Below are 113,776 nucleotides of genomic sequence, written 5' to 3'. Positions count from 1 at the left end.
TTCGGGCCGCTGGGTGCTCCCCGGGCTCATCGACGTGCATGTCCACGCCAACGCGTTCGCCGATGCCCGCGCCATCCTGCAGGGCGGCGCGACCAGCGTCAGGAGCGGTTCGAGCAGCTACTACCAGGACGTGGCGCTGGCGGCACTCCCCGACTGGGCGCCGGGCGTCTCGCCGCGCATGCTGCCCGCAGGATTGTTTATCTCCCCGGAGCTGGGCGACTCCCTCCTCGCGGACCCCGACCTCGCGCCGCTGGCCACCCTCTCCGGGGGCGTCAAGGAGGCAGCCGACCTCGCCTACCTGACCCGGGTCAACCTCAAACGCGGCGCCGAAGTCATCAAAACCCGCGCCAATCCCCGCGCCGGGCTTCCTGAGCAGGATCCCCGCGAGCTGGTCTACAACTACGAGCAGCTTTCCGCTGTGGTCAAGGCCGCCAAGGGCGCCGGAGTGCTGTGCCACGCCTACAGCGCAGAGGGGATCGACGGCGCTGTCCGGGCCGGGGTGCGCAGCATCGAACACGGCGTCTTCGTCACCGAGCAGACCATCGCCGAGATGGCCCGCCGCGGAACCTACTTCACGCCCACCATGGATGCCATCACCAGCATGGCGGCTTCCACCAACCCGATCCTCGCCGCCCGCGGCAAGGAGTACACGCCGATTCTCCAGGCTGCCGTGCGTGCCGCACAGGACGCCGGCGTGACGATTGTGGCGGGCACCGATTCCTTCGGAACCGACGTAACGCCGATCGGCACGGAAGCGCGCCTCCTCGCCGAAGCCGGGCTCTCCCCGCTGGAGGCATTGCGGTCTGCGACGGTCCACGCCGCCCGGCTGCTGGGCTGGAGCGAAACTGCCGGCCGGCTGGTGCGTGGTTCCTTCGCCGACGCCATCGTGGTGGACGCAGATCCCCTGGCGGACTCCTCCGCCCTGGAGAGAGTCAGCGTCGTCGTCGCCCAGGGAGCCATAGTCCGCAACGGACTCTAAGCGGACGCGTTGTCCCGACGTCGGCATCCCGCTGGTGCCGGTGCTCGTGCTGGCCCTCATCTGGCCGCTCCCCCGGACTGTGCCGCTGGCCAAGGTGTTTACCTCTCGTCCAGCTCCCGGCAGGCGGCAGTCCACGTCGCGTGCCTAGGGTGGACGGGTCGCCGGCGCCCGGCCGGGGACCTGTCATCCCGGAGGAACCATATGCGCACAGTCCTGACCGCCGCGGCCGCCGCCGTCCTCATCGCCTCGCTGGCGAGTCCCGCCGTCGCCGCACCCGTTACGGAAGCCGCCGTGCCGCCGTCGGACTCGGTGCGGTCAGCGGACGCCGCCCTCAAGACCGACGAACGCAACGGCTCCTTCGACCTGCAGTCCCACCGCGGCGGCCGCGGTGAGTGGACCGAGGAATCCCTGGCGGCATTCGGCAACTCGCTCAGGCTGGGCGTGACCACGCTGGAGTTGGATACGCATCTGACCGAGGACGGCAAGGTGATCGTCTGGCATGACGACACCATCCAGGCCGGCAAGTGCCTGGACACAGCACCGTCCACCCCGGGCGACGCCGAATACCCCTACGTGGGCCGCCGCGTGTCCGAACTGACCCTGGCACAGCTCAAGACCCTCAACTGCGGTTACGCGCAGTTGCCCGGCTACCCGGAACAGGACGTGATCGACGGCAACCGGATTGCCGAGCTCAAGGACGTCTTCCAGCTGGCCAAGGATTATGGCGCCGGGAAAGTCCGCTTCAATGTGGAGACCAAGGTGGAATCGAGCATGGTTGGCGGCGCCGGGATGGAAGCGCTCACCAAAGCCGCGGTCATCGAGATCTACAAGGCGGGCATGTCGGAGCGCACCAGCGTGCAGTCGTTCGACTGGTCCTCGCTGAACCTGACCAGGAAGATCGCCCCGCAGCTCCCCCTGGTGGCGCTGTCCAGCGGCGACGCCTGGCTCCAGGTGGGCCAGCCGGGCGCCAGCCCCAACCTTGGCGGCATCGATATTGACGATTTCGGCGGTTCCCTCGCCAAGGCGGCGGCAGCCCAGGGGTACGACGTCGTGTCCCCCACGTTCCGCTCCGTCACCCCCGCGATGATCGCCGAAGCCCACCAGCTGGGCCTGCCGGTCATCCCGTGGACCGTGAACACCCCTGCGGACATGGCGCAGCTCATGGACCTCGGCGTGGACGGCATCATCACCGACTACCCCACCCGCCTGCGCACGCTTATGGAACAGCGGGGACTGAAGCTGCCCAAGGCATACGCGCCCGCGGTCTAGCAAGAAGGCACGGGCAGCAGGAAAGCACGACGGCGGCCGGCCCGGTAAGGGCGGTCGCCGTCGGGTAACGCGTCGGCCGGCCGGGGCACCGCCTGCACGGTTTAAATGTCAGACCCTCGAGTCAAGCTGTATGCATGGAAAGTGCAGCAGTAACTGACGCCTTGGACGCCGTCGCGGCGTCCGTTGCTGCTCTGTATCGCGTTGTCGACAGCGAAGGCCTCAGCGAAGGGTCCTGCGCGGATCCTTTGCGGCAGCTGGCCGACCACTGCTTGGATGGGCTCACCGAGCTGGCCCGTCTGGACGCCCGGAGCGCAGCCCTCAAGGTTCAGCTGGCTGACACGTATGTCCAGGCGACCAGGGCCATGGCGTCCCCGGCGCTGTCGCCCCAGGAGCGGTCCGCGGCTGAGATGGCCCTGGTCGCCGAAGTGGCCTGCGTCCTGACCGTCAGCGAAAGAGCCGCGGGAGCATTCCTGCAGGAAACCCGGCAGCTCACCACAGCCCTGCCACTGACCCTCGCAGCCCTGCAGATCGGGACCATTTCATGGCAGCACGCCCGGATCATGGTCGACGAAACCACTGATGTACCCCAGGCCGCGGCCGCTGCACTGGAAGCTCATTTCCTGGACCCTGACGCCGTGAACGCTGCGCGAGGCTGTCCGGCCGGCGACCTGGTACCTTCCCGGTTCCGGGCAAAAGCACGCAGTTGGCGGGAACGGCACCACCCTGTCAGCATCGAACAGCGCCACGAGATCAGCGTCCAGGACCGCCGGCTGGAATACACCCCGGACCGCGACGGCATGGCCTGGCTCTCCGCTTACCTGCCCGCCGACAGCGCGGCCTCCATCTGGCAGCGCGCCACTGCGGCGGCCCGGGAACTCCAAGGCCCCTCCGAACAACGGAACCTCTCCCAGCTCCGGGCCGACACCGCCGCCACTTGGCTGCTCGCCGGTGTCGCTGAAGGTGTTCCGTCGCCGAAGGCGCAGGTCCTGGTCACCGTACCCGTGCTTTCGCTCCTGGGCGCCACCAAAGAACCCGCCGTCCTGGATGGTTACGGACCGATTCCGCCAAGTATGGCCCGCCGGCTGGTCGCAGACGGCGCCACCTCGTTCCACCGTGTCCTGAACGACCCTTGCACCGGCGCACCGCTGGAAATAGGACGCGCCAGCTACCGGATTCCGGCGGCCATGCGCCAATGGCTACGCCTCAGGGACGGAAAATGCCCCTTCCCCGGGTGCAATAGCCAATCCCTCGACACTGAGGCGGATCACGTCCTGGCCTGGCACGACGGTGGCGCTACGGGGATCTCCAACCTCGGCCAGCCCTGCCGGAAGCATCACCGGCTCAAGCACACCACCGGGTGGACACCCATTGGCGCCAGCCGTGACGCACCGCCCGGCTGGGTGGCACCGTCAGGGCGCCGCTACGCCAGCGAAGGCTACGACTGGGAACCACCCTGGATGCCCTACCCCATAACAGGGCCACCAGGCATGCCCCACCCTGCCGAAAGTCCGGACCGGGTCATGGATGCAGATGTCGGCCAATGGATGCAACACGTGCAGGGGACAGCCCTGCCAGTTGACCCGTTGCCGGAATGGGAGGCGTGGATCGCAGCCTAGTGGCATCGCAGCCAGGCTGCGCCGGATGCGGTTGCACGGAACCTAGGCGTGGCCGATGCGCTTCCGTCGGTCGCGCCACGCTCGGCGGTGGGAGCCAATGGTCACGAAAACCGCGATCCCGCCGAAAATCAAAGTCAGGATCGTGCCGACTCCCCTAAGAAACATGCCGTCGCTTTCAAAGCCCACCACCCTTGCCTCGCCAGGGTCGGGCGCCCGGTACACCACCGTGACTTCCTCGCCGACAACAGGGTGCTGGTCATGGTCAACGGCGGCTCTGGTGACATGGACCAATCCATCGGGCGACTGGAACTCCACCGTGATCTTGCGATTGGACGCTTTCGTCACGTCATTAAAGTCAACTATCGTTCCAGCGGCACGTTCTCCGGTCCGCACAAGCTCTTCGTCGGCGTTGATCAGGTGGGTGCCGACGCCGATAAGCACCGGTCCGAGACACAGCACCAGCACCGTCACAACCAGATTCACCAGCCGCGAGAGCACCGGCTTCGATTTGCGGTTCAGAGGCGCGTTTGGCAAAGTCACGCCTCCATTCTGCCGTAGCCCCGGTCAGCCCTCAGCAGGCCTGCAACGCAACTTACGCCCGGGCGTGCGGGGCCAGGGCCTCGCTGAGGAACTCGAGGTGCGCCGGCTTTGGGGCGGTGGTGCTGGCGGCGTACTCCAGGTGCTTGGTGAGGAACTTCTTGATGTACGGGCACACCGGCACGATGCTGATCCCGGCTGCCACCGTCTCATCCAGGGCCACTGTCGCCAGCTGGCCGGCCAGCCCCTGGCCGCCGTATTCCTCATTAATCACGGTGTGGTAGAAAATCCGCTGCGGTGCGTCACCGGCGTCGTACGTTTTGTAGACGGCCTTGCCGATCACGTTGCCGGCAACAAGCACTTCAAAGCGCTCGCGGTCCGGATTGTGGCGGATGGTGGCTTCAGTCATCGGGATCTCCTTGATCGGGGCTTCTGCTACAGCCTAACCTCGGGGGAACCGCTGTTATTTCTGACAGCTGCTATTTCTGACTGAGGAGCAACGATGGCCGTCAACGACAACGAAGCCCAGATCCTGGACCAATGGAGCCACCGGCTGGCCCAGGCGCTTCAGCTCCTGGACCTCGACTTTGACCGGGAACTTATCCTGGACCTCGCCGGGGAATCCGCGCGCGCGGTGACCCACGCAGCCGCGCCGATCACCGCGCTGATGGTGGGCTACGCGGCCGGACTCGCCGCCGGCACCGGAAGTGCCGGCTCCAAGGAATCGTCAGCGGCGGCGGTCGCGCAGGCAGCCGGGGTGGCCCTGCAGCTGTGCGAGCACGGAGCCGACGGCGGCCCGGCGGGCAGCGGCTGGGCCGACACCGCCCAGTAACACCCGGCCGGTATGGTGATATCACCGCACCGACAGGAAGGCACCCAGTATGCAGGTCCCCCTTTACGTATGGATTCTGACCATTGTCGGCATTTTGGGCCTGCTGGTCTTCGACTTTTTCTTCCACGTCCGCAAGGCGCACTCCCCCAAGCTCAAGGAGTCGGCCACGTGGTCCGCCCTTTACGTGGGCCTTGCCCTCCTCTTCGGCCTTGGCGTCCTGATCTTCGGCGGCACCACCATGGGCACCGAATACTTCGCCGGCTATGTCACCGAAAAGGCCCTGTCCGTGGACAACCTTTTCGTGTTCCTGATCATCATGTCCAGCTTCAGGGTCCCTCGGGCGGACCAACAAAAGGTGCTCCTGTTCGGCATCGTGTTCTCGCTGATCGCCCGCACCGGCTTCATCTTCCTCGGCGCGGCCCTCATCAACAGCTTCGCCTGGGTGTTCTATATCTTCGGCCTCATCCTGCTGATCACCGCCGGCAACCTGCTCAAACCCGATTCGCACGAGGGGGAAAGTGAGGGCTTCGTGGTCAGGCTCGCCCGGAAGCTCCTCCCGGCCTCGGAGCATTACGACGGCGACAAGCTCTTCACCATGGAGAACGGCAAGCGCGTCCTCACCCCCATGCTCCTGGTCATGGTGGCCATCGGCGGAACGGACATCCTGTTCGCCCTGGACTCCATCCCCGCCATCTTCGGCCTCACGCAGAACGTCTTCGTGGTGTTCACCGCCACGGCCTTCTCCCTCATGGGCCTGCGGCAGCTGTTCTTCCTCATCGATGAACTGCTGGACCGCCTCATCTACCTGTCCTACGGCCTCGCCGCGATCCTCGGCTTCATCGGCGTAAAGCTCATCCTGCACGCGCTCCACGAAAACAACCTGCAGTTCATCAACGGCGGCGAACACGTAACCGTTATCGAAATCAGCACCGGTCTCTCGCTGTCCGTGATTATCGGCGTCCTGGTGATCACGGTCCTCGCCTCGATCTACAGCCCCAAGGGCAAGGCGAAGAACATGGTCTCCGGCGCCAAACGGCACGCCACCGAATACGTGGACCTCAATTACGAGACGGGCATCGCCGAGCGCGAGGAAATCTTCAACAAGATGGTGCGCGAGGAGGCCGAGCTCAGGAAACTCCCCGAGAAGTACAAGCGGCTCATCCGCGACGAGACCGAGTTCATGGACCTGCTCAAGCAGGCCCACGCCGAGCACGACGAAGCCCTGCACCGGGAAGGCCGCGCGTAGCACCGGGTCAGCCAGCCCGACGCAACCCACCGGATCTCATACACGGGACACCCAGCTCCGCTCTCCTGCGGGAAGAGGCCGCCGTGGAACTGGGCAGGATCGGCCGGTGCATCATCTACGACCGCGGGGGGGCCGTACTTGAGTTCGTCCGTCGCTTCGCGGCGGCGCGCGACTAACGGCGTGCGCTCAGTACGGGCTCAGTACACGACGTCGAAGCTGCTGAACTCCCCCGTTGCCGCCGATACCGACTCGGCCACGTGGTCCACGCGCCCCGGTGCATCATCGGACCTCAGCCAGCGGCGGAACTCCAGAACCACCGCCTGGGGACCTTCGACGACGACGGCGACCGTACCGTCGTCTTCGTTCCTCACCGTTCCGGTCAGCGAGAGTTCCTCCGCCTTCCGCACGGTCCAGTAACGGAATCCGACCGCTTGGACGATGCCCTCCACACGGGCCTGCAAGCGGACGTCCGTGCCAGAGTCCTGATCTGCAGCATGAGCCATGGTTCCAATGTAATGCTGGGGCCGGGGTTTCGCTCCCCGCCCGCCCTTCACCCCGCAAGCTCGGTCAGGAGACCCCGCGGGCGTGGCCCGACGCTCAGCCGCCGGGCTTAGGGTCCGGCGTTGTGTTGGCGGCGTGCTTGGCCTTGCGGCGCCTGGAGCGCGACCAGACGAGGAGGGCACCAATGGCCCCGATGAGCACCGGGATGGTCACGCCCAGCGGCTGGGCCCAGTCCTTCACGAGCGCATTCAGCACATAGCCGAGTTCAATCTCCACCTGGATATTTTCCCGGAACGTCTCCAGGCTCAGATCGGGTCCGTCCTCGGCCGTGGCGAACAGCTGCAGGGTCATGGTTTTCCGGCCCGACTCCCTGGGCGTGATCCACCATCGCCATTCCGCGACGCCCTCCACGGGAACCAGCATCTCGCCACTTGGATTTCCCGCCCTCTCAATGTCCATGCCCGGGCCGGACAGGTCCGCCCGCATCTCTTCGCAAACAATGGGCGCACGCGTCTGCACCGGGTTGTTGCCGGGGATCTTCTCTTCATGGCCGGCCCCCGGATCGCCCATGGTGACGTGCAGGACGAACTCCCTGGTCTCGCCCTGGCGCATGGGCGAGGGCGGCCTGAACGTCAACTCGCCCTCCAGGCACGTCTCCAGGATTTCCTTGGCCCGCCGGGCCCGTTCGAAGGCAGTGGAGGTGGGACCCGGCGGACGACTTGCGGTCTCTTCGGGCAACGGCCCGGTGACCGTCGCGGTGGGGCGCGTTGTGGGGAATGGTCCTGCACCCGGCCTCGTGTCGGAAGGGCCGCCGTCGCCGGGGGTGGGTCGCGTGGCAGAGTCCGACGGCGAGGCGGAGTCCGACGGCGAAGGTCCAGCGTTCGGCACCGGCGTGCACGCGCCCAGGCCCGCCGCGACGCACAGGGCTACCAGGGCGGATGCAATTGCCTTCGCACCGCTCACGAGCCGTTGCTTCCCCAGTGCGTACATCAGAACTCCGACTTATCGGACTGCGTCCTGATTCGAGTCTGCGCGGGCGCATTGGGCGAGTCAAGGAGCGCCGCAGCTACCCTGCGGGCCGCAGTGAGGTGATCATCCGCCGGATATTCCGATACTCGCCGGTGCCCACGTACAGCTTCGCCTTTTCCAGGTACGGGAGCGCCGGATCCACGGGGGTGGCGTTGTTTGCGGGGTCGTAGACCGCGCCGAACATGGCGCCGCTGGGCCGCCACCTGAACAGCAGGAAGATGGGACACTCGAGCGTCCCAATTTTCTCCGGAATCATGGTGATGCCGTAGGCCGCAATGGTTTCAGTAGTCCTGGCCGGTGCCGAGGCATCTCCCCTGGTTTCAAACATGAACCGGGGCACGTTTTCGTTCGGCACACCCTTCTCGGCGAGGACCGTCATCGGTTCGGAATCCAGCACCATAAACGGGTACTGCTTCACACACTCCAAACCGGTGACCACCTTGGTCTGCAGGACAGCCATCGGCTTCCCTGCGGCATTCAAAACCTCCACGAACATTCCGCCGAGCGGTGATGTTCCGGCGGGATCCTTAACCGTCCAGTCGCCCGGATAGTCGAACGTCAGGTCACGGTCCGACGTCGTAAACGTCTTCCAGCCAGACGCCGTCGGTGACGGCAACCGGCTCGGGGACGTTGCCGACGGCGCCGGTTCAGTCGGTGTTACGCCAGCCGTCGCACTTGGCGGGACAGCCGTCCCGGTGGGCGCGCCCGTGGCGGTTTCGCTTGTAGTAGCGTTCGTGGTCCCGCTTGCCGACGCGCTGGGTGGGGTGGCCGTCGCGGATCCCGTGTCAGGCGGGGCGGCAAGCGGTCCGCAGGCTGCCAGAAGTACCGCGACGCAGGTCCCGGCAGCAATCGCGGCCCCTGAACGTGCCGGTCCAGATGATCCATAGCCGGGCTTCTTTGATCGGCGCATGCAATCCTCCTCAAACAAGCTGAGGGATTAATTGTGGCTCTGGCGTTCGCGCGGTGACCGGGACGGGAGCAATTTGCCGCCAAAACGTTGCGCACCGCGGGTTGCCCTGCGGTGCGCAACGGTTCCTGCGCAACGGTTCCTGCGTGGCCGGGTCCGCCTAGGAGGCGGGCCGCAGCGACGTGATCATCTTCTTGATGTTCTTATACTCCTGGGCGCCCATGTAGGCCTCCGGGGTGTCCACATGCATCTCGTTGCCGGGAGTGGTGTCGAAGGGGTCGTAGACGCCGCCGAACATGGCGCCGCTGGGCGGCCAGGTGAAGAAGTGGAAGATGGGGCACGCTTCGGTACCGCTGGGTTCGGGAGCCGTGGTGATGCCGTACGCGAACAGGGTCATCAGCTTCGGATCCGTGGCGGTGGTGTCCGTCCGCGTCTCGAAGGTGTACCGGGGTACCCTGCCGTCCTGTTCCAGCGCCGGAACGGGCTCGGATTCGTACACTCCGAACGGCTGCTTCTCGGTGCATTCGGAGCCGGTGACCATGTTCGTCCTGAGCGTCGCCAGGTCCTTGCCCTTCGCGTTGGTGATGTTCACGAACACGCCCCCGGGAGCAGCTTCGCCGGCAGGATCGGTGATCTTCCACCCGGCCGGGTAGTCGAAGATCAGGCCGTCCGAGGTGGTGTAGGACTTCCAGCCTGCTTCGGGATCCGAGGGCGCTGAGGTGGAGGCGGTGGCACTTGGGGAAGCGGAGGTCGCTGTGGGGGTTGCCGGAGCGGTGGTAGTGGTGTCCGGGGAATTCGTCGACGGTGACGATGCCGGCGGGCCGCAGGCTACGAGCAGGAAGGAGAGGCATAGGGCCCCTGAGACTGCGATGGCCGAGGGTGCTAAGCGGTGCATCTGTTCTCCTGAATCTCATGAGACCGCGAATAATTCCTCAATTGTGAACCTCCGCCAACGCACGCTCCAGCAATAAATCCAATCGATGTCCAAATGTTATTGGTGGAGTGAACCGCACTCCGGCTGCCGGCCCCGGGAAGGAGCCGCGCCGCCGTCGTGCGTCCCTGCAGCCCTTTCCTGCCCGTAGGATCTGAACAATAATCGAACCGAGCCCAATCATCAGACCAGCCGAAAGCAACTGAGGAGACCAGGCCATGACCACGCACGCGGACCCCGCAACGGAACCCCCTGTCAGAGATGAGGCGGACACCGATGACGAGGTGACCACGGATCCCGGCTGGTTCCGGAAGGCGGTGGTCTACCAGATCTATCCGCGCAGCTTCGCGGACTCAGACGGCGACGGCATAGGCGACCTGCCCGGCATCATCAGCAAGCTGGACTACCTGCAGAAGCTGGGAGTCGACGTCGTCTGGCTCTCCCCCATCTACACGTCGCCGCAGGACGACAACGGCTACGACATCAGCAACTACCGCGATGTGGACCCCATCTTCGGCACCCTGGCAGACCTGAAGAAGCTGACCGACGGGCTGCACTCACGTGGCATGAAGCTGGTGATGGACCTCGTGGTGAACCACACGTCGGACGAGCACCCGTGGTTCATCGAATCCCGCTCCTCCAAGGACAATCCCAAGCGTGACTGGTACTGGTGGCGGCCGCCCAGGGAGGTTGCGGCAAACGGCGCCGAACCGGGAACCGGTGCGGAGCCGAACAACTGGGGCTCCGCGTTTTCCGGCCCGGCCTGGGAGTTCGACCAGGTCACCGGCGAGTACTACCTCCATCTGTTCTCCCGGAAGCAGCCGGACCTGAACTGGGAAAACCCGGAGGTCCGCGCCGCCGTGTACGAGATGATGAACTGGTGGCTGGACCGCGGAGTGGACGGTTTCCGGATGGACGTCATCAACTTCATTTCCAAGGACACCGGGCTGCCGGACGGACCGCGCGCCGACGGGATGCTGTTCGGGGACGGCAGCCCGCACTTTATGTCCGGGCCGCGGATCCACGAGTTCCTGCACGAGATGCACCTGGAAGTCTTCGCCGGCAGGGACAAGCCGCTGCTGACCGTGGGCGAGATGCCCGGTGTGACGGTGGAGGACGCCGTCCTGTTCACTGACCCCGCGCGGCGCGAAGTGGACATGGTGTTCCAGTTCGAGCACGTGGCGCTGGACCAGGAGGACGGCAACAAATGGCGGCCCAAGAAGCTGCAGCTTACGGACCTTAAGCAGTCCCTGGGCCGGTGGCAGGAGGCGCTGGCGGAGCGCGGCTGGAACAGCCTCTACTGGGGCAATCACGACCAGGCCCGGGCCGTATCCCGCTTCGGCGATGACGGGCCGTACCGCGAGCTCTCCGCCAAGATGCTGGCCGGGATCCTGCACCTGCACCGGGGCACGCCCTACGTGTACCAGGGCGAGGAACTGGGCATGACCAACATGAGCTTCGGGACGATCAGCGACTACCGCGACATCGAGGTGCTCAACCACCACCGCGAGGCCACCACGCACCTGGGCCACACCGACGCCGATGTCCTCGCCGCGCTGGCACCCCTGAACCGGGACAACGCCCGCACACCGGTGCAGTGGGACGCCAGCAGGCATGGCGGCTTCACCACCGGCGCTCCGTGGATCGCCGTCAACCCGAACACCAGCCACATCAACGCCGCGGAGCAGGAGGACAACCCGGACTCGGTGTTCAGCTTCTACCGCCAGGTCATCGCCCTGCGGCACACCGAGCCGGTGGTGGCGGAGGGTGACTTCACCATGCTGCTCCCGGACGACGACCACGTGTACGCGTTCCGGCGCTCACTTCCGGCTCCGGCCACGGGACCCGGCTCCGCGTCGGGGACCGGTTCTGCGGCGGCGCCGGGCGTGCAGTTGCTGGTGCTGGGCAACTTCTCCGGGCAGGACAGGACTGTCGCCCTCGACGGCGGCGGCTGGGGTGATGCCGAAGCCGGCGCAGACGAGCCGGAACTGGGCCACTACCCGGCTGAACTGATCCTGGGAAACTATCCCCTGGAGGCCACGGGTACACACGCCGAAATTGCGCTCCGTCCGTGGGAACTGAAGGTTTTCCGCCGGCAACACAACACCTGAGCGTCGCCCCAGCCAAGGCACCACACCAGCGAAGAAGGAGTTCACGATGACCATTCCACCGCTGCCAGAGCCGGATCCGTTCCCGCCGGAGCCGGGCCCCACGGGCCCGCCGGACCCGGACAATCCGTTTCCGCCCAGCAGGCCGGATCCCACGGAGCCGCGTCCGCCAGGGCCCGGACCCGAGCCGGCGCCTTCGCCCGGGCCGCTGCCGATTCCGGACCCCGGACCGGTCCCGCCAACGCCTCCCCCGCCGCACCCGGACCCCACTCGGTTCTGATTCCGGCGCTCGAAACAGGGTTCACTCGAGGCAGGGTTCAAAAGTCTCAGTCACCGATGCTGTGCACAAAGCGGCGGACTTCAGCGTTGAACGCCTCCGGCGTTTCAGCGGCAGGCAGGTGTCCGACGTCGGGAATCACCACGAGCTGTGAACCCGGAATCTGGCGGTGCATCTCCCTGGCGACCGCCAACGGTGACCGCACGTCCTCTTCGCCGTAAAGCAGCAGCGTGGGCACGCTGATAAGGGGCAGCACGTCACGATAATCGGCGTGTCCGCTCGCGCTCAGCAGCGCCCGCATGCCGGCAGGGTGGAAGTCTGCCATGATGGCGCTGATCTCTTCGACGGTCCCGGGGTCTGCCCGCTCGGTGAAGAGCGTGGGCAGCCACGCTGGGATGAATTGTTCGGGTGGCTGATCGAGCTCAGCCAGAATCTGCGCGTACCGCCGCTCCACCTCATCCGGGGGCAGCGAGCCGGCCCAGCCCGCGTAGGCAGAGGCCAGCACCAAGGACGCCGCCATGTGAGAGTGGTTCCGGTACAGCTCCAGGGCGACGCAGGAGCCCCAAGACAGCCCGAGGACGTGGGGTTTCCGCGGCGCTACTTCCCGGAGGAAACCCGCCAGGGCATCGCCGAGGTCCGCGCCGGAGAAGTCCGGCGGGGGATCGTCGGAACGGCCGCAGCCCGGGGCATCCCAGGCAATGACGGTGAAGTCGTGGGACAGCCCCTCCAGCTGCGGACGCCAAACGCGGCTGTCCTCGTAGGCGCCGTGGAGCAGGACCAGCGGAGGCCCTTGGCCCGCGCGCTGATAGCCGATGCGCAATCCTGAAATCTCAACGGTGTCCATGCCACACCGGTCCTTTGGGGAGCTGACCCTGAATGCTCTGATTCTAGGACGATCAGGGTCAGCTGCCTACAGGAACAAAACCGCCTGCGCGGATAAACCGGCGACGAGGATTAGAGCTGTCGCGGATTAGACCAGGGTGATGTCCCGGGTCCGGTGATCGTAGTTGAACGTGATCCGGCCGCCGGGGTGGTGCAGTTCGTGGTTGGCGCCATCGAACGCACCGAACGCACCGTAGTTCTCGTCCCAGGAACGGTTGAGCGCGATTTTGAAGGTGTAGTGCCCGGCGGGAAGGTCCGTGGTGAGCTTCCACAGCTGGTCCACTGCATCGAGCTGCATCTGGGCTTCGTCGTACTGGGGTGCCCAGTTCGCCGGGGCGCCCAGCAGCACGTTGAAGTCGCCCGCGATGGCCACGGCTTCCGGCTGGTCGATCGTCTCAACGCTGGAGGCCTCGGCGGGCTGCTCCGTGCTGGCCTTGGCCGGCTTGGCGGCGGTCTTGCGTGTGCGCACGGCCTTCGTCACGGGTGCCACTGCGTCCTCGATCAGCTCGGCGGCCTTTTCGACCACCTTGGCGGCCTTGGACGGCGCCTTCTTCTTCGGAGCGGCCTTCGGAGCAGCCTTGGGAGCCTTCGCGGCAGCAACCTTCGCAGCGGCGGGCTTGGCGGGGAGCTCCGTGGGCACAGGGACGTCAGCCGGCACCGGAGTGCCTTCGGCGAGCGCAGTTGCAAACGTGTCAGCATCCGGGAACGCCACGGTGGCACGGAGGCCGTCGTCCGTGATGGTCCAGCCGCTGCGTCCCTTGACGAGCCAGCCGGCCTTGACCAGCTTGCTGGTGGCAGTGGTCAGGGCCTTGTGTCCCCGGGGGATGCCTCCGCTGAGCAGTTCACTTTCCTTCTCGTTCAGCGGGACGCGAACCGTGGCCTGGGCCAGGACGGCGCCTGCGCCGAGGGTCTCACCTGACAGGACGCTTTCCGCGAGAATGTCGAGCACTGACTTGAGTCGAACCGTGGTGGTGTCTGCAATAGCCGTGGGCATGTTTGTCCTTTCGAGCATGTGATCACTCAGCATTTTGCCAGTGAACTGTAAATAGAGGCGACTATGCGCGTTAACAACGTGTGTCGTGACCGTCTATGACGCGGAATGCGACGCAAGTGATCTTCGAGTCTCAGCTTAGTGCCGGAAACATGGGACTTTCGGCCTGTTGACAGGAGCCGGGAGGACTGCCGGCGCCGCCCACTGGCGGTGCATGTCAGGCCGCGGGGACACGGGCGAACCCAGCGTGGAGGTCGTGGATAATCACGGTTCCGCCCAGCAGTTGAGTCTTCGCCTCGAGCAGTTTCACCAACTCTTCGTTGACCGCTCCGAAGATTTCGATGGTCCGAAGCTGGACGAGGGGCGCAATCGGAGGGAACTGCGGGCCGGCGACCTTCAGGTGAAACTCCAGCGATGGCAAGTCCGTGTGGATGTGGAGGACGCTCATGCGTGTGCCGTCGGCCGAAAAGTAGACGTCGTAGGCGATGATCCGTGGCTCATTTACTTCGACAAAGCGCGCAAGGTCCTGCATCGCGGGCTTCAGCTCGCCCAGCTTCCCGGGCCGAACCTCGGACGTATCAAGATAGACAACGAAATCACTCATGATGCCCTCCCTCAGGGACTGCCCGCACTCACGCCAAGCTCGGCTCCAATCGGACGATGACTGCCTTGGACACCGGCGTGTGGCTGCCCTCGGCGACGGTCTCCAGGGGCACCAGAACATTCGCCTCCGGGTAGTACGCCGCAGCGCATCCCCGCGCCGTGGGGTAGGACACCACCCGGAAGTTCCTGATCACCCGTTCGGCCCCGTCCCCGTAGACCCCGTGGATGTCCACGTGCTGCCCGTCGGCCAGGCCAAGCTCGGCGATGTCCTCGGGGCTGACAAAAACAACGTCCCTGCCCTTCTTGATCCCGCGGTACCGGTCATTGTGCCCGTAGATGGTGGTGTTGAACTGGTCGTGCGAGCGCATGGTCTGCAGGATCAGGGTCCCTGCCGGCCGCTCCACATACTCCAAATCGTTGACGGTGAGCATGGCCTTCCCGGTGGGCGTGCCGAACGTCCGTGAATCCCGCGGGCCGTTCGGCAGCACGAATCCACCCCATTCCCGGATCCGCCGGTTGTAGTCCTCACAGCCGGCCACCACGTGCGAGATGTGGTCCCGGATGAGGTCGTAGTTCCGTTCGAAACCTGCCCAGTCCGCGTCGATCCGGCTGCCCACGGTGGCCCGGGCCAGCCGGCTGACAATCGCCACCTCGGACAACAGTCCGGGCGCCACCGGCTTCACCTTTCCCTCGGAGGCGTGCACCGCCGAAACGGTGTCCTCCACGGACACAAACTGCGGGCCGGATTCCTGCACGTCGATTTCAGTCCGTCCCAACGTGGGCAGGATCAGCGCCTCCTTGCCGGTGACAGTGTGCGAGCGGTTGAGCTTGGTGGAAATCTGCACGGTCATCTCGGTATTCGCCACGGCAGCCTCGGCCGCATGGGTGTCCGAGATGGCGGCCACGAAGTTGCCGCCCATCGCGACGAAAACCCTGATCCCGCCGTCGCGCATTCTGCGGATGGTTTCCACGGCGTCGGCGCCGGGTTCCCGCGGCGGTTCGAAACTGAATTCCTTGGCAAGCGAGTCCAGGAAGGCGGGAGGCATCTGCTCCCAGATGCCCATGGTGCGGTCGCCCTGCACGTTGCTGTGGCCACGGATCGGGGACGCCCCGGCGCCGGGCTTGCCGATGTTTCCTCGCAGCAGCAAAAGGTTGATGATCTCCTTGATGGTGGGCACGGCCTTCTTGTGCTGCGTGATGCCCATGGCCCAGGTGATGATCACCTTTCCCGCCCGCAGATACCGCTCGGCGAGTTCGTCGATTTCCATGCTGCTCAGCCCCGTGGCGCGCAGCACCGTCTCTTCGCGCAGCCCTGCCAGGTGGGCCTTCAATTCGTCGAGGCCCTGGCAGTGCTCCCGGAGGAAGTCATGGTCCAGGACGGTACCGGGCCGTTTCGCCTCCGCGTCCAGCACACGCTTGGACAGCGCCTGCATCAGGGCCATGTCCCCGCCCAGCCGGATCTGCAGGTACTGGTCCGCCAACTCCGTTCCGCGCCCCAGAATGCCGTTTACCTTCTGCGGGTTCTTGTACCGCATGAGTCCGGCTTCCGGGAGCGGGTTGATGGCAACGATCTCGCAGCCGGCTTCCTTGGCCTCCTCCAGGGCGGTCAGCATACGGGGATGGTTGCTGCCCGGGTTCTGTCCCATGATGATGATCAGGTCCGCTTTGGCGAAGTCGTCATAGGAGACGGTGGCCTTGCCGACTCCGATGGTCTGGCCCATGGCCCAGCCGGAGGATTCGTGGCACATGTTGGAGCAGTCCGGCAGGTTGTTGGTCCCGTACGCCCGCACGAACAGCTGGTACAGGAACGCGGCCTCGTTCGACGTCCGGCCGCTGGTGTAGAACGCGGCCTGGTCCGGGCTGTCCAGACCTTGGAGCTTGCTCCCGACGATGGAAAATGCCTCGCCCCAGCTGACCGGCCGGTAGTGGTCCTCCCCCGCCGGTTTGTACACAGGTTCGGTGAGGCGGCCCTGCATCCCGAGCCAGTATTCGGACCTCCCCCGCAGTTCGCTGACCGGATTTTCGGCCCAGAACCCGGACGGGACGACGACGGGCGTTGCCTCCCAGGTGACCGCCTTGGCGCCCTGTTCACAGAACTCGAACGTCTTGCGGTGCCCGGGGTCCGGCCAGGCGCAGCTCATGCAGTCGAAGCCGTCCTTTTGGTTCAGCCCCAGCAGCGTCTTACCGGCCCGTCCGACGCCCATGTGTTTCAGGGCCGGCTGCATGGAGTGATAGACCCCGGGAATTCCCGCGGCCCAGTCCTTCGGCTTCGCCACTTCAAGGTTGTTTTCGTCGGCTTCCTCGACATGCGGGTTCTTGCGCGGCATGCTGCACCCTCCCTGGCTTGGAACGCCCTGCTTGGAACAAACTGTTCAATGCTGCCCTTTCATCAGGATTAGCAGTTATGAAGGGCCCCGGCAAGCATTTGGCCCAGCTTCCCGGGCTATCCCCCGGGGTGTTGTGCAGGTGCCGATGGGCGGACAATAGGACCCACCCGTCCTGAATGTCCGGAGCCGTCATGCCGCGCTTCCACAACTGGCTTCAGCACCACCGCCTCGCTGCCTTCTTTGTTCTCTCGTATGTGATTTCCTGGCTGTCCTGGCCGGTGTATGCGCTGGGCATGATGCCCGCGATGGAGTTCCTGCCGATCGGTCCGCTGGCAGCCGCGGTCATTGTGACCGGACTCGCGGAAGGTCGGGCCGGCTACAGGGCGTGGGGCCGCCGGATTATCCGCTGGCGGGTGGGCTGGGGCTGGTACGCCGTTGCCCTGCTCCTCCCGGCCGTGCTGGTGCTGGTCACGGGCACCGTCAATATGCTGCTGGGCGCGGCCGCACCTGGGCTGTCCCAGCTGACCTGGACCGGGCTGCTGGTGGTGTTCGCCGTGCGCTTGGTCAATCCCCTGGACGGGCCGCTCGGCGAAGAACCTGGGTTCCGCGGCTACGCTGTACCGCTGCTCCAGGCCGGACGGCCGCCGCTGCAGTCAGCGGCGCTCCTCGGGGTTGTTGTGGCCCTGTGGCACCTGCCGCTGATCATCTTCGGGGGGCTCAGCCTGATCGGCCTGCCCACGACGTTCGTCATCACGTTCCTGTACGTGTGGCTGTTCAACCGCACCGGCGGCAGCGTGCTGCTGACACTGCTCTTCCATAACAGCCAGGGCACCTTCACCGTGGGATCCTACGGTTTCACCGGTCCCGACGAACCGCGCGCGGAGCTGATCTATTTTGTGGTGGTTGCCGTCGCAGCCCTCGGCACCATCCTGTTGGACCAAGCGGCCTGGCGCACCGCACCTCCGGAGGCGTCCGACGTCGGCCCGCTTTCCGGGCGCTTCAACCGCACCGCATCCGGGCCACCGGCCTGACCAATCCCCAGCCCAACCCCGTTAGGAGGAGTGATGTCCTCACCACTGGCTTCCGCCGCCGGAGCGCTGGGGTGGTGGCGCTTCAGGGGTAGCGGATCAGGAGTAGCCCAGCTCCGCGAGCAGCTCGGCCTTGCGCTCTTCCTCCGCAAAGGAGGACCGGATGGAGTTGGAAGCCAGCCGCACCCGGTCGAACTCGGACAACCCCAGCACGGTCTCCAGCTGCACGAAGTTATCGTCCACGTACCCGCCGAAGTACGCGGGATCGTCCGAATTGACGCTGACGTTCAGGCCCGCGGCGAGCATGGCCGGCAGCGGATGGTCGGCCAGCGTATCCACAGCACGGAGCCGGACATTGGACAGCGGGCACACCGTCAGCGGCACCCGCTCCGCCACGAGGTGTTCCACCAGCTCGGGGTCCTCCATACAGCGGATGCCGTGGTCGATCCGCTCCACGTCCAGCAGTTCCAGCGCATCGATGATGTACGACGGCGGTCCCTCCTCGCCGGCGTGGGCAATCCGGTGCAGCCCCGCTTCCTTCGCCCGGGCAAAGAGCCGTTCGAACTTGGCCGGCGGGTTGCCCACCTCGGCCGAGTCGAGGCCGATGCCGGCGATCGGCGCGCCCATGGCCAGCAGCTGCTCCAGGACTCCGAGGGCTGATTCCTCGGACAGGTCCCGCAGGAACGCGGCGATGAGCAGGGTGGAAATGCCGAACTCCTCCAGGGAGCCGGCCAGCACGGAGGCCACGCCGTTCACGCAGGTTTCCAGCGGCACTCCGCGGGACAGGTGGGCCTGCGGATCCAGCATGATTTCGGCGTGCCGGACTCCAGCAACAGCAGCCCTGGCGAGGTAGGCACGGGTCATGTCGGCGAAGTCCTGCTCCGTCTGCAGTACGGCCATGTTGGCGTAGTACAGGTCCAGGAAGGACTGCAGGTCGGTGAACTCATAGCGTGAGCGCAGCTCGTCCAGGTCCGCATAGGGCAGCTGGATTCCGTTCCGTTCCGCCAGGGCGAAGATCAGCTCCGGTTCCAGAGTCCCCTCGATGTGGAGGTGCAGCTCCGCCACCGGCAAGAGCTTGCTGGGTTCTTCGGCAACGGGTTCTTCGGCTTCGGTTTGTTCGGCGTGCGTGCGCTCGGCTTCCGGGAGCTCGGCACCGGGTTGTTCCGGGGCAGGTTGTTCCGGGGCGGGTACGGGAGCATCGCTGAGTGCTGACGCACCGCCGGGTTCGGGCGCGCCGTCGTAAGTTTCCATCCGGTAAGGATATGCCCGCATCGCTCCGGCACCGATAGAGTCGAATGAATGCACACTGAACAGCATGCTTCCAATCTGCCGTTCCTGGTACCGGACCACACCACAGATGGATTTGTGCGGGTCCGCGGAGCCCGGGAAAACAACCTGCGCAACGTGGATGTGGACGTGCCCCGGGATGCCATCGTCGCGTTCACCGGTGTTTCCGGATCCGGCAAGTCATCGCTCGCCTTCGGCACCATCTATGCCGAGGCCCAGCGCCGCTACTTCGAGTCCGTGGCGCCATACGCGCGGCGCCTCATCCAGCAGGGGCACAACCCCAAGGTGGAGATGATCACCGGGCTGCCTCCCGCCGTCGCGCTCCAACAGCGGCGCGGTACGCCGAGCAGCCGCTCCACCGTGGGCACGGTGACCACGCTGTCCAACTCGCTGCGCATGCTGTTCTCCCGCGCCGGCACGTACCCGGCCGGCACGGCGCAGCTGGATTCGGACGCCTTCTCGCCCAACACGGCCGCCGGCGCCTGCCCCGTCTGCCACGGCCTGGGCATTGCCCACACCGTCAGCGAATCTTCGCTGGTTCCGGACACCTCGCTGAGCATCGCCGACGGCGCCATCGCCGCATGGCCCGGCGCATGGCAGGGCAAGAACCTCCGCGACATCCTCAGCCACCTGGGCTACGACGTCCACACGCCGTGGCGGAAGCTCCCCAAGAAGGACCGCGACTGGATCCTCTTCACCGAGGAACAGCCCGTCGTGGAAGTGACACCGAAGCGTGACCGCGTGGCCAAACCGTACAAGGGCCGTTTCTGGAGCGCCAAGAGCTACGTGCTGCACACCCTGGCCGACTCCAAGAGCGACACGATGCGCCAGCGCGTCCTCCGGTTTATGGAAACAGGACCGTGCGAACGCTGCAGCGGAAGCGGACTGACCCCGGACGCCCTGGCGGTGACGTTCGCCGGCCGGACCATCGCGGAGCTCAACGCCGTGCCCATGGCCGAACTGGCCGAGATTATCCGGCCCACGAGCGAACTCAAGGACGCCGGGACGGCAAGCCGTGCGGCGGCCTCGGGCGAGACCAACGAGGTGGCTGTCGCCATCACCCGCGACCTCCTGCTGCGAATCACCGTCCTGCTGGAGCTGGGCCTGGGCTACCTCGCCCTGGGCCGCGCCACCCCCACGCTCTCCCCCGGCGAAATGCAGCGGCTTCGGATCGCCACCCAGCTGCGCTCCGGCCTGTTTGGCGTGGTCTACGTGCTGGACGAGCCGTCCGCCGGGCTCCACCCTGCCGACGCCGAGCCGCTGCAGGCCGTGCTGGAAGCGCTCAAATCCTCCGGGAACTCGGTATTCGTGGTGGAACACAACATGGACGTGGTCCGCCGGGCCGACTGGCTTGTTGATGTGGGTCCCCGCGCCGGTGAAGGCGGCGGCGAGATCCTGTACAGCGGCCCCGTTGCCGGGCTCGCCGAGGTGGCGTCGTCGGTCACGCGGCCCTTCCTGTTCCCGGACGGGAACGTCGGGACGCACGACGGCGGTACGCGCCGGGGCGGCGCTGCGCCCGGTAAGCCTGCGGCCGGCAAACCTTCTGTCAGGGAAGCGGACGGCTGGCTGGGGCTGAAGGGCATCAGCCGGCACAACCTCAGGGACCTCGACGCGGAGTTCCCGCTGGGCATCCTGACCGCGGTCACCGGGGTTTCGGGCTCGGGTAAGTCCACGCTGGTGAGCCAGGTCCTTGCCGAGGTGGTGGGGGCACAGCTGCACCCGGAACCCGGGGCGGAGGCGGCTGCCGGACCCGGGGACGTGGAATCCGAGGACACTGGATCAACCGGGCCGCTGAATGTTGCCGAGGCTGTGGGCGAAACCAGCGGCATGGACCGGATTGACCGGCTGGTGCGGGTGGACCAGAAACCGATCGGCCGCACGCCGCGGTCCAACCTGGCCACCTACACCGGGCTCTTCGACGCTGTGCGCAAGGAGTTCGCCGCCACGGAGGAGGCCCGCGCCCGGGGTTTCGGCGCGGGACGGTTCTCCTTCAACGTTGCCGGCGGCCGCTGCGAGACCTGCCTGGGCGAAGGTTTCGTGGCCGTGGAGCTCCTGTTCCTCCCGGGCAGCTACGGCCCCTGCCCCGAATGCCAGGGCTCGCGCTACAACCCGGAAACCCTTGAGGTCACGTACAACGGCAAGAACGTGGCCGAGGTGCTGGCCATGACAGTGGATGCCGCCGCGGCATTCCTCACGGACGTTCCGGCTGCCGCGCGCAGCCTGCAGACGCTGCGCGACGTGGGCCTGGGCTACCTCCGGCTCGGCCAGCCCGCCACCGAACTGTCCGGCGGCGAGGCGCAGCGGATCAAGCTGGCCACCGAACTCCAGCGTGCCCGCCGCGGCCACACCCTCTATCTTCTGGACGAGCCCACTACGGGACTGCACCCCGCGGACGTCCAGCTGCTCATGGCCCAGCTGCACGGTCTGGTGGACGCCGGCAACACGGTCATCGTGGTGGAACACGAGATGGATGTGGTGGCCGCAGCGGACTGGGTGATCGATCTCGGGCCGGCCGGTGGTGACGCCGGCGGTGAGATCGTCGCGTCGGGGACACCCGCCGTCGTCGCGCGTTCCAAGCAGAGCCGGACGGCACCGTACCTGGCAACCGCTCTTGGCGTGTGATCCCGGGCCCACAGCAATCTAGCCACGCGGGGTAACTATTTCGATTTGATAACGCGGCGGCACTGTCTTAGCGTGGAACGTGATCCCGCCGAGCGGGACAACGAATGCCCGGTGCTGCCACCACCAGTAACTGCCCGGCCGGCAGACACCGTACATGACCTCTAGTTTGTCAGGGGCGGGCAGTGGCGCGACAACGTCCGGGGACGGACCGAGCGCAGGTGGCCCTTCGGAGCATCCACCCCCATGAACACTTCCACTCGCATGAACAAATCCACATTGGGAACCGTTGCGCGCCGCGGAGTCACCCTGGCTGCCGTTTCGGCCGCGGGCCTCGCACTCTCCGCGACCGCCGCCAGTGCGGCCGCCCCCACCGCCACGAGCGCCAGTACCTGGGACTCCCTTGCCCAGTGCGAAAGCGGCGGCAACTGGAGCACCGACACCGGCAACGGCTTCAGCGGCGGGCTGCAGTTCACGGCCAGCACCTGGTCCGCCTACGGCGGCACCGGCTCACCGGCGGGCGCCACCCGCGAGCAGCAGATCGCCGTCGCCGAAAACGTCCAGGCCAGCCAGGGCTGGGGCGCCTGGCCCGCCTGTGCAGCCCAGCTGGGACTGAGCGGTGGCGGCGGCGCACCCGCACCGAGCGTTCCCGTCATCCCGGCCCCCACCGAGGCTCCGGTGCAGGCCGCGCCGGCTCCTGTCCAGGCGGCCTCGGCTGCCGTAGCGCCTGCCCAGGCACCCGTCCAGGCCGAACCGCGCCACGCCGCCGAGGTGCCGCTGAGCGGCGAAACCTACACGGTGGAGGCCGGCGATACGCTGAGCACCATCGCGGAAAAGCTGAACGTCACGGGCGGCTGGCAGACCCTTGCCGACGCCAACGTTGACACCATCGCGGATCCCGACCTGGTGTTTGAAGGACAGGTTCTGCAGCTGCCTGCCTAAGGCAGCAACCGTGCTGACTCGGGACTCCCGGTTCAGCGGTAGCCGTTAACCACGACGCCGGAGCGTCCCCTTGGCGGGGAGCTCCGGCGTCGCTGTTTCTTAAGTCAGTTCAGATGAAGTCAGTTCAGGCTGGCGTGCGGGTACGTAGCCTGCGGCAGTTCCCGGACGATCCGGACTTTCCAGGCGGAGTCATCGCTGGTGTCCAGGACGGCCACCGTGCCGATGTGCAGGTGCAGGGCCACACGCTTGGCGGCCAGGAGCTCCAGGTAAAGGTGCTCGTTCATGCGTGCCGGCGAATCGATCACGAACTTCACGGCGTCGCGCACCTTGCGGTAGTTGTCACTGCGTTCGCGGTGCAGGTGCAGTTCCAGCGAGTGGCGCTGGCGGACCTTCGGTTCGTGCTTGTTCAGCCACGAAACGCCTGCATGCACGCCGATCACAACGGCCAGGGATACGGCGTAGATCCACCAGCCGGTGGACAGGAGGAACAGGGGAAGGTTGGCGATGGCCACCACTGCGATGAAAAGGCGGAGGGCCACGATGCGCCGAAGAGTGAGGGCGACAGAGCCGATGGCGGCGCGGAAACCGTGCTGCTCTTTGCGGGCCGCTTCCGGGTCCAGGGTGAACTCATCAAGCACCAGGATGCCATTGGCTTCCGGGCTCAGCATTTGGCCGAACTTCGGAGTGAACGGAACTGCTTGGGTAAGTGTCATGTCGTATCTTCCGGAGGGTGGGCTGAGGGAGGAACTGCTTGGGGTCATCTTAGTGAAATTGTGACCGTGTTGTCGCCGGTGTCTCACCATACGGTCCAGTAGACTACGCCGCGCCTCTTTGCCAACCGCTGACAGCCTACCCCATGCGTGCGGCTGCGGTGCCGGGGTCAGTGCCGCCTGCGGCATTTGGTCTGGGACCCCGGCACCTCCACACTTGAAGAATGCAGACTTTCCTTCCCTATCCAGATTTCCAGCAGAGCGCCGCGGTCCTGGACCGCGTTCGGCTCGGCAAGCAGCGTGTCGAGGCGCTGCAGACCCTGCGTGCGCTGGTGATCCCGGAGTACGGCTGGCAGTCGCACCCGGCCGTCCGCATGTGGATGGGGTACGTCCCAGCCCTGACGATGTACGGCCTGGCCATGGCGGATGAATGGATCGCCCGCGGCGGCGAAGACACCACCCGCGCCAAGATCGTCGAATTCGCGCCGCAGGCAGATCACCCTGCTTACGCGGCCAAGATCGCCATGCCGCCGTGGCTCGGCGAGCCGGACCTCCACCTCAGCCACCGCTCCCGGCTGCTGCAGAAGGAACCGCGTTTCTACACTGAACTGTTCCCGGGAACGCCGGCGGACCTGGAGTACGTCTGGCCCGAACCGCGGCACGAGTTCCTCCCGGAAGATCCGGTAGGCGACCGGCTGTGGATCCTGCGCGCCCTGGTGGGGGACACAGACCCGAAAAAGCTGGACACCATCAGCCTGCCGGAGGTTGGCCGCGCCGCGAAGGCCGCTGCCCAGTCCGACGAATACGAGTTCGTCTACGCCGACTCCGGCTCGCGCCGCCCGCCCAAAAACCCCAAGAAGCGGCCTCCCAAGCAGCTCGTCAAGAAGCCCACCCGCAAGCGCCAGTTGCAGGAAGAGGCCTTCCGCACCCTCCCCGGCAACTCGGCAATCGCCGTACCGTTCGACGGCGGCGCCACGTTTGCGCTGGGCAAGGTCCAGGGCCGCCCCATCACGGTGGACGGCCGCTTCGCCCGGAACTTCCAGGTAACCGAGGTTGTGGAACGCTCATCGTTCGACTACCCGGCATTGCTGCAGGACCCCCGGCTGTTCTTCCCGATTCCTGCGCCGTAGGCGTGGTTAGGGGCGCCTAGCCGAGCCGTTGCGGCAGCTCTGGCAGACTGGCACGTATGACTGTTCTTATGGCCGGCTGCGGCGATCTTGGTACCGAGGCCGGGCTGCGGTTCGCTGCCGCCGGGCACCGTGTGGTGGGCTGGCGGAGGTCGCCTGACAAGCTTCCGGCCGCCATTGAAGGTGTCGCGGCGGACCTGACCACAGCGGCGCTGCCGCCCATCCCTGCGGACACCACCGCCGTCGTCGTCGCCGTTGCGGCCGATTCCCCCACCGAGGACGCCTACCGCGCCGCCTACGTGGACGGGCTGGCGAACGTCCTCGATGCGCTGGAGCGCGGACGCGGGCACGACGGCGGGGCGTCACCTTCGCCGCTCCGGCGCGTGTTGTTCGTCTCCTCTACCGCCGTTTACGGCGATGCGGAGGGCGGCTGGGTGGATGAAAGCACGACGCCGGCACCCGGCGGATTCTCGGGCCGCATCATCCGCGAGGCGGAGGAACTGTTGCACAGGCGGTTGACCGGTACCGGAATCTCCCCCGTCGTGCTCCGGCTGGGCGGCATTTACGGCCCGGGGCGGACGCGGCTCATCGACCAGGTGCGGGCAGGCACGGCTGAGGCCCCGGCGGAACCCCGCTACACGAACCGGATCCACCGCGATGACGCCGCTGCGGCCATCGTGCACCTTTGCACCATGGCCGCAGACCCCGGTCCCGTGTACCTCGGGGTGGACAACGATCCCGCCGAGCTCGGCGAGGTCCAGCGCTTCCTGGCCGCCGAGCTGGGACTCCCCCAGCCGGCGTCGGCCAATGCTGGCGAACCTTCCCGCGGCGGGAACAAGAGGTGCAGCAACGCCCTGCTCCGCAGCACCGGGTTCGAGTTCACCTACCCCACTTTCCGTGAGGGGTACCGCGCCATCCTGGCCGGCGACGGCATCCGGCACCCGTGATGCACGCCTTTCCGTGTCCGACGTTGTAGCCGAAACTTCTAAGGGGAACAGTGGATTTTCAGCACATAATCGAGACGGTCGGCAGGTTCATGGACTTTGCCGGTGTCGCCGTAATGGTGATCGGCGCCGTCGTTTCCATCCCCATGGCCGTGCGCGGATTCCAGCCGCAGCGCCTGCCGGAAGGCGCCGAACCGCTCTCCGTCTACCGTTCGTACCGGCAGCTCCTGGGGCGCTCCATCCTGCTGGGACTTGAGCTTTTGGTGGCGGCGGACATCATCCGGACGGTCGCGGTCACGCCTACGTTCGAAAGCGTGGGTGTGCTGGCGATCATTGTGCTCATCCGGACGTTCCTGAGCTTCTCGCTGGAGCTGGAAATCACCGGCCGCTGGCCCTGGCAGAAACAGCCCCCAGGCGAGGCGGCCTCGGCCAGCTCCGCGAGCTCGGCTAGTGCCTGACCAGGAAGCACCGGTCGCGAGCCTGCCTGACCCGTGGCCTGAGCCTCCTGAGCTGCCCACCCCTGTCCTCATGGAGCAGCGATGGACCGATGCAGTGTTCCTGCACTGGCGCATCCCCGAGGCGGAGTCGGCGGCATTCATGCCGGCCGGAGTGGTGCCGGACGTGTTCGACGGGTCCGCCTGGGTGGGGCTGATCGGGTTCCGCATGCAGAAAGCGGGCTTTGGCCGTGGGCCCGCTGTGCCGTTTTTCGGGGACTTCAACGAAATCAATGTCCGCCTGTACTCACGGGAACCCGACGGCACCCGGGGTGTTGTGTTCCTGAGCCTGGACGCCGACCGGCTGGCTGTTGTCCTGGCCGCACGAGCGGCCGGGATCCCCTACGTGTGGTCGCACGCCCGCTTCCGCCCGGCCCAACCCGGAAGCCCGGCCACCGGCTTTTCCGTGCGTAGGTTCCGCCGCGGCGCGACGAGCGATTTCGCAGTTATTCCGGCGTTCGACGACGTCGCGGCCGATCCCCTGTCCATCCACCTCACGGCCAGGTTCGGGCTGCACTCCCGCTTCCACGGCCGGACGCTCTACATTCCGAACACCCATTCGGCGTGGCCGCTGTACCGGGCCGAGCTGACGGTACTGGACGACAGGCTGGTCAGCGCCGCCGGCCTCAAGCTGGCAGGGCCGCCGGACTCCGTGCTGTACTCCCCCGGGGTCCGGACCCGGTTCGGCAAGCCGCGGGTGCTCGGGGGCTGAGGCTAGGCGCATTGCGCGGCTTTAAGTGTTCGAACTCTTCACAGGATTAGAGCCGCGTGACTATCCTCGGGGCCTAAATTGTCGTACCCCTTTCGCAGAGTTATCCCATGGAAGCAGTTGGAGAACTCGCCCCGAACCAGGCCATGCGCCTAGGGCAGATCTCCAGCGCCCGTTTCGAGCCTGTGCCGCTGAGCCGGACACTGCGTGCCGTACATCCGGCTGGCCGCTTCGACGATGGTTCAAACAGCCGGCCGGAGCCCGACGGCGGCGGGTCAGGTGATCTGGCGCGGTGCCTTGAGCTGCTCAGGACCTTGAGTTCGACGGCGGTCGACGACGCCGCGCTGCTCGGCTTCCGCGGAGCCGCGGACTTCGCCGACACGGTCGAGGAAATCTCCCGGGCCGTCGAATACCTGCAGATCGTGTCGGCCGGGGCCGTGGAACGGACCCGGCGGGAAGCCGCAGCGGCTGCGCGCTCAGCCACAGTCGGCTCAGGATCGGCCGGCTGGGGATCAGCCGGCCCGGGCGCAGCTGTCTCCGGCGCGGGGGTCGGCTGGGTCTCCGGCTGGGGCACCGATACGGCCGCAGCGGATCATAACGCGCCACCACCGGCGCTGAACCCCGCCGGGCCTGACCCGGCTGATGACGGGTCCCGGAACGCGGCCGAGTTCCTCCGCGCCAGGCTGCGGATCAGCATTGCCGAAGCACGGCGCCGGATCGGCCTCGCGTCCGCGGTGCTGCCCAGGCCAGGGTTTGCAGGCCACACCGAGCCTCCGGAGCGGCCCGAACTCGCCGCCGCCGTCGCCGCCGGGACCGTCGCGTCCCGGCCCGCGACCATCATCACGATGGCTTTGGACCGGGTCCGGCACCACGCGACCGGGGACACCACGGCCCGGATGGAACACGCCCTGACTTGCACTGCAGCCGAATACGACACGGAYTTCSTGACCCGGRTCGCCCGCCGCTGGACCGACGCGATCGACCAGGACGGGTCCGAACCGTCCGAGGAAGAACTCCGCCGCCGCCAGGGTGTCTTCCTCCGGCAGGCCCGGCGCGGCCTGCAGCACATCGAAATCTTCGCGACCCCGGACCAATGCGAACCCCTCCTGACCGTGATGAACACCGCCACCAACCCCCGCACCCAGGCCGCTACTACCGAGGACCGCGACGGTACGGACAGTTACGCCGGCAACAACGCGGACAGTGCAGCGGACAGCGGCGACGGGACCGGCTGCGGCGGGGCAGACGGCACCCTGGACAGCGGCGACGGGACCGGCGGCGCAGCTGATGCCGATCTGGACCGGCGGACCCGGCAGCAGCGGCTCCTGGACGGCCTCGTCAGTGCCTGCAAAACAGCCCTCACCACCGGAACCCTCCCCGCCGCGGGAGGGCTCCGCCCCCAGGTCATGGTCACCATCGACTACCGCGACCTCCTGGACCGCCTCGAACACACCACCAACCTGGGACCCCGCTACCGCACCCGGACCGCGGCCGCTGGCACCAGCACCGGCACCGGCACCGGCGCCGGCGCCCGCACCGGCACCGGCACTGCTGGGCCGGCCGGAACCTGGGACCCAGACCACGCCAGCGACACCACCCTCAGCCCCGAAAGCACCGGCAGGCTCCCCGGCACCGGCTCGTTCACGTTCACCGGCCCGGTCCCGGCCTCCCTGGCCCGGAAAATCGCCTGCGACGCCGACATCATCCCCGTCCTGCTCGGCAGCCAGGGGCGCATCCTGGACATCGGCCGCACCACCAGGATCTTCCCGCCCCACATCCGCAAAGCCATCACCGCCCGCGACCAAGGCTGCGCCTTCCCCGGCTGCACCATCCCCGCCCCCTGGTGCGAAGCCCACCACATCACCTTTTGGTCACACGGCGGACCCACCAGCACCGATAACGGAACCCTGCTCTGCTCCCATCACCACCATTTGATCCACAAAGAGCAGTGGACCATCCAGGTCAAAACCGGCATCCCCTGGTTCATCCCGCCACCCCACATCGACCCACGCCAACGGCCCCAACAGAACAACTACTTCCGATGCTGAACACCGCCCAAATCGGCCCAGCTCTGTCCACCGGGCCGGACGAGCTAGCCACACCTGGTGAAGAAGAACGCCCGCTCTGCAAGAATCAAAGAGCGGACGCTCATACCTTGGAACAGGGAGGCTCGCCATGCTGAACCGCTTCTACGTGAACCCGATCCTTCCAGCACAGGACGGCGACCGTGCCCGGACGTTCTACCGCGATGTCCTCGGCCTCGACCTTCTCACCGGGCCAACGGACGATCCCATGGTCTTCGGAGCGGCCTCCGGCTCGAGCATCGCCCTCACCGAGCTCCCGGACAGGATTCCCCCGACCTATCCAGTGATCAGCTTCATGGTCGAAGACATCGAGAATCTCGTGAAGGAGCTGAAAGCCCGTGGCGCCACATTCCAGCCGCCGGGCGCCGGAAGCTTCGCCGGCGTCGAAGGCCAAGCTGAGGACGAGGTGATGGACTTCGGCGCCGTAAAGTCAGCGTTCCTCCGGGACACCGAAGGGAACGTCATTGCACTGAACGAGATGATGGGCTGGCCTCCGCACGAGTAGGGCCACCCCCTAGCGACCCGCCGCGTACCCCTGCGCACCGCGCGGATTGGCGGCGGCCTGCAGCACGCCTGTCAGAGGATCGCGCACGACGGCGGACAACCGTCCCAGCGCCCAATCACCAGCCCGCGTGATCCGGTGGCCGCGACGCTCCAAACCCGCAATGACGCCGTCGCCCAACCGGTCCTCCACCACGGCGCCGCCCGGCTCCCAGGTGCGGGGCCAGAATGACCCCGGCATCGACGTCGTATGGAACGTGGGCGCATCGATGGCCTGTTGCGGAGAGTAGCCGCCCACAATTGTCCGCAGCAGATATGGCAGCTGCCACTGATCCTGTTGGTCCCCGCCGGGCGAACCCAGCGCAGTCACCGCCCTGCCGTTCCGGAGCACGAGCGTTGGCGTCAGGGTGGTGCGGGGGCGCCTCCCCGGGGTCAGCGTAGACGGTGTTCCGGGTTCGAGCCAGGTCATCTGCAGCCGTGTGCCCAGGCAGAACCCCAGTTCGGAAATCGCCGGGGAGGACTGCAACCAACCGCCTGACGGAGTCGCCGAGATCATGTTTCCCCAGCGGTCCACAACGTCGATATGGCAGGTATCGCCGCGCGTCTCCCCGGTCGCCAGCACTGTCGGCTCACCCACGCCGGCACTCGAACGGCTCCCGCGAAGACCCGGCCCGGCGTCGTCGTTCGCGAGCGCCGGCGGCACATACTCCCTCCGCAGAGGCGGGTGGAACGGCTCGCGTCCCGGAACTTGGCCGGGCCGGAACTCGAGCGACGCCCGCTCCGTGATCAACGCACGGCGCGCGGCGGCATACTCGGCGGACAACAGATAGTCGAGCGGAACATCCGTATCGCCGTAGTAGGCCTCGCGGTCCGCGAGCGCCAGTTTCTGTGCCTCGAGGATGGTGTGCGCGCCAAGTTCGGTGGACGGGTCAAGGTATTCGTCGGCGAACCCGTCCAGGATCGCAAGGGTCTGCAACAGTGCCGGACCCTGACCCCAGGGGCCTGTCTTGGCGATCGTGTGGCCGCGGAATTCAATGGTGGCGGCGTCTTCGTATCCAGCCTCGAACGTCGCCAGATCGCTCATTACCAGCACGCCGCGGTGGTCTGCGCCGGACGAGTGCCTGTGCGGTGCCTGGACGGACCGCACCATCGCCGATGCGACGAAGCCCTCGCGCCATTCACGGCGGGCGGCATCGATACGCTCCTCCCGGGAGGACTCTGCTGCCCCCGCCTCCAGAAGCCGCTCAAGGGTCCGCGCGTAGGCAGGGTTACGGAACAACTCGCCCTCGGCAGGGACCCTGCCTTGCGGCATCCACAGTTCGGCCGACGTGGGCCAGTGCTCCCGGAACAGCCTGGAAACGGCCGCGACCGTTGCTCCAACGCGGCCCAGCACCGGATGGCCGTCCCGGGCATACCCGATTGCAAACTCCAGCACAGCCGGCAACTCCCACGTCCCGTGGTCGCGCAGCAGCAGAAGCCAGGCGTCGACGGCGGCGGGCACCGCAGCGGCGAGGGCACCCGAGCCGGGGACCAGTTCCAGGCCTTCCGAGCGATAGTGTCCGGGCGTTGCTCCTGCGGGCGCGGGACCCTGCCCCATCAGGACCATCGGTTGGCCTGGCGCCGCGGCGGTGACGAACACACCGGTCATATCCCCGCCCGGACCGTTCAGGTGCGGCTCAACAACGTGGAGCACAAACGCCCCTGCGGTGGCGGCGTCGAACGCATTCCCGCCGCGTTCCAGCACCGCCTGCGCGGTGGCCGTCGCGGTCCAGTGCGTGGAGGCGCTCATCCCGAAGGTCCCCCGCAGGGTGGGGCGCGTGGTGAACGGATCGGGCCGCGTGAAAGTCATGGGGTCCACTGTAGCCACGGCCTGCGTCTGGAGCGCGGCGCGGTTACTTGCCCAGGCCGGCCTTTCGCAGCGCTTCGGCCATGGCGGTGTTCACCGGAGCGGGCTTGGGCGGCGGCGTCCGCTTGGCGTCGGTACGGTCGTTGTTCCTCGCGGGTCGGCCATCATTCCGCGGCAGACGTGCATCCTTCCGCGGCTGACCGGCATCGCCACCCTGCCGCGGTGCACTGCTACCCTGCCGCGGTGCACTGCTGCCCTGCCGCCCACCGGCTGCAGCCAGCCGGCCGCCGGAAGGTGCCGGTTCGTCGTCGAGCCGCAACGTGAGCGAGATGCGCTTCCGCTCGGGATCGGCCTCGAGGACCTTCACCCTCACCACCTGTCCGGATTTCACCACTTCGCGCGGATCGGACACGAACCGGTTGGCCAGCGCGGACACGTGCACCAGCCCGTCCTGGTGCACGCCGACGTCCACGAACGCCCCGAACGCGGCCACGTTGGTGACCGTTCCCTCCAGGATCATCCCGGGCCGGAGGTCGGAGATCTTCTCGATCCCCTCCGAGAACTTGGCCGCTGCGAATGCCGGCCGAGGATCCCGTCCGGGCTTCTCCAGCTCGGAAATAATGTCCTGCACCGTGGGCAGGCCGAAGGCACCCTCAACGAAGTCCTGCGGGTTGAGCGCGGCGAGGCTGCCGGTACCCGCCGCTCCTAGGGCTGCCCTGCCGTCAGTTGCCCTTCCGCCTGCGGCGGCGAGGATCTTCCGCGCCACCGGGTAGGCCTCCGGGTGCACGCTGGAAGCATCCAGCGGCTCCGCTCCCCCGGTGATCCGCAGGAATCCGGCGCACTGTTCGAACGCTTTGGCGCCCAGCCGCGGCACCTTCTTCAGCTCGCTCCGCTTGGCAAACGGTCCGTGCTCGTTCCGGTAGGCCACAATGTTCTCGCTCAGCAGCGGTCCGACGCCGGCCACACGGCTCAGCAGCGCGGGAGACGCCGTGTTGACGTCCACCCCAACAGCATTCACGCAGTCCTCCACCACGGCATCCAGGCTGCGGTCCAGCTTCGCGGCGGTGACATCGTGCTGGTACTGCCCGACGCCGATCGACTTCGGCTCGATCTTCACCAGTTCGGCCAGCGGATCCTGCAGGCGCCGGGCGATGGACACGGCACCGCGCAGGGAAACATCCATGCCGGGCAGCTCGGCAGCAGCCAACGCGGACGCCGAGTATACGGACGCCCCGGCTTCCGACACCACCAGCTTTTCCGGCGCCCGGGTTCCCGGTGCCCCATTGCCCGTTTGCCCCGCCGCGGACCCCGCTGTTGGCTCCGTGGCTGATTCCGCGGAGAGCTTCTTGATCAGTTCGAGGGCAAGCTTGTCAGTCTCCCGGGATGCCGTCCCGTTGCCGATCGCCACGAGTTCGACGGCGTGCTGACGCGCCAGCCGGACCAGCGTGGCCAGGGCTTCGTCCCATTTCCGTGCCGGGGCGTGCGGGTAGACAGTGTCCGTGGCCACCACTTTGCCGGTGCCGTCCACCACCGCCACCTTCACACCGGTGCGGAGCCCGGGATCCAGCCCCAGGGTGGCCCTGTTTCCGGCCGGGGCAGCCAGCAGCACGTCGCGGAGGTTGGCGGCGAAAACCCGGACCGCTTCGTCTTCGGCGGCTGCGAACATCCGTCCGCGCAGGTCGGCCGTCAGCCGGGCCAGCACCCGCGAGCGCCATGCCACCTGCGCGGTCTGCAGGAGCCACTCGTCGGCGGGACGGCCGCGGTCCGCAACCCCGAGGAACCTGGCCACGGCGGATTCGTAGCGGCCGCGGGCGGCGGCCAGGGCGTCGTCGTCGGACGGTTCAGCCTCGGCGAGATCCAGCTCCAGCACCCCGTCCTTTTCCCCGCGAAGCAGCGCCAGGACGCGGTGCGACGGCATCCCGGACGGCACCTGCGAAAACTCGAAGTAGTCCTTGAACTTCTGGCCCTCGGTCTCCTGGCCCTTCTTCACCCGGGACACCATGCGGCCCTGGGTCCATAACCGCTCACGCAGTGTTGCGGCGAGGTCAGGGTCCTGCGCCACCCGCTCCACCAGGATTGACCGGGCACCCGCCAGCGCCGCGGCGGCGTCGTCAATGGAGTGTTCAGCGTTCAGGAACTTGGCGGCCTCGCGCTCCGGATCCAGCTCCGGGCGCTTGAGCAGCGCGTCGGCGAGCGGCTCCAGCCCCGCCTCGCGGGCGATCTGCGCCTTGGTCCGCCGCTTGGTTTTGAAAGGCAGGTAGATGTCTTCAAGGCGGGATTTGGTATCCGCATCGACGACGGCGGCCTGCAGTTCCGGCGTCAGCTTGCCTTGCGAGGCGATCGCCTCCAGGACGGTCCGACGGCGGTCCTCCAGTTCACGGATGTACCGCAGCCGTTCCTCGAGCTCGCGGAGCTGCGTGTCATCCAGGGTCCCGGTGGCTTCCTTGCGGTACCGGGCGATGAACGGAACGGTCGAACCGCCGTCGAGGAGGTCCACCGCCGCCTTGACCTGCCAGGCCTTCACTCCCAGTTCGCCGGCGATCTGGGCCGCGATCTGTTCCGCCACGGAGTCGGCGGTCTTGCCGGCGGACTTGCCGCCTGCCTGCGAGGCTGTCTGTCCGGCTGTCCCGCCGGCGGGTTTTCCGGGCATCACGGCAGCCGGAGTTGCAGGGGACGGGCTAGGACGCTGCGGGATGTGGTTCACCCAGAACATTTTGCCTTACCGGACCGACACTATGGCACGGGCTGTGCGAGATTGGGGCTACCGGGCCCGGTGCATAAGTGATGTAGTGGCAGTAGGAAGGCCAGCAACCAACGGAGGCGGTCCATCATGCAGGAGTTGCTCATCATCCTTCAGGACGGCTTTGAGGAGGACAATGTCACGGTCTTCGTTAACGGCAAGCAGGCCAGGCGCGACACCGATCTCTCCACCAACCCCCTGTTGGGCATTGCGGAGGAGGTCGCCATCGAGCTTCCGGCGCGCGGGGCCACCATCGGCGTCGAGGTCACCAGCCGGGGTCTGGCCGGAGGCGTCAAACTCAGCGGAAGGCCGAAGAGCCTCCTCGTGTCCATCGCAGAAGGCAAACTGGTGATTCGGGAGGGAACCGGACGCGAGGCCTTCCTGTAGCTTTGCGGTCAAATAGCTTTGCCGTCACCCGAGACTCGGTGCAAGGAAATGACGGCCGGTAAGGGACAAGCGCCGCGAACAGTTCGCGGCGCTTGTCGGTGGGCTTGGGTCCGTTGGCGCTTGGGTCAATTGCAGTCGGCAGTTGATCGCATTCGGCACTAGGCCATGTTCTCCATGGGCCGCTTGGCCGAAATGTGCTCCACCAGTTCGCCGACGCGCTCTTCCGAATAGTTGCGGGCAATATCGCCCTGGCTGATGATGCCCACCAGCTTGTGGTCGGAAATGACCGGCAGGCGCCTGACCTGGTACTGCTCCATCACTGCAATGGCTTCGTCGATATTGGCGTCAGCATCGATCCAGCGCAGATTGCCCTGGGCCAGGTCGATGGCCCTGACCTCCCTGGGGTCCAAGCCCTCGGCAACGCACCTGAGTACGATGTCGCGGTCCGTGATGAGTCCCCTGAGTTTGCCTTCGCTGCCACAGATCGGCAGCGAACCACAGTCAAGGTCGCGCATCATTACGGCCGCTTCCTGCAGTGTCTGGTCTTCCTTGACGCACTGGGCGTTGGTAGTCATGAATTCACGTACGACGCTCATCAGTCCTCCTTCATCGGTTGGGGTTCGACGCAGGGGCCCTCGGCTCCAGCGCCGATGCTGTCAGCCTACGCCCGGGCAAACGCCCTGACTAGGCTCAATCATGGTTCGCCGGATGGCGGTACCGGACGGCGCACCCGGGCCGGTTTTAGGCTCCATTTTGGAGTTCAAACAGGGCCGTGCGGGAGGCAAGATGAAGATGTCGTCCTACTCGGCGATGTCCTCGGCCCACAGTTCCGGGTAGTCGTGTTGGAACGTGAGCATCATGTCCACGCAGCGCTGGTCGTCCAGCACCACCACCTCCACACCACGCGAGCGCAGGAGGTCGAATTCGCCGGGGAACGTCCTGGCCTCACCCACCACAACCCTCGGAATCTTGAACTGGATGATGGTTCCCGTGCACATCGCGCACGGTGCAAGGGTCGTGTACAGAGTGGTGTCGCGGTAGCTCTTCTGCCGGCCCGCCGCCCGGAGTGCTGCCATCTCGCCGTGGGCGATCGGATCACCGTGCTGCACCCGTTCGTTGTGGCCGCTGGCGATCACCTCGTTCCCCCTCGCCAGCGCGGCCCCGATGGGGATGCCGCCTTCGCTAAGGCTCTGTTGCGCAGCCCGGACCGCAGCCTCGAACGCGGCTTCGTCGTATGCAGTGATGCCATTTTGCTTAGTCATGTTCCCCGGTTCAGTTCAGTATTCCGGTGCCCCGCCGGCAGCGGTGCAGCGTCCGTTGATTTTGTCTCAGGCACGCCCCTCAGACCCTACGCCGACAGCACGGGCCTGGACCAGACCAGCCCTTGCAGCCAAACCCGCCAATACTGTCAGGGGCCTTTGATACTTTGGCAATAAGACATCAACAGCAACACGACATCTACGGCAACGAGGCGCAGTGTTTCTTCTTGAACCGCAAGCACCGGATCTGGACCAGGACCTGGTTTTCTCCGCGAGCGATCTCGTCATCGCGGCCACATGCGAGTACCAGTTGCTGCGCAAGTTGGACGAAAAACTGGGCCGGTCCCCCAAAGCGGAGTTCGAGGCCGACGAGATGTTGGCCCGCACAGCGAAGCTGGGTGACATCCACGAGCACAAGGTCCTGGACAAGTTCCTGGACGAGTTCGGCCCGTGGGATCCCGCCACCGGCCGCGGCGTGTACGACGTCGCGCCCGCCACAGCCATGGACCGCGCCACCCTGCAGGCCAAGCATGCCGAATCCGTCGATGCGCTGCGGGCCGGGGCGGACGTCGTCTTCCAGGCGGCTTTCTTTGACGGCCGCTTCCATGGCCGATCCGACTTCCTGGTCAAACAGGCCGACGGCAGCTACGCCGTGTACGACACCAAGCTGGCCCGCCATGCCAAGGTGACGGCGTTGCTCCAGCTCGCCGCGTACGGCGACCAACTGCTCCACGCCGGCATTGCGCCGGACCCTGCGGTGACGCTGATCCTGGGTGCCACGGTGGAAACGCCCGGAGGCGGCTTCGACTATGTCCGGAGCAGCCACAAACTGGCGGACATCCTGCCGGTCTTCCGCGAGCGGAGGGACAGATTCCTGGTGCTCACTGCCGGCCACCGCAACCAGTCCGACGTCGTCAGGTGGGGCACGTCCGGCGTCGTGGCCTGCGGCCGCTGCGATTACTGCCAGGAACAAGTGAAAGCCACTGACGACCTCCTCCTGGTGGCACGGATGAACTCCGCCCAGCGGAAGAAGCTGCACGGGCAAGGGATCCTCACGGTCAAGCAGTTGGCCGACGCCACGTTGCCCGGAGCCAACGCGTCACTGCTGCGGATGCAGGATCAGGCCAGGATGCAAAGCAACGCCGGAACCGCGGAGGGATCCGTCAGCTACGTCAAAGACGGCGAACAGCACAGCATCGGCTACCGCGTGATCCCCGGGAACACACTGGCGGAACTTCCCCCGCCCAGCCCCGGAGACATCTTCTTCGATTTCGAAGGGGACCCGCTGTGGCAGGACAGCGGCACCGGAGTCTGGGGGCTTGAGTACCTCTTCGGAGTTATCGAAGCGCCGCCGGAACCGGATCGCCAGACCGTGTTCAAGCCCTTCTGGGCACACGACCGCGCCGCGGAGAAGGAGGCGTTCCTCGATTTCCTGGACTACGTGGAAGACAGGCGGCGCAGGTATCCGGACATGCACGTCTACCACTACGCCGCCTACGAGAAGACCGCGCTCCGCAAGCTGTCGGTGATGCACGTCGCCGGTGAGGACACCGTGGACAACTGGCTGCGGGACGGGCTCCTCGTGGACCTGTACCAGACCGTCCGGAACAGCATCCGCATCTCCGAAAACTCCTACAGCATCAAGAAACTCGAGCCGCTGTACATGGGCAGCAACCTCCGCTCCGGCGACGTGAAGGACGCCGGCGCCTCGGTTGTGGCGTACGCCGATTACTGCGAGGCGCGCGACGCCGGCCTGGCCGGGGATGCAGCGGCCATCCTCGCCGGCATCTCCGACTACAACGAATACGATTGCCTCTCCACCCTGGAACTGCGCAACTGGCTGCTGCGGCTGGCCGCCGAGCGCGGCATCGGGACCGCCCCGGGAAGCAAAAAGACTGCCGGAAATTTAGGCCAGACGGCACCTGACTCCGAGGACGGTGCCGCGCTCCAGCGTTCTGAGTCCGCCATCAGGGCTTTCCTGCACCGGGCGGCGGAGTCCCGCGCCGCGGGGACAACGGCCGGGTCCCTCGGTGCCGCTGTGGGGCGCGGCGAACCGGACCCTGATATTCAGGCCGTCGCCATGGTGGACGCGGCCGTGAGCTACCACCGCCGCGAGCGCAAGGCGTTCTGGTGGGCCCACTTCGACCGCTGCGAAAACGGACCCGACACCCATCAGCAGGACCGCAACGTTTTCCTCGTTGAGGAGGCCCGCATCCTCGGTGACTGGCAAAAGGTCGGCACCAGGCTCCCGGAGCGCAGGGTGCAGCTAACAGGCACGGTGAGTGCCGGTTCGGACCTCCGCGAGGGCAGCACGTGGTTCCGCATGTATGACCGTCCGCTGCCGGCCGGCCTGGAGGGAACGGGAAGCGACGGTTCCGGGCGCAACGGCTTGTTCGGGACGGAGGTCCTGGAACTCGGCCACGAGGACGGCAGGGATGTCGTGGTGATCCGCGACAGGCTGCCCCGGAAGATCGAGCCTCACAACAGGCTGCCCATCGCACTCACCGAGGACCAGCCTGTCCCCACCAAGAGCCTGGAGGAGGCCCTGGCGCGGCTGGCTGACCAGGTGGCGGCAGGGCTTCCGGACGGCACCGCCGCGGCGCCGGGGAAACCTGTCTTCCGGAAGCATCCGGCCTTGGATCTGGTGCGCCGGGTTCCGCCGCGGCTGGTGACAGGCGGGCCGCTGCCCGCGCCGGCCGGTGGCCCGGACCGCTTCATCGACGCCATCACGGCTGCAGTGGAAGCGCTCGACCATTCGTATCTGGCAGTCCAGGGTCCGCCGGGCACGGGCAAGACACACGTCGGCTCGCATGTCATTGCCCGGCTCGTGGCCCGCGGCTGGAAGGTGGGCGTTGTGGCCCAGTCGCATGCGGTGGTGGAGAACCTGCTCTGCACGGCCGTGGACAAGGCCGGAGTGGACCCCCGCAGGGTCGCCAAGGATGTCAAGCACGACGGTTCCCTGCCGTGGCATCATCGGGACGCCGCCGATGTGGACAGGCTGCTCAGCACTCCGGGCGGGGCCCTGGTGGGCGGCACGGCCTGGACCATGACCGGTGCCACGGTGCCCGCGGGGTCCCTGGACCTCCTCGTGATCGACGAAGCAGGGCAGTTCTCGCTCGCCAACACCCTGGCTGTTGCCCAGGCCAGCCCGCGGCTGCTGCTGCTGGGCGATCCGCAGCAGCTCCCCCAGGTCAGCCAGGGCACGCATCCCGAGCCGGTTAACGAATCCGCCCTGGGCTGGATCTCGGCCGGCCATGCCACGCTTCCGCCGGAGCTCGGCTATTTCCTGGCCGACTCGTGGCGGATGGCATCGCCGCTGTGCGCTGCCGTGTCCGAGCTCTCGTACGAGGGCCGGCTGCAGTCCGCCGGCGCGGCGGACCTGCGCTTCCTGGACGGCGTTCCCGCCGGTATCGAAACGGTCATGGTGCCGCACAGCGGCAACATCACGTCCTCGGTAGAGGAAGCTGCCGAAGTGGTGCGGCAGGTCGGCAGGCACCTGGGACTGACGTGGCACGACGAAGCCGGCAGCCTGCCGCTGGGGCCGGAAGACATCCTGGTGGTGGCGGCCTACAACGCCCAGGTGAACCTGATCCGGGATGCCCTGGACGCTGCCGGCCACACAGCGGTCCGTGTGGGTACCGTGGACAAGTTCCAGGGCCAGGAGGCGGCTGTGGTGATTGTGTCCATGGCCTGTTCAGCGGTAGCCGAGGCTCCGCGCGGCATGGAGTTCCTGCTCTCCCGGAACCGGATCAACGTCGCAGTGTCCCGCGGGAAATGGCGCGCTGTGGTGGTGCGGGCCCCGGAGCTGACCAACTATCTGCCCACTCATCCGGAGGGCCTCGAACAGTTGGGCGGCTTTATCGGGCTCTGCCAGCGGTCTGTTTCTTCGTAGCGGCTTCTACCTGGCGGCGATCAGCAGCGCCTCATCCAGCACCCTGCCGAAGTTCGCGGCGTCGTGCGCGAAGCGGCCAAGGAAGAGCCCGGACAGGCCGCCGAGCCGGGGCAGCAGGCCGGGTTTGGCAGAACCGCCGTAGATGACCGGAAGATCCTGAAGTCCGTGCACGGCGAGCAGGGCGCGGAGGTGACTCCCGACGTCGGACACGTAGCCGGCGTCAGCCGGCTCGGCGGCGCCGATGGCCCAGACAGGTTCGTAGGCAATGATGAGGCGCGAGGCCAGCGCCCAGTCGCCGCCAACCGCGGCCTTGATCTGCCGGTACACGAAGCCGGCGGCAGGGGCGCCGCCGGCAGCAGGCTCACCGACTGAGAGTTCACCGACGCAGAGCAGCGGCGTCAGCCCGGCGTCGTCCGCGGCGCGTACCTTGAGCGCCACCACCGCGTCGTTTTCGCCGAAGTGGGCGCGGCGTTCTGCGTGGCCGATCTCCACCAGACGGACGCCGAGCTCGGCGAGCATGGACGGCGCCACCTCACCGGTCCACGGCCCGTCGGCCCAGCCGCAGTTCTGCGCGCCCAGGAGCAGCGGTGACCCGTCCAACACCCCGGCAGCTGCGGGGAGCACCGGGAAGGACGGGATGACAAACGGGACAACCCGCCCGGCCGCGAGGGCCGGACGGGAGTCCACTTGGTGCCGCAACTGCTCCAGCCAGTCCAGGCTGTCCCGGTATCCCAGGTACATCTTGGTGCTGACGCCCACGTAGATGGTGCGGTCGTGGGCATCCGGTCGTGCCGTAAGGGAACCCGGGGACTGGCTGGCTGAAGCGTGCTGCATGTGTCTTGCTTTCTCGCTGGGGCGGAGACTGACGGCCGCTTTGCTGGTGACGGCTCCGGGGCTTGCGGCCGAAGATTCCTTCCGGAACCTACTTCTCCAACAGTTCGTCGGCCTTGTTCTGGAACCGTTTGGTGGCGTACATCATGACCGCGGCCACGAACGGCAGGACGCCAAGGGCGTAGACTCCCATCGTTCCGGTGTCGGACGCCGTGACCTGGTTGACCGTGGTGCGCAGGATCGGAGCGACGAAGCCGCCCAGGTTGCCCAGCGAGTTGATCAGGCCGATGCCCGCAGCGGCTGCCGTTCCGGTGAGGAACGCCGTCGGGTAGGACCACGCGATGGGTCCGATCGACAGGAAGCTGCAGACGGCCAGGGTGATGAAGATGATGCCGAGCGCCGGCATGTGGTTAGCTCCGGCCCAGGCCGAGCCGAAGATGCACAGGCCGGTGGAGATGAACAGGCCGGTGCCCCAGACACGGCGGCGGACTATGGTGTTGGCAGCCTTGCCGATGAAGTAGCAGGCGAAGATGCCGAAGAACCACGGGATGGCTGCCAGCAGGCCCACCACGATGCCCACCTTCTGGCCGGTCAGCTGGGCCACCTGCTGCGGCAGGTAGAACGTCACGCCGTAGACCGCTATCTGCAGGCAGAAGTAGATGGCCGTGAAGTACCAGACCTTGCGGTTCTTCATGGCGGCAAGGACACCGCGGGGGCCGTTTTCTTCCTTGACTGTGTCCTCCAGCGCCATGACGTCCAGCAGCGCCTTCTTTTCGCCCGGGTTCAGGAACTTTGCGTCCTGCGGGCTGTTGATCAGGAAGAAGTAGGCCGCGATGCCGGCCAGGACCGCAAGCATGCCTTCGACGAAGAACATAACCTGCCAGCCGGCCACACCGGGAACCTGGTCGCCGATGTTGATCAGCCAGCCCGACAGCGGGGCGCCCATCATCTGGGAGAACGGCTGGGCAAGGTAGAAGATGGCGAACATCTTCACGCGTACCTTGTTCGGGAACCAGGCCGCCAGGAACATGATGACGCCCGGGAACAGGCCCGCCTCAGTCACGCCGAGCAGGAAGCGCAGGACGATGAAGGAGGTCTCGCCCTGGACGAAGGCGAAGCACGCGGACACGATTCCCCAGGTGATGGCGATGCGTGCCAGCCACATCTTGGCGCCGAACTTGGTCAGGAGCAGGTTACTGGGGATTTCGAACAGTGCGTAGCCGATGAAGAAGATGCCTGCGCCCAGGGCGTATGCACCGGCCGTGATACCGCGGTCCACTTCGAGCGCGGCTTCAGCGAAGCCCACGTTGGTGCGGTCCAGGAAAGCTACGACGTACAGGATGACGAGCATCGGCATGAGCCGGAACGAGGCCTTGGAAATCGCCGATTTGAGGATCGGCGAATCCAGGAGCTCCTTGGTGGAAGTTGCTGTTAGGGACATCAAAACTCCTCTTTGAGTAAATCAGTTGCGAACGAAAGTGGGCCCCTCGGGTCCTAGCGGGAGAACGCGATGATGAGGACGCCGGCGATGCAGGCAAGGATGCCGACGGCGAGGTAGATCCGGCGTTCACGGCTCCAGGACCTGAGCCCGGTCACCTGGGGTGTTGCTGGTTTGTGCTGTGCCATGGCTGTCCGTTCCTAGTGCATGTAGAGGCCGCCATCGACATTCAGCGTCTGGCCGGAGATGTACCCGGCGTCCTCGCTGATGAGGAAGGCGATGGCTGCCGCGATGTCGCGCGTGGATCCGACCCGGTTGACCACGAGGTCCTTGGTCAGTTCGTCCTTGCGTTCCTGGCTGAGGGTGCCGCCCATGATGTCGGTGTCGATGGGGCCCGGGGAGATGGCGTTGACGGTGATGTCGTACTCCCCCAGTTCGCGGGCGGTGGAACGGGTCAGCCCGATCACGCCGGCCTTGGCCACCGAGTAGGGCGTCTTGGAGAAGGTGCCGCCGCCGCGCTGGGCGGACACGGAGGAGATGTTGACGATGCGCCCGATCCGGTGCTTCACCATGGATTCGGCCACGCGGCGGGTGGCGTAGTGGACGCCGTTGAGGTTGATGTTCAGGACGCGGTCCCATTCGGCGGCGTCCAGTTCCAGGTACGGAACCGGCGAGCTGACGCCGGCCACGTTGGCGAGGGCCACGACCTGCGGCAGTTCCGCTTCGATGGAATCAATGGCTGCGCGGACGGAGGCTTCGTCGCCGACGTTGGCTCCGACGCCGCAGGCCTGGACGCCGTACTGGGCGGCGAGTTCCTTGGCGGCGGCCTTGCACAGGGCGTCGTCGAGGTCGATGATGCCGATGTTCCAGCCCTGCGCGGCGAGGTAGTTGACGGTGGCCCGGCCGATGCCGCGCTCGGAGACGGCGCCGGTGACGATTGCCGTGCGTTCTGCGGGGAAAGTGCTCATGGTTGCTCCTGGAAAGGTGAAGAGTGAGGGGAGATCAGTTGATGGGGGCCGGCCCGAGGTCGTCGATCAGCTTCTGCATGGCCACGTAGGCCTTGTTGCGGTAGGCGATCAGTTCGGGGGTGCGCTCGGCCGGGACGTTGAGGAAGCCTGCGCCCGTCTTGGTGCCCAACTTCCCGGCGTCCACCAGGTCGCTGAGGATCTTCGGGGTGGCGAACCGCTCCGGGAAGTCGGTCTGGAGGGACTTGTAGCAGAAGTTGTACACATCCAGCCCGGCCATGTCCGCGATGGCGAACGGTCCGAAGAACGGCAGCCGGAAGCCGAACGTGGTGCGGACCAGGGTGTCCACGTCGTCCGCGGTCGCGATGCCCTGCTCCACCAGCTGCGCGGCTTCGTGGAACAGCGCGTACTGCAGCCGGTTGAGCACGAAGCCGGTGACGTCCTTGACGACGGCGGTCTGCTTGCCGGCGGCGTGCACCAGGTCGCGGACGGCGCCGACGGTGCCGGCCGAGGTGCCGGCGTGGGGGATGATCTCGACGCCGGGGATGAACGGCGAGGGGTTGGAGAAGTGCACGCCCAGGAAGCGCTCCGGATTGGTGACCGGCTCCGACAGTTCGGCGATGGAGATCGTAGAGGTGTTGGAGCCGATAATGGCGTCCGGCCGGGCTGCTGCGCTGATGCGGGCCAGGGTCTGGTGCTTGATGGCGATGACCTCGGGAACGGCTTCCTCGATGAAGTCGGCGTCCGCCACGGCTTCCTCGATGTCCTTGGCGGCCCAGAGGTTCTGCTTCAGGATCTCGGTGGAACCGGCGGGGAAGAGGCCGTCCGCCACGAACTGGTCCGACTCCGCCAGGAGCCTGTCGTAGTTGCTTTGCGCCACCTCGGCGGACACGTCGGCGAGTGCCACGCGGGCCCCGCCGAGGGCCAGGACCTGTGCGATCCCGCCGCCCATGTAGCCGGAGCCGACGACGGCGATCTTCCGGGCGCTGTTTGCCGCGGTGGTGGCTGCGGTGGGGGTGCTTGCTGTTTCGGTCATGATCAGATTGCCTTCGTGTAGTCGGGCTCGTAGGAGCAGATAGCGTCCACCTTGGCGGCGGAGGATGAGGTCTCATCGAAACGGTAGTCGAGCCATTCGCCCACCAGCTTCTTGGCCAGTTCCAGGCCGATGACGCGCTGGCCCATGGTGAGGACCTGTGCGTTGTTGCTCAGCACGGAGCGTTCCACGGAGTAGCCGTCGTGGGCGGTGACGGCGCGGATCCCGGGTACCTTGTTGGCTGCGATGGCCACCCCCAGCCCGGTACCGCAGATCAGCAGCGCCCGGTCCGCTTCGCCGTTGGCCACCTTGCGGGCGGCGTCGACGGCGACGTGCGGGTACGCGGTCGAGTCGTTCGCCCCGACGCCCACGTCCAGAACGGACGCCACGCGGCTGTCCATTTCCAGGAGCGCCTTCAGTGCTTCCTTGTATTCGACGCCGGCTTCATCGTTGCCGATGACGATGCGCCATCCGGCCGCAGTGCTGGTGCTCATGGGTGTGCTCCATTTCCGGCCGCAGCGGCCAGGTGGGAATCAGACGGTTGTGAATCAGTCAGTTCGGAATCGAGGTAGTTCGAGATCCGGGCGGCGATCAGCCCGAAGGACACAGCGCCGGGATCGGGATGGCCCAGGCTCTTTTCCGCCAGCGGCCGTGCCCTGCCCTTGAGTGGCCGGAGCGAAGCGGTGGCGTCCGCGGCCTCCTGTGCAGCAGCCGCTGCTGAGGCGAGCGCCGGGCGTACCGGGGTGCCGCCGTCGAACGCGGTGAGGAATACGTCCCGGAAGGGAAGCAGCGCGTCCACCATGGTTTTGTCCCCCGGTTCGGCCTTGCCGAGTTCGGTGATGGCGTCCACGAAAGCCGTGACGGCGGCCGCAGCATCCTCGCCGCGGTACGCGTTCCTGTTGCCAAGCGCGAGTCCGGCAGCGATCACCGCGGATCCCCACAGGGCTCCGGAGGTTCCACCGGCGCGTTCGCTCCAGGCTTCCCCGGCGGCGGTCAGGACGCGTTCCGCCGATGCCCCCGCCGCCGAGGTTTGCTGTGCCGCGGCGGCTGCCGCGTCCACGCCGCGGCGCATGCCGATGCCATGGTCGCCGTCGCCCGCGATGGCATCCAGGTTGCCCAGTTCCTCTTCATGTTCGACGACGACGCCCTGCACCTGGGCGAGCACGGCGGCTGCCAACCGGCCCAATTCTGCTGCTGCCGCCGTCGTTTCCTCCGATGCGGCAGCCACCGCGGCCTCCGGTCCGGCCAATTCGCGGCGCGCCCGCGGAGCGAGGTTGCCCTTGCGGAAGGCCGGAGTGTCGGCCGGAGCTGCCCAGAACTGTTCCAGTTCGTCGTCCAGCCACAGCAGGGTCAGGGAGAGCCCGGACATGTCCAGGCTGGTGACCAGCTCGCCGCATTCCGGTTCCACCACCGTCAGGCCCGCCGCGGTCAGGAGCTTTTCGACCTTGCCGAACAGCAGGAACAGCTCGTCGTATTTGACCGTGCCCAGGCCGTTGACGATGGCCACCACGCGGTTCCCGGCGTCGTCGGGCTTGTCCGCGAGGAGCCGGGAGACGAGCAGTTCGGCGAGTTCGGAGGCGGTGGGCATGGGGTGCTCGGAGATCCCCGGCTCGCCGTGGATGCCCAGGCCCAGCGACATCTGGCCGGCCGGCACATGGAACAGCGGTGCCTCTGCGCCCGGGAGGGTACAGCCGTCGAACGCCACGCCGAGCGAACGGGTCCGGTAGTTGGTGCGGATGGCGAGCCGCTCGACGGCGTCGAGGTCCAGGCCCGCTTCGGCTGCCGCGCCGGCGATCTTGAAGACCGTCAGGTCCCCGGCGATGCCGCGGCGCTTTTCGATCTGGTCCAGCGGCGCGCTGGCGATGTCGTCCGTGACGACGACTGTGCGGGTTTCGATGCCCTCCGCGTTCAGCCGCAGCTGGGCCTGGCCGAAGTGGAGCACGTCACCGGCGTAGTTGCCATAGCTCAGCAGCACGCCGCCGCCGGCATTGGCCGCTTTGGCCACCCGGTAGACCTGGCCGGCTGCCGGGGACGCGAACATGTTGCCGCAGGCCGATCCGGCGGCAAGGCCCGGTCCCACCAGGCCAGCGAAGGCAGGGTAGTGTCCGGAGCCGCCGCCCACCACCAGGGCCACCTGGCCGGCAGGCACCTCGGTGGAGCGGACGACGCCGCCGTCCACCCGGGCAACGTACCCGCGGTTGGCCGCCACAAAGCCGTCCAGTGCCTCATCCGCGAAGTCAGCGGGGTTGTCGAAGATCTGGGTCATGGTTCCTCATTGAATCCGTGTTGGGAAAGCAGGGCTGGGAGTCTGGAGTGGTGCGGCCGCCCCCGAATGGCGTGCCGGCCGCACCACGTGTTGGGTCAGACGCCGGCGAGTTCGACGGCGGACGGCTGCTGCCGCCCCTGGGCCACCTGGCTCTGGCCGAGCGCGTAGCCGTCGGTCTTCGGGAGGACGTGGCGGCGCAGGTAGTCCTGGTTGCTGGCGGTCACGCTCAGGCCGTCTCCGCCGTAGTGCTCGGTGCAGAGGATGCCCTGGAACCCGACGGAAAGCGCCAGTTTGAAGGCTTCGCGGTAGTTGATGAGGCCGCTTTCCATCGGTGCCGGCATGGTGACGTACATGTCGCGGGCTGCGTCCTCGTCCCGGATGTAGTTCTTCATGTGCCAGTAGTTGGAATACGGCAGGGTCTTGGCCACCATCTCGCGCCAGTCCTCGACGGGCCGGTGCAGCCGGATCAGGTTGCCGAGGTCCGGATTGAGGCCGACGTTTGAGAGGCCGATGTCCTGGACCAGCTGCACGGACGAATCCGCGGTGCCCAGGTAAGTGTCCTCGTACATTTCGAGCGAGAGCAGGACGCCCACCTCGGCGGCGTGCCGGCCGAGTTCGCGGAGGCGGGTGACGGCATTGCCCCAGGCTTCCTTGTCCCCCACCGGGTCCTTGTGGCCTTCAACCGTCCAGAACCACAGCTGCCTCTGCTGCTCGGGCGTGATGGCCTGGTGGAGCCCGAAGGAGACGACTTCGCAGCCCAGCTCGGCGGCGGCGTCGATGGTGCGGTGGCTGTATGCCAGATTGGCTTCCCAGTTGCCTTCCTCGATGACGCTGCGGCGGATCGCGGAGATCACCGGGATGCCGATACCGACGGTGGCCGCCGTCTGCTTGAACTCGGCAAGGCGCTCCTTGCTCAGGTCCCCGGGGCGCACCCAGCTGTCCGTGAGGTCTGCATGGGCGAACCCGGCGTCCTTGACCTCGGTGAGGACCTCCGCCCAGGCCGAAGCGTCGGCGTCGTTGATGGGGGTTCCCTGGGCGTCGGCGCCCGGGAACTGCAGCAGGGCCGCGGTAATGGGCCAGTTCTCGGCTGTGTAAGCCATGATGTTCACTCCTTTGTGCGAATCCTGTTTCCTATAGGATTTACTATCGAAAGAGAGTTGTCAAGGGTCACACTTGGGGTGGGTCAGCCCAACTAGGTAGCAGCAGGTGTCGTTTTGAGGCTCCAAAACGACACCTGCTGCTACCTAGTTGGGCGGGCGGGCTTAGCTTTCCGGCGCGTCAGCGATGGCGCGGCCGCGGACCTTCCGGACGTGCTCGGCCATGGCGGAGGCGGCCTTTTCGGGTTCACCCGTGGACAGCGCGTCCAGGACAGCTTGGTGCTCGGCGATGGCGTTTTCCGCATCCGTGATGCCGACGCCGCCGAACAGCCGGAACCGCTGAACCTGGCCTCCCAGCGCAGCATAGGCGGCCACCATGAACTGGTTTCCGGTTTGTTCGGCGATCAGCCGGTGGAAGCGTTCGTCGGCCTCGAGGTAGTCACGGTATTCAGCGAACGACGGTCCCCGCGGCGCAGTCTTCAGGTCGGTCACGGCCTGTTCAAGCTGGGCGAGCCGTTCCGGGGTCAGCCGTGCACAGGCGAGGCGGGCGTTCACCGGTTCAATGGCGAGCCGGGCCTCCATCAGCTCGGCAAAGTCCTCGCGGGTGAAAACCGGCGCCACGCGGTAGCCCTTCAGGGCCACGCGGCGGACCATGCCGGTGTGCTCCAGCCGGGCCAGCGCTTCGCGGACCGGCGTGGGCGAAACGTCGAGATCCCGCGCGGTTCCGTCAATGCTGACGGTGGCGCCCGGCTCGAGCCTGCCATCCATCAGTGATTCCAGCAGCTCCTCGTAGACGTGGTCGGCCAGCACTTGGCGGCTCACAGGCCTACCTTTGCGGGTGCCGGAACTGTTGATCTGGGACGGACGCTGCATGTTCAGATCCTATAGGGCTGGCACGAAGCAGCTCGTATGGACACCCATGGAAACGACAACGCGGGGTCACATCCTGTCCCATAGCCTCAGGCCATAGGACTCGATGCGACCCCGCGTTGCTTTGTGTAGCTGGGAGCTAAGACGCTAGTTCCGGGACTCCTCGTAGAAGGGGTAGTCGGTGTAACCTGCCGCGTCATCGCCGTAGAAGGTCGCTTGGTCCGGCTCGTTGACCGGCAGGTCCTCGCGCCAGCGGCGGACGAGGTCCGGGTTGGCGATGGCCGGCCGTCCCACGACCACTGCGTCGGCATGACCGTCGGCAACGAGGGAGATGGCTTCATCGCGGGAGGTTACGACACCGAAGCCGGTGTTGACGAGGAACGTGCCCCTGAAGCGGGTCTTCAGGTCCTGGACCAGTTCGCCGGCCGGTTCCTTGTGGAGGATGCTCAGGTAGGCAAGGTTGAGGGGCGCGATCGTGTCTACGAGCACTTCGTAGGTTGCGCGGACGTCGGCGGGGTCGTTCTCCGCGATCCCCTGGACGCCGTGTGCTGGTGAGATCCGGATCCCCACGCGGTTTCCGCCGAGCGCTTCGACGACGGCGTTGACGGTTTCGATGACGAACCGTGCCCGGTTCTCGGGGGACCCGCCATAGCCGTCCGTCCGAACGTTGGTGTCCGGCGCAAGGAATTCGTGCAGCAGGTAACCGTTGGCCGAGTGCAGCTCAACGCCGTCGAACCCTGCCTCGATGGCGTTCCGTGACGCCGTCACGATTTCCTGGATCACCACGGGCACCTCATCGGCGGTCAGCTCGTGCGGCACGGGGTGCGCCTGCTTGCCCTTGTACGTACGGGTTTCAGCCTCGAGGGCGATGGCGCTCGGAGCGACGACCTGGTGGCCGCCGTTGATGTCCTCGTGGGAGACCCGGCCGCCGTGCATGATCTGGGCGAAGATCCGGCCGCCTTCGGCATGGACAGCGTCCGTGACCTTCTTCCAGCCGGCAACCTGTTCGGTGGTGACGATGCCGGGCTGCCCCGGGTAGGACCGGCCGGCGGGGCTGGGGTAGGTGCCCTCGCTGACGATCAGGCCAAGCGAAGCTCGCTGGCGGTAGTGCTCCACAACGAGCGCACCGGGCACGCCCTCCTCGCCGGAGCGGAGGCGGGTGAGCGGCGCCATTACCAGGCGGTTGGGCAGTTCGAGCTCGCCGAGAGTCATGGGGGAAAACAACATGCGCGGTTCCTTTCGAAGCGGATGGGGTCCACTGATCTCAACTGGGGCGCGCGTGCAACTATTCCGCATGAGACGGGGATCACTAGGGGTGCACGATGATCTTCACCGCCGTGTCGTTGTGGTTGATGAGCGTATCGAAGCCCTTGTCCACCAGGTCCTCGAGGGCAATTCGTCCGGTGATGAAAGGTTTGAGATCCACTTTCCCTTCCTGGACCAGCTTGATGGCCGCCGCATGGTCGCCCCGGTAGGCAATGGTGCCGCGCAGGTCGATTTCCTTGAGGACGATCTTCTGCATGTCCACCGTGGCCGGGCGGCCCCAGATGGACACGTTGACCACCACACCGGCAGGCTTCACGACGTCGAGCATGGTGTCCAGCACCGCGTTCACCCCCGCGCACTCAAAGGCTGCGTCAGCACCGGTCCCGCCGGTCAGCTCGAGCACCCGAGCCTTGACGTCGTCACTGCTTGGGTCGATCACATGATCCGCGACGCCGGACGACGTCGCCTTCTCTTTGCGCGCAGCGGACAGCTCGGTCACCACGGTGGTGACGCCGATCCCTTTCAGGACAGCCGCCGTGAGTAGTCCGATGGGGCCCGCACCGCCGACGACGGCGACGTCCCCGGCTTTGAGGCCGCTCCGGCCGACGGCGTGATAGGCCACCGCGAGGGGTTCGATGAGCGCAGCTTCGTCGAGTGGAATATCGCCGACGGGGTGGACCCAGCGTGAGTCGACCACGATCTTTTCACTGAGTCCCCCGCCGCCGCCGGCCAGCCCAATGAAGCCCAACTGTGTGCACAGGTTGTAGTTGCCCTCCCGGCACGGGCCGCACTCGTCACAGACGAAGTAGGGTTCCACCACCACACTGTCGCCCACGGAGAGCCCGGTAACGCCCTCCCCCAGTTCTTCCACAGTGCCGGAGAACTCATGACCCAGGGTGACGGGGGCGGCCTCGTGTGACAGCCTGTGGGGGTGCCCGGGCGGCGGGGTGAAGATGGGACCTTCCAGGAATTCATGGAGGTCTGTTCCGCAGATCCCGCACCAGGCGACGGCGATCTTCACGGCTCCGGGGCGCAACCCCGGCTCCGGAATGTCTTCGATCCGGAGATCCTCGCGGGCGTGGAATCGTGCTGCTTTCATGATGGTTTTCCTTCGCATTACGGGCCGTGGATGCACCCGGCCAGGCGCATCCACAGCATGTCGTTGGATTGTCACAGAAGGGGCCGCACCCTCAGTGTGGTTCCCGGGATGGTGATTGTCACGGCCCGTCAGGGTCAGCGCGCGTGGTGGGTGGGCTGGAGTTCGTAGACCGGCGTCGGCAGTCCCTCCATCCGGGCCTTCAGCTGAAGCGCCAGGTAGTTGGAGTAGTGGCGGCTCTGGTGCAGGTTGCCGCCATGGATCCAGAGACTCTCAACATTGGTGGGCTTCCACATGTTGCGCAGTTCGCCCTCCCATGGGCCCGGGTCCTTGGGCGTGTCCGACCCGTACCCCCAGCACTTGCCGACGGCGTCCGCCACCTCGGGCGAGACCAGGTCGGCCAGCCACCCGTTCATGGAACCGTAACCGGTGGCATAGATGATGACGTCGGCTTCAAGCTCCGCCCCGCTGTCCATGACTACGGCATTGCCGGTGATCTTGCTGACCTGGCCGTTCGCGAGCTTGACCCGTCCGTCGATGATCAGCTGGGAGGCACCGACGTCGATGTAATAGCCGGAGCCGCGCCGCAGGTATTTGAGGAACAGGCCGGAACCGTCGACCCCGAAGTCCAGGTCGAAGCCGGCGGCCTCAAGCTGGGAGTAGAACCCGGCGTCGCGCCTGGCCATCTCCTGGTAAACCGGAATTTGGGCTTCCGGCAGGATCCGGTACGGCAGGGACGCGAACAGGAGGTCGGCTTTCTCCGTGGTGACGCCGTTGGCGAGCGCCTTCTCGGAGTACAGGTCGCCAAGCGCGAGATCCATCAGCGATTCGCTCCGGGCAATGTGCGTGGAGGACCGCTGCACCATGGTGACGTCCGCGCCGTGCTCCCAGAGATCGGCGCAGATATCGTGCGCGGAGTTGTTGGAGCCGATCACCACTGCCTTTTTGCCCGTCCAGTCTCCACCGCCCGGGTGCTTGGACGAGTGGTACTGCTGCCCCAGGAACGACTCGGCGCCGTCGAACGCTGGAACGTTCGGGTAACCCGAGACGCCCAAGGCGAAGACGAGCTGTTTGGGCCGCAAGGTGACCGGTTCGCCGTCGCGCACTACCTCAACGATCCATTCCTGGGTCGCTTCGTCGAAGCGGGCGTTGGTGCATTCGGTCCTGGACCAGTAGTTAAGCTCCATAATCCGGGTGTAGTGCTCCAGCCAATCTCCGATCTTGTCCTTGGCGGCAAAGACCGGCCAGTCGTCCGGGAACTTCATGTACGGCAGGTGGTCGTACCAGACAGGGTCGTGCAGGTGGAGGGACTTGTAGCGGTTCCGCCACGAATCGCCGGGTTTCTCGTTCTTCTCCACGATGATGGTGGGCACGCCAAGCCTACGGAGCCGCGCACCCAGTCCGATCCCGCCCTGTCCGCCGCCGATGATCACGGTGTACGGCTGATCCTCATAGCCGAGCCTTGCCGCCTCCTCCTCCTTGAGTTCCAGCCAGGACTTGCGGCCCTTGCTGATCTGGTGCGCCACGCCCTTCTCCCGGTTGGGGCCCTTCTTTTCCTCGAATCCTTTGAGCTCCTGCATGGTGGTGAGCAGGGTCCAGCATTTGCCGTTGCGTAGCCGCAGGTGGGCATAGCCCCGCGCCTGGGCGGTTTCGAAGTTCACCCACGCCTCGGTGTTCGCGGCGTCTCCGGTGGCATCCTCGGCGAGTTTCCAGTTGCCGGGCCGGACGTCGCCGAGCGTGGTGTCCAGCATGCGCTGGATTTCCGCTTTGCCCTCCAGTGTTTTGAGGTTCCAGGTGAACGATACGAAGTCGCGCCAGTACGAATCGTCCTCGAACAGTTGCAGGGCGGCATCGGTGTTGGTGCTGCGCAGCGCCTCATCGAACTGCGCCAGCCAGGCCTCCACGATGCCGTTTGGTGTCTCAGGCATGATTCCTCTTTCCTTTGCTTTCAGTGAGCCACTCCCGGTCCGCCTCGCCATGACCGCCCCGTGACCCGCATCACAAGTAAAAGACGCCGAGGGTTACAATCGAGTGACATGGCCTCTCCCCCGTTCCTTCGAGCTGTTTGCCGTGGGAACTGTTGGAGAGTGGCCTCCGGTTTTTGGCCGGATCGATTCGATGACGAGTTGGGAGATTGCGGATGCGGACGGGCACCGGCGCGGCCACCTATCTTCCTGACCTGAGGTTTACCGCGCCGGCGGAGTACGCACGCACGCTGCGCAAGGCCCATGAAGCCACGATTTCGGGCAATCCTGATCCGTTCCTTTCGCCGGGCATCATCAAGTCCTGGCAGCGATCGCTGGCACTGGGGATCGACCCGGATCAACACCGCCCCGTTCACCGGCACGACGTGTCGGAGGCGCGCTCGCTCAGCACCGGGCACCGACTGGCCTCCGTGATGCCGGCCTTGTCGCAGCTGCTGGCCGACGAGTCCGCCGCGGGCCGCCATCTGCTGATCGTCACGGACCGGCAGGGCGAGGTGCTTTGGCGTGTTGGCAGCCGGCAGGCGCTGCGGCTGGCCGATTCCCTGGAGTTCGTTGAGGGGGCCGACTGGTCCGAATCCGGCGTCGGGACCAACGCCATCGGCGAGGCCTTGGTGACCGGCGCACCGGCGCAGTTATTCAGTGCCGAACACCTGCTGCGCACGCATCACGACTGGGCCTGCACGGCAGCGCCGATTCGCGATCCGTTCACGGGCGAAGTCGTGGGAGTGCTTGATGTGTCCGGCCCGTTTGAATCGGTGACACCGGACAGCCTCCGCATGGTGCGCTGCGGTGTTCGGCTGGCGGAGGAGCTGCTGAAGACGGCCGGCACCCCGGCCGCAGGCCACCTCCTGCGGCCGCCCGCGAGCGCGGTGCGCTCAACGCTGATGCTGAGGTTGCTGGGTGACACTCCCAGCGCCGAGGTCGACGGCGGTGCCCGGCTTCCGCTGACTCTTCGCCGCGCGGAGATCCTGGCTCTGCTGGCATCCCGGACCCAGGGGTGGAGCGCCGACGAACTGGCGTATCGGCTTCACGGCGAGGACGGTGCCGCAACAGCCATCAGGACAGAGATGCATCGAATCCGCAGCGTCCTGGGTAACGTGGTGGAACCCAACCCTTATCGATTCTCTTCGGCCATCCGCGTCATTACGGACGCAGCTGTCGTCGCCGGCCACTTGCGCGAGGGCCGGGTGCCGGACGCCCTGGCCGCTTACCCTGCAAAGCTGCTCAACCGCTCGGTCAACCTGTCTGTTGAGCTGATGCGGGACGAGCTCAACGAAGCGGTGGGCGCGTCCGTCCGTGCCAGCGGGAATGCCCAGCTCATGATGCGGTGGTGCGCGAGCGATATGGGTGCATCTGATACTGAGGCAGCTTCGGCAATGGCCAGCCTGGTAGGGCCCAGCGACCCGCGCTATCAGTTGGTGCGGGCGCAGATGGCGCGGGTGGACCGGGAGCTGCAGGCGTAGCTGGTGGTTGCGCCGATGGTCGCGTTGGAGGTGCGCCGGGGGTGCGGCACCCTACGGAGCCGCGAAGCTCTTACGGAGCCCGCGGCGCGACGCCTGGACAGCCCTGGCCCTGCGGATTCCTGATGCAGTCGTCGGCGTAGTTTCGGGTGACGGAACGCCACACGCTGATGGTTTGAGGCGGCGAATTGAACTGCCCCTGTCCCGGGATGGGCAGCGGTGGTCCGTTGTTGACCGAGTACGTCCCCTGGAAGTGGGTCGTAAGCACCACCTGGAAATCGCCGGTCTGGGTGTAAACGTGGCTGGTGCGCGTTTTCTCTCCCCAGCGATCCTGCGGGAGCGGCCCGCCCATGACAGTCGTGGGCCCAAAGGAAGTCCCGTCTCCGTAGTTGTACGTGTACTGCACTGGCTTTGCAATTATGGAGACGCTCTGGCCGAACATATCGACCGTGAAAGACTGCTCGCGCGCTTCTGCGTAGAAGTTCGTCTCGGCACCCCGAAGTGTGTGAGGACTAGGTTGTGCCACGGAGTCACCAGCCAGGACAGGTAACTGCTCGAACTTGCTTTGGATTTCCTGAGCGATCCTTTCCATCACGTCCTCAGGCTTCTCTGAATAGACGCAACGGTCTGGCTCAATCCGCGACCACACGTCCGGCGCCCCAAAAGTAAATTGCTCGAACCAACGCACGGGTCTACCATCAGGCCCCGAAGTGCAATTCGCACGCGCAATGCACGCCGAATCGACGTCATTCTGATCGTTGACAATGCAGAGCATCTCGTACTTGTATCGCTTCTGGGCCTCGGGCAACTCTTGCGGCAGATCTACCCAATTGCCCGTGCTGGGATCGATCCGCCAGACACCCACTCCTCCCTCATTCCAGTCGACGATGGGGCCTTTGGCGTACGCCGGAGTTACCTGACACAGCGTGAGGAGAAACATTGCAAACATACATGTGAGAGCGCCACTGCAACGCCGCCATCTCCCGGCTGGCAATTTCACCCCCCGATTTTGTCGACATTGATCGCGGTCCAACGTCCTGACTCGTAATTCGCGATGACGATGTCGGCCAGCAAATTGGTCTTCGGTGACGACTCCTCCACCGAGCCGTCAGCTAAGTGATAGGAAATAGCTTGCCGCTGATACTGAACGATCACTTGGTAATTACCATTGGCATCCTTGGCGTACTTGGTATCGGCGCTCTGAACGGCTAGAGTCCCACCTTCAATCCACTGACCATCCGAGTTCCACGCAACGAGCGTGTCGCGAACTTTGTTGCATGACGCGCAGTTGGGGCCGCTGACAGCCGAGACAGGCGCTAAGTCTCCGGTCTCATAGGCGTAGTTCATCAGGTCATACCAATGCTTCGCGAAAGCCTCCAGCCCCTCCTTCGTCTCCGCTTTCGCCGCCTCAGGCAGCACCGGGACCGGTACATTCTGGGCTTTGCCTTTGGCGTCGGCAGGCTTGTAGGCGGCGGACGGTGTAGGTGTGGGGCTCGGCGTGGCTGAGGCCGATGCTGACTCGGAAGTTGACGGAGACGTCAGGTCGTTACCCGGCGGGTTACCGCCGCCATTGCACGCTGTCAGGACCAGAGCGGAAGCAGCAAGAACTGCGGCCGCGGAATAGCGCAACCGTGTGAAGGGCGAAGTGCGAGATGTCATGGGCAGCTATTCCCCCGATAGTTTTCAAGACGTCCGAGCCGCCCGCCAATAAATCCGGACGATTGTTAAAGGGTAACCGAGGTCACACTTCGAGGCTCAAAGTTATCCACAGCCATTGCCTCCGTTTTTACCACTCGGCGCACACGTTAGGAAGTCACTAATATCTTGGCCGGGAGCTAAAATCCGGTGAACGCCCGTTAGGCATAGCACCAGAATTACCTACAGCGCGGCGCCGGATTTGCCGATCAAAGCGGAACTGATTATTCGCCCCATGCCCGGGACCCCTTCCAGCCGGATCACGGTGCGGCGCGCCAAGGCGGCATACCGTGTGGCGGGCACGAACCATTGCGCGGCGGAAACACCCGCCCTTTGGGCCGCCAGGACAGTAGGCCCGATACGTGTTTCGAAGGAATCGAGGGCCACGCCGAGGTCCTGCCGTTTCGTCAGTTCATCCGCCAACACGTGTGCCGCGGCCATTCCCAGGGAGGCTCCCTGACCGGCGAGCAGGGACACCGCCGCCCCGGCATCGCCGACGAGAACCACGCGGTTGGTGTGCCGGCGTGGCATCCTGATCTGCGCGACCTGGTCGTAGTAGAAATCCGTCGGGCACTGGCGGAGCGCTTCCGGGCAGATCCAGCCGAGGTTTCGGTATCTGGAGCGGAGCACGGCCAAGGGGTCATCGGGCCGCGCCCCGTCAGGCGAACGGTGCACGGCCATGACTGTGATCCGTCCGTCACGCAACCGGTAGAAAAACATTGCCTCGTTGCGGGTATCCGTGGCGGCAAACCTGCCACCGATCTGAGCAGCGACTTCCCCGTCCCTGAACGAATACGCACCCACGTGGAAGCCGAGATAGCGGAAGAACTGTTCCTCCGGCCCGAAAACCAGCTCTCTGATCACTGAGTGGATGCCGTCCGCGCCGATGAGTAAATCCGCTTCCAACACCTCCCCGCTGTCAAGGGTCGCCGTGACGGATCCGCGGCTCTGCCCTACGGCCACAACCGTGCGACCGTAGCGCAGATCCACCCGGTGGGGCAGAGCTTCGCGAATGGCCAATTCCATGTCAGGTCGCAGGACGCTGATAAATTCGCCCCGGGCGATTTGGCTCAATTTAGCCAAGGACAGGGTTGCCCGTACCTTGCCTCGACTGTCGACATATTCCAGCCGTTCCACCCGGTAGCCCGGGTCCCAAAGCCGGGGGACGATACCCAAGGAGTGTGCCGCCTGCCAGCCCGGACCAAAGAAGTCGATCATGTAACCCTGCGGCCGCGGGCCTTCAGCCTGCTCGAGCACTACCGCGTCCCACCCGGCACGGGCTAGGAACGCCGCAGCAGAGAGCCCGCTGATTCCCGCTCCGCAAATGATCGCCTTCATGGGAACACCCTCCCGGTTCAGCCAGCCTCCTGGGGTGAGTCGAATTCGTCGTTTCCGCCAAAACCAACGCTACGCCCGACGTCGTACGTTCGCCGCTACAGCAGCGAGCCCCGCTCAACGGCGCCCCCGCATCCGGAATAAGTCGTACGGCACTGGCCTTTGGCCGCCACCGACGGAACAATGAGCCCATGATGTTCACACATGCAGACAGTAAACCCATTCTGAACCTGGACGATGACCAGTCGTGGAAGCTCCTGGAGGGCACAAAACACGGCCGATTGGTAGTGACTGTGGCCGGTGAGCCGGATATCTTCCCGGTCAACTACGCCGTGAGCGGCCGGAAGCTCTACCTCCGAACCGCCCCCGGGAACAAGCTTGCGGAGCTGACGATTAATGCCAAGGTCCTCTTTGAGACGGACGGCATAATGTCCGACGAGGCCTGGTCCGTGGTGCTTCGCGGAACGGCGCGGGTCCTTGACCAGTCCGCAGATATCGAGGCCGCGGAATCGCTCGGATTGAAGCCCTGGGTGCCCACGTTGAAGGACTTCTACGTGGAGATCGAGCCGGTCTCGCTCAGCGGACGGCACTTCCAGTTCGGCGAACATCCGGAGCGGGAAATCTAGGACCCCAGCAGGTCAGAGGCAGCCAGCCGCGGAGAATGTGGGCCGCCTAGACTTGAACCATGGTTGACCGGCTGACTCCAGAACAGCGCAGCTGGAACATGTCCAGGATCCGGGGCAAGAACACGAAGCCGGAATTGTTGGTACGGAGCCTGTTGCACGCGAAGGGCTACCGCTACCGCCTGCATGGCACTGCGCGGGGCGGCAAGCTACCCGGCAACCCTGATCTGGTGTTCGCGGGACGGCACAAAGTCATCTTCGTCAACGGCTGCTTCTGGCATTTCCACGACTGCAGGGCAGGTCAGCACTCCCCCGCTGCGAACGCAGAATTCTGGGAAGCCAAACGGACGCGCACAAGGAACCGCGACGCCGAGCAGCGCCACCTGCTCGAAGCCTCAGGTTGGCAGGTACTCACCGTCTGGGAATGCGAGCTCAAGGACATTTCAGCCTTGGAAGCGGAGCTGGAGCGGTTCCTGGCGTGAGCCTTGTCACCACGAAATATCCGTGACGGTAAACCTGCGAAGACCTTGATGCAATCTTTAGGCTATCCCCCGACATTTACTGAGACAGGGCCAACAGGATGGATCCAGGGGCCCCGGAAAGAGGGCCCTGAACTCCGTCTAAAGAGGCCATCTTGCAGTCAGCTCTCCCGGCCACCACGGCGTCTTTGCCGGAGAACATCGATTACCGGGAGGCGGCCTGGCAAGTGAGGGTTGTCGTCCTCGTCCCCGCGTACAACGAGGCCAACTCCATCGGTGCCACCCTTGATGGTCTGATGGTGCAGTCACGCCCGGCGGACCGGATCGTGGTGATCCCCAACGGCTGCTCGGATTCAACCGCATGGGAGGCCCGGAAGTACCCCGTCACGGTCATGGAACTGCCACGGCTCGAACACCGCAAATCCGAGGCGTTGAACCGCGCGTGGAATGAATACGCTTACGACGCCGACGTGGTGATCTGCCTGGATGCGGACACTGTGCTGCCGCCCAACGCACTAGCAGCATGGGCCCAGGAATTCGCCGTGTCAGAGACGCCTTCCGGAAAGCCCCTGGGCGGGTCGTCGTCGAAATTCACCATGCAGGATCCCGGCATCCTTAGCCGGCTGCAGAAGGCAGAGTTCGCCACGTGGACCGACGTCGCGCTCCGGCGCGGGCGGACCAGCGTGCTGGCAGGAACCGGCTGCGCCATCAACAACAGTGTCCTTCGGCAGGTCGCGGCCCGGGACGACCGGGAAGGCCCCTGGGTCTATACCTCCCAGGTTGAAGACTTCGAACTCACCTACCGCATCCGGGAACTCGGCTATACCTGCCAGGTCTCCCCGGATGTCCGCGCCTACACGGACTCGATGAAGTCGGTGAAGGCGCTCTGGGGCCAGCGGATGAAGTGGCAGGTGGGCACGGTGGAGGATCTCCTTGACCTGGGCGTGAACCGGCTGACCCTGCGCGACTGGGGCCAGCAGGCCATGGGTTTGCTCGGGGTGTTCCTCAAGCTCCTGTGGCTCGCCGTGATGGCGGCGTCCCTGGTGCTGGGGGTTTTCCGGTTTGTTCTCTTCTGGTGGCTGGTGCCGATTCTTTTCGTGGCTCTGGACATCAAGCGGGCACGGCGGATTCCGCACCGCGACTGGAAGGATATGGCCCTCGCGGCTTCTTTCTTCCCGCAGGAAATTTTCATGTGGCTCCGGTCCGGATGGTTTCTGGCCTCCTGGTGGGCCGTGCTTACAGGCAAGATCACCCGGCGGCGGATCGACCGCTGGGAAGCGCAATACACAGCAGAGGAAATCAACTAAACATGTACGGAATGAACGCTGCAATGCCTGCGACTGGTGCTGGCGCCACTTTGGCCTACACCGGGCTCAATATGGGCGCAGGCCTGCTCACCGCCCTCGGCATCATGCTGATCGGCGTAGCACTCCTGGCCCTGGCCCGGCCCAGCGGCAAGGTCCGTCCCTAAGCGGCTCCCCAGGGGCCCCGCGTCGCCCTGCACCAGCCGCTACGACGCCCGGCGGGCCGCCAACGCAGTTTTAAATGCGGCCGCCGAGGCGTCGGTGCTGTTGATGCGCCAGTCGGTTTCCTTTTGGAGGTGAAACCAGACGAAGCCCATGACATCAGGCTGGGCTGCAAGATAGCTGACCAGATCGGTGTTCCAGGCCGCTTTGGAGCCGCCAGCCTCACTCGAAGCCGTCTCTGCGATCAGGATGGGCACTCCGGGTGCCAGAGCACGCAACTGGGCTATCCCGGGGGCGAACAGGTCCTGCGGGGAAATCCAGCCGCTCCACGACGCCGAGGTTCCCCAGTTGTAGCCGTCGAGGGCCACCACGTCCACGTAGCTGGCTCCCGGGAACAGGCCGGCAAGATCCGTGGACCCGAAGTAGGGAACATTCGGGCTCCATACCCAGGACACGTTGCTGGCACCGGTCGCAGCAACGACGTCGTGAACATGCTGCCAGGCCTGGACGTAGTCCCCGGACTGGTTGCCGTTTACGCCTTCGGCCCACGGGTACCAGTTGCCGTTCATCTCGTGGGCGAACCTCAGCTGGACAGGCTGGCCCCAAGACGCCAAGGCCTGGCCCCACTGCGCAATGTGGGCGTCAAAGTCGCCGGCGGCAATCCTGTCCAGGGAGTAGGCGGGCTGTTCCAGGCCGCCGCCCCAGGCCCAGGGTTCCCACGTGACCAGCGGGACGGCGCCACGCGCCCGGACGGCGTTCATCTCCGTGATGGGCGGCGCCTGGAGGAAGTCTTTGTAGAAGAGCACGCTGGAGGGGCTCTCCCCCGCCAACTGCGACACTTCGTCCAGTTCAGCACTGGCCAGCGGGCCACCGGGCGTGGCCACTCCAAAGCGCAGTGCCGCGGTGCTGACCGGCGGGACGGCGGGCGCCGGGGCAGCTACAACCTTGAACACGGACGATGCTTTGACGGAGGAGGTCTTGGCCGTGATGGTTAGCGAACCAGTGGCTGCGGCCGGGATTGTGATGGAAGTACTGAAGGCCCCGGATGCCGCCGTGTTGAACGAAAAGGTGGAGGACCCGACAATGACGGTTCCTGTAGTGGACACCTTGAACCCTGTTCCGCTGACTGTCACCGAGGACCCTGCCGGTCCTGTGTTCGGGTTGAGTGAAATCTGGGCGGCCGCCGGCGCTGCCTGGACTGGCTGGATGGCCGCCAACGTCAGTCCCAGCCCGACAAGGAGTCCAACAAGAAGTGTCTTCACGGTCCTGAACAAAGCGATCCCCGCAATCGGCTGGTGGCCGGAAGACCACAGGTCAGTTCGGTGCCGACAGGCACTTGTCCCGATCCTAAAGCTCAAGCGGGCCAGTCTGATCAAGATTGGCACAAATTTTTTTGGAAAACGCATTCCGCAGCCGCGGGAGCCCTACTGTAAAAGAGGCAAGGTTTATGTCCGCACCCGCTAGCCCAGCTGTGCGAGGCAAAGGGAAGGGGTGTCCAATGGATGGACAGGATGGCGCCAGCCAGCCGTACGTTGACCCCGCCGTGCTTCAAACACTCCGCTGCGAACTCGAACCTGACCCGGACTACTGCATCGTGTTCGTCACCAGCTACATCCAGCAGTTACCGCAACGGCTGGACCGGCTGCGGCATGCCGTGGAAGCCATGGATTTGGATGCGGCCATGGACGCCGTGCTGAGCGTCAAGACGTCCAGCCAGATGGTCGGAGCGGCATATCTCGGGATGCTCGCCGACGAACTCGAGACCATCCTGAAGCACCTGGAGACCCACCCGGGGATCCCCGGGGAGCAGCCGGCATTACTCCAGTTGGCTCTTCTGGAAAGCATGGACGCCTGCACCGGCCAGACGGTGGCCGGGCTGTCCGCCGCCGTCGCGGCCTGAGCCCAGCGCCCTACAGCAACCCTGGAGAGTCAGCGTTCGGCCGGGGCCAACCGGTATCCAACGCCACGCACGGTCTGGAGCCACCGCGGATTCTGCGGGCTGTCACCCAGCTTCTTGCGGAGGTTTCCCATGTGCACTTCAACGGACCGTTCGTCGGCTTCGGAGATGTAGCCGCCGACGTCGTACGGCTCGTCCCGCAGGCGCTTCACCAGTTCCGACTTGGTCCGCACCATCCGGCCGGCCTCAAGAAGGGCATGCAGCAGGTCGAATTCAGTGCGCGTCAGGTGCAGTTCGCGCCCGTCCACGCTCACGGTCCGCGCCTCGTAGCTGAACTCAAGGCCGTTGTGCGTCAGCGTGTGGCCGGGGCCGCCCGCTGCGGCGGGTGCCTTGCCGGCGGCGGAGGGGTCCGACGTCGAACGCGGACGCCGCATCATGGCGGCGACCCGGGCGCGCAGTTCCCGGGGACGGAAGGGCTTTGTGAGGTAGTCGTCAGCCCCTGATTCCAGACCGATGAGGGTATCCAGTTCCTCGGCACGGGCCGTCAGCATGACGATGTAGGCGTCGGAAAACTCCCTGATCTGGCGGGCGACTTCAAACCCGTCGATGTCCGGGAGCCCCAGGTCCAGCGTGATGACCGCGGGATTGAGCTCCTTGGCCGCTACGACACCGGCCGCCCCGCTGCTGGCCACTTGGACATCGAACCCGGCCTGAACCAGCACTACCCGCACCAGCTCACGGATGTCGTGGTCATCCTCGATTACCAGACCCACACGTGATTCACTCATCGCAGCCCCCTCAGTCCGCTCGATACCGTCAGAAGTATAGCGGTCGCCGGATATCGTGGTGGTATGCGTCCACTAAACCGCACTTCCTTTTCCACCCGGCCATGAGCGGCAACCTCACCTGGGACATCTCATCCGGCCGGATATTGTTCTTCCGCCGGCCGTTCCACGAGTACTCAATGCGGGGTCGGGTGATGCTGAGCCAGATCCCGCTGTCCATCACGGCAGGGCTCACTGCCCTCCTGATGCTGTGGTTTTTTCCCGGCACCCTGGCCAATCCCCCCTTCATCGCCTTCATGGTGACTCAGGTCCTCATTCTGGGCCTGTGCTACTTCACACCGTGGGACCGGCTGCCATACGCCAGCTTCCTGGCGATCCCGTTCCTTGATTTCGTCTCGATCGCATTGGGGCGGGAAGGCGGTCAGGAAAGCCTCATGGGCATCAGCCTCCTGGCCGTCTTTCCCGTCATCTGGCTGTGCGCGTCGGGGATCTATCCGCGCACCGCCCTGCTGATGTCATTCCTCGCTCCCCTAGGCATCATCTGGGTGCCCTTGTTTGTTCACGGCGACGTCACGGGGCAGGATCTGGCGAAGTCCCTGCTGCTGCCGGTGATGATGCTGGGCATCGGCGTGTCAGTGAGCGTATTGACGCTCAGCATGGTCCGCCAGCAGCGCGATCTCGAGGAGAAGGATGCGCAGCTGCGGATCGCCCTCGAGGACAGCAAGCGGCAGGAACGGTTGCTCAACTCGGTGCTGGAAACGGTGCACCTGGGCGTCCTGGCCGTGGACGCGGACGGGCATGACATCCTCATGAACCGGAAACAGCGGGAGAACCACCGGCTCGCCGCCCCGCCAGGAAACAGCGACCCGAACGAATCCCAGCTGCTGGTCTTCCAGCCTGACCGGATCACCAAGGTGCCGGTCGAAGAGCGGCCTGTCCGCCGCGCCGTGCTGGGCGAGAATTTCACGGACAATCTGGTGTGGCTTGGCAGCGGCAGTGAACAGCGCGCCATTACAACCAGCGCCCGCGCCATGCGGGACCACGACGGCGCCTTCGCCGGCTCCGTCATTGTGTTCGGCGACGTCACGGACCTGGTAAACGCGCTGGCGGCCAAAGACGATTTCGTCGCCAACGTTTCCCACGAGTTCCGGACCCCGCTGACCTCCATCCTCGGCTACGTGGAGTTGCTGCTGGATGACGGAGAGGAACTGCAGGATTCCCATCGTGAACCGCTCAATATCATCCGGCGGAACTCCGAGCGGCTGCTGGGGCTTGTCTCGGACCTGCTTGCCAGCCGGAGCGGGCAGCTCATCGTGAGCCCGCAAGCGGTCAACGTGGCCGAACTTGTGCGGTCCAGCGTCAGCGCTGCACTCCCCCGCGCCGCGGCAGCCAAGGTGCGGCTCCATGCAGAAGCCCCTGAACGGCTGGAGGCCCACGTGGATTCCGCGCGCATGTCACAGGTACTGGACAATCTGCTCTCCAACGCCATCAAGTACTCGCCTAATGGCGGCGACGTGGTGGTGTCTTTGGGGTCGGAAGGATCAGAGCTGGTGTGCCACGTCAGTGATTCCGGCATGGGCATGAGCGAAAAGGACCAAGCCGAGGTGTTTAAGAAGTTCTTCCGGACCGGCAACGTGCGGAACACGTCCATCCCGGGAGTGGGTCTTGGACTGTCCATCAGCAAGGCCATTGTTGAGGCACACGGCGGCAGCATCCAGCTGCGGAGCGCGCTGGGAGAAGGGACCACCTTCACGGTTAAGGTGCCGGTCTAGGGTTGTGCCCGGAACTCCTCGATCAGCGTCCGGGCCATACGCTGGGCACGCTTGGAGGCTTCCAGGTCGCCCTCCGTCGCGGAGATGATGGACCCCTTCATCAGGATGTGCCACGACCGGGAGAAGTCCTCGACATCCCGGAGCCCGGCCTCCTCCGCGAGCTGCTGGACATGGCCCCGGATCTTGGCGAGGTAGTCAATGCTCGCACGTCCCAGCGGATGGTTGGCGCCCATTTCCAGCAGGATGTTGATAAAGGAACAGGCCTCAAAGTCATCCCGGCGGAACCAGTCACCGAAGACATCGAAGATCGCCAGCAGCTGCTCGGTGGGGGTGCTGCCGCGGCGTCGCGCATCGGCAACGATCAGGTCCACGGTCCACACCCGGTCGCGTTGCTCAAGGAAGGCGAGCACCAGTTCATCCTTGGATGCAAAGTGCCGGTAGAACGTTGCCTTGGCCACGCCGGCACTGCTGATCAGCTCGTTGACGCCCACGTCGCGGATTCCCCGGCGTGCGAAAAGCTGGTACGCCGTATCGACAATCCGCTGCCTTGCGTCGGCAGGCGTCATCACAACCTCGCCCTGGGGTGCAGGCTGTACCGATACAGAATCTGGCGTTGGGGTCATTACAAACAGTCTAGCGCAAGGGGCAGACAGACTTGTCTGTCTGAGATAGGATTCTTACATTCCGGTCGGTCGAATTCCCAGGCCTTGAGCCAGAGCGCTTGTGCCACAGGAGGGTAGGAGATGCCGAAGAAAATGTTGTCAGCCGTTGAGTCCTACGAGGGCGATTCGTGGCAGGCGCGCTCCGGGATCCATGCCGTTGGGGGGCCCGTCAGCGGGCGCGTGAATCTTGAGCCGATTCGTCACCAGTCGTGGGAAATCATCAATGCCATCCTGGCGGACACCGATCCGGAGGGGTCTGAAATCCGCAATCAACTGCGCCGTTGCCTCAGCAAGAACCAAGGCAACCCTGAGAGGGCATTGCTCATGCATCTCATGTCGATGCCGGGCCGCTCCGAGCCCGCGATCCTTGATTAAGTCGGCTAAGTCCTGCCTGCCGCACCACTTCGCCCCAGGACTGCTGTGCCAGGTCAGCAACAGCTGCCAGGATGTCCGACGGCGGCAGGGACAGATCAAGCGGGTACTCCACCACGTCGATGTCGGTGTTGAGGATGCGGCGGAGCTTCATTTCCCCCGCGCCTGCATATACCAGCCAGGCGGTGGGAACCCGTAGGGCCGTGCAGAACGCAAGCATTTGGAAGTGGTCCGCGGACAGTGACGCGCCCTGGTCCGTCGCCGCGCGGTACTTCGTGTCGTAGACAACCACGGGACGGCCGCCCAGGAGGTGCACAGCGTCGGGACTCACCGTGAGCCGGTCCGAGTCGCGCACCGCCTCGTTCAGCAGGGCGTTGTACTGCAGCCGCATTTCGCCGGGGTGGGCAGCCATGGCTTCGCGGAGTGCCGTCCCGACGAAATCCTCGAACACCTGCGCCATATCCACCACAAACGACGCCGTCTGTTGCTTTCCGTCGCCCGCTTCGGCTGAGGCGTTGCGAAGGATCACCTCGGACAGGCGGAGTACCGCGTGGTACCGGGTATTCTTCCGGTTTGCCTGCCACGACGGCAGCGGCGCTCCGGACTGAAGGCGCGTGACGGCGTCGAGCTTTCCCTTCAGCTGCCGCAGGCGGCTCTGGACATCGGGCCGCACGCGGGGAACCCTGGCCATGCGCTCGAGGGCGGCCCGGAGGATGCGGTTCTCGGCAATGTCCTCGGTGAACTCGTCGTACGAGACCTCCAGCGGGACGAGCATTCCCGGCCGGCGGGAAATCTGGTCCGAGATCCGGATCCTGCCCTTGACCGTCCGCAACGATTCGTCAACGGTGAGGTAGCCCTGCAGGACCCCCCGGCTCAGGGCACGGTCCGCCAGCTGTGCGAGCGATTCCGCCAGGGCGCTCCACAGGTCCGAGTCCTCGACGGCGGCCACCGCGTCATCGCGGAAGCCCTGGTTCCCCGCGTAGCTGAGCAGGAACAGCAGCCGGCTGAGGCCCAGGCGGTCCTTCGGCCGGACCTCCAGCTGCACCGTGGACGTGCGCACGGACCCTACCTTGCCCACCGGTTCGATCCTGAACAGGCCCATCCCCATGGGGGACGCCTTGGCAAGGCCGCTGGCGTTCAGGAATGCGGCACTGGCAGCGTCAAGCTTGTCCACCACGCCGCCGGAAAGCTCGTCCAGGACGATGTGGCGGACAGCCTTTACCGGGGTGGCGGGCTGCCGCGCCGGCAGCGGCGGAACAGCGACCTGCAATGTGTTAGCGGGACGCAAGACGGCCCAGCAGTTGCTCAAGCCCGAAGCGCTCTTGCAGCTGGGCCCGGTTCAGCTGCCCGTGGTAGTGCTCCTCCAGCAGGGGCATCAGCTCGTATTTCCAGATCCGGCGCAGGCCGGAGGGGGTCTGGGCCGCCTTCTTCATGAAGTAGGACGGCCCGATCATGAGGTCGCGGTCCCATTCGTCGATCGCGTCATTGAGGGCATCGAGCAGGAGCGCCGGGGTGGTGTCCAGGTCGCGGGCCTGCAGGAAACGCAGCAGCGAACCCTTCACCGGTTCGGTTTTGGGGTGCAGCTCGATGAAGGAGAAGCGCCGGCGGATGGCGGCGTCCATCATGGCGATCGAGCGGTCCGCGGTGTTCATGGTGCCGATGATGTACAGGTTGTCCGGCAGCGTGAAGGGCTCGTTGGGGCTGTACTGGAGGTAAATGCGGTCATCGCGGTATTCCAGCAGGAAGTACAGCTCGCCAAAGACCTTGGCCAGGTTGGCGCGGTTCATCTCATCGATGATCAGGAAGTACGGCTTCTTTTCGTTGCCGGGCTTCGCAGCTTCCTCCGCGAGCCGCCGCAGCGGGCCGGCCACAAGCTTGAAGGACACCTGCCCCTCGTCGGTCTTGTCCGGGCGGAAGCCTTCGAAGAAGTCCTCGTAGGCGTACGACGGGTGGAACTGGACGAGTTTGACGCGTTCGTCCGTGCTGTCAGCGGCGAGCTCGGCCGCCAGGTGCTTGGCGAGGTACGTCTTGCCCGTTCCGGGCGGGCCGTACAGCACGAGCTGCCGGTTCTCCTCCAGGAGCTCCGCGATTTCCTGCAGCGGTTCCAGGTCCATGTGCAGGGACGCCGCGAACTCCTCCGTCAGCGGACGGAACCCTTCCGGGACAGGTTCGACGACGGCGGCCGGTGCGGCGGCGTCGTCGGCCTCCGCTTCCGCTTCGGCGGGCAACAGCGCCTGCAGCGCCTGCACCACCCGGGTGACGTCCACGATGATCCCCGGCGTGGCCAGCTGGCGCTGGACGTGGCGGGGAAGGTCCGTCATGGTGTGCGCTTCGTCGAACCAGCGGACCTTGCGCCGCATCCTGCGGTTGTCCTCGTTGTGCTCCGGCTCGCCCAGGACCACGCCGAGGCGGACAGTGCCGGCGTGCTGGTACAGGACGAGGTCGCCTGGTTTCATGACCGTGAGGAAAGCGAAGACGGCGGTCTTGTTGTCCTCGCGCTCCACGTAGCCAAGGTGCTTGTAGTCCTCGTCCACGGCGTGCTGGACCAGTCCCGCAGTGACGCCGGGGCCCAGGAGGCGCAGGTGCTCGACGTCGAGGGTCACCTTCTCTTCCCCGTGCCACGCCGCCAGCAGGTCCTTGACGTCATGGTGGGTGCGCAGCAGCCATGCACGGCGGCCCGGGTCCCCCACCTTGCGCCACTGGCTCACCAACTGGCGGGCATACCAGTCGATGCGCTGGCCCGCCTGCTTGTCGAGGTAAAGGCGGATGCGGTGGATGTCAGCTGTGATTTCTTCGTCGCTGTCCCCCTTGGCACCGCCCACCAGGGAAGCAAAGGCATCCCGGATTTCCTGCCGCTCAACGTCAGCCACCACCGGCTCGAAATAACTGGGCCAGGCAAGGTATTCGATGCTGCGGCGGATTGCGGGCTGGTCATCCGGTGTCGCGGCCGCGAGCAGATGGAAGGCAAGGGGATCCTTCAGTGCCTTCGCCATGGTGTCCGGGGCCTGCTTGTCCACGTGCTGGACAAAACGGCACAGCCACCTCAGGTGGTCCCAGATGGTCCAGTTGAATTCGGCAGTGCGGTCGCGGATGACTCCGTGGTCCGTCATGCCCTGGTAGAGCTCGCCGGGCAGTTCAAGCGGCGGCTCGAGCCATGAGGCCGCTTCCGCCACCCGGGCCCGCTTGACCTTGAGCGATTTCACTTCGTGGGCCAGCGGCAGCGACTGCAGGAAGAGCATCTCAACGGCCAGTTGCTTGGCTCCGCGGGAGGCACCCATCAGGTTCTGGCGCAGGTTGGTCATCATGGGCGCCTTGGGGTCCGCGACGCCCCGTTCCAGGCGCTCCAGGAGCTCTGCAGCGGCGCTGGCGGTCCATGTGGCAGTCCGCCCGTCCAGGGCCGACGGCCTGCCCTGCAGGCCGGCTCCCAGAACAAACCACGCCGCGTCCTCGATCTCCTTGGAGATACCGGGGGCGCGGGTCATGGCAGGCTTCGCGGTGGGGGTCATGCCTTCAAATTTACAGGCTAAACCTGAACGCCAACACCAAGGACCGCTGCCCGCTACTGTTCGGTAGATGGTGGGCCATTATGTATGTTGACTTGGCCGTTGGCCAGGGTTTCCGGTAATTTTTGGGCTCCTGGCCCCGCACCGGTCGGGGTTGAGCGGCTATTTGGGGGCAGCGGGCAGGTTCTTGCGCCCAAACGCAAAATAGCTTCCCGGACCCACGAAGTTGATCAGCGTGACCATCCGCCAGACCGCCTTACTGCCGCGGATCTGCTCCGCGGGCCGGCGGGAAATGTCCCGCTGGGCTGCGACCAGGAGCGAGAGCTGCACTGCAGCTGCCACCAAGGTCCCGAAGCGCGCCAACGGGGGCATTTCCTTCCAGGACTTCTTCTTTTTCTTCGTGGCCATGGCCAATGCTCCTTGGTTCCGATAATGGTGCCGGGTGGTTCATCGTAATGACGATTTTAGGGATTCGGACCCGCCCGTAGGTAGGGGCTTTAGGCTCAGGCCACGAACGGCGCGAGCCGCTCCTTCTGCTCCGGAGTCAAGCGAAGGACCCTGCCGGTACCCTCATCCACGAAGGCCAGGTGGGTGGTGGCCTTGACGCACTCCTCCCGGGTGACCGGGTCCTGCACCAGGTAGTGGATGTCGAAGCTGGCGCCTTTGACGGCGCCGATCCACAGCTGGACCACGGCCGGCACGTTCCGGTATTCCAGCGTCCTGACGTAGCGGATCCGGTGTTCCACCACCAGGGCCATGGTGCCCTCCTCAACATCGTTGAAGAGGGACACCTTCGGCTCGATACCGGGCAGTCCGGCCCCGCGGGGCGGTCCGAAGGCCGCGATGCGGGCCTCTTCCAGCATCCGCACGATCTGCACATTGTTGATGTGGCCGTAGGCATCCATGTCGCCCCACCGCATGGGGATGAGGACCTCGATGCGCCGGCCGGCGGCGCTCAGCTGTGCACCGCCGTCGCGTCATCTTCCAGCGACTGCTCTGCGTCCTCGCCCGCGAACTGGGACATGTAAAGACGGTAGTAGGCGCCCTTGAGTTCCAGCAGGTCGTGGTGGTTCCCCTGCTCCACGATCCGCCCGGCTTCCATCACCAGGATGGTGTCGGCGTCGCGGATGGTGGACAGCCGGTGCGCGATCACAAAGCTCGTGCGGTCCGTCCGCAGGGCCGCCATTGCCTTCTGGACCAGGACTTCGGTGCGTGTGTCCACCGAGCTGGTTGCCTCGTCCAGGATGAGCAGGGACGGGTTGGCCACAAAGGCACGGGCGATGGTGATGAGCTGCTTCTCACCGGCGCTGACATTGTTGCCTTCTTCATCGATGACGGTGTTGTAGCCTTCCGGGAGTGCCCGGACGAACCTGTCCACAAACGTTGCCCGCGCCGCCTCCATGACCTGGTCCTCGGTGGCGTTGAGGTTTCCGTATTTGATGTTGTCGTAGATGCTGCCGCCGAACAGCCAGGCATCCTGCAGCACCATGCCCACCTTGGCCCGCAGTTCGGAGCGGCTCAGGTGAGTGATGTCCACACCGTCCAGCGTGATGCTTCCCGAGTTGAGCTCGTAGAAGCGCATCACCAGGTTGACCAGGGTGGTCTTGCCCGCACCGGTGGGGCCGACGATGGCCACGGTGTGTCCCGGTTCTGCGTTGAAGGATAGGTCCTCGATCAGGGGCTTGTCCTCCGAGTAGCTGAAGGTCACCTGCTTGAACTCGACGTGGCCGTCGGTCTTGGCAGGAAGGTGCTCTGTGGCAGTCTCTGCATCCTGTTCCTCGGCATCCAGGAATTCGAAGACCCGCTCAGCCGAGGCAACGCCGGACTGCAGCATGTTGGCCATGCCGGCCATCTGTCCGAGCGGCTGCGTGAACTCTCGCGAGTACTGGATGAAAGCGGTGGCGTCGCCCAGGCTCATACCGCCGGAGGCCACCCTCAGCCCGCCGACCACAGCGATGCCCACATAGCTGAGGTAGGAGACGAACTGCATGACCGGCATGATCATGCCGGAGACGAACTGGGCTCCGAAGCTGGCCTTGTACAGGGCTTCGTTCCGCTCGTCGAAGCGTTCCAGGATGTCGGCGTCACGGCCGAAGACACGCACGAGGTCGTGTCCGGAGAACGATTCCTCGATCTGGCCGTTGAGCTGGCCGGTGTTCTTCCATTGCGCCGCGAACAGCTTCTGACTTCGTGAGCCGATGATGCCGGCGGCCACTCCGGACAGCGGGAGGGCCACGAGGGCGATGAGGGCCAGCTGCCACGACACGATGAACATCATGATGACGATGCCGAGCACTGTGAGCGCAGAACTGATCAGTTGCGCGAAGGCCTGCTGCAGCGCCTGCTGGATGTTGTCGACGTCGTTGGTGACCCGGGACAGGGTGTCGCCACGCTGACGGGTGTCGAAGTAGTTCAGCGGCAGCCGGTTGAGCTTCTTCTCCGTGTCGTCTCGCAGTTTGCGGACCACGCGCATGACCAGAACATTCAGGACATAGCCCTGCAGCCAGGTGAAGATGTTCGCCACGAAGTACATCACCAGCACAATGCTGATCAGGAACGACAGTTTCTGGAAGTCGATCCCCACGCCCGGAATGAGTTCCATCTTGGCGATCATGTCCGCGAAGTTGTTTTCGCCCTGGGCGCGCAGCCCGTCCACGAACTGGTCTTTGCTGACTCCGGCGGGCAGCTGCTTTCCGACCACTCCCCCGAAGATGACGTCCATTGCCTGACCCAGGATCCTGGGGGCGATGACGTTGAGGACCACCGCGACCGTCACCATGGCGAGCACCAGGGCGATGCCGGCGGACTCGGGTTTCAGCAGGCCCATCAGGCGCTTGGCGGACGGCCAGAAATGCTCGGCCTTCTTCGCCGGCGTGCCGCCGAACATGTCGCCGTCGGCCTCGGTGGGCTTGTATTCCTCTTCGTAGAAGTCGTCGTCCTCCACGGGAAGTGTGTCCTGGCCTGCGGGGAGTTTCTCGTTGGTGCTCATGCCACTTCCTCCGCGGTCAGCTGGGACTCGACGATTTCCTGATAGGTGGTGGAACTAAGCAGCAGCTCATCGTGCGTGCCCCGGTCCACGATCCGGCCGTTGTCCAGGACCAGGATCTGGTCGGCATCGGCGATGGTGGACACTCGCTGACCCACGATGATCACCGTGGCATCGGCCGTTTTCGCCCTGAGTGCACGGCGAAGCCGGGCGTCCGTGGCGACGTCGAGGGCCGAAAAGGAGTCATCGAACAGGTACACCTTGGGCTGGGTTACCAAAGCCCTGGCAATGCACAGACGCTGGCGCTGGCCGCCCGAGACGTTGGTGCCGCCCTGGGCGATCCTGGAACCGAGACCGTTCTTCTTGTCCCGAACGAAGTCCGCCGCCTGGGCCACCGTGAGCGCGTCCCACAGTTCCTCGTCCGTGGCCTCTGTCTTCCCGAAGCGCAGGTTGTGCTCGATGGTTCCGGAGAAGAGGTACGGTCGCTGCGGCACCATGGCCACCCGGCCGGTGATTTCGGAACGCTCAAGGTTGGTGATGGGGACGCCGTCGAGCAGCACCTCGCCGGACGCGACATCGTAAAGCCGCGGCAGCAGGGACAGCAGGCTGGTCTTGCCGGCGCCGGTTGAACCGACAATGGCCACGGTCTGGCCGGGCTCGGCGATGAAGCTGATGTTGCTCAGGACGGGTTCTTCGGCCCCGGGGTACGCGAACGAGACATTGCGGTACTCCACGCGACCGGTCCTGTGGGTGGGCGCCACCGGTGCCTCCGGTTCATGGATGGAGGGTTCGACGTCGAGCACCTCGCCGATGCGGTCCGCACAGACCGAGGCCCGCGGAATCATCATGGCCATGAACGTGCCCATCATGACCGCCATCAGAATCTGCAGGAGGTACTGCAGGAAGGCCGTCAGGGAACCGATCTGCATCTCCCCGGCATCCACCCGTTGGCCGCCGAACCACAGCACGGCTGCGGTGGAGACATGGAGGATCATCCCGATGGCCGGGAACATCAGGACGAACAAGGCGCCGATTTTCAGCGATACATCGGTGAGTTCGCGGTTGGCCCCGCCGAAACGCTCGGTCTCGTGCGGTTCCCGGACGAAGGCGCGGACCACGCGGATGCCAATGATCTGCTCGCGGAGGATGCCGTTGATGCGGTCGATTTTCGTCTGCATGGAACGGAAGAGCGGCATGAGGCGGACCACGAGGTACCCCACCACGGCAATCAGCACCGGAACGGAGACCCAAACCAGCCAGGACAGGCTCAGGTCCTCGCGCAACGCCATGATGATGCCGCCGATGCACATGATGGGCGTGGCCACCATGAAGTTCAGCCCCATGAGAACCAGCATCTGGACCTGCTGGACGTCGTTGGTGCCGCGGGTAATCAGGGTTGGTGCCCCAAAAACGTTGACGTCCTTGGCCGAAAAGCTCGTCACCTTCCGGAAGACACCACGGCGCAGGTCCCGGCCGAAGGCCATCGCCGCCTTGGACCCGAAGTAGACACCGGCGATGGCGGTGGCAACCTGGATCAGTGCCACGCCGAGCATGACCCCGCCCGTCCGCCAGATGTAGTCGGTGTCTCCTCGGGAGACGCCCTCATCGATGATCTGGGCGTTCAGGCTGGGAAGGTAGAGGGCCGCAATGGTGGATGCCAACTGGAAGACAATGACTGCCGCGATATACGGCAAATACGGCTTGGAATAGCGCCGTATGAGGGTGACAAGCATGCCCGGTAATCCTTTGGAAGAGCGCGAAGTGAATTGGAAGAAGTAATACCAGCGGGGGCTGACACTCTTAGCCTTCCCACTCTACGAAATCCGTTGCCTATGCGAAACAACAGTAGGCAAATATCATCCGAAGGGCGTATCCGCGCCAGGGTGGCGGCAGAGCCCCACGTGCGTCCTGTTACGGGTGAAACGGGTGTTATCGCCCGGTCCCGAGGGAAGGGAATGTGAAAAACGGGTACCCAGTCAAGTATCGGCTACTCGCGACCACGCCAGTGCCTGAGCCTTAGCGTGAAGTGGTCAGTTAATTGACAACTCTGCAGGAGAGTCGCAGGCGATCTGGGCACCTACGGCCAACGGCCGGCTCCGCCATGGGGCCTCCCGCTCCCGCAGTCTGGTCAGTCCAAAATGATCCAGATGGAGAATCCCATGAAGAGAATCCTCGCAACGGCCGGTATTGCGGGCATTGCGTTAATTGGCGTTACAGCCCCGGCAAATGCCGGCGACGACAAAGTCAGCATTTGCCACGCAACGGGCTCGGAATCGAACCCCTTCGTGAGCATCACGGTCAGCAAGAATGCGCTCAATGGAAATGGCCATGCCTCGCACAGTGGCGACCTGATTCCCGCGCCTGCGGGCGGCTGCCCTGGCGGGTCAAAGGGTGACCACGGCCCCAAGGACGACGACGAGGGCCACGACTCCAAGAAGGTCACCATTTGCCACGCGACGGGATCCGAGAAGAACCCGTACGTCGTCATCACCATTCCCGAAAAGGCGTGGTGGAACGGCCACAAGGACGGACATAACGGCAGGGCCGACATCTATCCGGTCCCGGCGGGCGGTTGCGACGTGAAGGGTGAAGAAGAAGAGGAACAGGAAGAGACGAAGCCGCCCGTTGTGGTTCCGCCGGTTGTGACTCCGCCTGTTGTTGTTCCGCCGGTCGTGACGCCGCCTGTTGTTGTCCCGCCGGCCGTGACTCCGCCGGCTGTTGTCGCAGTGCCCGCTGGAGCCGCAGCAGGAGCAGCAGCGGCCCCGGCTGCCGCTCCGGTGGTCAACCGCGGGTTCAATGCCCAGACTGCGGCCGGAACCCAGACAGATGCCGGCATGCCCGCTTGGTTCGGGGGCTTGGCTGCACTGCTTGGCGCCACGGGACTGGTCGCCCTGCGGCACAGGGGACGCCTGCAGAACTTCGGGTCGTCGAAGTAAGGCAGTTCCTGTGGTCAGGACGGGCATCCACCGTTACGGTGCGATGCCCGTCCACACCTATATCTACGGAGGAGTTCCGATGTCCTTCCCCTACCGCCATGACGTGGACAGCCCGCCCCTGGACCGCGATATCGCCGCGCCTGGTGCGGGCGGGCGGGGCGGAGCCCCGGACGACGGACCCGAGGACTGGGTTCCCGAGGGCAGGACTCCGGAGAAGGAGGCGGCCGGAAACGGGGCCCACCACCAACGGCTGTTGGAGCGGTGGCGCAGTGACCTTTTACGCCTGAACCGTTTTCTGCTGGCGAGCCTGCCACTGAACCGCCTGTCACTGAACCGCGGCGATCTGCTGCTGCTCCTCGCCGGGGTCGTGGCCTTCTTGGTGTTGACGTTCCTCCCCGGCATCGTCGCTCCCGGGAACACGTCCGGCAGGGCCGGGTCCCACCCGGCGCCTGCCCCGTATACGCGGTCGGCCGAGCTGGCTCTGCCTGGCTATGCTGTGCCGCCGGACACTTTCCCTTGGAGCGGCAAGGAGACCCCGACAACTGCACCCGCGGCGAAGGAACCGCCGCCGAGCCTGCCCAGCTATCCGCCGGCCGCAGCCCCCACCAGGATCGTCTATCCGGCGGCCGGGCTGGACGTCGCGATTCATCCGCTGACCCCGTCGCGCGAGGAGCTGGAGTCCCAGGCGATCGTGCCGCCGATCACCGTGGACGGCTATTGGGTGTCAGACTTCGGCATGCCCGGCGCCGGGTCCACCAACACGACGTACATCCTGGGCCACAGTTGGGAAGGCCGGGACGCTCCCTTCAACCGGCTCAGCGCCGCGAGTGTTCCCGGTGACATCTTCGAAGCCACAACCGCATCGGGAACCATGCGCTACAGGGTGGATTCGGTGGACACCTACGTGAAGGCAAGCCTGAAGGACAGCCCGATCTGGACCGCAGTTCCCAACCGCCTTGTGCTGATCAGCTGCTATACGGAAGATCCCTGGGGGAAGAACGTGGTGGTCGTTGCGTCTCCGGTCCCCTCGCCCTGACAACGGCGACGGCGGCGCTGTGCCGCCGTCGCCGTCGTACGGTGTTGCGGGCGACTATTCGCCCCGGTGCCGCCCGTGCGTGGCGATGTAGTCCGCCGCGGCACGCTGCAGCTTCCGCTCCTTGGCGAGCTGCCGCCGGATGGTGGTGAGCTCCCCGCTGATGCGCGCCTGTTCGGCAGCGATCTCCCGCTGCTCCGCGGTCTGTTCGTGGACGGCACGCAGCGCTTCGGCCAAGTGGAGCTGCTGTTCGGCCAGCAGCTGCTGCGTCTGCAGCAGGAGGGGCACGACGTCGGCGGCTTCTTGCTGCGGGTCGGCCACCATGGTCCGGGAACGCACCCGGGAACCTTCCCGTTCGGCGGACGGGGCGTCGCCGTCGAGGTGTCCGCGCCCTTCGCGGGTGGTGCTCCGATCTTGGCGTGCGGCGTCGGGAAAGCGGGACTCTTGGGCGCGCTGCCTGCTGAGGACCTCGATGAACTCCCGGTCGAGGTCCACGATGCCGGCGTCGGCCGCGGCGGCCGGCGCCGAGGCCGGAGCGGCGTTGCCGTTGTCTGAAACTGCAGTGCTTCCGGAAGCGGCAGGTGCCGGGACGATGTCAACGGTGGGGCGCAGCGGCTGTTCCTTGATGCACAGGACCGCTACAAGGGCGATGATGCCGATCACCGCGGAGATCAGGAAGATTTCGGCTGTCGCGTCACCGTAGGCCGCCCTCATGATGTCCCGGACCGGGGCCGGCATGTCCTGGAGGTCCATGCTGGCTCCGGCGGAGCCGCCTGCGGCCGGGATCCCGGCTGCGGCCAGGCCCTCGGTAGCCAGTTCCTTGACGCGGTTGGCCAGGACGGCGCCCAGCACGGACACTCCGATCGCGCCGCCCACGGAGCGGAAGAATGCCACGGAGGCGCTCGCGGTACCGATGTCAGTGGCCCGGACAGTGTTCTGGACTGCCAGCACGAGGTTCTGCATCAGCAGGCCGAGCCCCAGTCCGAGGACCGCGGTGTAGAGGCCGGTCAGCCAGAGTTCGGTGGTGTGGTCGATGGTTCCGGCCAATCCCAGTCCGCCGATCAGGAAGATGGAGCCGGCTACGAGGTAGCGCTTCCACTTGCCGGTGCGGCTGATCAGCTGGCCCGACAGCACCGACCCGATGAGGTTACCGGCGATCATGGGCAGCGTCAGCAGCCCTGCTTCGGTGGGACTGGCACCGCGGGCCACCTGGAAGTACTGGCCCAGGAAGGCGGAGGACCCGAACATGCCGACGCCTACTGCGACGGAAGCGAGGATGGCCAGGGCGGTGGTGCGTTCGCTGATGATCTTGAGCGGGATGATGGGCTGCTCCACCCTGGATTCCACGACGACGAGGAGGGCCAGGAGCAGCACGCCGCCGCCCACCATTGCGGCCGTCTGCCAGGACCACCAGTCGTAGTATTCCGGGTTGCCGGCGAAAGACACCCAGATCAGCAGCAGGCTGACGCCGGAGGTGAGCAGGATGGACCCGAGCCAGTCGATCTTGGCGTGGCGCTTGACGTGGGGAAGCTTCAGCGTGATCTGCAGCAGGATGAGGGCGATGACGGCCAGCGGGACACAGACGAAGAAGGTCCAGCGCCAGCCCAGCGGGCTGTCCACAATAAATCCGCCGAGCAGCGGGCCGCCGGCGGTGCCCACAGCCATGACGCCGCCCATGTAGCCGGAGTACTTGCCGCGGTCCCGGGGCGGGATGATGGAGCCGATGATGGCCTGCGCCAACGCGGTCAGGCCGCCCATGGCGACGCCCTGGATAACGCGGGCGGTCAGCAGCAGCGGGATCGTCTCGGACAGGCCCGCCATCACGGAACCGGCCACGAAGATCACAATGCTCAGCTGGACGAGCACCTTCTTGTCGAAGAGATCGGCGAGCTTGCCCCAGATCGGGGTGGTGGCGGCGTTGGCCAGCAGGGCAGCCGTGATGACCCAGGCGAAGTCCGTCTGGGTGCCCTTGAGCTCGGACATGATGGTGGGCAGCGCGTTGGCCACGATGGTACTGCTGATGATCGCCGTGAAGAACGCGGCCAGCAGCCCGGTGAGGGCCTCCATGATCTGGCGGTGGCTCATCGCAGGCTGCGGCGCCGGTGCGGATGGTTGCGGTGATGTATTTGACAGGGCCCGGGACGGACCGGTGGCTGAAGCGTGGCTCGCCATGTGCAGCTCCTAAGCGGTTGGAATGTTTTCGATGGATCCGGCCGTCTTTGCCCGGGCAGAATCCCTGAGGGATTCGGCAAGTTTCTTCAGGACTTTCGCGGTCTCTTCGGCGTCGTCCTCGCTCCAGTCCTGCAGGTAACCCTGGAGCGTCGCAGTGCGCTGCTGCTCTATCTCGCGCAGCTTCCCCGCGCCGGCCTCGGACAGCGCCACAAGCTGGGCCCGTCCGTCTTCCGGATCAGGCCTGCGGACCACCAGCCCGTGTTCTTCCAGGTCGGCAATATGCCGGCTCAGGACGGGAGCGCTGACCCCCAGACGCGCGGCGAGATGCGTGGCCCGGGACTCCCCCTCCCCCACGAACCGCAGGACGCCCTGGAGCGCCACCCCGGTTTCCTGGCCGCGCAGGCTTGAGACCGCGACGCAGCGGACCGCCCGCTGCAGGTCGAAGATCTGGTAAACGAGATCGGCCGCGGTTTCCGGTGCAACTGCCATGCTGAATAACCCCTTTGCTTGCCTAAAGCAACTATACGGGAGAATGGTTGCTTTGGGAAACTAACAGCTCGGCGTTGGTGTCGGACGGGCTCGTGGCACGCAAACGTCAAGCGCGAACGGACAGTTGAGGCCCCCGCTTTTGGGGCCTCAACTGTCCGTTCGCGCTATGTGGTGGCGGTTGGGTTGGTGGGAGTTTCAGACGCCCAGGTGGGTGGGTCCGAACATCTTGAGCAGGGTTTCGACGACGACGACGTTCGGCCCGTCGGCGGCGAAGCCCGCCTTGAGCGCGTCCCCGACGTTCTCCGGGGTCACCCGGACGGCCGGGACGCCGAAGGCTTCGGCGAGTTTGACGAAGTCGGGGCGGGCTAGTTCGGTGGCCGTGGCCTGGCCGAAGGCGCCCACCATGTACTCGCGCAGGATGCCGTAGCCGCCATCGTCCACGATCAGCCAGGTGACCGGGACGTTGTGCTGCTTGGCCGTGGCCAGTTCGGAGATGGAATACATGGCCGAACCGTCGCCGGAGACCGCGAGGACCCGCCCGGGCTTGCCGATGGTTTCCAGCCCCACTGCCCCGCCAATGGCGGCGGGGAAGCCGAAGCCCAGCCCGCCGGCGCCCTGGGCGGAGTGGAACTGACCCTCGCGGGCGTCCCAGCAGCTCCAGCCCCAGTACGCGGAGATGGTCATGTCCCAGAAGGTCTGCATGTCAGCAGGTACGGCTTCGCGGATGTCGGCCATGAACTTCAGTTCCTTGCCGAGGTCCTGGGACTCCAGCCGGGCCTTGACCTTGGCCAGGGATTCCTTGACCAGCGCCTCCGGTGAGGTGCCGTGCCAGTCGGCCCGTTCCCCGTGCGGTTCGGTCAGGGCAGCATCCAGAGCCGCGAGGGCCTGGCCGGCGTCGGCACGGATGCCCAGGCCGGGCCGGTTGGACTCCAGGACCCGGGGTTCGGCGTCGATCTGGATGATCCGGCCGCGCGGCTCGAACGTGAAGTAGTTGGAGGTGACTTCGCCGAGGGAGGAGCCGATGACGATCAGCACGTCCGCGTCCTCGAGCAGGTCCGTCATGTACCGGTCCTCGATCCAGGACTGCAGCGAGAGCTCGTGGTTCCACGGGAACGCGCCGTTGCCGCCGGGGGTGCAGATCACCGGTGCCCGCAGCTTCTCCGCGATGGACAGCAGGGACTTCTCGGCCCGGCCGCGGCGCGTGCCGCCGCCGGCGATGATCGCCGGACGTTCCGCCGTCGACAGCCACTTCACTGCTTCGCGGACCAGCTCCACCCGGGGCGGGTTGTCCGCCGCTTCGGCGAGGGCGTCCTCCACCGGCGGGACCATGATGGGGTCCAGCAGGACGTTCTGCGGGATCTCCAGCCAGACGGGGCCCTGCGGGGAGGAAATCGCCTCGGTCCAGGCGTCCTGGATGGCGGAGGGGATCCCGGAGGCGTGCTGGATCAGGCGCTGGCTCTTGGTGACGTTCGCGGCCGAGGCCTTCTGGTCATCGAGCTGGTGGAGCATGCCTTTGCGCCGGGCGCCGAGCCCGTCCAGCGGAATCTGGCTGGCCACCACCACCATGGGCACACCCGTGGCGTAGGCTTCCTGCAGCCCGGCCAGGGACGTCAGCGCACCCGGGCCGGTGGACAGGAACAGCACCCCCACCTCGCCCGTGGCCCGTGAATACCCGTCGGCCGCGAACGCTGAATTATTCTCCACCCGCGAGGACACGAAGTGCAGGTTTCCCCGGCCCATCGCATCGAACAGGCCCAGTGCGTGCTGGCCCGGGATGCCAAAAACCGTCTTCGCGCCGAGCGCTTCAAGGGTCTCGACGACGAGGTCCCCGCCGTTGCGGACGCTGGTACCTTTTGTTGGAGCAGCCGCGCCCGGATCGAAATCGATCACTTCGAGAACTCCTCGACGGTCGGACTGATGATTTTTCCGGGCTGGAAAGCGGCGGCGGCAAAACCTGCCTGGTGCCTCTTTTCCTGCCCGAGCGCCTGCGCGGCGTAGCCGTTGGCGGCGCCGAACCTGTTGCCTTCAACGGCGGAGTCCGCCATGAGCGTGACGAGTTCGTAGGCAACGTGACTGGCCGCGACGCCGGTGATTTCAGCGTGGTCGTAGGCCGGAGCCACCTCAACGATGTCCGCACCGACCAGGTTCATGCCCCGGAAGCCGCGGATGATCTCCAGCAGTTCCCGACTGGTGATGCCGCCGGCCTCCGGGGTTCCGGTGCCCGGCGCGTGCGCGGGGTCCAGGACGTCGATGTCAACGGAGATGTACAGCGGGCGGTTGCCGATCCGGTCCCGGACCTTGGCCACCGTCTCCAGGACGCCCTGGTAGTAGACGTCGGCCGAGGTGACGATGCCGAAGCCGAAGCGGTGGTCGTCGTCGAGGTCCTTCTTGCCGTACAGCGGACCGCGGGTTCCAATGTGGCTGATGGCCTCGGTGTCCAGGATGCCCTCCTCGACAGCGCGGCGGAACGGCGTGCCGTGGGTGTATTCGGCCCCGAAGTACGTGTCCCAGGTGTCCAGGTGCGCATCGAAGTGCAGCATGGCCACGGGCTCCCCGGCGCGCTCGGCAGCGGCACGGAGGAGCGGCAGGGCGATGGTGTGGTCTCCGCCAAGAGTGACCAGCTTGCTGCCACCGGCAGTCAGGTCCAGGGCGTTCTGCTGGATGGTCTCGATGGCTTCGTTGATGTTGAACGGGTTCACGGCCATGTCGCCAGCGTCCGCCACCTGGACGTTTTCGAACGGGCTGACGTCCCACGCCGGGTTGTAGGGGCGCAGCAGCCGGCTGGCCTCGCGAACGTGGTTGGCGCCGAAACGGGCACCCGGGCGGTAGGAGACGCCGGAATCGAAGGGCACCCCCACCACCGTGATGTCGGCCTTGGCCACCTGGTCCAGCCTGGGCAGTCGGGCGTACGTAGCAGCCCCTGCATAGCGGGGAATACGGGATGAATCGATAGGGCCAAGGTTGCCGTTGGCCTCGATGCGCAGCTCTTCCAAAGGAACGCCTCTCCTTCGAGGATGGATCGGTAGTGTGACACCCATCATACACTCAAGTTTCCCGTTGTGCATCAAGTGTTTACCAATCGCTTCCGGGATCGGCCCCTCACGCCGGCGCGTATTCCTCAGTCGATGGCGGACGCCCCCCGCTCCCCCGTCCTGACCCTCACGGCGTCGCAGACGGAGACGGTCCAGATCTTCCCGTCCCCGAACCGACCGGTGCTGGCGCCCGATTCGATGGCCGCCATCACACCGTCCATGGCTTCCTCGGTCACCAGCACCTCCACGCGCGCCTTCGGCAGAAGGTCGGAGTTGTATTCGGTTCCGCGGTAGACCTCCACGTGGCCCCGCTGCTGACCGTAGCCGCTGGCCTGGCTAACGGTCAGTCCGCTGACGCCGAACCCTTCCAAGGCCGCCCGGACGGTCTCGACCTTTTCCGGACGGACGATGGCCGTGATGAGTTTCACGTCCCCACCCTGCTGTTCTCTGACTGCCGGCCGGACTGGCCCGCCGCTACTACTTCCGCAGGCGTTTCCGCGGAAGCAACCTCAGGCTTGTCCGCCTCGCCCTCCGCAGGGACTGTCTTGCTATGGTGCTCGCCCGGGTGGAATGTACCGCCAACCATCAGCAGCTCGTAGGCGGTTTCGGCGTGTTCGGTAACGTCGATGCCGGACCGTTCGTTGGCTTCGGACACCCGCATGCCCATCATCTTGTGGATGGCGAATCCGATCAGCGTGGTCATAAGAGCGCTCCAGGCGGTGACTATCAGCGCGGTGAGGACCTGGGGCCAGAACTGTGTCAGGCCGCCGCCGTAGAAGAGCCCGCCCTCGGTCTTGACCGACGGGACAGCGAAGAATCCCAGTGAGAGCGTCCCCCACAGGCCGCCGACAAAGTGCACGGCCACCACGTCCAGCGAATCATCCAGGCCGATCTTGAATTTGAGTCCGACCGCGAGCGCGCACACCGCCCCGGCCACGACACCGATCAGGATGGCGCCGATCGGGTCCACGAACCCGCAGGCCGGCGTGACGGCGACCAGGCCGGCGACGGCTCCCGATGCGGCGCCGAGGGAAGTGGCGTGGCCGTCCCGGAGCCTTTCGATCAGCAGCCACCCCAGGAGCGCCGCACTCGTGGCCAGCAGGGTGTTGGTCCAGGCCAGGCCGGCGATGGCGTCGGCCGCGAGTTCAGAGCCGGCATTGAAGCCAAACCAGCCGAACCACAGGAGTCCTGCGCCGAGCATCACGAAAGGCAGGTTGTGCGGACGGATGTTGGGATCCTTCATGAATCCGAGGCGTTTTCCGAGCACGACGGCGAGCATCAGTCCCGCTATGCCCGCATTCATGTGGACCACGGTTCCGCCGGCGAAGTCGAGGGCGGAGATCTTGCTGCCGACGATGCCCGTGGGGCCGAACAGTCCGCCGCCCCAGACCCAGTGCGCAATGGGGGCGTAAACGAGCGTGACCCACAGCGCCGCGAATAGCAGCCACGGCCCGAACCGGACCCGCTCCGCCACCGCTCCGCTGATCAGTGCCACGGTGATGATGGCGAACGTTGCCTGGAAGCCGATGAACACCATGTCCGGGAGCCCGGGCGCCTTGCCCCCGATAGTGCTGGTCAGTCCGCTCAGGCCGGGGTTGGCAAAGGGATCGCCGACGAGCCCGGCCATGGTGTCAGGTCCGAATGCCAGCCCATAGCCCCACAGCGCCCAGACCACAGCAACAACGCCCATGGCGCCAAAGCTCATCATCATAATGTTCAGGACGGATTTCATCCGGACGAGGCCCCCGTAGAAGAATGCCAGGCCGGGGGTCATCAGCAGGACGAGTGCGGACGCTGCCAGCATCCAGGCCGTGGCGCCGGGATCGAGCACCGCGGGATCCACTGCCATTCCCACATTGACTAGAGAGATGTTCATTTCGGGAGCCTTCCTCAAGAAGTGGCGCTCCTGGGCGCCGGCTACGGCGAGACCATTCAAAACGACGGTGCAGCTATGAGTTCCCCAAATCCGACGCTACAACCGGGGTGTTTCCGCCATAGCCACAAAGTTTTTCCGGGACGTTAAACAGCAGGGTCGGGCATGAACCCTGCGTTTCCGGCATATTTCCGGGATGTGACATACATCTCACCATCGTTGCGCCGATGCGCCGCCCACCCGCTAAGGCCCCGGGCCACGCGCTTCCGGGCAGAAAGTAACGACGGTCACACCGGGCGTAAAGATTTCGTTAAAGCCTGCATCCTGCGCACGTTCCCGGGCCTACGCTCCAATCAGGAGCAGCACCACGGGCCTCAGACGGCCGAAAGCCGCGCTCCGCGAAAGGATACCGTGACCACGCTCACCCGGCCGCCCGCCGACCCCTCCGACAGGTTCAAACGCAAGCCCCATCGGCTAAGGGGCTGGCTGCTGGAGGGCATGCCCGAAGGATCCGGCAAACGGCAGGGTCCCCACGGCCAGCCGCAGGCGAACCACACACCCCAGCCCTGGTGGAAGGTCATGTGCCTCACCGGCGTGGACTACTTCTCCACGCTTGGCTACCAGCCCGCCATTGCCGCGCTTGCCGCCGGAATGGTCTCCCCCCTGGCGACCGTGGTCCTGGTGGCCGTCACGCTCCTGGGCGCCCTGCCGGTGTACCGGCGGGTGGCCTCCGAGAGCCCCCGCGGCGAGGGATCGATCGCCATGCTGGAGCGGCTGCTCCCCCGCTGGGGCGGGAAGCTGTTCGTCCTGGCACTCCTGGGTTTCGCCGCCACGGACTTCATGATCACCATGACCCTCTCGGCTGCGGACGCCAGTGCGCACGCCATCGAAAACCCGTTCGCCCCCGACTTCCTGCATGGCCAGGAAGTGGCGATAACGCTGGCATTGATCGCAGGCCTGGGCGTGGTCTTCCTCCGCGGCTTCAAGGAAGCCATCAACGTGGCGGTTGTTCTGGTGGCGGTGTTCCTGCTGCTCAATGCGGTTGTGGTCTTGGTGGGCCTCGCCCATGTGTTCAGCGAAGCCCATGTGGTCACGGACTGGTGGGCCGCCCTCAACCAGCAGCACGGAAACCCCCTCGTGATGATCGGCATCGCCCTGCTGGTTTTCCCCAAGCTTGCGCTGGGGCTCTCCGGCTTCGAAACGGGAGTGGCAGTCATGCCGCAGATCCAGGGCAGCCCGGACGACACCGAGGCAAAGCCGACCGGCCGGATCCGCGGCGCGCACAAGCTCCTGACCACGGCCGCCCTGATCATGAGCGGGTTCCTCATCGCCTCCAGTTTCATCACCACGTTCCTGATCCCGGCAGCCGAGTTCGAACCGGGCGGCAAGGCCAATGGCCGGGCGCTGGCCTTCCTGGCCCACCAGTTCCTGGGCGACGGTTTCGGAACCGTCTACGACCTGAGCACCATCGCCATTCTCTGGTTCGCCGGAGCCTCGGCCATGGCAGGGCTCCTCAACCTGGTACCCCGCTACCTCCCGCGCTTTGGCATGGCACCCGCCTGGACCCGGGCCGTGCGGCCCTTGGTGCTGGTGTTTACTGCTGTTGCTTTCCTCATCACACTTGTCTTTGAGGCCAATGTGGAAGCCCAGGGCGGTGCCTACGCCACCGGCGTCCTCGTGCTGATGACATCAGCCTCCATCGCCGTCACGTTGTCCGCCCGGCGCAAGCAGCAACGCGGCCGTACGGTCGCGTTCGGGGCGATCGCCGTCGTTTTCCTCTACACCACCGTTGCGAACGTCGTGGAACGCCCCGACGGCCTGAAGATCGCGGCGATGTTCATCCTCGGCATCGTGGTGGTGAGCTTCGCGTCGCGCGTCAGGCGCTCCTTCGAACTCCGCGCCACGCACATCCGACTGGACGAACAGGCCCTGGAGTTCATGGCCGCCAGCGAGGAAGGCCCCATCCGGCTGATCGCGCACGAGCCCAAACGCCTCAGCGCCGCGCGGTACCGGGCCAAGCTGGAGCACGCAGAACTGGCCAACCACTTGCCGGCGGATAGCGACGCGATCTTCATCGAGATCCTCGTTGACGACAGTTCGGACTTCGAGCAGGAACTCATGGTCACAGGGAAGGTCCGGCACGGCTTCCGCATTCTTGAAATACACAGCAACAACGTGCCCAACACGCTGGCGGCCGTGCTGCTGCACCTTCGCGATGTCACGGGACTGATGCCGCACATCTACTTCCGCTGGACCGAGGGGAACCCGCTGACCAACCTGACCCGGTTCCTGTTGTTCGGCGAGGGCGAGATCGCCCCCGTTACCCGGGAAGTGCTGCGCGAGGCAGAGCCGGACGTCACCCGCCGGCCCTGGGTCCACGTGGGCTGAGCCACGCCCCGCCGGGTCAGCGGCGCGGGTCAGCGGCTGGCGGGTCAGCCCGCCGGGTCAGCGGCTGGCGGGTCAGCCCGCCGGGTCAGCGGCTGGCGGCCGGGACCAGCACCCAGAGCACTTCAACGGCGTCGTCCGTGGGGTTGATCCAGGTGTGCGGCTCCCGGCCGGGGAACGTCACGGTGTCGCCGGAGCTGAGCTCGTATTCCTCATTCGTGAGGATCAGCCTGATCCGGCCGTTGATCACGTGGAGGACATCGACGTCGCAGTCCACGGCGTACAGTTCGGATTCGCCGCGGCCGCGGGGCTCGATCACGGCCTGGATGATCTGGACGCGCCGTTCGGAGCGCGCCGTCAGGAGGCGCTCGATGATGCCTTCGCCGCCCAGTGAAATGCGCGGCCCCTCGTCCTTCTTGGTGAGGTGGGTTTCCGGCGCGGCAAACAGGTCGCCGATGGAGATGGAGAGCACCTGGCACAGCGTCACGAGTGAAGCCACCGACGGCGATGTCAGGTCGCGTTCAACCCGGCTCAGGAATCCCTTGGTGAGGCCGGTGGCGTCCGCCACCTGCTCGATCGTGAGCCGCTGTGACTGGCGGGCAGCACGGATGCGTGAACCGATGGCAACTGGAATATTGCTCGGTTCAACTGGTAGTGCCTTCATTAACGAACCTTTCGCAGCCGGCCGCACGGCCCCATCGCTGGAGCCATACTAGCTGGATACCCGCCTTGTGACGCGGGAACGGGCCGTTGGTGTCAGATGCACCTTGACTGTTACCGCCGTCACAACTACTCTTTTAGGCAACAAGTGTTGTCTATTAGGCAATCACCAGAGAATCACCGAGTCACCATCAGGGATCTCCCCCTGCATCAACCGCAACATAGCAGCGGATTTCCGGCACTGCGCTGACGCTTCCGCGAATTCCCGCCCTGCTGCCAATCAGCTCCAAGGAGCATTTTCATGGACGCAAATTTCGTCAACATCGCCATTGTGGTGGTGTACCTGGTCGCCATGCTGGCCTTCGGGTGGTGGGGTAAGTCCCGCACCAAGAACAACAGCGATTTCCTGGTGGCCGGCCGCAGGCTTGGCCCATTCCTTTACACCGGCACCATGGCAGCCGTGGTTCTCGGCGGGGCCTCAACGGTGGGCGGTGTGGGCCTCGGCTACAAGTTCGGCATCTCCGGCATGTGGCTCGTGGTGGCCATCGGCACCGGCGTGCTGCTGCTGAGCCTGCTGTTTGCCGGCACCATCCAGAAGTTGAAGATCTACACGGTGTCACAGATGCTGACGCTCCGCTACGGCAGCCGGGCCACGCAGACTTCAGGCATCGTGATGCTGGCGTACACACTGATGCTGTGCGCCACCTCCACCAGCGCCTATGCCACCATCTTCGTGGTGCTGTTCGGCTGGGACCGTGCGCTGGCCATCGCCATCGGCGGCGCAATCGTCCTGGTGTACTCGACCATCGGCGGCATGTGGTCCATCACCCTTGCGGACCAGGTCCAGTTCGTCATCAAGACCGTCGGCATCTTCTTCCTGATGCTGCCCTTCACGCTCAACGCAGCGGGCGGCCTGGACGGCATCCGCAGCCGCGTTGAAGACAGCTTCTTCCAGATTGATGGCATCGGGATCCAGACCATCATCACGTACTTCGTGGTCTACACCCTCGGCCTCCTGATCGGCCAGGACATCTGGCAGCGCGTGTTCACCGCCAAGACCCCCACTGTTGCCCGCTGGGGCGGCGCAACGGCCGGCGTCTACTGCATCCTCTACGGCGCAGCAGGTGCCCTGATCGGCCTGGGCGCACGGGTGGCGCTCCCGGAGATCGACGTCGCCACGCAGGGCAAGGACGTTGTCTACGCCGAGGTGGCGCAGAACCTGCTGCCCATCGGCATCGGCGGCCTGGTGCTCGCAGCGGCCGTGGCCGCCATGATGTCCACCGCCTCCGGTGCGCTCATCGCAGCCGCAACGGTGGCCCGCGCCGACGTCCTTCCCTTCGTGGGCAGCTGGTTCGGCAAGGACATCAACACCGATGACTCCGACAACCCTGAGCACGACGTCAAAGCCAACCGTATGTGGGTCCTTGGCCTGGGCGTTATAGCCATTGTCATCGCCATCATCACCAAGGACGTCGTAGCCGCACTGACCATCGCCTACGACATCCTGGTTGGCGGGCTCCTGGTCGCGATCCTCGGTGGCCTGGTGTGGAAGCGCGGAACCGGTGTTGCTGCCGCAGCCTCCATGGCCGTGGGTTCCGTGGTAACCCTCGGCACCATGATCTACCTGGAGATCAATGCCGCCGCCCCCTTGGACGGCATCTACGCGAACGAGCCGATCTACTACGGCCTGCTCGCCTCCGCCGCTGTCTACATAGCGGTATCGCTGCTGACCAAACCCACCGACGCGCACGTTATGAAGAACTGGTACCGGCGCGTTGCCGGCAAGGCTTCCGAAGAAGAGTCAGTTCCGACGCTCGCCAACTAGAACCGGCCATGTAGAACCGCAAAAACAGCGCACGACGGCGGTGCCTCCCCTGCGCGGGAGGCACCGCCGTCGTGCGTTTACAGCCTGGGGTGTTTCACTCCTCTTCCACGGGCTCAGGGAATTCTTCACCGTTTAGAGGCACCACGGGTTTTTCGTCGCCAAGGAAATCCTCCTCGACCAGGGGAACACGCCGGCCGGCGTCTTCCAGCAGTTCCTCTTCCTCGGTCTCCCCTGCGTCATCGATCGGCGCGTCCTCGGCAAAGTCATAGGCGGGATCGGATTCGATGGTGTCGCGTTCCGGCTGGATGGGCCGTGATCCGGTGGTGTCCATGGTGCAAACCTCCGTGTCTGGTTGTGCGGCCAAGGGCCGGGCCTTGGAAGCACCTGCCCTGGCAATCATCACAGCACCGGCATTACGCGGGGTCAATAGCCGGCGCATTGCTCCCCGCCAGAGCCCGCAAACCACTGCGGTTTTTACGGTCCGCCTAAACTTCCCGGTGAGGACCACCGGCCGAAAATTGGCGCGAAACCGGGGTAGGCTGGACCTGCAATGGGGCCGAACCATGCCCTATCAAGCCCAGGAGTGTTCGTGTCTCAGCACGCTAAATCTGACCGAAACCAGCCCTGCCCCGCCGATACCCCGGCCGCAAGCGCCCCGGAAGCCAACGCAGCAACCACCCCCGCCACCGCCCCCGGCCACGCCGACATCAAGCGCTGGCGCCAGTACCTTGCCGACGAACGTGCCGAGGCCGCCGTCTACCGCGACCTGGCGCAGAACCGCCGCGGCGAGGAGCGGGACATCCTGCTGGCCCTGGCCGAGGCCGAGGGCCGCCACGAAGCGCACTGGCTCCGGCTCCTCGGCGATCACGCCGGGAAGCCCCGCCCGGCATCCCTCCGCAGCCAGCTGCTGGGATTCCTGGCCCGGCATTTCGGTTCCGTGTTCGTGCTGGCGCTGGCCCAGCGAGCCGAGGGCCGCTCCCCTTACTTCTCGGACCCGTCGGCCACGCCCGCCATGGTTGCCGACGAGCAGATCCACGAGGAAGTTGTCCGTGGACTCGCCACCCGCGGCCGGAACCGGCTGGCGGGCTCCTTCAGGGCCGCCGTGTTCGGTGCCAATGACGGCCTGGTCAGCAACCTTTCCCTGGTGATGGGGATGGCCGCATCCGGCGTTGGCAGCCAGGTGGTACTCCTGAGCGGTGTGGCCGGGCTGCTCGCCGGAGCGCTGTCCATGGGCGCGGGCGAATTCATCTCCGTCCGTTCCCAGCGCGAACTGCTGGCTGCAACGCGGCCCACCCAGATCACCCTTTCCGCCGCCCCGCTGCTGGACATCGAGCACAATGAGCTGCTGCTGGTTTACCTGGCCCGCGGGATGTCCCGGGAAGCCGCCGAACACCGCGTGGCGGAACGAATGGGCCTGCTGAGCTGCGACTGCGATCCCAGTCTGTCGCTCCAGCCGGAGCTCCCCGAGGCCGAGGACCGGCATGAGGCGGTGGGCACGGCATGGAGCGCGGCGGCGTCGAGCTTCTGTTTCTTCGCCTCCGGCGCCATCATTCCCATCATCCCGTTCCTGCTTGGCATGACGGGCGTCGCGGCACTGGTGGTTTCCGCCGTGCTGGTGGGCATGGCGCTCCTGGTGACGGGCGGCGTCGTCGGACTCCTGTCCGGGACCTCCCCGACGAGCCGCGGTTTCCGGCAACTGGCCATCGGCATGGGCGCCGCCGGCGTCACGTACCTCCTCGGCCTGGCGTTCGGCGCGGTGGTTGCCTAGTGGACAGTCCCCCGCCCGGTCAACGAAGGCCGCGGCATTCCGGCCGGATGGGCAACACGGCCCGGATTCTGCGCAACGTGGCCCTCACCGCGCTGATAGCGGTGACGGCGTTTACGGCTGCCGGACTGTTCTATGGCGATCCACGTTTCGTGGGGCTCTTCGAATTCCGGAACAGCACGGTCCCCAACGGACAGGCTGCGGACCAGCAGCCGGGAACAGCTGCGGAAACTGTTGGGTCCGATGCGCCTCCCCCGGGACTGGAGGAAGAGGACTCCCCGCTGGGAACAGCGGACGAGCCGCCCGTCCCCAGCGATTCCTTCAAGTTCCTGGCGATGAACGACGACGGCAAACCCGTAGGCTATTCGCCGTGCCGCCCGCTGCATTACGTGGTCAATGCCGGGCTGGCTCCGGCCGGCGCGGAAGGCCTGGTGGAGGAAGCCGTCGGCACCATAGCCCGGGCCACCGGGATCCGCTTCATCAACGACGGACCGTCCACCGAAGCGCCTTCCGGGGACCGCGATCCGTACCAGCCTGAAACTTACGGCGAGCGGTGGGCGCCGCTCCTCATCTCGTGGACCACACCGGAGGCCTCCCCCAAGCTCAAGGGGCAGGTGATCGGCACCGGCGGGAGCACGCACTACAGTTTTGACGGCGGTCCGAAGACCTTCGTTACCGGCAGCCTGGACCTCGACGCACCGCAGATTGCCGGCGAACTCGAGCGGCCCGAGGGCTCCGCCTACGCCACCGCCGTCATCCTGCACGAACTGTCCCATGTGATGGGGCTGGAGCACGTCGATGACCCCCTGCAGCTGATGTACCCGGAAATCGGCACGCCGGACGGCCTCGCCGCCGGCGACCTTAACGGCCTGTACAAGCTGGGCCAGGCCGCCTGCCGCAAGGACCTTTAGCCGGCCGCTGCCAACGGGACACTATTAACGGGACACTGCTAACGGGACACTGCTAACGGGACCCTGCTAACGGGACACCGCGTCGAGGGCTTCCTCCACAGTTTCCACCAGGAAGATCCTGTCCGCCATGGACTTGCCCGCCGCAAGGCTCTGCAGCAAGGGCCACGCCGGATACCGCCGCTTCCAGTGCTCGGTGCCAACGAGCACCATGGGCCTGATGGTTTCGGAGGCTCCGTAGTAGTTCTCGCACGCGTCCTGGAAGATTTCCTGCAGTGTGCCGGCGGACCCGGGCAGGAAGATCACACCGCCGTCGCAAAGCTCCAGCAGGATCGCCTCCCGGATGGCGTTGGCGAAGTACTTGGCGATATGGGTGGCGAAATAGTTGGGGGGCTCGTGGCCGTAGAACCAGGTGGGAATCCCCAGCGACGGCGTCCCGCCCGGATGGCGTTCGACGACGGCGGCGGCCGTCCGCGCCCACGCGGACACCGAGGGCCGGAAGCCCGGAACGGCTGCCAACTGGGCCAACGCAGCGTGGAAGTCCGCGTCCGGCAGTTCGCTGAGGTACGCGCCCATGTTGGCGGCCTCCATGGCCCCCGGCCCGCCGCCCGTGGCCACCACCCGGCCGCTCCTGGCAAGGAGCCGCCCGGCGACGGCGGCCTCCATGAAGGCCGGCGTTCCCCGCCTCGCGGTATGGCCGCCCATCACCCCCACCATCGAGCGGCCGCCCAGCTCGGAGCGCGTCAGTTCATCGAGGGCGTCGCCGATCGAATGGTCATGTAGCGCCGCGGCCAGCGTGGCATCCAGCCGGTGGCGCTGGCCGGGCCGGATGCTCCAGTGGTAGATCCGGCCGTCCAGCGTGGCCTCGTAGGGCGCACCGGGCGGACCGGAGTAGAGCTCCTGCGGTGAGTAGAGCTGCCCGCGATAGGGATCGAAGGGGACGGACTCCAGCCTGGGGAAGATCAGCGCCCCGCGGTCCCGCAGCGACTCCTCCACGCCGTCGTCGAAGGTGCAGCCAAGGAAGATCGCGCCCTGCGCGTCCATGCCCTGCAGCGACGCGGTGCGGCCGCGCAGGTCCAACGACTGGGCGTGCCAGCCATGCATGGTGCGAACGCCCGCTTTCACCAGGCGGTCGAAGCTGTCCAGGCTTTCAACCTCAAGGGTTCTGGGGCTGGGGCTCAGGCTGCCGGCGGCGTTCATGCAGTCAGCCTAGTCCGCAGCGGGTAGAGCAGAAGCGCCCCGGCGGAAAATCCGCGGGGCGCTTCTGCTCTTACGTTCAGTGGACGGACAGGCGTTCACGTGCGGGCGGGGCCGCCGCGGATCAGGAGACCTGGAGCCCGCCATTGATGTCGTACGTGGCGGCAGTGATGTAGCCGGAGTCCTTGCCGAGCAGGAAGGAGATCAGGGCCGCGACTTCCTCGCGGGTGCCAACGCGTCCCATCATGATGCCCTCGGACATCTGGGCCTTGCGCTCCTCGCTCAGGGTGCCGCCCATGATGTCGGTGTCGATGGGGCCGGGTGCGATCGCGTTGACGGTGACCCCGAACTCCCCCACCTCGCGGGCAAGGGCGCGGGTGAAGCCGATGATTCCGGCCTTCGACGCACTGTACGCCACCTTGGAGTACGTGCCGCCGCCGCGCTGGGCGGAAATCGACGAGATGCTCACGATGCGTCCGAGCTTGCGCTCGATCATTCCCTTGAGCACGCGCTGGGACACGATGAAGGTTCCGCGCATGTTGATGGCGAAAACCTTGTCCCACTCCTCCACGGTGGTTTCCATGAACGTCGTCGGCGAGCTGATGCCCGCGAGGTTCGCGAGGGCCACGATGGGCGGCAGGGATTCTTCGATCTCGGTGATCGCCCGGTCCACGGAGGCGGCATCGGAAACGTCGGCGCCCACACCGATGGCCTTCACGGCGCGGTTGGAGCCGATCTCGGCAGCTGCGGCCTTGGCGTCCTCGGCGTTGATGTCCAGGATCGCGATGGACCAGCCCTCGCTGGCCATCCGGTCAGCGGCTGCGCGGCCAATGCCGCGGGCGGACGCCGCTCCGGTCAGTACTACGGTGCGTTCTGCGGGGAATGAGGTGATTGTCATGGTGTATCTTTCGTCGGGAATCGTCCGGTGTTCAGTCGGGTTCTTCGGGTTCGGTCAGGAGCGGACTTTGGCTGCGTTCACCGCTGCTGCGGCCGCAACTGCGGGATCCAGGGCGGCGTCGCCCTCAGGCCGCTTACGTGCATACAGGAAAGTGGCCACCGCGGTCACGCACAGGCAGAAGGACAGGAACAGCAGGCCGCTCTGGTTGTTGCCCGTGGCGTCCTTGAGCATGCCAACGGCGTAGGGTGCCACGAAACCGCCGAGGTTGCCCAGGGAGTTGACCAGGGCCAGGCCCGAGGCAGCGGCTGCTCCGGTGAGCGCCGCGGACGGCATGGACAGGAACGGGGCAATGGCTCCGTAGATCCCCATGGCAGAGGCAGTGAGGGCAATCAGGGCCAGGATGGGGTTCACCGGGAGCAGGTACCCGGCTGCCAGCAGGCCCATGCCGGCGAGCACCATGCTGACGGCAGTGTGCCAGGCGCGCTTTCCTGTCCGGTCCGCCCGCTTGCTCCAGAAGTACACAAAGACCGCAGCGATGGCGTAGGGAATGAAGACGATGAATCCCACTTCGGCGGTGGAGAACTTGCCCAGGGCTGCAACGATGGTGGGCATCCAGAGACCGAGGCCGTAGATGCCGCAGACCAGGCCGAAGTACAGCGCCGAGTAGACCAGCGTGCGCTTGTCCTTCAGGCCGGCCAGGAAGTTGTGGTTCCCGCCCTTGGACTTGGCGGCCAGTTCGGCCTCCATGGTGGTGGCGAGCCATTCGCGTTCGTCAGTGTTGAGCCATTTGGCGTCCCGCGGCCGGTCGGTCATCAGGATCGGGGTCAGCAGGCCCAGCAGGATGGCCGGGATGCCTTCGATGATGTACAGCCACTGCCAGCCCTGCAAGCCCATGATGCCGTCCATCTGCAGCAGCAGTCCGGACACCGGAGCGCCGAGCGCGTTGGATACCGGCTGGGCCAGGATGAAGATGCCCAGGACGGTGACGCGCTGGGCCGCAGGGAACCACAGGGTCAGGTAGAAAAGGATCGCCGGGAAGAACCCGGCCTCGGCTGCACCCAGCAGGAACCGGATGATGTAGTAGGTGCTTTCCCCGTTGACCATGCACATGGCCGTGGCGAAGATGCCCCAGGTGATGAGGATCCGGGCGAGCCACTTGCGCGCGCCGAAGCGGTACATGCCGGCGTTGCTCGGAACCTCCAGGAGCGCGTAGCCGAGGAAGAAAATGCCGGCGCCCAGGCCATAGGCGGCGGCGCTGAGGCCGATGTCCTCGCTCATGGTGAGCTTGGCGAAGCCCACGTTGTTGCGGTCAAGGTAGGCAACAAAGTAGAGCAGGACAATCAGCGGCATGACGCGGCGGCGGACCTTGCGAAGCGTGCGTTCGCCGAGCTCGCCGAGTCCTGCGGACTGCATGGGGAGTGAAGTCATCGTCGACCTTCTATCTGACGGATGCGGCGCCTGAACAGCGGCTGATCCGATGGGGAATGTGGAGGGGATTCCGTCGACTTCTAACTAAGTCTGATGTCTGACATCTGACGGAAGAACATGAGAAAGATCATAGGAGGGTGATCTGGGTTACGTCAAGCCTTGCGTGATTCGGCGGGCGCGCGATTGGCTGGCTCCGCGGGCGATGTCAGGGCTGGGGGTGGTGGACGTAACGCTCGTAGTCGCGGTACGTCTGGTCCATGTGTTCGTCCATGGTTCGCCGGGACACTTCGGCGTCACCGCTCAGGATGCCGTCCAGCACCTTCTGGTGGTACTCGATGGCGTGCAACTGGATTTCCGGCACGGCCGAGGTCTCCCGCCGCGTCATGTAGAGCAGCTGTCCGAGTTGCGCGAACAGGGCCCGGACAAAGGGATTGCCCGAGGCTTTCAGCACGGCGTCATGGAAGGCGATGTCGGCCTCGACAAAGCGGTCCAGGTCCCCGGCCTCGTGGAAGCGTTTCATGTCCGCGATGCACTCGCGCATCTGCTCGGCGTGCTCGGGAGTGTGCCGCTTGGCGGCAAGGGCAGCGGCACCGGTTTCCACCATGCGCCGCATCTCGATGAGCCCCACGGAGACCTGGTCCGCACCGTTTCCGTGCGACGCGGCCTTGAAGATCGCATCCAGCCCGGTCCAGTTGTCCGAGGGATTGACGAACGTTCCGCGCCCGGCCTTCACGTAAAGGATGTTCTGCGCCCTCAGCGCCTTGAGGGCTTCCCGCACGGTGAGCCTGCTGACCTCGTAGGCCTTGGCGATGTCGGCTTCGGGCGGGATGGCATCGTGCGGCTTCAGCTTGCCGTCGAGGATGTCGTCGAGCAGGCCGTCGACGAGGTCGTCAACGAGTGTCCTGCGGCCCATCCTGGCTCCTGCCTTCGGTCTTGCCCGCTGCTGCGGGTGCTTTCCACATTACTGTCGAATGCGGTCCGGTTCAGCATCACGGCCGGTCCGGAGACATACTTGTCCGGCTTGTCCGGCTTTGCCGGGGCAGCTTCCGGGTTCGCGGAGTGGCCCGGCGGCGCGGAAGCCCAACGGCTTCAGGCTGTTGCAGAATGAATCATGCGCACTCCGCCCCCGCCCCCGCCCGGCCGCCCCCGGATCGGAATTCCGGTCCGGCTCAGCAGCTCCCTGGACCCGGACCCGCGGGTGGGGGAAGCCAACGAGCTGTTCGATTTCATCGTGGACCTGGTCCACAACGGCGGCGGGGAGCCTGTACTGCTTACCGCGGACTCCGGGGACGGCCGGCTGGCCGAAACGCTCAGGGGGCTCGACGGCGTCGTACTCCCCGGCGGTGGCGACCTTGACCCGCGACTTTACGGTGAGGAGCGGGGCGACGCGTGCTACGACGTGAACCTCGCGCAGGACACTCTGGACCTGGCCGTTGCCCGCGGGACCATCGATCAGGGCATGCCGCTGTTGGGGATCTGCCGCGGACACCAGCTCCTCAATGTCCTTTATGGCGGCACGCTCGTCCAGGACATGGCTGTCAGCGCCGTGACACACCATGAGCCCGCGGCTGCAGATGGCGCAGGCCCGAACGGTCCCGATGGCGCCGGAACCGGCCCGTGGGCGTGGCACGACGTGGACGTTGCTCCGGGCTCCAAGGTGGCCGGATTGTACGGGCAGCCTGGCAGGAGGGACAGCCTCACGGTCAAGATAGCCTCCGGCCATCACCAGGCAGTGGCCCGGGTCGCCGACGGGCTGATGGTGACGGCGGTTGCCGGCGACGGCACCGTGGAAGCGCTCGAGGACCCGGAACGCTGGGTGGCGTCCGTTCAGTGGCATCCCGAAGCGCGGGAGCTCCCGGCGCAGGAACGGGTGGCCCCGTTCCGCGCGTTTGTAGAGGCCTGCCGCGCGCGTCAGCAGACCTAACCGGCCGGGTAAGGCCGCTGGTGGGTGAACGCCGCAACAGGGGAAGGCATGCGGTTGCCGGTCCTTGGCACCCCCAAATCAGCCTGCTACTATCGTCAAAAAGGCAGTATGTCCTATCAAGAGAACATACGCTGACATACGCGGGGTCTCCGGCACCATGGGGACCCGCGGAGCACAAGGGAGCGCTCAGTGGCGAATCAACTTAATCTCAGCATCGACCGCTCTTCACCGGTGCCCCTCTACCACCAGGTGGTCCAGGGCATCGAGTCCGCCATCCACACCGGACTGCTCCCCCCGGGCAGCCGGCTCGACAACGAAATCGACCTCGCCGCCCAGCTCAACCTGTCCCGCCCCACCATGCGCAAGGCCATGGACGAGCTGGTGCGTTCCGGCCTCCTGGTGCGCAAGCGCGGCGTGGGAACGCAGGTGGTCTCCAGCCAGGTCCGCAGGCCGCTGGAACTCTCCAGCCTCTACGATGACCTCACGAACAACGGCAGCAAGCCCACCACCGACGTGCTCAGCTTCTCCCATATCGAGGCCGACGCACCGACGCGTGAAGCGCTCCAGCTTCCCGCGGGTGCAAAGGTCTACCACTTCACCAGGCTGCGCAAGGTGGGCGGCAAGCCGCTGGCGCTGATGGAAAACTGGGTCCGCGACGACATCACCCCCATCGACGAAGCCCAGCTCGGCGCCCAGGGCCTGTACGCGATCCTGCGCAACGGCGGAGTGAACTTCCGGCTGGCCTCGCAACGCATCGGAGCCATGGTGGCCAACGACTACCAGGCGCCGCTGCTGGACACGCCGCCCGGTTCGGCGCTGGTGACCATGGAACGCACCGCGGTGGATGACACCGGCCGCATGGTGGAAACCGGGCACCACGTCTACCGCGGCGACTCCTACAGCTTTGAAATGACCCTCGTCCAGCGCTAGGCGCCAGCGCCAGGCGCTGCAGGCAGCACGCACGTAAACGAAAGAGTAAATCTATGGCCAACTGGGTATATCCGCTGGGTTCCGCTGCCGACGGCAGCTGGGACGTCTCGCTGGGAACTTCGGACTCCGCCCTGGCGGTGGACGGCTGGGCCCACACCGGGCTCAAGGTCGCGACGCTGGCGGCCGGCGCCGCCGTCGAACTTCCCGCCGCCGGTGAGGAGCGCATTGTGGTTCCGCTCAACGGGTCCTTCACCGCCACGGTCGACGGCGAGGACTTCCGGCTCGCCGGCCGGGCCAGCGTGTTCAACGGCCCCAGCGACGTGCTCTACACGGGCACCGGGAGGACCGTCACGATCAGTTCGGCCGACGGCGGCAGGGTGGCGGTCGCAACGGCTCCCGCGAACACTGCCTACCCGACCCGGCTCGTGACGGCCGCCGAGACTCCCGTGGAGCTGCGGGGCGCCGGCAACTGCTCCCGGCAGGTGCACAACTTCGGCACCCCCGCAGCGCTGGAAGCGGACCGCTTCATCGTCTGCGAAGTCATCACCCCGGCCGGCAACTGGTCCTCCTATCCCCCGCACAAGCACGACGAGGAAAGGGACGGCGAAACCAGCCTCGAGGAGATTTACTACTTCGAGACCCGGGTGGCACCGGGCGGTCCGGCCGCATCCGGCCCGCAGGGGGACGCCATCGGCTACCAGCGGGTGTACGCCTCGGACGAACGGCCCATTGACGTCTCGGCGGAGGTCCGCACGGGCGACGTGGTCCTGGTTCCCTACGGCTGGCACGGTCCGGCGATGGCTGCCCCGGGTTACGACCTGTACTACCTGAACGTCATGGCCGGCCCAGGGCCGGTCCGCGACTGGCTCATCAGCGATGACCCGCACCACGGCTGGATCCGCCAGACCTGGGAAGGCCAGGACGTGGACCCGCGGCTTCCGTTCGGAGCCTAGGCGCCCAAAGCCAACTGATGCCCCTCACCGCGCGCGGTGAGGGGCATCAGTCATGTTCGACGGCGGTTCCGGGCCGGGCCGGTCCGGAACTAGCGGGCCACGCCGGGACTAGCGGGCCGGGGCTAGCGGGCCACTTCCTGGGCCACGCGGACCGGAACTCCCGTTGCCAGCGATTCCTGGGCAGCATCGGCCACCCGGGATGCAGCCACGGCGTCTTCGGGCGTGCACGGGTTCTCCCGCCGGCCCAGGATCAGTTCCACGAAGGCTTCCGTCTCGGAGCGGTACGCCTGGTCGAACCGTTCGGCGAACGTCTTGTGCGGCTCCCCCGCCGGGAAGCCGACGCCGGCTTCGGCCGAGGCCACCGCCGTCTTGTCGTCCAGCCCCACCATCAGCGAACGGCGTGAACCCTGGATTTCCAGGCGGACGTCGTGCCCGGCTCCGTTGTACCGGGTGGCTGAGACGGTTCCGACCGTCCCGTCGTCGAACGTCACCAGCGCCAGGGCCGTGTCCACGTCGCCCACTTCCCCGATGGCCGGGTCACCGTTGTTGGAACCCTTGGCGTAGACCTCGACTATTTCCCGGCCGGTCAGCCAGCGAAGGATGTCGAAATCGTGCACGGAGCAGTCCCGAAAGAGTCCGCCGGAGCCGGCCAGGAACTCCACGGGCGGAGGCGTCATATCGCACGTGACCGCCCGCAGCGAATGGATCCAGCCCAGCTCTCCGGCCTGGTAGGCCCGGCGGGCTTCCAGGTAGCCGGTGTCAAAGCGGCGCTGATGGCCGATCTGCACCACGCCCTGCCTTTCCCGGACATAGTCCAGCACCGGCAAGGCATCGGCCACGTTCATGGCGACCGGCTTCTCGCAAAAGACCGGGATCCCTGCATCCACTCCGGCCCGGATCAGCTTGGGGTGGGTTCCCGTCCCCGTGGCAATGACCAGGCCGTCGATACCGGAAGCCAGGAGTGCCTCCACGGAGGGAAGGAATTCGGCGCCGAGCCCGGCCGCGACTGTCCGGGCGTGGTCTGCGGCGACGTCCGTGAGCCGGAGCCTGACGTTGATGCCCTCCGGATTGAAGACCCCGTTCAGTGCGGCGATGTTGTTGGCGTGCATTACGCCGATCCGCCCCACGCCGACCAGGCCCAGAATGACGTCCTTCATGATTTCTCCTCCGCATGAACAGTGAACGCTGCCCGGAAGGCATCCAGTGCCGCGGCGCTGTCGCCCTTGGCCCAGGCTTCCATGCCAACGGTGCCCTGGTAGCCTGCGTCGGCGAGCGCCCTCGCGACAGCCGCATAGTTGATTTCCCCGGTCCCCGGTTCGCAGCGGCCCGGGACGTCCGCCACTTGGATCTCGCCGAGGTGCGGCAGGGCCGACCGCACCAGCTCAATGAGGTTACCCTCCCCCAACTGCGCGTGATACAGATCCAGCATGAGTTTCGCGTTGGGGTGCCCGGCGGCTTCCACCAGCGCCAGCGTGTCCTTCGCGCGTGCCAGCGGGATGCCCGGATGGTCCAGCACCGTGTTGAGGTTCTCAAGGCAGAACGTCACGCCGTATTTCGCGCCAAGCCTGCCAAGCCGCTCCAGGGTCCGGGCACCGGTGCTCCACATGCGGCCGGTGGAACGATAGACAGGCCGCGCGGCATGGCCGTCAATGAGCTCCGCCGGGTGCACCACCATACGGCTGACACCCAGTTCGAGCGCGGTAGGGATCAGCGACTCGGCTGTTTTCACCACGTCATCGGCTGTGTCCGGGTCCACCAGGCTGCCCGAGGTGTAGCCCGTCATGGAGGAAAACACCGCCCCGGTGGCTTTGAGCGCACCGATGTCCTTGGTCCGCGAATCCCAGAGTTCGACGTCGAAGCCGGACTCGTGGATCCGGCGCACGCGTTCCACAAAAGGCAGGTCGGTGAAGACCATCTCGGCGCAAACTGCCAGCCGCATCAGGCTCCGGCCTCGTTACGGAGCCCGGCTGCTGCTGCGAGCCCTGCTACCGCCACCGGAGCGCCTTGCTTGACCGACTCGATGCAGGCCAGCGCCATGGCCAACGCGCGTCTGGCGTCGGCGGCACCCGGCGTGAGCGTGATATCGGACGACGACGGCGGCATGCCGTCGCGCTGTGAACGCACCGCAGCCGCAAAATCGGCCAGTTCATCCGTGTACGCCTGCCGGAAGAGTTCAACGTTGAGCCTCGGGGTTGCGGCGGACATTCCCTCGGCCGTGTAGCGCCGGGCTGCCGTTTCCGTGGCCCGGCCGGCCTGCACCATTCCCTTCGAACCGAAAACCTCGCCGCGGATGTCGTAGCCATAGAGCGCGCTGAAGTTCGCCTCCGCCACGGCCACGGCACCGTTGCTGTAGCGGATGGTCACCACTGCCGTGTCCAGGAACCCCTGGTCACGGAGGCCGGGCTCCACGAGGGCGTCCGCAATGGCGTAGACCTCCACCGGCTCGGCACCTTCGTTGAACCAGTTGAGGGTGTCGAAGTCGTGGATCAGGGTCTCCAGGAAAATGGTCCACGCCGGGACCCTGGCAGCATTCGGGATACTTCCGTTGCCCGGGTCGCGGGTCAGTGAACGCAGGAGTTGCGGCGTGCCGGCCACACCGGCGGCAAGGTCCTTCTTGGCAGCCTGGAAGTCATCTGCGTACCGCCGGTTGAAGCCGACCTGGAAGTGCACGCCGGCTGCCTCCACCGCGGCCAGGGCAGCATCGAGCTCGTCGAGCCCCTGTCCGGCGGGCTTCTCGCAGAAAACGTGCTTCCCCGCGGCAGCCGCCTGAGCGATGAGGGAAGAGTGGAAGCGCGCCGGGCTCGCGATGATCACCGCGTCGATGTCGGGATCCGCCAGGATGTCCTCGGCGTTGGCAGTCACTTTGGCTGTGCCCAGGGACCGGGCCAGTGCCTCAGCGGATTCAACGTTGGGATCGGCGATGGCCGCGAGGACGGCACCCGGAACGCGGCGGGCGATGCTTTCAGCGTGGAACCCGCCCATCCAGCCGGAGCCGATGAGCCCGATCCGCACGGGAGCCGGGGCTCCGGAAGAGTTTTGGGTGATATAGGCCAATGTTCTGGTCCTTTCGGTTATTCAAAGCTGCTTGGGCCCGGCAGGTATCAGGCCGTGGCACGGCTGAAACGGGGCGGCCCGGGTGGGCGGGCCCTGCTCAGCCGGCTGGGGCGGAAGGTCAGCTGCGGGACGTCCCGGAGGTCTGCGCCACTTCGGCCACTTCGCTCTTGACTTCTTTCACGACGTCCCCGTGCCCGCCGAGTTGTTCGAGTTCGTGGGCGAGTTCGGCGAGTTCGGCGCCGCCGGCCATCTGGGCGGTGAGCTCGTCGAGCGTGATGTCCTTCTTGTCGTAGTAGCCGATCGACTTGCCGCGCTTGAGCAGCAGGAACCGGTCACCGACGGGGAAGGCATGGTGCGGGTTGTGCGTAATGAAGATGACCCCGAGGCCGCGGTCGCGGGCCTGCAGGATGTAGCGGAGCACCACACCGGACTGCTTCACGCCAAGGGCCGCTGTGGGCTCATCGAGGATCAGGACCTTCGCGCCGAAGTACACGGCGCGGGCGATCGCGACACACTGGCGCTCACCGCCGGAGAGCTGGCCGATCGGCTGCTCGACGTCGCGCAGGTCGATGCCCATCTCGGCGAGTTCCTTGAGCGTGATGTCCTTCATCTTCTCGACATCCATGCTCTTGAACGGGCCAAAGCCGCTGGTCAGTTCCGATCCGAGGAAGAAGTTGCGCCAGATCGGCATCAAGGGCACAACTGCGAGGTCCTGGTAGACGGTGGCGATCCCGACGTCCAGGGCGTCACGCGGCGAGGTGAACTTCCGTTCCTCGCCCATGACGTTCAGGACCCCGGCGTCGTGCTGGTGCAGGCCTGCGATGATCTTGATCAGGGTGGACTTCCCGGCACCGTTGTCGCCCAGCACGCAGGTGACCCGGCCGTTGTCCACCGCCATGGTCACATCGCTCAGTGCGATGATGTTGCCGTAGTGCTTGCCGACCCCGTCGAGGGAGAGCAGGTGCACCGGGGTGTGGGTGAGGGGATCCTTCTCATTCTGGAGCAGCGTCTGCTGGTCAATCTCGTTGGCATTCATTTCTCCGGCCCCTTTACTTCAGTTCCGCGCGGCGCTTGACGATGAGGTTGACGATGGTGGCCAGCAGCAGCATCAGGCCCAGGAAGAACTTGAACCAGTCCGGGTTCCACTGTGCGTAGACGATGCCCTTGTTGGCCATACCGAAGATGAACGCGCCGATCGCGCCGCCCACCGCTGAGCCGTAACCGCCGGTGAGCAGGCAGCCGCCGATGACCGCGGCGATGATGTAAAGGAATTCATTGCCCACACCCTCACCGGACTGCACGGCATCGAAAGCGAACAGGTTGTGCATGCCCAGGATCCAGCCGCAGAAGCCGACTGCCATGAACAGGCCGATCTTGGTCTTGGTCACCGGAACACCCACGGCACGGGCAGCGTTGGCGTCCCCGCCAACGGCGAAGATCCAGTTGCCAACCTTCGTGCGGAGAAGCACCCACGAAGCAACGGCTACGAGGATGATCCAAAAGAACACCGTAATCTTGACCTCGACACCGCCGAGGCTGATGGACGAGGCGAACACCGCGTGGGCGGAATCGAAGCCGTCGAGCTTGGAGATGGACGGCGAGGACACGCTGCCGCCGATGAGGCGCGTCAGGGCGAGGTTGAGGCCCGTCAGCATCAGGAATGTCGCCAACGTGACGATGAAGCTGGGAAGTTTCGTCTTGACGAGGATCCAGCCGTTAATGAAACCAATGCTGAGCGAAACGACCAGCGCCAGCACCACGCCGACCCACGCGTTCAGCGAGAAGTTCCAGCTGAACAGGGAGGCGGTCAGCGCGGACGAGATCACGGCCACACCGGTGGAGAGGTCAAACTCGCCGCCGATCATCAGCAGCGACACCCCCACAGCCATGATCCCGATTGTCGAGGAACCGTACAGGATGGTGGCCAGGGCGTTGGGCTGGGTAAAGGTCGAGGAGACCAGCGCGAAGAAGACGAAAAGGACCACTGCTCCAACGAGCGCACCCACTTCGGGGCGGCCCAGGAGCTTCTGGAACGGGCTTCGTTGCCCTACACGTTCGTCAGCACGTGGCCGGGGGGCCGAAGCCGGCGCCGGCGGCAGGGTTGCTGTGTTTGCCATGGGAAGAACTCCTTGTTGGTCAGGCCGCGCGACGGTCACCCGTCGCGCGGCCAGAATCCTGGATCTAGCGGACGCCTTGCTGGGCGAATTTGAGGACGTCGGAAGCGTTCGACTTGTCCACGATGGTGGGACCGGTCAGCACAGGCTGTCCGCCGCCAAGCTTGAAGCCGCCGCGTTTGGCCTGCCAGAGGGAATCAATGGACATGTAACCCTGAAGCCACGGCTGCTGATCGACAGTGAAGATTACGGAGCCATCCACGATTTTCTGGGCAAGGTCGGCGTTCAAGTCGAAGCTGGCCACCTTTGCCGAGCTGCCCGCGTCCGTGACCGACTTGAGCAGCGTCAGCGTGATTGGGGCCCCCAAGCCGATGATCACGTCTGCATCCTTGGCTGCCTGGAGCTTTGCGGTCGCCGTGGACTGGACCGAGGTCATGTCCTTGCCGTCAACGTAAAGGATCTCGGTTCCGGGTACTTTGCCCTTGACGCCGGCGCACCGCGCCTCGAGACCCACGTGGCCCTGCTCCTGGATGACACATACCGGGTGCTTGAAGTTCCGGGAAGCCAGCTCGGTACCGACCGCCTCGCCGGCGAGCTTTTCGTTCGAGCCGAAGTGCGTAAAGGCACCCAACTGCGCGGAGACACTTTCGCCTGCGTTGAGGCTGACCACGGGAATGCCGGCGTCGGTCGCTTTCTTCAAGGCATCCTTCAAGGCATCCGGCTTGGCCAGGGTGACAGCGATTCCGTCCACCTTCTGGTCGATGGCCTGCTGAATGAGCTGCGCTTGGCGCCCAGCTTCGGGGTCACTGGTGTAGAGGAGCTCGACATTGTCCTTCGAGGAGGCTTCCTCCGCACCCTTGCGGACGATGTCCCAGAATGTGTCGCCTGCTGCGGCGTGGGTGATAAGAGCCACCTTCATTCGGGGAGTGCTTGCTGCCTGTCCGGCGCCGCCGGCGTTGCCGCTGTCAGCCGGCTTACCGCCACTGCTGGAGCAGGCGCTGAGAGCCATCATCGGGACTACCGCTGCGACGAGAGCCGCTTTGCGCCAGGAAAATTGTGCCACCTTAATCTCCTTCGATCTCAGGTTCCGGGCTGCCACTCTGCAGCCTCCGGAGCACTGTCTACCTCGATCATGGTGATTCAGTTCACTAATGTCAATAGTTTGTCCTGACATTAGGATGTTTTAACTTGGATCGGGGTCATATCGCACTAAAAAAGCCGGAGGCGACGGCTGTTTGCCGCCACCCCCGGCTTGTTAGCCCGGGACGTTCCGGGGCACCTAGCCGTGAAAGTCGGCAGGGTGCGGGCCGGTGCGCCCGTCGTTCTCAAGGGCGTCAACGGCCGCAAGCTCCCCGGCGGAGAGGGTGAAGCCGAACACGTCGAGGTTCTCCCTGATGCGGGCCGGCGTCACCGATTTGGGAATGACAACCCTCCCCTGCTGCAGGTGCCAACGCAGCACAACCTGGGCCGGCGTGCGGCCGTGACGGGCCGCGATCTCGACAATGGCCGGATCGTCCAGCACCGCGCCCTGCGCCAGCGGGCTCCACGCCTCAGTGACGATGCCGTGGGCGCCGTTGGACACTACGACGTCGCGTTGCTGCAGCGCGGGGTGGAGTTCAACCTGGTTGACGGCAGGCACCGTTCCGCCCAGGTCAACGAGCCGCTGCACATGTTCGGGCAGGAAATTGGAGACCCCAATGGCCCGGACCCTACCGTCGGCCAGGAGCTTCTCCAGCGCCAACCACGAGTCCGCGTACTTGTCGGATTCCGGAGCCGGCCAGTGGATCAGGTAGAGGTCGAGGTACTCCAGCCCGAGCTTGTCCAGGCTCGCCTCGAAGGCGGCAAGCGTCGGTTCGTAGCCGAGGTCCTCGATCCAGAGCTTGGAGGCGACGAACAGGTCCTCACGGGGAATGCCGGACTCCGCCAATGCGCGGCCGGTGCCTTCTTCGTTGCCGTAGATGGCAGCCGTATCGATGCTGCGGTAACCGGCGGCGAGGGCGGCGGTGACCGCGGCGGTAGTTTCGTCGTCGGGGACCTGGAACACGCCGAAGCCGAGCTGGGGCATCTCCACGCCGTTGTTGAGGGTGACGGTAGGCATTGAGGTCATGGTGTCTCCAGAGGTTGTAATGCGGTAGTCGCGATGCAGCGGTGGTGGTGCAGTGTCAGCGGGCGGCGGCCGGCTCGGCGGCAGCAGGGACGGATGCTTCCGACGCCGGCGCTTCGGCCACGGACCCGGCGGCGGTGTACCGTTTGGCGCCGGCTGCGGCGATGGCCATCACGCCGAGGCCCAGGAGCGTGATGCCGGCTCCGGCCCAGATCGGTGAGGTGTAGCCGAGGCCGGCGGTGATGGTCACGCCGCCGAGCCAGGCGCCGAGGGCGTTTCCGACGTTGAACGCGCCGATGTTGGCGCCGGAGGCCAGGGTGGGGGCGCTGTGGGCGTATTTCATGACCCGCATCTGCAGGCCGGGGACCGTCGCGAAGCCGAAGCCGCCGAGCAGGACGATGGAGGCGATGGTGAGGGGCTGGTTGCCGGCGGTCAGCGCGAAGGCCACGAGGACCGCCACGAGCACTGCCAGGACCACCAGGAGGGTGCGGTCCACGTTTCGGTCCGCGGCCTTGCCGCCCACGGTGTTGCCGATGAACAGTCCAACGCCGAAGAGGATCAGGAGCCAGGGCACGGTGGAGGCCGCGAAGCCGGTGACCTCGGTGAGGGTGAAGGCAATGTAGGTGAAGGCGCCGAACATGCCGCCGTAGCCGAGGATGGTGACGAGGATGGACAGCCAGACCTGGCCGGAGCGGAAGGCGCACAGTTCGCTGCGGAGGCTTCCGGGGGCGGTGTCGCCGCGGCCGGTCTTGGGGACCAGGGTCAGGATGCCGACGAGGGCCAGGACGCCGATGCCGGTGATGGCCCAGAAGGTGGAGCGCCAGCCGGCGGCCTGGCCGAGCATGGTGCCGAACGGGACGCCCAGGACGTTGGCGGCGGTGAGTCCGGTGAACATGATGGCGATGGCGCCGGCCTTCTTGGTGGGGGCCACCATGTCAGCGGCCACTACTGCTCCGATGCCGAAGAACGCACCGTGGGCCAGGGCGGCAATGATGCGGCCGATCATCATCATGGAGTAGTCGGGGGCGAGTGCGGAGACCAGGTTGCCGCCGATGAACAGCACCATCAGCACGGCCAGGACGGGCTTGCGCTCGAAGCGGGTCACGGCCGCGGTGAGCAGGAGGGCGCCGACGACGACGGCGAGGGCGTAGCCGGAGATCAGCCAGCCGGCTGTGGCCTCGCTGATGCTGAAGTCAGCGGCAACCTCGGGCAGCAGGCCCATGATCACGAACTCGGTGAGTCCGATCCCGAACCCGCCGAGGGCGAGGGCTATCAGGCCAATAGGCATGGTGAAGCTCCTTCGAAAACTGTACGGAATGGGGTAGGGCGCGTAAGCTAGTAGTTGCAGACGCGTTATTTATTGTTGCACAAGCAGATACCACGCGCAAGCAACTATTATTTGTTGTGCCCCGTTTCACAGCCGCGGGTACACGATCCGAAGGGAAGTACCAGATGGGCATCAAGGACGACGCCGTTGAAGTCCGCGCGCAGGGCTGGCGGACCCTCGCGGCCTTGCACGGCCTGATCGAGTCGGAACTGGAGCGCTCGCTCCAGGCCGAAGCCCAGCTCTCCGTCGTCGAATACACGGTGCTGGACGCCCTCAGCCGCCAGGACGGCTGGCACATGCGCATGCAGCAGCTGGCCCGCGCCACCGCGCTCAGCGCCAGCGCCACCACGCGGCTGGTAAACAGGCTCGAGGACCGCGGCCTGCTGACCCGCATCCTCTGCGCCGATGACCGGCGCGGCATCTACACCGAACTCACCGACAACGGAATCAGGCTGCTTGAAGAGGCACGCCCCACCCACGACGCCACGCTGGAACGCGCTCTCGCCGAAGCGCAGACCGTACCCGAGCTAGCCCCGCTGGTCGACGCACTGCCCAAACTGCACGCGCACGCCTAGGTCCCAAAGGAGCCCCGCAAACAAGAGGCTGGGCAAGAGCCCGCACAGAAAAAGCCCCGCGCCGCGCCGAAGCGCGCCCGCGGGGCTTGCTGCTTGCCGGCCCTACTTTCCGGCCACGTTCTTGAAGAAGTGTTCCAGGTCTTCCAGGCTCTTGTCCTTGGTCTCGGGAACGTACCTGGCCGCGAAGAGGATGGCTCCTACTCCGAGGCCGGCGAACACGAAGAACGTGCTGGAGATGCCGATGGTGGCCAGGAGCTGCGGGAATCCGAAACCGATCAGGAAGTTCACGATCCACAGCACGAACGCCGAGGCGCCCATGCCCAGGCCACGGATCTTCAGCGGGAAGATCTCCGAGAGCATCAGCCAGGTGACGGGCGAAATGGCGCCCTGCTGGAAGGCCAGGAACGTGACGGTCAGGGCCAGGATCACAAAGCCGCGGCCGGTTCCTTCAGGCAGGACGAGCGAGAAGAAGCCGATAAGCAGCAGTGCCGCAGTGGTGCCGATCTGGCCGGTAATGAGCATCTTGCGCCGCCCCACCTTGCCCAGCAGCCAGATGCCTACGAATGTTGCCAACACGGAAATGACGCCGTTGGCGATGTTGGCGGTCAGCGCGGCTTCGCGGCCGAAGCCGGACTGAGCCAGGATCTGCGTGCCGTAGTACATTATCGAGTTGACGCCGGTGATCTGCTGGATGACGGCCAGGCCGATGCCCACAATAAAGATCCGCCGGAGCCAGGGAATGCCGAGGTCCTGCCAGGAGCCCATCTTGGACTTGTAGTCCTCAACGGCCATGGACTTGACCTCTTCGAATTCAGTGCGCGCCTCCGCCTGGGATCGGATCCGCTGGAGCACGCTCAGGGTTTCGCCGAAGCTCCCCATCGAAGCAAGCCATCGGGGGCTTTCGGGCATGAAGTTCATCCCGACCCACAGCGCAATGGCCGGCAGGGTGGCGATCACCAGCATCCACCGCCAGATGCCGCCGGCTTCGCCGAAGGTGTTTCCGAGGTAGGCATTGAAGATGAAGGCCAGCAGCTGGCCGGTGACGATCATGAGCTCGTTCTGGGTCACGATCCGGCCGCGAAGGGCGCTGGGCGAGACTTCGGCCAGGTAGACGGGAACCGTCACCGAGGCGCCGCCGACGGCCAGCCCAAGGACAAAACGGGCTGCGATCATCACCCCGGTGCTCGGCGCAAAGGTACAGGCGAGGGTACCGACCAGGAAGACCACGGCGAGGACCATGATCATCTTGCGGCGGCCGTTGCGGTCTGCGAGGCGGCCGCCGAACAGCGCCCCGAACGCCGCTCCGAACAGCAGCGAGGACGTCACGAGACCCTCGGTCAGTGGGCTGAGGCCCAGGTCCTCCTGCATGTAGGGCAGCGCGCCGTTGATAACCCCGGTGTCGTAGCCGAAGAGCAGTCCTCCGAAGGTGGAAATGATGGTGACAGTCCGCAGCGCCCGTTTGTGGTTGACCGGCCGCTGCTGTCCGGTGACGGCGGTCGTCATAGGCTGACCTTTTGGACGTACTGCTTCATTGTCTCCAACTGGTAGCGCGAAACGTCCGCCGCGTTGTCGTCCTCGGCAAAGACACTGGACACCATGACCGTGTCGTCGCTGTCCAGGAAGCCGATTTCCTGCAGGCCGCCGAAGAACTCGTCCCAGTTGACGTCGCCGTCGCCGATCTTCAGGTGCTGGTGCACGCGGACCGCGTTGCCGGGCGGGTTGGTGATGTAGCGCAGGCCGTGCGAGGCGTGGTGGTCCATGGTGTCTGCAACATGGACCAGGCGGAGCTTGTCCCCCGCGGCGCGCATGATGTCCAGGGGCGCGTTCTTCATATGGAAGCTGTGCGAGGCCACGTACACCAGGCCCACGTTCTTGGAGTTCAGGCCGCGGATGACGCGGATGGCAGCAAGGCCCTCCTCCACGAAGTCGTCCGGGTGCGGATCGATCAGCAGGTCGATGCCCTCGCGTTCGATGATGGGCAACAGCTCTTCCATGGAGCGGTAGAAGGCTCGCTCTGATTCTTCGGCCTTTTCCGGGCGGCCGCTGAATTCGGTGTTGATGGTGCTGACGCCGAGGTCCACGGTGATCTGGATGACACGCTTCCAGTAACGGACGGCTGCTTCGCGGGCATCCTCGTCCGGCCCGGACCAGCGGAGCACGGGAAGCACAGAGGCGATCTCGATCCCCACGTCCTTGCAGGCCTTGTTGAGCTTGCCCACCAGTTCGTCATCGGCCTTCGGGTGGTTGTAGAACGGGATGAAGTCGGCGTGCGGGGTCATCTGCATGTACTTGTAGCCGAGGTCCGCCACCACCCGGGGAAATTCAAGCAGGCCGTGCGAGTGATGGAACGGCGTGGGGTCAAGTGCGATTTTCACGAGGAACACTCCATTGTGGATCAGTCAGTTTTCGAACCGAGTTTTTGTCCAGATAACGCGCCCAAAGGGGCCTTGATGTCGCGTTACCTGGACAAAAACTCCTGGGGCGAACGGGCTTAGCTGTAGAGGGCGGGCTTGTCGTTCAGTTTCACGGTGATCTTTTCGCCGTTCTTCTGTGCTTCCACGCCTGCTTCGCAGCACGCCGCGGTGGCGTAACCGTCCCAAGCGGTGGGGCCGCCGATTTCGCCGCGGAGTGCAGCGTCGACCCAGGCCTGGATTTCGACGTCGTACGCCGCACCGAACCGCTCTTCGAAGCCGGGGGTGACGTTGCCGCCCCAGCGGCCGGCGCTGCGGGTGTACGGTCCCTTGTCGCCGCCAATGTTGACGATGCCGTCTTCGAACGCGGCCTGCGTGGCCACTTCGTAGCCGAACTTCGCGTTGACGTAGATTTCGACGTCGGCGAGCACGCCTGACTCGGTTTCCACCAGGACGTGCTGGGGATCGTGCTGGCCGGCCGGGGCGTTCTTCGTGGCCTTGCCCAGGCGGACCTGGACGCTGGTGATTTCCTCGCCCGTGAAGAACCGGATGGCGTCGAATTCGTGCACCACCGAATCGTTGATCAGCATCTCGTTGGTGAAGCCCGGCGGCGTGGTGGGGTTGCGGTGCTGGTGGTGCAGCATCAGCAGTTCGCCCAGTTCGCGGTCGCGGATGACCTGTCCCAGGGCTGCGTATTCGGCGTCAAAGCGGCGCATGAAGCCCACCTGGATGCGCTTGTGGCCCAGCTTTTCCTCGGCTTCGACGATCTTCCATGCTGATTCGGCGTCCGGGGTGAGCGGCTTTTCGCAGAGGATCGGGATGTCCCTGGCAAGTGCTTTCAGCAGGATGTCCTCGTGCAGGAAGCCGGGGGTGGCAATCAGAACTGCGTTGACGTCGCCGTTGTTCAGCGCCTCGTCTGCATCGGAGAGGGCCACTGCGCCCGGGATGCCTTCGATGGCTGCCTGGGCGCGGGCGAGGTCCACGTCCACGACGGCGGCGACTTCAGCGCCGTGGATGCGCTTGCTGAGGCGCTGGATGTGATCCGCGCCCATGCGGCCGGCGCCGATGACGGCGACACGAAGGGTTTCAGTCATTGTTCTTTCCTTACGTTTCAGGCGGCCTGGGCAGCTGTTAGTTGACGGCCGTGCGGGAACCGCAGGACAGCAGGTAATTGCGGGTGCGCTTGGCGATCGGCATGGGAACGTCGAAGGCCACGGGGTACATGTCCTGCTCCACGATGCCGAAGATGGGGCGGTTCAGTGCCTCCACTGCTTCGATGACGGCGCGGAGGTCGGGCAGCCCGTTCGGCGGCTCGGTCATGACGCCGGCAAGGTTTGCGGCGGCCCAGGTCATGTTTTCCTCGTTAACCTTCCTGAGGATGTCCGGGTTGATCTGCTTCAGGTGCAGGTAGCCGATGCGGTCCGGGTAATTCTTGATCAGCTCCAGGCTGGAGGCTCCGCAGTATTCGGCGTGGCCGGTGTCCAGGCACAGGTTCAGGTATTTCGAATCCGTGGCGGCCAGCAGGGTTTCGATGTCTTCCTGGGCTCCGACGTGGGAATCAGCGTGGGAGTGGAACTGCTGCTTCAGGCCGAAGTCCTCCAGCAGGGTCTTGCCCAGGCGGTTGTGACCGGCAAACAGGTCGCTCCAGGCCTTCTCGGTGAGCTGGCCGCTTTCCACCGCTTCGCCGGTGACGTCGTCGCGCCACATGGCCGGGATGACCACGATGTGCTCGCCGCCCATGGCCGCCGTGAGCTCGGCGACCTTGCGGGCCGGTTCCCAGGCCGTCTCCCACTGGTCCAGCCCGCGGTGGAATGCGGTGAAGACCGTTCCCGCAGTGACCTTCAGATCGCGCTGCTTGAGCTCCTCGGCCAGCCGGGTGGGGTCGTTCGGCAGGTAGCCGTAGGGGCCGAGTTCGATCCACTTGTAGCCGGATTCGGCCACTTCGTCGAGGAACCGCTCCCACGGAGCCTGCTTGGGGTCATCCGCAAACCAGACGCCCCAGGAGTCCGGTGCGGTGCCGATGATCAGCTTGTTCTCAGTCATTACCATTCCTTCTCATCGATTGCTCCACAAGTGCCGTTTTGGACGCTCAAAACGGCGGTTACGGAGCAGTCGATGGTGGGTAGTCGGGTCGCTAGTTGGACGGGAAGTTGTACGAGGCACCCGAGGCGTGGGTGGGCTCAGGCCAGCGTGAGGTGACTACTTTGCCACGGGTGTAGAAGGAAACGCCTTCCGGGCCGTAGATGTGCTTGTCACCGAACAGTGAGGCCTTCCAGCCGCCGAAGGAGTGGTAGGCCACCGGCACGGGCAGCGGCACGTTGATGCCGATCATGCCCACTGTCACGGAGCGCTGGAACTTGCGGGCGTTGGCGCCGGAGGAGGTGAAGATGGCGGTGCCGTTGCCGTAGGGGTTGGAGTTGATCAGGCTGATGCCTGCCTCCAGGTCCTCGACGCGGACGACGACGAGGACCGGTCCGAAGATTTCCTCGGTGTAGGCGGTCATTTCGGCCTTGACGTGGTCCAGGACGGTGGGGCCGACCCAGAAGCCTTCCTCGTGGCCGGGGACCACCAGGTCGCGGCCGTCCACCACCATGGCCGCTCCCGCGGCTTCCGCCTCGGTGACGATCTTCACGATGCGTTCCTTGGAGGCGGGCGTGATGACCGGTCCCATTTCGGCGTCGGGCGCGGTGCCGTTGTTGACCTTGACGGCCAGGGCACGCTCCTCGACCTTCTTGACCAGCAGATCGGCGGCATCGCCGACGGCGACGGCGACGGAGATGGCCATGCAGCGTTCGCCGGCGGAGCCGAAGGCGGCGGCGGCGAGGTGGTCCGCGGCGTTGTCCAGGTCCGCGTCGGGCATCACGATCGCGTGGTTCTTCGCGCCGCCCAGGGCCTGGACCCGCTTGCCGTGCTTGGTGGCGGTCTCGTGGACGTACTGGGCGATCGGGGTGGAGCCGACGAACGAGATGCCGTCCACGTCCGGGTGGGTCAGGAGCCCGTCCACGGTTTCCTTGTCGCCGTGCAGGACCTGGAAGACGCCGTCGGGCAGTCCGGCCTGCTTCCATAGCTTGGCCAGCAGCATCGAGGCGGACGGGTCGCGTTCGGAGGGCTTGAGGATGAAGGAGTTGCCGGTGGCAATCGCCATCGGAGCCATCCACAGCGGCACCATCACGGGGAAGTTGAACGGGGTGATGCCGGCGACGACGCCGAGCGGCTCGCGGAAGGAGAAGACGTCGATGCCGGTGGAGACCTGGTCGGAGTAGTCGCCCTTGAGCAGCTGCGGGATGCCGCAGGCGAACTCGATGACCTCCAGGCCGCGGCCGATCTCGCCCTTGGCGTCGGAGAGGACCTTGCCGTGCTCTGCGGTGATCAGTTCGGCGAGCTCGTCCACGTGGGAAGCTACGAGTTCGCGGAACTTGAACAGCACAGCGGTGCGCTTGGCCAGGGAAATGTCGCCCCAGCTGTCGGCGGCGGCGCGGGCGGCGGCCACGGTGGCGTCCAGGTCCGCCCGGTTGGCCAGCCGCAGCTCCGCGGACACGGCACCGGTGGCCGGGTTGTAGACGGGCTGGGTGCGGGTGCCCTCGCCGGCAGTCTCGGCGCCGTTGATGAAGTGGTTGATCGTGGTGGTGACGGTCGTCGTTGACATGGTGTTGGACTTCCTTGGTCTGTGGGGAGTGTGTGTCTGGGAAATTAGCCGAGCAGTTTGCGCTGGCGGTTCTTGTGGTCGGTGTAGGTCTGGAACGCCTGCCGGGTGGAATCGAGATCGGAAACCTGGGAGACCGGAACGTCCCACCATGATTCGGAACTCGGGGCATCCAGCAGCGGGTCGGATTCGACGTGGATCAGGATGGGCCCGCCGCGCTCGGGGGCGGCCTTGGCGTCGCGGATGGCCTGCTCGAGTTCGGCGATGACCTTCTCCCCCGGTTCGATCCTGATCACCTTCACGCCGAGGCTTTCGGCGTTAAGGGCCAGGTCCACCGGAAGGGTTTCGCCTTCGTCGAAGCTGTGCTGTTCCTCGTTCAGCGCACGGTACTGCGTGCCGAACCGCTGCGAACCCAGCATCTCGGAGAGCGAGCCGATGGAGGCGTAGCCGTGGTTCTGGATCAGGACCACGATCAGCTTGATCCGTTCGGCGACGGCGGTGACCAGTTCGGTGTGCATCATCAGGTAGGAGCCGTCCCCCACCATGACCACGACGTCGCGCTGTTCACCGCCGCGCGCGGCCTCCGCCAGCGCCGCGCGTTTGACGCCCAGCCCGCCGGGGATTTCGTAGCCCATGCAGGAGTAGGCGTATTCG

At 65.8% G+C, this 113,776-nt stretch carries 101 protein-coding genes (2 of these 101 only partly in view); 35 read left to right on the top strand and 66 right to left on the bottom strand.

Going from position 1 to position 113,776, the window contains the following annotated elements:
• From AC1DRE_RS13185 to AC1DRE_RS13175, 3 genes are all read left to right on the top strand, one after another.
• Positions 1 to 979, top strand: the 3' portion of a protein-coding gene (locus tag AC1DRE_RS13185) for an amidohydrolase family protein (RefSeq protein ID WP_476985058.1). The gene continues 359 nt to the left of window position 1, outside the view; only the last 979 of its 1,338 coding nucleotides appear in the window; the start codon falls outside the window, past its left edge; its stop codon occupies positions 977 to 979.
• A gap of 201 nt (positions 980 to 1,180) precedes the next feature.
• On the top strand, positions 1,181 to 2,248 hold the full coding sequence (locus AC1DRE_RS13180) for a glycerophosphodiester phosphodiesterase family protein (protein WP_476985057.1): 1,068 nt from the start codon (positions 1,181 to 1,183) through the stop codon (positions 2,246 to 2,248).
• 134 nt (positions 2,249 to 2,382) lie between these two features.
• Positions 2,383 to 3,864 (top strand): HNH endonuclease signature motif containing protein, encoded by a 1,482-nt coding sequence (locus AC1DRE_RS13175; protein WP_476985056.1) that lies wholly within the window; start codon positions 2,383 to 2,385, stop codon positions 3,862 to 3,864.
• Between the two features lie 42 nt (positions 3,865 to 3,906).
• Here the strand turns inward: AC1DRE_RS13175 and AC1DRE_RS13170 are convergent, their stop codons facing one another.
• Both AC1DRE_RS13170 and AC1DRE_RS13165 read right to left on the bottom strand, forming a co-directional pair.
• Complete coding sequence (locus tag AC1DRE_RS13170) at positions 3,907 to 4,404, bottom strand: DUF3592 domain-containing protein (RefSeq protein ID WP_476985055.1); 498 nt, start codon at positions 4,402 to 4,404, stop codon at positions 3,907 to 3,909.
• Positions 4,405 to 4,456: 52 nt separating this feature from the next.
• Positions 4,457 to 4,810: a GNAT family N-acetyltransferase gene (locus tag AC1DRE_RS13165; protein WP_476985054.1), complete on the bottom strand. Its 354-nt coding sequence runs from the start codon at positions 4,808 to 4,810 to the stop codon at positions 4,457 to 4,459.
• A 93-nt stretch (positions 4,811 to 4,903) separates the two neighbouring features.
• Between AC1DRE_RS13165 and AC1DRE_RS13160 the strand changes: the two genes are divergently transcribed.
• Both AC1DRE_RS13160 and AC1DRE_RS13155 read left to right on the top strand, forming a co-directional pair.
• Entirely contained in the window at positions 4,904 to 5,233 is a 330-nt protein-coding gene (locus AC1DRE_RS13160) for a DUF6457 domain-containing protein (protein WP_476985053.1), read from the top strand.
• Positions 5,234 to 5,282: 49 nt separating this feature from the next.
• Positions 5,283 to 6,479: a TerC family protein gene (locus tag AC1DRE_RS13155; protein ID WP_476985052.1), complete on the top strand. Its 1,197-nt coding sequence runs from the start codon at positions 5,283 to 5,285 to the stop codon at positions 6,477 to 6,479.
• Positions 6,480 to 6,676: 197 nt separating this feature from the next.
• Here AC1DRE_RS13155 and AC1DRE_RS13150 read toward each other — a convergent pair whose 3' ends face one another.
• From AC1DRE_RS13150 to AC1DRE_RS13135, 4 genes are all read right to left on the bottom strand, one after another.
• Complete coding sequence (locus AC1DRE_RS13150; protein ID WP_476985051.1) at positions 6,677 to 6,982, bottom strand: acylphosphatase; 306 nt, start codon at positions 6,980 to 6,982, stop codon at positions 6,677 to 6,679.
• Positions 6,983 to 7,076: 94 nt separating this feature from the next.
• Positions 7,077 to 7,943, bottom strand: a complete 867-nt coding sequence (locus AC1DRE_RS13145; RefSeq protein WP_476985050.1) for a hypothetical protein — start codon at positions 7,941 to 7,943, stop codon at positions 7,077 to 7,079.
• 103 nt (positions 7,944 to 8,046) lie between these two features.
• Complete coding sequence (locus AC1DRE_RS13140; RefSeq protein WP_476985049.1) at positions 8,047 to 8,919, bottom strand: hypothetical protein; 873 nt, start codon at positions 8,917 to 8,919, stop codon at positions 8,047 to 8,049.
• A 157-nt stretch (positions 8,920 to 9,076) separates the two neighbouring features.
• The gene (locus AC1DRE_RS13135; RefSeq protein ID WP_476985048.1) at positions 9,077 to 9,811 is read right to left on the bottom strand and encodes a hypothetical protein; all 735 of its coding nucleotides are present in this window, start codon (positions 9,809 to 9,811) and stop codon (positions 9,077 to 9,079) included.
• Between the two features lie 254 nt (positions 9,812 to 10,065).
• On the opposite strand from AC1DRE_RS13135, the gene AC1DRE_RS13130 reads away from it, so the two are divergent.
• A complete protein-coding gene (locus tag AC1DRE_RS13130; protein ID WP_476985047.1) occupies positions 10,066 to 11,958 on the top strand; it encodes a glycoside hydrolase family 13 protein in 1,893 nt (630 codons plus the stop codon).
• A 323-nt stretch (positions 11,959 to 12,281) separates the two neighbouring features.
• Here the strand turns inward: AC1DRE_RS13130 and AC1DRE_RS13125 are convergent, their stop codons facing one another.
• The 4 genes from AC1DRE_RS13125 to AC1DRE_RS13110 form a co-directional block, all read right to left on the bottom strand.
• Positions 12,282 to 13,076, bottom strand: coding sequence for an alpha/beta fold hydrolase (locus AC1DRE_RS13125; RefSeq protein ID WP_476985046.1), 795 nt, complete (start codon positions 13,074 to 13,076; stop codon positions 12,282 to 12,284).
• Between the two features lie 126 nt (positions 13,077 to 13,202).
• Positions 13,203 to 14,108 carry a pullulanase X25 domain-containing protein gene (locus AC1DRE_RS13120; RefSeq protein WP_476985045.1) on the bottom strand — a complete coding sequence of 302 codons (906 nt, stop codon included), beginning with the start codon at positions 14,106 to 14,108 and terminating at the stop codon, positions 13,203 to 13,205.
• A 214-nt stretch (positions 14,109 to 14,322) separates the two neighbouring features.
• Positions 14,323 to 14,709: a hypothetical protein gene (locus tag AC1DRE_RS13115; RefSeq protein WP_476985044.1), complete on the bottom strand. Its 387-nt coding sequence runs from the start codon at positions 14,707 to 14,709 to the stop codon at positions 14,323 to 14,325.
• A gap of 28 nt (positions 14,710 to 14,737) precedes the next feature.
• A complete protein-coding gene (locus tag AC1DRE_RS13110) occupies positions 14,738 to 17,035 on the bottom strand; it encodes an FdhF/YdeP family oxidoreductase (protein WP_476985043.1) in 2,298 nt (765 codons plus the stop codon).
• 191 nt (positions 17,036 to 17,226) lie between these two features.
• Here AC1DRE_RS13110 and AC1DRE_RS13105 point away from each other — a divergent pair, with 191 nt between their 5' ends.
• Entirely contained in the window at positions 17,227 to 18,066 is an 840-nt protein-coding gene (locus AC1DRE_RS13105; protein WP_476985042.1) for a CPBP family intramembrane glutamic endopeptidase, read from the top strand.
• A gap of 96 nt (positions 18,067 to 18,162) precedes the next feature.
• On the opposite strand, the gene AC1DRE_RS13100 is transcribed toward AC1DRE_RS13105, so the two are convergent.
• Positions 18,163 to 19,314 (bottom strand): adenosine deaminase, encoded by a 1,152-nt coding sequence (locus AC1DRE_RS13100; RefSeq protein WP_476985041.1) that lies wholly within the window; start codon positions 19,312 to 19,314, stop codon positions 18,163 to 18,165.
• Between the two features lie 48 nt (positions 19,315 to 19,362).
• On the opposite strand from AC1DRE_RS13100, the gene AC1DRE_RS13095 reads away from it, so the two are divergent.
• Positions 19,363 to 21,972 carry an excinuclease ABC subunit UvrA gene (locus tag AC1DRE_RS13095; protein WP_476985040.1) on the top strand — a complete coding sequence of 870 codons (2,610 nt, stop codon included), beginning with the start codon at positions 19,363 to 19,365 and terminating at the stop codon, positions 21,970 to 21,972.
• Between the two features lie 243 nt (positions 21,973 to 22,215).
• The gene (locus tag AC1DRE_RS13090; RefSeq protein WP_476985039.1) at positions 22,216 to 22,911 is read left to right on the top strand and encodes a transglycosylase family protein; all 696 of its coding nucleotides are present in this window, start codon (positions 22,216 to 22,218) and stop codon (positions 22,909 to 22,911) included.
• 119 nt (positions 22,912 to 23,030) lie between these two features.
• Here AC1DRE_RS13090 and AC1DRE_RS13085 read toward each other — a convergent pair whose 3' ends face one another.
• Complete coding sequence (locus AC1DRE_RS13085; protein WP_104173538.1) at positions 23,031 to 23,624, bottom strand: hypothetical protein; 594 nt, start codon at positions 23,622 to 23,624, stop codon at positions 23,031 to 23,033.
• A 221-nt stretch (positions 23,625 to 23,845) separates the two neighbouring features.
• Between AC1DRE_RS13085 and AC1DRE_RS13080 the strand changes: the two genes are divergently transcribed.
• The 6 genes from AC1DRE_RS13080 (at position 23,846) to AC1DRE_RS13055 (ending at position 29,484) form a co-directional block, all read left to right on the top strand.
• On the top strand, positions 23,846 to 24,751 hold the full coding sequence (locus AC1DRE_RS13080) for an MSMEG_6728 family protein (RefSeq protein ID WP_476985038.1): 906 nt from the start codon (positions 23,846 to 23,848) through the stop codon (positions 24,749 to 24,751).
• 56 nt (positions 24,752 to 24,807) lie between these two features.
• Positions 24,808 to 25,695 carry an SDR family oxidoreductase gene (locus tag AC1DRE_RS13075; protein WP_476985037.1) on the top strand — a complete coding sequence of 296 codons (888 nt, stop codon included), beginning with the start codon at positions 24,808 to 24,810 and terminating at the stop codon, positions 25,693 to 25,695.
• A gap of 50 nt (positions 25,696 to 25,745) precedes the next feature.
• Complete coding sequence (locus tag AC1DRE_RS13070) at positions 25,746 to 26,150, top strand: DUF1622 domain-containing protein (protein ID WP_476985036.1); 405 nt, start codon at positions 25,746 to 25,748, stop codon at positions 26,148 to 26,150.
• 70 nt (positions 26,151 to 26,220) lie between these two features.
• Positions 26,221 to 26,898 carry a YqjF family protein gene (locus AC1DRE_RS13065; RefSeq protein WP_476985068.1) on the top strand — a complete coding sequence of 226 codons (678 nt, stop codon included), beginning with the start codon at positions 26,221 to 26,223 and terminating at the stop codon, positions 26,896 to 26,898.
• Positions 26,899 to 27,005: 107 nt separating this feature from the next.
• On the top strand, positions 27,006 to 28,943 hold the full coding sequence (locus AC1DRE_RS13060) for an HNH endonuclease signature motif containing protein (protein ID WP_476985035.1): 1,938 nt from the start codon (positions 27,006 to 27,008) through the stop codon (positions 28,941 to 28,943).
• Between the two features lie 127 nt (positions 28,944 to 29,070).
• Positions 29,071 to 29,484, top strand: coding sequence for a VOC family protein (locus AC1DRE_RS13055; protein WP_476985034.1), 414 nt, complete (start codon positions 29,071 to 29,073; stop codon positions 29,482 to 29,484).
• Between the two features lie 9 nt (positions 29,485 to 29,493).
• Here AC1DRE_RS13055 and AC1DRE_RS13050 read toward each other — a convergent pair whose 3' ends face one another.
• Both AC1DRE_RS13050 and AC1DRE_RS13045 read right to left on the bottom strand, forming a co-directional pair.
• Complete coding sequence (locus AC1DRE_RS13050; protein WP_476985033.1) at positions 29,494 to 31,329, bottom strand: gamma-glutamyltransferase family protein; 1,836 nt, start codon at positions 31,327 to 31,329, stop codon at positions 29,494 to 29,496.
• A 43-nt stretch (positions 31,330 to 31,372) separates the two neighbouring features.
• Positions 31,373 to 34,039 carry a Tex family protein gene (locus AC1DRE_RS13045; protein ID WP_476985032.1) on the bottom strand — a complete coding sequence of 889 codons (2,667 nt, stop codon included), beginning with the start codon at positions 34,037 to 34,039 and terminating at the stop codon, positions 31,373 to 31,375.
• 117 nt (positions 34,040 to 34,156) lie between these two features.
• Between AC1DRE_RS13045 and AC1DRE_RS13040 the strand changes: the two genes are divergently transcribed.
• A complete protein-coding gene (locus tag AC1DRE_RS13040; protein ID WP_104173544.1) occupies positions 34,157 to 34,453 on the top strand; it encodes a hypothetical protein in 297 nt (98 codons plus the stop codon).
• Between the two features lie 158 nt (positions 34,454 to 34,611).
• Here AC1DRE_RS13040 and AC1DRE_RS13035 read toward each other — a convergent pair whose 3' ends face one another.
• Both AC1DRE_RS13035 and AC1DRE_RS13030 read right to left on the bottom strand, forming a co-directional pair.
• Positions 34,612 to 35,049 (bottom strand): CBS domain-containing protein, encoded by a 438-nt coding sequence (locus AC1DRE_RS13035; protein ID WP_476985031.1) that lies wholly within the window; start codon positions 35,047 to 35,049, stop codon positions 34,612 to 34,614.
• Positions 35,050 to 35,253: 204 nt separating this feature from the next.
• Positions 35,254 to 35,715 carry a nucleoside deaminase gene (locus AC1DRE_RS13030; RefSeq protein WP_476985030.1) on the bottom strand — a complete coding sequence of 154 codons (462 nt, stop codon included), beginning with the start codon at positions 35,713 to 35,715 and terminating at the stop codon, positions 35,254 to 35,256.
• A 214-nt stretch (positions 35,716 to 35,929) separates the two neighbouring features.
• On the opposite strand from AC1DRE_RS13030, the gene AC1DRE_RS13025 reads away from it, so the two are divergent.
• The gene (locus AC1DRE_RS13025) at positions 35,930 to 39,604 is read left to right on the top strand and encodes a TM0106 family RecB-like putative nuclease (protein WP_476985029.1); all 3,675 of its coding nucleotides are present in this window, start codon (positions 35,930 to 35,932) and stop codon (positions 39,602 to 39,604) included.
• Positions 39,605 to 39,610: 6 nt separating this feature from the next.
• On the opposite strand, the gene AC1DRE_RS13020 is transcribed toward AC1DRE_RS13025, so the two are convergent.
• From AC1DRE_RS13020 to AC1DRE_RS12965, 12 genes are all read right to left on the bottom strand, one after another.
• The gene (locus AC1DRE_RS13020; RefSeq protein ID WP_476985028.1) at positions 39,611 to 40,438 is read right to left on the bottom strand and encodes a triose-phosphate isomerase family protein; all 828 of its coding nucleotides are present in this window, start codon (positions 40,436 to 40,438) and stop codon (positions 39,611 to 39,613) included.
• Positions 40,439 to 40,526: 88 nt separating this feature from the next.
• The gene (locus AC1DRE_RS13015; protein WP_476985027.1) at positions 40,527 to 41,876 is read right to left on the bottom strand and encodes an MFS transporter; all 1,350 of its coding nucleotides are present in this window, start codon (positions 41,874 to 41,876) and stop codon (positions 40,527 to 40,529) included.
• Positions 41,877 to 41,929: 53 nt separating this feature from the next.
• A complete protein-coding gene (locus AC1DRE_RS13010; RefSeq protein WP_476985026.1) occupies positions 41,930 to 42,061 on the bottom strand; it encodes a hypothetical protein in 132 nt (43 codons plus the stop codon).
• A 12-nt stretch (positions 42,062 to 42,073) separates the two neighbouring features.
• Positions 42,074 to 42,841, bottom strand: coding sequence for an SDR family NAD(P)-dependent oxidoreductase (locus tag AC1DRE_RS13005; RefSeq protein ID WP_476985025.1), 768 nt, complete (start codon positions 42,839 to 42,841; stop codon positions 42,074 to 42,076).
• A 34-nt stretch (positions 42,842 to 42,875) separates the two neighbouring features.
• Positions 42,876 to 43,874, bottom strand: a complete 999-nt coding sequence (locus AC1DRE_RS13000) for a 3-hydroxyacyl-CoA dehydrogenase family protein (protein ID WP_476985024.1) — start codon at positions 43,872 to 43,874, stop codon at positions 42,876 to 42,878.
• A 2-nt stretch (positions 43,875 to 43,876) separates the two neighbouring features.
• A complete protein-coding gene (locus AC1DRE_RS12995; RefSeq protein WP_476985023.1) occupies positions 43,877 to 44,365 on the bottom strand; it encodes a ribose-5-phosphate isomerase in 489 nt (162 codons plus the stop codon).
• Positions 44,362 to 46,137 carry a dihydroxyacetone kinase subunit DhaL gene (dhaL, locus tag AC1DRE_RS12990; protein WP_476985022.1) on the bottom strand — a complete coding sequence of 592 codons (1,776 nt, stop codon included), beginning with the start codon at positions 46,135 to 46,137 and terminating at the stop codon, positions 44,362 to 44,364. Before dhaL ends, AC1DRE_RS12995 begins: the two co-directional genes overlap by 4 nt.
• 95 nt (positions 46,138 to 46,232) lie before the next feature.
• Positions 46,233 to 47,237 (bottom strand): sugar phosphate isomerase/epimerase family protein, encoded by a 1,005-nt coding sequence (locus tag AC1DRE_RS12985; protein WP_476985021.1) that lies wholly within the window; start codon positions 47,235 to 47,237, stop codon positions 46,233 to 46,235.
• Between the two features lie 162 nt (positions 47,238 to 47,399).
• Entirely contained in the window at positions 47,400 to 48,107 is a 708-nt protein-coding gene (locus tag AC1DRE_RS12980) for a GntR family transcriptional regulator (protein ID WP_476985020.1), read from the bottom strand.
• 144 nt (positions 48,108 to 48,251) lie between these two features.
• Positions 48,252 to 49,331: an alkene reductase gene (locus AC1DRE_RS12975; protein WP_476985019.1), complete on the bottom strand. Its 1,080-nt coding sequence runs from the start codon at positions 49,329 to 49,331 to the stop codon at positions 48,252 to 48,254.
• A gap of 82 nt (positions 49,332 to 49,413) precedes the next feature.
• A complete protein-coding gene (locus AC1DRE_RS12970) occupies positions 49,414 to 50,469 on the bottom strand; it encodes a 2,3-butanediol dehydrogenase (protein WP_476985018.1) in 1,056 nt (351 codons plus the stop codon).
• A 134-nt stretch (positions 50,470 to 50,603) separates the two neighbouring features.
• Complete coding sequence (locus tag AC1DRE_RS12965) at positions 50,604 to 52,394, bottom strand: NAD(P)/FAD-dependent oxidoreductase (protein ID WP_476985017.1); 1,791 nt, start codon at positions 52,392 to 52,394, stop codon at positions 50,604 to 50,606.
• Between the two features lie 212 nt (positions 52,395 to 52,606).
• Between AC1DRE_RS12965 and AC1DRE_RS12960 the strand changes: the two genes are divergently transcribed.
• Positions 52,607 to 53,914, top strand: a complete 1,308-nt coding sequence (locus AC1DRE_RS12960; protein WP_476985016.1) for a GAF domain-containing protein — start codon at positions 52,607 to 52,609, stop codon at positions 53,912 to 53,914.
• Positions 53,915 to 53,984: 70 nt separating this feature from the next.
• On the opposite strand, the gene AC1DRE_RS12955 is transcribed toward AC1DRE_RS12960, so the two are convergent.
• The 3 genes from AC1DRE_RS12955 to AC1DRE_RS12945 form a co-directional block, all read right to left on the bottom strand.
• A complete protein-coding gene (locus AC1DRE_RS12955; RefSeq protein WP_476985015.1) occupies positions 53,985 to 54,851 on the bottom strand; it encodes a hypothetical protein in 867 nt (288 codons plus the stop codon).
• Between the two features lie 56 nt (positions 54,852 to 54,907).
• A complete protein-coding gene (locus tag AC1DRE_RS12950) occupies positions 54,908 to 55,570 on the bottom strand; it encodes a DUF6318 family protein (protein ID WP_476985014.1) in 663 nt (220 codons plus the stop codon).
• A 219-nt stretch (positions 55,571 to 55,789) separates the two neighbouring features.
• On the bottom strand, positions 55,790 to 56,944 hold the full coding sequence (locus tag AC1DRE_RS12945; protein ID WP_476985013.1) for an FAD-dependent monooxygenase: 1,155 nt from the start codon (positions 56,942 to 56,944) through the stop codon (positions 55,790 to 55,792).
• A 188-nt stretch (positions 56,945 to 57,132) separates the two neighbouring features.
• Between AC1DRE_RS12945 and AC1DRE_RS12940 the strand changes: the two genes are divergently transcribed.
• The 4 genes from AC1DRE_RS12940 to AC1DRE_RS12925 all read left to right on the top strand — a co-directional run bounded on the left by AC1DRE_RS12940 (position 57,133) and on the right by AC1DRE_RS12925 (position 59,514).
• The gene (locus AC1DRE_RS12940) at positions 57,133 to 57,567 is read left to right on the top strand and encodes a pyridoxamine 5'-phosphate oxidase family protein (RefSeq protein WP_476985012.1); all 435 of its coding nucleotides are present in this window, start codon (positions 57,133 to 57,135) and stop codon (positions 57,565 to 57,567) included.
• 59 nt (positions 57,568 to 57,626) lie between these two features.
• Positions 57,627 to 58,046 carry a very short patch repair endonuclease gene (locus AC1DRE_RS12935; RefSeq protein WP_476985011.1) on the top strand — a complete coding sequence of 140 codons (420 nt, stop codon included), beginning with the start codon at positions 57,627 to 57,629 and terminating at the stop codon, positions 58,044 to 58,046.
• A gap of 152 nt (positions 58,047 to 58,198) precedes the next feature.
• Positions 58,199 to 59,350, top strand: coding sequence for a glycosyltransferase family 2 protein (locus AC1DRE_RS12930; RefSeq protein WP_476985010.1), 1,152 nt, complete (start codon positions 58,199 to 58,201; stop codon positions 59,348 to 59,350).
• 23 nt (positions 59,351 to 59,373) lie between these two features.
• Positions 59,374 to 59,514, top strand: a complete 141-nt coding sequence (locus tag AC1DRE_RS12925; protein WP_476985009.1) for a hypothetical protein — start codon at positions 59,374 to 59,376, stop codon at positions 59,512 to 59,514.
• A gap of 39 nt (positions 59,515 to 59,553) precedes the next feature.
• Here AC1DRE_RS12925 and AC1DRE_RS12920 read toward each other — a convergent pair whose 3' ends face one another.
• On the bottom strand, positions 59,554 to 60,771 hold the full coding sequence (locus AC1DRE_RS12920; RefSeq protein WP_476985008.1) for a glycoside hydrolase family 26 protein: 1,218 nt from the start codon (positions 60,769 to 60,771) through the stop codon (positions 59,554 to 59,556).
• A 236-nt stretch (positions 60,772 to 61,007) separates the two neighbouring features.
• On the opposite strand from AC1DRE_RS12920, the gene AC1DRE_RS12915 reads away from it, so the two are divergent.
• Positions 61,008 to 61,409 (top strand): Hpt domain-containing protein, encoded by a 402-nt coding sequence (locus AC1DRE_RS12915; RefSeq protein ID WP_476985007.1) that lies wholly within the window; start codon positions 61,008 to 61,010, stop codon positions 61,407 to 61,409.
• 29 nt (positions 61,410 to 61,438) lie between these two features.
• On the opposite strand, the gene AC1DRE_RS12910 is transcribed toward AC1DRE_RS12915, so the two are convergent.
• Positions 61,439 to 62,194, bottom strand: coding sequence for a response regulator transcription factor (locus AC1DRE_RS12910; protein ID WP_476985006.1), 756 nt, complete (start codon positions 62,192 to 62,194; stop codon positions 61,439 to 61,441).
• Between the two features lie 101 nt (positions 62,195 to 62,295).
• On the opposite strand from AC1DRE_RS12910, the gene AC1DRE_RS12905 reads away from it, so the two are divergent.
• Positions 62,296 to 63,963, top strand: coding sequence for an ATP-binding protein (locus AC1DRE_RS12905; protein WP_476985005.1), 1,668 nt, complete (start codon positions 62,296 to 62,298; stop codon positions 63,961 to 63,963).
• Here the strand turns inward: AC1DRE_RS12905 and AC1DRE_RS12900 are convergent.
• A complete protein-coding gene (locus AC1DRE_RS12900) occupies positions 63,960 to 64,529 on the bottom strand; it encodes a TetR/AcrR family transcriptional regulator (RefSeq protein ID WP_476985067.1) in 570 nt (189 codons plus the stop codon). The genes AC1DRE_RS12905 and AC1DRE_RS12900 overlap by 4 nt on opposite strands.
• A gap of 177 nt (positions 64,530 to 64,706) precedes the next feature.
• On the opposite strand from AC1DRE_RS12900, the gene AC1DRE_RS12895 reads away from it, so the two are divergent.
• The gene (locus tag AC1DRE_RS12895) at positions 64,707 to 65,000 is read left to right on the top strand and encodes a hypothetical protein (RefSeq protein ID WP_476985004.1); all 294 of its coding nucleotides are present in this window, start codon (positions 64,707 to 64,709) and stop codon (positions 64,998 to 65,000) included.
• Here the strand turns inward: AC1DRE_RS12895 and AC1DRE_RS12890 are convergent.
• The 6 genes from AC1DRE_RS12890 to AC1DRE_RS12865 all read right to left on the bottom strand — a co-directional run bounded on the left by AC1DRE_RS12890 (position 64,957) and on the right by AC1DRE_RS12865 (position 73,219).
• Entirely contained in the window at positions 64,957 to 66,195 is a 1,239-nt protein-coding gene (locus tag AC1DRE_RS12890; protein ID WP_476985066.1) for an McrC family protein, read from the bottom strand. The genes AC1DRE_RS12895 and AC1DRE_RS12890 overlap by 44 nt on opposite strands.
• A 76-nt stretch (positions 66,196 to 66,271) precedes the next feature.
• A complete protein-coding gene (locus AC1DRE_RS12885) occupies positions 66,272 to 68,503 on the bottom strand; it encodes an McrB family protein (RefSeq protein ID WP_476985003.1) in 2,232 nt (743 codons plus the stop codon).
• A gap of 159 nt (positions 68,504 to 68,662) precedes the next feature.
• Positions 68,663 to 68,908, bottom strand: a complete 246-nt coding sequence (locus AC1DRE_RS12880; protein ID WP_214950532.1) for a PLDc N-terminal domain-containing protein — start codon at positions 68,906 to 68,908, stop codon at positions 68,663 to 68,665.
• 95 nt (positions 68,909 to 69,003) lie between these two features.
• Positions 69,004 to 69,420 carry an acyl-CoA thioesterase gene (locus AC1DRE_RS12875; RefSeq protein ID WP_476985002.1) on the bottom strand — a complete coding sequence of 139 codons (417 nt, stop codon included), beginning with the start codon at positions 69,418 to 69,420 and terminating at the stop codon, positions 69,004 to 69,006.
• A 35-nt stretch (positions 69,421 to 69,455) separates the two neighbouring features.
• Positions 69,456 to 71,489, bottom strand: coding sequence for an ABC transporter ATP-binding protein (locus AC1DRE_RS12870; RefSeq protein ID WP_476985001.1), 2,034 nt, complete (start codon positions 71,487 to 71,489; stop codon positions 69,456 to 69,458).
• Positions 71,486 to 73,219, bottom strand: coding sequence for an ABC transporter ATP-binding protein (locus tag AC1DRE_RS12865; RefSeq protein WP_476985000.1), 1,734 nt, complete (start codon positions 73,217 to 73,219; stop codon positions 71,486 to 71,488). The genes AC1DRE_RS12870 and AC1DRE_RS12865 overlap by 4 nt, the downstream gene beginning before the upstream one ends.
• 426 nt (positions 73,220 to 73,645) lie before the next feature.
• Between AC1DRE_RS12865 and AC1DRE_RS12860 the strand changes: the two genes are divergently transcribed.
• Together AC1DRE_RS12860 and AC1DRE_RS12855 are read left to right on the top strand one after the other, a co-directional pair.
• Entirely contained in the window at positions 73,646 to 74,422 is a 777-nt protein-coding gene (locus AC1DRE_RS12860; protein WP_476984999.1) for a hypothetical protein, read from the top strand.
• A 79-nt stretch (positions 74,423 to 74,501) separates the two neighbouring features.
• Positions 74,502 to 75,458: a class F sortase gene (locus tag AC1DRE_RS12855; RefSeq protein WP_476984998.1), complete on the top strand. Its 957-nt coding sequence runs from the start codon at positions 74,502 to 74,504 to the stop codon at positions 75,456 to 75,458.
• Positions 75,459 to 75,512: 54 nt separating this feature from the next.
• Here AC1DRE_RS12855 and AC1DRE_RS12850 read toward each other — a convergent pair whose 3' ends face one another.
• From AC1DRE_RS12850 to AC1DRE_RS12825, 6 genes are all read right to left on the bottom strand, one after another.
• Positions 75,513 to 77,540, bottom strand: coding sequence for an MDR family MFS transporter (locus AC1DRE_RS12850; protein ID WP_476985065.1), 2,028 nt, complete (start codon positions 77,538 to 77,540; stop codon positions 75,513 to 75,515).
• Between the two features lie 96 nt (positions 77,541 to 77,636).
• Positions 77,637 to 78,116, bottom strand: coding sequence for a MarR family winged helix-turn-helix transcriptional regulator (locus tag AC1DRE_RS12845; protein WP_104173577.1), 480 nt, complete (start codon positions 78,114 to 78,116; stop codon positions 77,637 to 77,639).
• A 195-nt stretch (positions 78,117 to 78,311) separates the two neighbouring features.
• Positions 78,312 to 80,006, bottom strand: coding sequence for a thiamine pyrophosphate-binding protein (locus AC1DRE_RS12840; protein WP_476984997.1), 1,695 nt, complete (start codon positions 80,004 to 80,006; stop codon positions 78,312 to 78,314).
• Positions 80,003 to 81,109 carry an agmatinase gene (gene speB, locus AC1DRE_RS12835; RefSeq protein ID WP_476984996.1) on the bottom strand — a complete coding sequence of 369 codons (1,107 nt, stop codon included), beginning with the start codon at positions 81,107 to 81,109 and terminating at the stop codon, positions 80,003 to 80,005. Before speB ends, AC1DRE_RS12840 begins: the two co-directional genes overlap by 4 nt.
• A 125-nt stretch (positions 81,110 to 81,234) precedes the next feature.
• Complete coding sequence (locus AC1DRE_RS12830; protein ID WP_476984995.1) at positions 81,235 to 81,576, bottom strand: P-II family nitrogen regulator; 342 nt, start codon at positions 81,574 to 81,576, stop codon at positions 81,235 to 81,237.
• Complete coding sequence (locus AC1DRE_RS12825) at positions 81,573 to 83,024, bottom strand: ammonium transporter (RefSeq protein ID WP_476984994.1); 1,452 nt, start codon at positions 83,022 to 83,024, stop codon at positions 81,573 to 81,575. Before AC1DRE_RS12825 ends, AC1DRE_RS12830 begins: the two co-directional genes overlap by 4 nt.
• A gap of 408 nt (positions 83,025 to 83,432) precedes the next feature.
• Between AC1DRE_RS12825 and AC1DRE_RS12820 the strand changes: the two genes are divergently transcribed.
• A complete protein-coding gene (locus tag AC1DRE_RS12820; protein ID WP_476984993.1) occupies positions 83,433 to 85,409 on the top strand; it encodes an APC family permease in 1,977 nt (658 codons plus the stop codon).
• An 85-nt stretch (positions 85,410 to 85,494) separates the two neighbouring features.
• On the opposite strand, the gene AC1DRE_RS12815 is transcribed toward AC1DRE_RS12820, so the two are convergent.
• The gene (locus AC1DRE_RS12815) at positions 85,495 to 86,070 is read right to left on the bottom strand and encodes a helix-turn-helix domain-containing protein (protein WP_104173583.1); all 576 of its coding nucleotides are present in this window, start codon (positions 86,068 to 86,070) and stop codon (positions 85,495 to 85,497) included.
• Positions 86,071 to 86,367: 297 nt separating this feature from the next.
• On the opposite strand from AC1DRE_RS12815, the gene AC1DRE_RS12810 reads away from it, so the two are divergent.
• On the top strand, positions 86,368 to 87,891 hold the full coding sequence (locus tag AC1DRE_RS12810; RefSeq protein ID WP_476984992.1) for a sodium:solute symporter family protein: 1,524 nt from the start codon (positions 86,368 to 86,370) through the stop codon (positions 87,889 to 87,891).
• A gap of 94 nt (positions 87,892 to 87,985) precedes the next feature.
• On the opposite strand, the gene AC1DRE_RS12805 is transcribed toward AC1DRE_RS12810, so the two are convergent.
• Positions 87,986 to 88,222, bottom strand: a complete 237-nt coding sequence (locus AC1DRE_RS12805) for a hypothetical protein (protein ID WP_476984991.1) — start codon at positions 88,220 to 88,222, stop codon at positions 87,986 to 87,988.
• A 258-nt stretch (positions 88,223 to 88,480) separates the two neighbouring features.
• Between AC1DRE_RS12805 and AC1DRE_RS12800 the strand changes: the two genes are divergently transcribed.
• Together AC1DRE_RS12800 and AC1DRE_RS12795 are read left to right on the top strand one after the other, a co-directional pair.
• The gene (locus AC1DRE_RS12800) at positions 88,481 to 89,659 is read left to right on the top strand and encodes a VIT1/CCC1 transporter family protein (protein WP_476984990.1); all 1,179 of its coding nucleotides are present in this window, start codon (positions 88,481 to 88,483) and stop codon (positions 89,657 to 89,659) included.
• A 47-nt stretch (positions 89,660 to 89,706) separates the two neighbouring features.
• Positions 89,707 to 90,567 carry a matrixin family metalloprotease gene (locus AC1DRE_RS12795; protein WP_476984989.1) on the top strand — a complete coding sequence of 287 codons (861 nt, stop codon included), beginning with the start codon at positions 89,707 to 89,709 and terminating at the stop codon, positions 90,565 to 90,567.
• A 66-nt stretch (positions 90,568 to 90,633) separates the two neighbouring features.
• Here the strand turns inward: AC1DRE_RS12795 and AC1DRE_RS12790 are convergent, their stop codons facing one another.
• From AC1DRE_RS12790 to AC1DRE_RS12775, 4 genes are all read right to left on the bottom strand, one after another.
• Positions 90,634 to 91,764, bottom strand: coding sequence for an LOG family protein (locus AC1DRE_RS12790; RefSeq protein ID WP_476984988.1), 1,131 nt, complete (start codon positions 91,762 to 91,764; stop codon positions 90,634 to 90,636).
• A 121-nt stretch (positions 91,765 to 91,885) separates the two neighbouring features.
• On the bottom strand, positions 91,886 to 92,659 hold the full coding sequence (locus tag AC1DRE_RS12785) for an SDR family NAD(P)-dependent oxidoreductase (protein ID WP_476984987.1): 774 nt from the start codon (positions 92,657 to 92,659) through the stop codon (positions 91,886 to 91,888).
• Positions 92,660 to 92,713: 54 nt separating this feature from the next.
• Complete coding sequence (locus tag AC1DRE_RS12780; RefSeq protein WP_476984986.1) at positions 92,714 to 94,087, bottom strand: MFS transporter; 1,374 nt, start codon at positions 94,085 to 94,087, stop codon at positions 92,714 to 92,716.
• Between the two features lie 205 nt (positions 94,088 to 94,292).
• Entirely contained in the window at positions 94,293 to 95,000 is a 708-nt protein-coding gene (locus AC1DRE_RS12775; RefSeq protein WP_104173590.1) for a FadR/GntR family transcriptional regulator, read from the bottom strand.
• Positions 95,001 to 95,198: 198 nt separating this feature from the next.
• Between AC1DRE_RS12775 and AC1DRE_RS12770 the strand changes: the two genes are divergently transcribed.
• The 3 genes from AC1DRE_RS12770 (at position 95,199) to iolB (ending at position 97,894) form a co-directional block, all read left to right on the top strand.
• On the top strand, positions 95,199 to 96,011 hold the full coding sequence (locus AC1DRE_RS12770) for a gamma-glutamyl-gamma-aminobutyrate hydrolase family protein (RefSeq protein WP_476984985.1): 813 nt from the start codon (positions 95,199 to 95,201) through the stop codon (positions 96,009 to 96,011).
• 189 nt (positions 96,012 to 96,200) lie between these two features.
• Positions 96,201 to 96,941 (top strand): GntR family transcriptional regulator, encoded by a 741-nt coding sequence (locus AC1DRE_RS12765; protein ID WP_476984984.1) that lies wholly within the window; start codon positions 96,201 to 96,203, stop codon positions 96,939 to 96,941.
• A 53-nt stretch (positions 96,942 to 96,994) separates the two neighbouring features.
• Positions 96,995 to 97,894 (top strand): 5-deoxy-glucuronate isomerase, encoded by a 900-nt coding sequence (gene iolB / locus AC1DRE_RS12760; RefSeq protein ID WP_476984983.1) that lies wholly within the window; start codon positions 96,995 to 96,997, stop codon positions 97,892 to 97,894.
• Positions 97,895 to 98,016: 122 nt separating this feature from the next.
• On the opposite strand, the gene AC1DRE_RS12755 is transcribed toward iolB, so the two are convergent.
• The 8 genes from AC1DRE_RS12755 to AC1DRE_RS12720 form a co-directional block, all read right to left on the bottom strand.
• A complete protein-coding gene (locus AC1DRE_RS12755; protein ID WP_476984982.1) occupies positions 98,017 to 99,051 on the bottom strand; it encodes a Gfo/Idh/MocA family protein in 1,035 nt (344 codons plus the stop codon).
• Positions 99,048 to 99,833 (bottom strand): TIM barrel protein, encoded by a 786-nt coding sequence (locus AC1DRE_RS12750; RefSeq protein WP_476984981.1) that lies wholly within the window; start codon positions 99,831 to 99,833, stop codon positions 99,048 to 99,050. Before AC1DRE_RS12750 ends, AC1DRE_RS12755 begins: the two co-directional genes overlap by 4 nt.
• Positions 99,833 to 100,948: a Gfo/Idh/MocA family oxidoreductase gene (locus AC1DRE_RS12745; RefSeq protein ID WP_476984980.1), complete on the bottom strand. Its 1,116-nt coding sequence runs from the start codon at positions 100,946 to 100,948 to the stop codon at positions 99,833 to 99,835. The genes AC1DRE_RS12750 and AC1DRE_RS12745 overlap by 1 nt, the downstream gene beginning before the upstream one ends.
• Positions 100,949 to 101,066: 118 nt before the next feature.
• Positions 101,067 to 101,984, bottom strand: coding sequence for an ATP-binding cassette domain-containing protein (locus tag AC1DRE_RS12740; RefSeq protein WP_476984979.1), 918 nt, complete (start codon positions 101,982 to 101,984; stop codon positions 101,067 to 101,069).
• Between the two features lie 13 nt (positions 101,985 to 101,997).
• Positions 101,998 to 103,065 (bottom strand): ABC transporter permease, encoded by a 1,068-nt coding sequence (locus AC1DRE_RS12735; protein WP_476984978.1) that lies wholly within the window; start codon positions 103,063 to 103,065, stop codon positions 101,998 to 102,000.
• Positions 103,066 to 103,129: 64 nt separating this feature from the next.
• On the bottom strand, positions 103,130 to 104,125 hold the full coding sequence (locus AC1DRE_RS12730; protein ID WP_476984977.1) for a substrate-binding domain-containing protein: 996 nt from the start codon (positions 104,123 to 104,125) through the stop codon (positions 103,130 to 103,132).
• 216 nt (positions 104,126 to 104,341) lie between these two features.
• Entirely contained in the window at positions 104,342 to 105,169 is an 828-nt protein-coding gene (locus tag AC1DRE_RS12725) for an aldo/keto reductase (protein WP_476984976.1), read from the bottom strand.
• 55 nt (positions 105,170 to 105,224) lie between these two features.
• Entirely contained in the window at positions 105,225 to 106,454 is a 1,230-nt protein-coding gene (locus AC1DRE_RS12720) for an MFS transporter (protein WP_476984975.1), read from the bottom strand.
• A gap of 164 nt (positions 106,455 to 106,618) precedes the next feature.
• Here AC1DRE_RS12720 and AC1DRE_RS12715 point away from each other — a divergent pair, with 164 nt between their 5' ends.
• A complete protein-coding gene (locus AC1DRE_RS12715; RefSeq protein WP_476984974.1) occupies positions 106,619 to 107,068 on the top strand; it encodes a MarR family winged helix-turn-helix transcriptional regulator in 450 nt (149 codons plus the stop codon).
• Positions 107,069 to 107,170: 102 nt separating this feature from the next.
• On the opposite strand, the gene AC1DRE_RS12710 is transcribed toward AC1DRE_RS12715, so the two are convergent.
• The 6 genes from AC1DRE_RS12710 to iolD all read right to left on the bottom strand — a co-directional run.
• A complete protein-coding gene (locus AC1DRE_RS12710) occupies positions 107,171 to 108,571 on the bottom strand; it encodes a sugar porter family MFS transporter (protein ID WP_476984973.1) in 1,401 nt (466 codons plus the stop codon).
• Positions 108,568 to 109,443: a sugar phosphate isomerase/epimerase family protein gene (locus AC1DRE_RS12705; protein WP_476984972.1), complete on the bottom strand. Its 876-nt coding sequence runs from the start codon at positions 109,441 to 109,443 to the stop codon at positions 108,568 to 108,570. The genes AC1DRE_RS12710 and AC1DRE_RS12705 overlap by 4 nt, the downstream gene beginning before the upstream one ends.
• Before the next feature lie 116 nt (positions 109,444 to 109,559).
• On the bottom strand, positions 109,560 to 110,573 hold the full coding sequence (locus tag AC1DRE_RS12700) for a Gfo/Idh/MocA family protein (RefSeq protein ID WP_476984971.1): 1,014 nt from the start codon (positions 110,571 to 110,573) through the stop codon (positions 109,560 to 109,562).
• 37 nt (positions 110,574 to 110,610) lie between these two features.
• Positions 110,611 to 111,522 carry a sugar phosphate isomerase/epimerase family protein gene (locus AC1DRE_RS12695; protein WP_476984970.1) on the bottom strand — a complete coding sequence of 304 codons (912 nt, stop codon included), beginning with the start codon at positions 111,520 to 111,522 and terminating at the stop codon, positions 110,611 to 110,613.
• Between the two features lie 91 nt (positions 111,523 to 111,613).
• Positions 111,614 to 113,125 (bottom strand): CoA-acylating methylmalonate-semialdehyde dehydrogenase, encoded by a 1,512-nt coding sequence (locus tag AC1DRE_RS12690; RefSeq protein WP_476984969.1) that lies wholly within the window; start codon positions 113,123 to 113,125, stop codon positions 111,614 to 111,616.
• Between the two features lie 44 nt (positions 113,126 to 113,169).
• Positions 113,170 to 113,776: the final stretch of a 3D-(3,5/4)-trihydroxycyclohexane-1,2-dione acylhydrolase (decyclizing) gene (gene iolD, locus AC1DRE_RS12685; protein ID WP_476985064.1), read on the bottom strand. 1,322 nt of this gene lie beyond the right edge of the window; only the last 607 of its 1,929 coding nucleotides appear in the window; its start codon lies off the right edge, out of view; its stop codon occupies positions 113,170 to 113,172.

This window comes from Arthrobacter sp. P4_H3, assembly GCF_056400885.1.
This window is presented reverse-complemented; position numbering and strand designations above follow the sequence as displayed.

Bases quoted from the DNA above. Each gene is read 5' to 3' on its own strand.
- AC1DRE_RS13180 (WP_476985057.1), top strand. From the start codon at position 1,181: ATGCGCACAGTCCTGACCGCCGCGGCCGCCGCCGTCCTCATCGCCTCG.
- AC1DRE_RS13175 (WP_476985056.1), top strand. From the start codon at position 2,383: ATGGAAAGTGCAGCAGTAACTGACGCCTTGGACGCCGTCGCGGCGTCC.
- AC1DRE_RS13165 (WP_476985054.1), bottom strand. From the start codon at position 4,810: ATGACTGAAGCCACCATCCGCCACAATCCGGACCGCGAGCGCTTTGAA.
- AC1DRE_RS13160 (WP_476985053.1), top strand. From the start codon at position 4,904: ATGGCCGTCAACGACAACGAAGCCCAGATCCTGGACCAATGGAGCCAC.
- AC1DRE_RS13155 (WP_476985052.1), top strand. From the start codon at position 5,283: ATGCAGGTCCCCCTTTACGTATGGATTCTGACCATTGTCGGCATTTTG.
- AC1DRE_RS13150 (WP_476985051.1), bottom strand. From the start codon at position 6,982: ATGGCTCATGCTGCAGATCAGGACTCTGGCACGGACGTCCGCTTGCAG.
- AC1DRE_RS13140 (WP_476985049.1), bottom strand. From the start codon at position 8,919: ATGCGCCGATCAAAGAAGCCCGGCTATGGATCATCTGGACCGGCACGT.
- AC1DRE_RS13135 (WP_476985048.1), bottom strand. From the start codon at position 9,811: ATGCACCGCTTAGCACCCTCGGCCATCGCAGTCTCAGGGGCCCTATGC.
- AC1DRE_RS13130 (WP_476985047.1), top strand. From the start codon at position 10,066: ATGACCACGCACGCGGACCCCGCAACGGAACCCCCTGTCAGAGATGAG.
- AC1DRE_RS13125 (WP_476985046.1), bottom strand. From the start codon at position 13,076: ATGGACACCGTTGAGATTTCAGGATTGCGCATCGGCTATCAGCGCGCG.
- AC1DRE_RS13120 (WP_476985045.1), bottom strand. From the start codon at position 14,108: ATGCCCACGGCTATTGCAGACACCACCACGGTTCGACTCAAGTCAGTG.
- AC1DRE_RS13115 (WP_476985044.1), bottom strand. From the start codon at position 14,709: ATGAGTGATTTCGTTGTCTATCTTGATACGTCCGAGGTTCGGCCCGGG.
- AC1DRE_RS13110 (WP_476985043.1), bottom strand. From the start codon at position 17,035: ATGCCGCGCAAGAACCCGCATGTCGAGGAAGCCGACGAAAACAACCTT.
- AC1DRE_RS13105 (WP_476985042.1), top strand. From the start codon at position 17,227: ATGCCGCGCTTCCACAACTGGCTTCAGCACCACCGCCTCGCTGCCTTC.
- AC1DRE_RS13100 (WP_476985041.1), bottom strand. From the start codon at position 19,314: ATGGAAACTTACGACGGCGCGCCCGAACCCGGCGGTGCGTCAGCACTC.
- AC1DRE_RS13095 (WP_476985040.1), top strand. From the start codon at position 19,363: ATGCACACTGAACAGCATGCTTCCAATCTGCCGTTCCTGGTACCGGAC.
- AC1DRE_RS13090 (WP_476985039.1), top strand. From the start codon at position 22,216: ATGAACACTTCCACTCGCATGAACAAATCCACATTGGGAACCGTTGCG.
- AC1DRE_RS13085 (WP_104173538.1), bottom strand. From the start codon at position 23,624: ATGACACTTACCCAAGCAGTTCCGTTCACTCCGAAGTTCGGCCAAATG.
- AC1DRE_RS13080 (WP_476985038.1), top strand. From the start codon at position 23,846: ATGCAGACTTTCCTTCCCTATCCAGATTTCCAGCAGAGCGCCGCGGTC.
- AC1DRE_RS13075 (WP_476985037.1), top strand. From the start codon at position 24,808: ATGACTGTTCTTATGGCCGGCTGCGGCGATCTTGGTACCGAGGCCGGG.
- AC1DRE_RS13065 (WP_476985068.1), top strand. From the start codon at position 26,221: ATGGAGCAGCGATGGACCGATGCAGTGTTCCTGCACTGGCGCATCCCC.
- AC1DRE_RS13055 (WP_476985034.1), top strand. From the start codon at position 29,071: ATGCTGAACCGCTTCTACGTGAACCCGATCCTTCCAGCACAGGACGGC.
- AC1DRE_RS13050 (WP_476985033.1), bottom strand. From the start codon at position 31,329: ATGACTTTCACGCGGCCCGATCCGTTCACCACGCGCCCCACCCTGCGG.
- AC1DRE_RS13045 (WP_476985032.1), bottom strand. From the start codon at position 34,039: ATGTTCTGGGTGAACCACATCCCGCAGCGTCCTAGCCCGTCCCCTGCA.
- AC1DRE_RS13040 (WP_104173544.1), top strand. From the start codon at position 34,157: ATGCAGGAGTTGCTCATCATCCTTCAGGACGGCTTTGAGGAGGACAAT.
- AC1DRE_RS13035 (WP_476985031.1), bottom strand. From the start codon at position 35,049: ATGAGCGTCGTACGTGAATTCATGACTACCAACGCCCAGTGCGTCAAG.
- AC1DRE_RS13030 (WP_476985030.1), bottom strand. From the start codon at position 35,715: ATGACTAAGCAAAATGGCATCACTGCATACGACGAAGCCGCGTTCGAG.
- AC1DRE_RS13020 (WP_476985028.1), bottom strand. From the start codon at position 40,438: ATGCAGCACGCTTCAGCCAGCCAGTCCCCGGGTTCCCTTACGGCACGA.
- AC1DRE_RS13015 (WP_476985027.1), bottom strand. From the start codon at position 41,876: ATGTCCCTAACAGCAACTTCCACCAAGGAGCTCCTGGATTCGCCGATC.
- AC1DRE_RS13010 (WP_476985026.1), bottom strand. From the start codon at position 42,061: ATGGCACAGCACAAACCAGCAACACCCCAGGTGACCGGGCTCAGGTCC.
- AC1DRE_RS13005 (WP_476985025.1), bottom strand. From the start codon at position 42,841: ATGAGCACTTTCCCCGCAGAACGCACGGCAATCGTCACCGGCGCCGTC.
- AC1DRE_RS13000 (WP_476985024.1), bottom strand. From the start codon at position 43,874: ATGACCGAAACAGCAAGCACCCCCACCGCAGCCACCACCGCGGCAAAC.
- AC1DRE_RS12995 (WP_476985023.1), bottom strand. From the start codon at position 44,365: ATGAGCACCAGCACTGCGGCCGGATGGCGCATCGTCATCGGCAACGAT.
- dhaL (WP_476985022.1), bottom strand. From the start codon at position 46,137: ATGACCCAGATCTTCGACAACCCCGCTGACTTCGCGGATGAGGCACTG.
- AC1DRE_RS12985 (WP_476985021.1), bottom strand. From the start codon at position 47,237: ATGGCTTACACAGCCGAGAACTGGCCCATTACCGCGGCCCTGCTGCAG.
- AC1DRE_RS12980 (WP_476985020.1), bottom strand. From the start codon at position 48,107: ATGCAGCGTCCGTCCCAGATCAACAGTTCCGGCACCCGCAAAGGTAGG.
- AC1DRE_RS12975 (WP_476985019.1), bottom strand. From the start codon at position 49,331: ATGTTGTTTTCCCCCATGACTCTCGGCGAGCTCGAACTGCCCAACCGC.
- AC1DRE_RS12970 (WP_476985018.1), bottom strand. From the start codon at position 50,469: ATGAAAGCAGCACGATTCCACGCCCGCGAGGATCTCCGGATCGAAGAC.
- AC1DRE_RS12965 (WP_476985017.1), bottom strand. From the start codon at position 52,394: ATGCCTGAGACACCAAACGGCATCGTGGAGGCCTGGCTGGCGCAGTTC.
- AC1DRE_RS12960 (WP_476985016.1), top strand. From the start codon at position 52,607: ATGCGGACGGGCACCGGCGCGGCCACCTATCTTCCTGACCTGAGGTTT.
- AC1DRE_RS12955 (WP_476985015.1), bottom strand. From the start codon at position 54,851: ATGTTTCTCCTCACGCTGTGTCAGGTAACTCCGGCGTACGCCAAAGGC.
- AC1DRE_RS12950 (WP_476985014.1), bottom strand. From the start codon at position 55,570: ATGACATCTCGCACTTCGCCCTTCACACGGTTGCGCTATTCCGCGGCC.
- AC1DRE_RS12945 (WP_476985013.1), bottom strand. From the start codon at position 56,944: ATGAAGGCGATCATTTGCGGAGCGGGAATCAGCGGGCTCTCTGCTGCG.
- AC1DRE_RS12940 (WP_476985012.1), top strand. From the start codon at position 57,133: ATGATGTTCACACATGCAGACAGTAAACCCATTCTGAACCTGGACGAT.
- AC1DRE_RS12935 (WP_476985011.1), top strand. From the start codon at position 57,627: ATGGTTGACCGGCTGACTCCAGAACAGCGCAGCTGGAACATGTCCAGG.
- AC1DRE_RS12925 (WP_476985009.1), top strand. From the start codon at position 59,374: ATGCCTGCGACTGGTGCTGGCGCCACTTTGGCCTACACCGGGCTCAAT.
- AC1DRE_RS12915 (WP_476985007.1), top strand. From the start codon at position 61,008: ATGGATGGACAGGATGGCGCCAGCCAGCCGTACGTTGACCCCGCCGTG.
- AC1DRE_RS12910 (WP_476985006.1), bottom strand. From the start codon at position 62,194: ATGAGTGAATCACGTGTGGGTCTGGTAATCGAGGATGACCACGACATC.
- AC1DRE_RS12905 (WP_476985005.1), top strand. From the start codon at position 62,296: ATGAGCGGCAACCTCACCTGGGACATCTCATCCGGCCGGATATTGTTC.
- AC1DRE_RS12900 (WP_476985067.1), bottom strand. From the start codon at position 64,529: ATGACGCCTGCCGACGCAAGGCAGCGGATTGTCGATACGGCGTACCAG.
- AC1DRE_RS12895 (WP_476985004.1), top strand. From the start codon at position 64,707: ATGCCGAAGAAAATGTTGTCAGCCGTTGAGTCCTACGAGGGCGATTCG.
- AC1DRE_RS12885 (WP_476985003.1), bottom strand. From the start codon at position 68,503: ATGACCCCCACCGCGAAGCCTGCCATGACCCGCGCCCCCGGTATCTCC.
- AC1DRE_RS12880 (WP_214950532.1), bottom strand. From the start codon at position 68,908: ATGGCCACGAAGAAAAAGAAGAAGTCCTGGAAGGAAATGCCCCCGTTG.
- AC1DRE_RS12875 (WP_476985002.1), bottom strand. From the start codon at position 69,420: ATGCGGTGGGGCGACATGGATGCCTACGGCCACATCAACAATGTGCAG.
- AC1DRE_RS12870 (WP_476985001.1), bottom strand. From the start codon at position 71,489: ATGAGCACCAACGAGAAACTCCCCGCAGGCCAGGACACACTTCCCGTG.
- AC1DRE_RS12865 (WP_476985000.1), bottom strand. From the start codon at position 73,219: ATGCTTGTCACCCTCATACGGCGCTATTCCAAGCCGTATTTGCCGTAT.
- AC1DRE_RS12860 (WP_476984999.1), top strand. From the start codon at position 73,646: ATGAAGAGAATCCTCGCAACGGCCGGTATTGCGGGCATTGCGTTAATT.
- AC1DRE_RS12855 (WP_476984998.1), top strand. From the start codon at position 74,502: ATGTCCTTCCCCTACCGCCATGACGTGGACAGCCCGCCCCTGGACCGC.
- AC1DRE_RS12850 (WP_476985065.1), bottom strand. From the start codon at position 77,540: ATGAGCCACCGCCAGATCATGGAGGCCCTCACCGGGCTGCTGGCCGCG.
- AC1DRE_RS12845 (WP_104173577.1), bottom strand. From the start codon at position 78,116: ATGGCAGTTGCACCGGAAACCGCGGCCGATCTCGTTTACCAGATCTTC.
- AC1DRE_RS12825 (WP_476984994.1), bottom strand. From the start codon at position 83,024: ATGAACATCTCTCTAGTCAATGTGGGAATGGCAGTGGATCCCGCGGTG.
- AC1DRE_RS12815 (WP_104173583.1), bottom strand. From the start codon at position 86,070: ATGAAGGCACTACCAGTTGAACCGAGCAATATTCCAGTTGCCATCGGT.
- AC1DRE_RS12810 (WP_476984992.1), top strand. From the start codon at position 86,368: ATGGACGCAAATTTCGTCAACATCGCCATTGTGGTGGTGTACCTGGTC.
- AC1DRE_RS12805 (WP_476984991.1), bottom strand. From the start codon at position 88,222: ATGGACACCACCGGATCACGGCCCATCCAGCCGGAACGCGACACCATC.
- AC1DRE_RS12795 (WP_476984989.1), top strand. From the start codon at position 89,707: ATGGGCAACACGGCCCGGATTCTGCGCAACGTGGCCCTCACCGCGCTG.
- AC1DRE_RS12790 (WP_476984988.1), bottom strand. From the start codon at position 91,764: ATGAACGCCGCCGGCAGCCTGAGCCCCAGCCCCAGAACCCTTGAGGTT.
- AC1DRE_RS12785 (WP_476984987.1), bottom strand. From the start codon at position 92,659: ATGACAATCACCTCATTCCCCGCAGAACGCACCGTAGTACTGACCGGA.
- AC1DRE_RS12780 (WP_476984986.1), bottom strand. From the start codon at position 94,087: ATGACTTCACTCCCCATGCAGTCCGCAGGACTCGGCGAGCTCGGCGAA.
- AC1DRE_RS12775 (WP_104173590.1), bottom strand. From the start codon at position 95,000: ATGGGCCGCAGGACACTCGTTGACGACCTCGTCGACGGCCTGCTCGAC.
- AC1DRE_RS12770 (WP_476984985.1), top strand. From the start codon at position 95,199: ATGCGCACTCCGCCCCCGCCCCCGCCCGGCCGCCCCCGGATCGGAATT.
- iolB (WP_476984983.1), top strand. From the start codon at position 96,995: ATGGCCAACTGGGTATATCCGCTGGGTTCCGCTGCCGACGGCAGCTGG.
- AC1DRE_RS12755 (WP_476984982.1), bottom strand. From the start codon at position 99,051: ATGAAGGACGTCATTCTGGGCCTGGTCGGCGTGGGGCGGATCGGCGTA.
- AC1DRE_RS12750 (WP_476984981.1), bottom strand. From the start codon at position 99,833: ATGCGGCTGGCAGTTTGCGCCGAGATGGTCTTCACCGACCTGCCTTTT.
- AC1DRE_RS12740 (WP_476984979.1), bottom strand. From the start codon at position 101,984: ATGAATGCCAACGAGATTGACCAGCAGACGCTGCTCCAGAATGAGAAG.
- AC1DRE_RS12735 (WP_476984978.1), bottom strand. From the start codon at position 103,065: ATGGCAAACACAGCAACCCTGCCGCCGGCGCCGGCTTCGGCCCCCCGG.
- AC1DRE_RS12725 (WP_476984976.1), bottom strand. From the start codon at position 105,169: ATGACCTCAATGCCTACCGTCACCCTCAACAACGGCGTGGAGATGCCC.
- AC1DRE_RS12720 (WP_476984975.1), bottom strand. From the start codon at position 106,454: ATGCCTATTGGCCTGATAGCCCTCGCCCTCGGCGGGTTCGGGATCGGA.
- AC1DRE_RS12715 (WP_476984974.1), top strand. From the start codon at position 106,619: ATGGGCATCAAGGACGACGCCGTTGAAGTCCGCGCGCAGGGCTGGCGG.
- AC1DRE_RS12710 (WP_476984973.1), bottom strand. From the start codon at position 108,571: ATGACGACCGCCGTCACCGGACAGCAGCGGCCGGTCAACCACAAACGG.
- AC1DRE_RS12700 (WP_476984971.1), bottom strand. From the start codon at position 110,573: ATGACTGAAACCCTTCGTGTCGCCGTCATCGGCGCCGGCCGCATGGGC.
- AC1DRE_RS12695 (WP_476984970.1), bottom strand. From the start codon at position 111,522: ATGACTGAGAACAAGCTGATCATCGGCACCGCACCGGACTCCTGGGGC.
- AC1DRE_RS12690 (WP_476984969.1), bottom strand. From the start codon at position 113,125: ATGTCAACGACGACCGTCACCACCACGATCAACCACTTCATCAACGGC.